This window comes from Nitrospirillum iridis, assembly GCF_014205765.1.
Classification (GTDB): Bacteria; Pseudomonadota; Alphaproteobacteria; order Azospirillales; family Azospirillaceae; genus Nitrospirillum; species Nitrospirillum iridis.
In genome coordinates this window covers 1-112226 of record NZ_JACIIZ010000012.1, presented here as the reverse complement: position 1 = coordinate 112226, position 112226 = coordinate 1, and the positions used below count along the sequence as shown (strand labels likewise).

Annotated in this window: 99 protein-coding genes, 4 tRNA genes, 1 rRNA gene and 1 riboswitch (1 of these 105 running past the window's edge); of the genes, 61 read left to right on the top strand and 43 right to left on the bottom strand. The window is 68.5% G+C overall.

Going from position 1 to position 112226, the window contains the following annotated elements:
- The 3 genes from argF to msrA form a co-directional block, all read left to right on the top strand.
- Nucleotides 1–108, top strand: the final stretch of a protein-coding gene (gene argF, locus FHS74_RS20175) for an ornithine carbamoyltransferase (protein WP_184804124.1). It extends 819 nt beyond the left edge of the window; the window shows 108 of its 927 coding nt (coding positions 820–927); its start codon lies beyond the left edge, outside the window; its stop codon occupies nucleotides 106–108.
- Between the two features lie 99 nt (nucleotides 109–207).
- Nucleotides 208–1179, top strand: a complete 972-nt coding sequence (gene hslO / locus FHS74_RS20170; RefSeq protein ID WP_184804122.1) for an Hsp33 family molecular chaperone HslO — start codon at nucleotides 208–210, stop codon at nucleotides 1177–1179.
- 101 nt (nucleotides 1180–1280) lie between these two features.
- The gene (gene msrA / locus FHS74_RS20165) at nucleotides 1281–1790 is read left to right on the top strand and encodes a peptide-methionine (S)-S-oxide reductase MsrA (protein WP_184804119.1); all 510 of its coding nucleotides are present in this window, start codon (nucleotides 1281–1283) and stop codon (nucleotides 1788–1790) included.
- Between the two features lie 63 nt (nucleotides 1791–1853).
- On the opposite strand, the gene FHS74_RS20160 is transcribed toward msrA, so the two are convergent.
- On the bottom strand, nucleotides 1854–3713 hold the full coding sequence (locus FHS74_RS20160) for a M14 family metallopeptidase (RefSeq protein ID WP_184804116.1): 1860 nt from the start codon (nucleotides 3711–3713) through the stop codon (nucleotides 1854–1856).
- A gap of 235 nt (nucleotides 3714–3948) precedes the next feature.
- Between FHS74_RS20160 and FHS74_RS20155 the strand changes: the two genes are divergently transcribed.
- Nucleotides 3949–4413, top strand: a complete 465-nt coding sequence (locus FHS74_RS20155; protein WP_184804113.1) for a helix-turn-helix domain-containing protein — start codon at nucleotides 3949–3951, stop codon at nucleotides 4411–4413.
- Nucleotides 4410–4979 carry a VapC50 family PIN domain-containing toxin gene (locus tag FHS74_RS20150; protein WP_184804111.1) on the top strand — a complete coding sequence of 190 codons (570 nt, stop codon included), beginning with the start codon at nucleotides 4410–4412 and terminating at the stop codon, nucleotides 4977–4979. The genes FHS74_RS20155 and FHS74_RS20150 overlap by 4 nt, the downstream gene beginning before the upstream one ends.
- 130 nt (nucleotides 4980–5109) lie before the next feature.
- Here FHS74_RS20150 and FHS74_RS20145 read toward each other — a convergent pair.
- The 3 genes from FHS74_RS20145 to FHS74_RS20135 all read right to left on the bottom strand — a co-directional run bounded on the left by FHS74_RS20145 (nucleotide 5110) and on the right by FHS74_RS20135 (nucleotide 6082).
- A tRNA-Ala gene (locus FHS74_RS20145) sits at nucleotides 5110–5185 on the bottom strand.
- Between the two features lie 273 nt (nucleotides 5186–5458).
- Nucleotides 5459–5534: transfer RNA gene (locus FHS74_RS20140), tRNA-Ala, on the bottom strand.
- Between the two features lie 146 nt (nucleotides 5535–5680).
- A complete protein-coding gene (locus FHS74_RS20135; protein ID WP_184804107.1) occupies nucleotides 5681–6082 on the bottom strand; it encodes a TIGR02300 family protein in 402 nt (133 codons plus the stop codon).
- 299 nt (nucleotides 6083–6381) lie between these two features.
- Between FHS74_RS20135 and FHS74_RS20130 the strand changes: the two genes are divergently transcribed.
- From FHS74_RS20130 to FHS74_RS20110, 5 genes are all read left to right on the top strand, one after another.
- On the top strand, nucleotides 6382–7770 hold the full coding sequence (locus FHS74_RS20130; RefSeq protein ID WP_184804104.1) for a 3-phosphoshikimate 1-carboxyvinyltransferase: 1389 nt from the start codon (nucleotides 6382–6384) through the stop codon (nucleotides 7768–7770).
- A gap of 92 nt (nucleotides 7771–7862) precedes the next feature.
- Nucleotides 7863–8537 carry a (d)CMP kinase gene (cmk, locus tag FHS74_RS20125; protein ID WP_184804101.1) on the top strand — a complete coding sequence of 225 codons (675 nt, stop codon included), beginning with the start codon at nucleotides 7863–7865 and terminating at the stop codon, nucleotides 8535–8537.
- A gap of 146 nt (nucleotides 8538–8683) precedes the next feature.
- The gene (gene rpsA, locus FHS74_RS20120) at nucleotides 8684–10408 is read left to right on the top strand and encodes a 30S ribosomal protein S1 (RefSeq protein WP_184804098.1); all 1725 of its coding nucleotides are present in this window, start codon (nucleotides 8684–8686) and stop codon (nucleotides 10406–10408) included.
- Between the two features lie 482 nt (nucleotides 10409–10890).
- Complete coding sequence (gene ihfB / locus FHS74_RS20115) at nucleotides 10891–11172, top strand: integration host factor subunit beta (protein ID WP_044564159.1); 282 nt, start codon at nucleotides 10891–10893, stop codon at nucleotides 11170–11172.
- Between the two features lie 120 nt (nucleotides 11173–11292).
- A complete protein-coding gene (locus FHS74_RS20110) occupies nucleotides 11293–11652 on the top strand; it encodes a lipopolysaccharide assembly protein LapA domain-containing protein (protein ID WP_184804095.1) in 360 nt (119 codons plus the stop codon).
- A gap of 31 nt (nucleotides 11653–11683) precedes the next feature.
- On the opposite strand, the gene bla is transcribed toward FHS74_RS20110, so the two are convergent.
- Nucleotides 11684–12613: a subclass B3 metallo-beta-lactamase gene (gene bla / locus FHS74_RS20105; RefSeq protein ID WP_184804092.1), complete on the bottom strand. Its 930-nt coding sequence runs from the start codon at nucleotides 12611–12613 to the stop codon at nucleotides 11684–11686.
- 92 nt (nucleotides 12614–12705) lie between these two features.
- Nucleotides 12706–13470, bottom strand: a complete 765-nt coding sequence (locus FHS74_RS20100; RefSeq protein ID WP_184804089.1) for a tRNA-uridine aminocarboxypropyltransferase — start codon at nucleotides 13468–13470, stop codon at nucleotides 12706–12708.
- Between the two features lie 270 nt (nucleotides 13471–13740).
- On the opposite strand from FHS74_RS20100, the gene FHS74_RS20095 reads away from it, so the two are divergent.
- Together FHS74_RS20095 and FHS74_RS20090 are read left to right on the top strand one after the other, a co-directional pair.
- Nucleotides 13741–14160 carry a metallopeptidase family protein gene (locus FHS74_RS20095; RefSeq protein ID WP_184804086.1) on the top strand — a complete coding sequence of 140 codons (420 nt, stop codon included), beginning with the start codon at nucleotides 13741–13743 and terminating at the stop codon, nucleotides 14158–14160.
- 48 nt (nucleotides 14161–14208) lie between these two features.
- Complete coding sequence (locus tag FHS74_RS20090) at nucleotides 14209–14607, top strand: MAPEG family protein (protein WP_184804083.1); 399 nt, start codon at nucleotides 14209–14211, stop codon at nucleotides 14605–14607.
- A 21-nt stretch (nucleotides 14608–14628) separates the two neighbouring features.
- Here the strand turns inward: FHS74_RS20090 and FHS74_RS20085 are convergent, their stop codons facing one another.
- The 3 genes from FHS74_RS20085 to FHS74_RS20075 all read right to left on the bottom strand — a co-directional run bounded on the left by FHS74_RS20085 (nucleotide 14629) and on the right by FHS74_RS20075 (nucleotide 17143).
- Nucleotides 14629–15141 (bottom strand): DUF3299 domain-containing protein, encoded by a 513-nt coding sequence (locus FHS74_RS20085; protein WP_184804079.1) that lies wholly within the window; start codon nucleotides 15139–15141, stop codon nucleotides 14629–14631.
- 92 nt (nucleotides 15142–15233) lie between these two features.
- Nucleotides 15234–16463: an ABC transporter permease gene (locus FHS74_RS20080; protein WP_184804077.1), complete on the bottom strand. Its 1230-nt coding sequence runs from the start codon at nucleotides 16461–16463 to the stop codon at nucleotides 15234–15236.
- On the bottom strand, nucleotides 16460–17143 hold the full coding sequence (locus FHS74_RS20075; RefSeq protein WP_184804074.1) for an ABC transporter ATP-binding protein: 684 nt from the start codon (nucleotides 17141–17143) through the stop codon (nucleotides 16460–16462). The genes FHS74_RS20080 and FHS74_RS20075 overlap by 4 nt, the downstream gene beginning before the upstream one ends.
- A gap of 249 nt (nucleotides 17144–17392) precedes the next feature.
- Here FHS74_RS20075 and FHS74_RS20070 point away from each other — a divergent pair, with 249 nt between their 5' ends.
- Nucleotides 17393–17893 (top strand): low molecular weight protein-tyrosine-phosphatase, encoded by a 501-nt coding sequence (locus tag FHS74_RS20070; protein WP_246463254.1) that lies wholly within the window; start codon nucleotides 17393–17395, stop codon nucleotides 17891–17893.
- Between the two features lie 166 nt (nucleotides 17894–18059).
- Nucleotides 18060–20699 carry a DNA mismatch repair protein MutS gene (gene mutS, locus FHS74_RS20065; protein WP_184804057.1) on the top strand — a complete coding sequence of 880 codons (2640 nt, stop codon included), beginning with the start codon at nucleotides 18060–18062 and terminating at the stop codon, nucleotides 20697–20699.
- Between the two features lie 24 nt (nucleotides 20700–20723).
- On the opposite strand, the gene FHS74_RS20060 is transcribed toward mutS, so the two are convergent.
- Nucleotides 20724–21203 carry an FxsA family protein gene (locus tag FHS74_RS20060; protein ID WP_184804056.1) on the bottom strand — a complete coding sequence of 160 codons (480 nt, stop codon included), beginning with the start codon at nucleotides 21201–21203 and terminating at the stop codon, nucleotides 20724–20726.
- A gap of 161 nt (nucleotides 21204–21364) precedes the next feature.
- On the opposite strand from FHS74_RS20060, the gene FHS74_RS20055 reads away from it, so the two are divergent.
- The 8 genes from FHS74_RS20055 (at nucleotide 21365) to purB (ending at nucleotide 26881) form a co-directional block, all read left to right on the top strand.
- A complete protein-coding gene (locus FHS74_RS20055; protein WP_184804054.1) occupies nucleotides 21365–22075 on the top strand; it encodes a Tim44/TimA family putative adaptor protein in 711 nt (236 codons plus the stop codon).
- A gap of 112 nt (nucleotides 22076–22187) precedes the next feature.
- Nucleotides 22188–23429, top strand: coding sequence for a murein transglycosylase A (gene mltA, locus FHS74_RS20050; RefSeq protein ID WP_184804052.1), 1242 nt, complete (start codon nucleotides 22188–22190; stop codon nucleotides 23427–23429).
- Nucleotides 23426–24010 (top strand): Smr/MutS family protein, encoded by a 585-nt coding sequence (locus tag FHS74_RS20045; RefSeq protein ID WP_184804050.1) that lies wholly within the window; start codon nucleotides 23426–23428, stop codon nucleotides 24008–24010. The genes mltA and FHS74_RS20045 overlap by 4 nt, the downstream gene beginning before the upstream one ends.
- The gene (locus FHS74_RS20040) at nucleotides 24007–24360 is read left to right on the top strand and encodes a helix-turn-helix domain-containing protein (protein ID WP_184804048.1); all 354 of its coding nucleotides are present in this window, start codon (nucleotides 24007–24009) and stop codon (nucleotides 24358–24360) included. Before FHS74_RS20045 ends, FHS74_RS20040 begins: the two co-directional genes overlap by 4 nt.
- A gap of 171 nt (nucleotides 24361–24531) precedes the next feature.
- Entirely contained in the window at nucleotides 24532–24954 is a 423-nt protein-coding gene (locus tag FHS74_RS20035) for a Fur family transcriptional regulator (protein WP_044564144.1), read from the top strand.
- Nucleotides 24955–24989: 35 nt separating this feature from the next.
- Nucleotides 24990–25199, top strand: coding sequence for a hypothetical protein (locus tag FHS74_RS20030; protein ID WP_184804045.1), 210 nt, complete (start codon nucleotides 24990–24992; stop codon nucleotides 25197–25199).
- 37 nt (nucleotides 25200–25236) lie between these two features.
- The gene (locus FHS74_RS20025) at nucleotides 25237–25464 is read left to right on the top strand and encodes a DUF6434 domain-containing protein (protein ID WP_184804042.1); all 228 of its coding nucleotides are present in this window, start codon (nucleotides 25237–25239) and stop codon (nucleotides 25462–25464) included.
- A 121-nt stretch (nucleotides 25465–25585) separates the two neighbouring features.
- Entirely contained in the window at nucleotides 25586–26881 is a 1296-nt protein-coding gene (gene purB, locus FHS74_RS20020) for an adenylosuccinate lyase (RefSeq protein WP_184804039.1), read from the top strand.
- 82 nt (nucleotides 26882–26963) lie between these two features.
- Here purB and FHS74_RS20015 read toward each other — a convergent pair whose 3' ends face one another.
- On the bottom strand, nucleotides 26964–27284 hold the full coding sequence (locus FHS74_RS20015) for a DUF1476 domain-containing protein (RefSeq protein WP_184804036.1): 321 nt from the start codon (nucleotides 27282–27284) through the stop codon (nucleotides 26964–26966).
- A gap of 172 nt (nucleotides 27285–27456) precedes the next feature.
- Between FHS74_RS20015 and FHS74_RS20010 the strand changes: the two genes are divergently transcribed.
- The 3 genes from FHS74_RS20010 to purS all read left to right on the top strand — a co-directional run bounded on the left by FHS74_RS20010 (nucleotide 27457) and on the right by purS (nucleotide 29478).
- Nucleotides 27457–28227 carry an NRDE family protein gene (locus tag FHS74_RS20010; RefSeq protein WP_184804033.1) on the top strand — a complete coding sequence of 257 codons (771 nt, stop codon included), beginning with the start codon at nucleotides 27457–27459 and terminating at the stop codon, nucleotides 28225–28227.
- Between the two features lie 171 nt (nucleotides 28228–28398).
- Complete coding sequence (gene purC, locus FHS74_RS20005) at nucleotides 28399–29157, top strand: phosphoribosylaminoimidazolesuccinocarboxamide synthase (RefSeq protein ID WP_184804024.1); 759 nt, start codon at nucleotides 28399–28401, stop codon at nucleotides 29155–29157.
- An 81-nt stretch (nucleotides 29158–29238) separates the two neighbouring features.
- A complete protein-coding gene (gene purS, locus FHS74_RS20000) occupies nucleotides 29239–29478 on the top strand; it encodes a phosphoribosylformylglycinamidine synthase subunit PurS (RefSeq protein WP_184804020.1) in 240 nt (79 codons plus the stop codon).
- A 40-nt stretch (nucleotides 29479–29518) separates the two neighbouring features.
- On the opposite strand, the gene FHS74_RS19995 is transcribed toward purS, so the two are convergent.
- Entirely contained in the window at nucleotides 29519–30166 is a 648-nt protein-coding gene (locus FHS74_RS19995) for a TetR/AcrR family transcriptional regulator C-terminal domain-containing protein (protein ID WP_184804017.1), read from the bottom strand.
- 74 nt (nucleotides 30167–30240) lie between these two features.
- On the opposite strand from FHS74_RS19995, the gene FHS74_RS19990 reads away from it, so the two are divergent.
- The gene (locus FHS74_RS19990; RefSeq protein ID WP_184804014.1) at nucleotides 30241–31440 is read left to right on the top strand and encodes a TCR/Tet family MFS transporter; all 1200 of its coding nucleotides are present in this window, start codon (nucleotides 30241–30243) and stop codon (nucleotides 31438–31440) included.
- Between the two features lie 16 nt (nucleotides 31441–31456).
- On the opposite strand, the gene FHS74_RS19985 is transcribed toward FHS74_RS19990, so the two are convergent.
- The gene (locus FHS74_RS19985; RefSeq protein WP_184804011.1) at nucleotides 31457–31939 is read right to left on the bottom strand and encodes a MarR family winged helix-turn-helix transcriptional regulator; all 483 of its coding nucleotides are present in this window, start codon (nucleotides 31937–31939) and stop codon (nucleotides 31457–31459) included.
- A gap of 166 nt (nucleotides 31940–32105) precedes the next feature.
- On the opposite strand from FHS74_RS19985, the gene FHS74_RS19980 reads away from it, so the two are divergent.
- Together FHS74_RS19980 and FHS74_RS19975 are read left to right on the top strand one after the other, a co-directional pair.
- Entirely contained in the window at nucleotides 32106–33881 is a 1776-nt protein-coding gene (locus FHS74_RS19980) for a redoxin domain-containing protein (protein ID WP_184804009.1), read from the top strand.
- 42 nt (nucleotides 33882–33923) lie between these two features.
- On the top strand, nucleotides 33924–34973 hold the full coding sequence (locus FHS74_RS19975) for an alpha/beta fold hydrolase (protein ID WP_184804006.1): 1050 nt from the start codon (nucleotides 33924–33926) through the stop codon (nucleotides 34971–34973).
- A 33-nt stretch (nucleotides 34974–35006) separates the two neighbouring features.
- Here FHS74_RS19975 and radC read toward each other — a convergent pair whose 3' ends face one another.
- Nucleotides 35007–35759 (bottom strand): RadC family protein, encoded by a 753-nt coding sequence (gene radC, locus FHS74_RS19970; RefSeq protein WP_184804003.1) that lies wholly within the window; start codon nucleotides 35757–35759, stop codon nucleotides 35007–35009.
- 250 nt (nucleotides 35760–36009) lie between these two features.
- Between radC and FHS74_RS19965 the strand changes: the two genes are divergently transcribed.
- A complete protein-coding gene (locus tag FHS74_RS19965) occupies nucleotides 36010–36480 on the top strand; it encodes a hypothetical protein (protein ID WP_184804000.1) in 471 nt (156 codons plus the stop codon).
- Between the two features lie 62 nt (nucleotides 36481–36542).
- Here the strand turns inward: FHS74_RS19965 and map are convergent, their stop codons facing one another.
- Nucleotides 36543–37388 (bottom strand): type I methionyl aminopeptidase, encoded by an 846-nt coding sequence (map, locus tag FHS74_RS19960; RefSeq protein WP_184803997.1) that lies wholly within the window; start codon nucleotides 37386–37388, stop codon nucleotides 36543–36545.
- Nucleotides 37389–37679: 291 nt separating this feature from the next.
- Here map and FHS74_RS19955 point away from each other — a divergent pair, with 291 nt between their 5' ends.
- Together FHS74_RS19955 and FHS74_RS19950 are read left to right on the top strand one after the other, a co-directional pair.
- Nucleotides 37680–38456 (top strand): competence/damage-inducible protein A, encoded by a 777-nt coding sequence (locus tag FHS74_RS19955; RefSeq protein WP_184803995.1) that lies wholly within the window; start codon nucleotides 37680–37682, stop codon nucleotides 38454–38456.
- Nucleotides 38457–38531: 75 nt separating this feature from the next.
- Nucleotides 38532–38618 (top strand) — tRNA-Leu (locus FHS74_RS19950).
- Between the two features lie 19 nt (nucleotides 38619–38637).
- Here FHS74_RS19950 and FHS74_RS19945 read toward each other — a convergent pair.
- A complete protein-coding gene (locus tag FHS74_RS19945) occupies nucleotides 38638–38898 on the bottom strand; it encodes a hypothetical protein (protein ID WP_184803992.1) in 261 nt (86 codons plus the stop codon).
- 170 nt (nucleotides 38899–39068) lie between these two features.
- On the opposite strand from FHS74_RS19945, the gene FHS74_RS19940 reads away from it, so the two are divergent.
- Entirely contained in the window at nucleotides 39069–40226 is a 1158-nt protein-coding gene (locus FHS74_RS19940) for a patatin-like phospholipase family protein (RefSeq protein WP_184803989.1), read from the top strand.
- Nucleotides 40227–40251: 25 nt separating this feature from the next.
- On the opposite strand, the gene FHS74_RS19935 is transcribed toward FHS74_RS19940, so the two are convergent.
- Nucleotides 40252–40674: a YccF domain-containing protein gene (locus tag FHS74_RS19935; RefSeq protein ID WP_184803986.1), complete on the bottom strand. Its 423-nt coding sequence runs from the start codon at nucleotides 40672–40674 to the stop codon at nucleotides 40252–40254.
- A 216-nt stretch (nucleotides 40675–40890) separates the two neighbouring features.
- On the opposite strand from FHS74_RS19935, the gene FHS74_RS19930 reads away from it, so the two are divergent.
- Complete coding sequence (locus FHS74_RS19930; protein WP_184803981.1) at nucleotides 40891–42156, top strand: PQQ-dependent sugar dehydrogenase; 1266 nt, start codon at nucleotides 40891–40893, stop codon at nucleotides 42154–42156.
- A gap of 147 nt (nucleotides 42157–42303) precedes the next feature.
- Nucleotides 42304–42588 (top strand): hypothetical protein, encoded by a 285-nt coding sequence (locus FHS74_RS19925; RefSeq protein WP_184803978.1) that lies wholly within the window; start codon nucleotides 42304–42306, stop codon nucleotides 42586–42588.
- Nucleotides 42589–42704: 116 nt separating this feature from the next.
- Here FHS74_RS19925 and FHS74_RS19920 read toward each other — a convergent pair whose 3' ends face one another.
- Entirely contained in the window at nucleotides 42705–43361 is a 657-nt protein-coding gene (locus tag FHS74_RS19920) for an HAD family hydrolase (RefSeq protein WP_184803975.1), read from the bottom strand.
- Nucleotides 43362–43649: 288 nt separating this feature from the next.
- Here FHS74_RS19920 and FHS74_RS19915 point away from each other — a divergent pair, with 288 nt between their 5' ends.
- Entirely contained in the window at nucleotides 43650–45755 is a 2106-nt protein-coding gene (locus FHS74_RS19915; RefSeq protein ID WP_184803972.1) for a S9 family peptidase, read from the top strand.
- Nucleotides 45756–45831: 76 nt separating this feature from the next.
- Nucleotides 45832–46902: a COX15/CtaA family protein gene (locus FHS74_RS19910; RefSeq protein ID WP_246463253.1), complete on the top strand. Its 1071-nt coding sequence runs from the start codon at nucleotides 45832–45834 to the stop codon at nucleotides 46900–46902.
- Between the two features lie 196 nt (nucleotides 46903–47098).
- Here FHS74_RS19910 and FHS74_RS19905 read toward each other — a convergent pair whose 3' ends face one another.
- Together FHS74_RS19905 and motA are read right to left on the bottom strand one after the other, a co-directional pair.
- On the bottom strand, nucleotides 47099–47701 hold the full coding sequence (locus FHS74_RS19905; RefSeq protein ID WP_184803969.1) for a DJ-1/PfpI family protein: 603 nt from the start codon (nucleotides 47699–47701) through the stop codon (nucleotides 47099–47101).
- 377 nt (nucleotides 47702–48078) lie between these two features.
- Entirely contained in the window at nucleotides 48079–48939 is an 861-nt protein-coding gene (motA, locus tag FHS74_RS19900; protein ID WP_184803966.1) for a flagellar motor stator protein MotA, read from the bottom strand.
- A 181-nt stretch (nucleotides 48940–49120) separates the two neighbouring features.
- Nucleotides 49121–49231, top strand: a riboswitch (TPP riboswitch).
- Here motA and thiO point away from each other — a divergent pair.
- From thiO to FHS74_RS19880, 4 genes are all read left to right on the top strand, one after another.
- On the top strand, nucleotides 49227–50399 hold the full coding sequence (gene thiO / locus FHS74_RS19895; protein WP_343066965.1) for a glycine oxidase ThiO: 1173 nt from the start codon (nucleotides 49227–49229) through the stop codon (nucleotides 50397–50399). (Overlaps the previous riboswitch by 5 nt.)
- 158 nt (nucleotides 50400–50557) lie before the next feature.
- A complete protein-coding gene (gene thiS / locus FHS74_RS19890; RefSeq protein WP_184803963.1) occupies nucleotides 50558–50761 on the top strand; it encodes a sulfur carrier protein ThiS in 204 nt (67 codons plus the stop codon).
- On the top strand, nucleotides 50754–51527 hold the full coding sequence (gene thiG / locus FHS74_RS19885; protein ID WP_184803960.1) for a thiazole synthase: 774 nt from the start codon (nucleotides 50754–50756) through the stop codon (nucleotides 51525–51527). Before thiS ends, thiG begins: the two co-directional genes overlap by 8 nt.
- Nucleotides 51524–52117, top strand: coding sequence for a thiamine phosphate synthase (locus tag FHS74_RS19880; protein ID WP_184803957.1), 594 nt, complete (start codon nucleotides 51524–51526; stop codon nucleotides 52115–52117). The genes thiG and FHS74_RS19880 overlap by 4 nt, the downstream gene beginning before the upstream one ends.
- Nucleotides 52118–52323: 206 nt before the next feature.
- On the opposite strand, the gene polA is transcribed toward FHS74_RS19880, so the two are convergent.
- The 5 genes from polA to FHS74_RS19855 all read right to left on the bottom strand — a co-directional run bounded on the left by polA (nucleotide 52324) and on the right by FHS74_RS19855 (nucleotide 59485).
- Nucleotides 52324–55329 carry a DNA polymerase I gene (polA, locus tag FHS74_RS19875; protein WP_184803954.1) on the bottom strand — a complete coding sequence of 1002 codons (3006 nt, stop codon included), beginning with the start codon at nucleotides 55327–55329 and terminating at the stop codon, nucleotides 52324–52326.
- 205 nt (nucleotides 55330–55534) lie between these two features.
- Nucleotides 55535–55611: transfer RNA gene (locus tag FHS74_RS19870), tRNA-Arg, on the bottom strand.
- A gap of 107 nt (nucleotides 55612–55718) precedes the next feature.
- Nucleotides 55719–56093, bottom strand: coding sequence for a hypothetical protein (locus tag FHS74_RS19865; protein ID WP_184803951.1), 375 nt, complete (start codon nucleotides 56091–56093; stop codon nucleotides 55719–55721).
- An 82-nt stretch (nucleotides 56094–56175) separates the two neighbouring features.
- Nucleotides 56176–56535 (bottom strand): heavy metal-binding domain-containing protein, encoded by a 360-nt coding sequence (locus FHS74_RS19860; RefSeq protein ID WP_184803948.1) that lies wholly within the window; start codon nucleotides 56533–56535, stop codon nucleotides 56176–56178.
- A gap of 169 nt (nucleotides 56536–56704) precedes the next feature.
- A complete protein-coding gene (locus FHS74_RS19855) occupies nucleotides 56705–59485 on the bottom strand; it encodes a M1 family metallopeptidase (protein WP_184803945.1) in 2781 nt (926 codons plus the stop codon).
- A 771-nt stretch (nucleotides 59486–60256) separates the two neighbouring features.
- On the opposite strand from FHS74_RS19855, the gene FHS74_RS19850 reads away from it, so the two are divergent.
- The gene (locus FHS74_RS19850) at nucleotides 60257–62290 is read left to right on the top strand and encodes a methyl-accepting chemotaxis protein (RefSeq protein ID WP_184803942.1); all 2034 of its coding nucleotides are present in this window, start codon (nucleotides 60257–60259) and stop codon (nucleotides 62288–62290) included.
- A gap of 35 nt (nucleotides 62291–62325) precedes the next feature.
- A complete protein-coding gene (greB, locus tag FHS74_RS19845; RefSeq protein ID WP_211106431.1) occupies nucleotides 62326–62871 on the top strand; it encodes a transcription elongation factor GreB in 546 nt (181 codons plus the stop codon).
- Between the two features lie 23 nt (nucleotides 62872–62894).
- Here the strand turns inward: greB and FHS74_RS19840 are convergent, their stop codons facing one another.
- The 3 genes from FHS74_RS19840 to secA all read right to left on the bottom strand — a co-directional run bounded on the left by FHS74_RS19840 (nucleotide 62895) and on the right by secA (nucleotide 66495).
- A complete protein-coding gene (locus FHS74_RS19840) occupies nucleotides 62895–63359 on the bottom strand; it encodes a hypothetical protein (RefSeq protein ID WP_184803939.1) in 465 nt (154 codons plus the stop codon).
- Nucleotides 63360–63430: 71 nt separating this feature from the next.
- A complete protein-coding gene (locus FHS74_RS19835) occupies nucleotides 63431–63691 on the bottom strand; it encodes a hypothetical protein (protein ID WP_184803934.1) in 261 nt (86 codons plus the stop codon).
- Between the two features lie 50 nt (nucleotides 63692–63741).
- Nucleotides 63742–66495: a preprotein translocase subunit SecA gene (secA, locus tag FHS74_RS19830; protein WP_184803931.1), complete on the bottom strand. Its 2754-nt coding sequence runs from the start codon at nucleotides 66493–66495 to the stop codon at nucleotides 63742–63744.
- A 482-nt stretch (nucleotides 66496–66977) separates the two neighbouring features.
- On the opposite strand from secA, the gene FHS74_RS19825 reads away from it, so the two are divergent.
- The 3 genes from FHS74_RS19825 (at nucleotide 66978) to mutT (ending at nucleotide 70018) form a co-directional block, all read left to right on the top strand.
- On the top strand, nucleotides 66978–67949 hold the full coding sequence (locus FHS74_RS19825) for a peptidylprolyl isomerase (protein ID WP_246463252.1): 972 nt from the start codon (nucleotides 66978–66980) through the stop codon (nucleotides 67947–67949).
- 227 nt (nucleotides 67950–68176) lie between these two features.
- Nucleotides 68177–69409: a bifunctional glutamate N-acetyltransferase/amino-acid acetyltransferase ArgJ gene (argJ, locus tag FHS74_RS19820; protein WP_184803928.1), complete on the top strand. Its 1233-nt coding sequence runs from the start codon at nucleotides 68177–68179 to the stop codon at nucleotides 69407–69409.
- 153 nt (nucleotides 69410–69562) lie between these two features.
- Entirely contained in the window at nucleotides 69563–70018 is a 456-nt protein-coding gene (mutT, locus tag FHS74_RS19815; protein WP_184803925.1) for an 8-oxo-dGTP diphosphatase MutT, read from the top strand.
- Nucleotides 70019–70057: 39 nt separating this feature from the next.
- Here mutT and FHS74_RS19810 read toward each other — a convergent pair whose 3' ends face one another.
- Entirely contained in the window at nucleotides 70058–71737 is a 1680-nt protein-coding gene (locus FHS74_RS19810) for a methyl-accepting chemotaxis protein (RefSeq protein WP_184803922.1), read from the bottom strand.
- A gap of 316 nt (nucleotides 71738–72053) precedes the next feature.
- Nucleotides 72054–72989, bottom strand: coding sequence for a methyltransferase domain-containing protein (locus FHS74_RS19805; RefSeq protein WP_184803919.1), 936 nt, complete (start codon nucleotides 72987–72989; stop codon nucleotides 72054–72056).
- Nucleotides 72990–73090: 101 nt separating this feature from the next.
- On the opposite strand from FHS74_RS19805, the gene FHS74_RS19800 reads away from it, so the two are divergent.
- From FHS74_RS19800 to FHS74_RS19790, 3 genes are all read left to right on the top strand, one after another.
- Nucleotides 73091–73849 carry a double zinc ribbon domain-containing protein gene (locus FHS74_RS19800; RefSeq protein ID WP_343066962.1) on the top strand — a complete coding sequence of 253 codons (759 nt, stop codon included), beginning with the start codon at nucleotides 73091–73093 and terminating at the stop codon, nucleotides 73847–73849.
- A 101-nt stretch (nucleotides 73850–73950) separates the two neighbouring features.
- Entirely contained in the window at nucleotides 73951–74229 is a 279-nt protein-coding gene (gene grxC, locus FHS74_RS19795) for a glutaredoxin 3 (RefSeq protein ID WP_184803916.1), read from the top strand.
- Nucleotides 74230–74235: 6 nt separating this feature from the next.
- Nucleotides 74236–75078: a carbon-nitrogen hydrolase family protein gene (locus FHS74_RS19790; protein ID WP_184803913.1), complete on the top strand. Its 843-nt coding sequence runs from the start codon at nucleotides 74236–74238 to the stop codon at nucleotides 75076–75078.
- A gap of 74 nt (nucleotides 75079–75152) precedes the next feature.
- Here the strand turns inward: FHS74_RS19790 and hppD are convergent, their stop codons facing one another.
- Nucleotides 75153–76283 carry a 4-hydroxyphenylpyruvate dioxygenase gene (hppD, locus tag FHS74_RS19785; protein ID WP_211106430.1) on the bottom strand — a complete coding sequence of 377 codons (1131 nt, stop codon included), beginning with the start codon at nucleotides 76281–76283 and terminating at the stop codon, nucleotides 75153–75155.
- A gap of 137 nt (nucleotides 76284–76420) precedes the next feature.
- Here hppD and FHS74_RS19780 point away from each other — a divergent pair, with 137 nt between their 5' ends.
- The gene (locus FHS74_RS19780) at nucleotides 76421–76912 is read left to right on the top strand and encodes an Lrp/AsnC family transcriptional regulator (RefSeq protein WP_184803910.1); all 492 of its coding nucleotides are present in this window, start codon (nucleotides 76421–76423) and stop codon (nucleotides 76910–76912) included.
- Nucleotides 76913–77059: 147 nt separating this feature from the next.
- Entirely contained in the window at nucleotides 77060–77932 is an 873-nt protein-coding gene (gene phhA, locus FHS74_RS19775; RefSeq protein WP_184803907.1) for a phenylalanine 4-monooxygenase, read from the top strand.
- A 107-nt stretch (nucleotides 77933–78039) separates the two neighbouring features.
- Here phhA and FHS74_RS19770 read toward each other — a convergent pair whose 3' ends face one another.
- Together FHS74_RS19770 and FHS74_RS19765 are read right to left on the bottom strand one after the other, a co-directional pair.
- The gene (locus tag FHS74_RS19770; RefSeq protein ID WP_184803904.1) at nucleotides 78040–78717 is read right to left on the bottom strand and encodes an SDR family NAD(P)-dependent oxidoreductase; all 678 of its coding nucleotides are present in this window, start codon (nucleotides 78715–78717) and stop codon (nucleotides 78040–78042) included.
- Nucleotides 78718–78757: 40 nt separating this feature from the next.
- A complete protein-coding gene (locus tag FHS74_RS19765) occupies nucleotides 78758–82210 on the bottom strand; it encodes an SIS domain-containing protein (protein ID WP_211106429.1) in 3453 nt (1150 codons plus the stop codon).
- Nucleotides 82211–82392: 182 nt separating this feature from the next.
- Here FHS74_RS19765 and FHS74_RS19760 point away from each other — a divergent pair, with 182 nt between their 5' ends.
- Nucleotides 82393–82740, top strand: coding sequence for an ArsC/Spx/MgsR family protein (locus FHS74_RS19760; RefSeq protein ID WP_184803901.1), 348 nt, complete (start codon nucleotides 82393–82395; stop codon nucleotides 82738–82740).
- A 53-nt stretch (nucleotides 82741–82793) separates the two neighbouring features.
- Here the strand turns inward: FHS74_RS19760 and FHS74_RS19755 are convergent, their stop codons facing one another.
- Complete coding sequence (locus tag FHS74_RS19755) at nucleotides 82794–84722, bottom strand: sensor histidine kinase (protein WP_184803898.1); 1929 nt, start codon at nucleotides 84720–84722, stop codon at nucleotides 82794–82796.
- Between the two features lie 283 nt (nucleotides 84723–85005).
- Between FHS74_RS19755 and FHS74_RS19750 the strand changes: the two genes are divergently transcribed.
- The 3 genes from FHS74_RS19750 to FHS74_RS19740 all read left to right on the top strand — a co-directional run bounded on the left by FHS74_RS19750 (nucleotide 85006) and on the right by FHS74_RS19740 (nucleotide 89384).
- Nucleotides 85006–87282 carry a sensor histidine kinase gene (locus FHS74_RS19750; RefSeq protein WP_184803895.1) on the top strand — a complete coding sequence of 759 codons (2277 nt, stop codon included), beginning with the start codon at nucleotides 85006–85008 and terminating at the stop codon, nucleotides 87280–87282.
- 36 nt (nucleotides 87283–87318) lie between these two features.
- A complete protein-coding gene (locus FHS74_RS19745) occupies nucleotides 87319–87837 on the top strand; it encodes a hypothetical protein (protein ID WP_184803892.1) in 519 nt (172 codons plus the stop codon).
- A gap of 269 nt (nucleotides 87838–88106) precedes the next feature.
- Nucleotides 88107–89384, top strand: a complete 1278-nt coding sequence (locus FHS74_RS19740; protein ID WP_184803889.1) for a dicarboxylate/amino acid:cation symporter — start codon at nucleotides 88107–88109, stop codon at nucleotides 89382–89384.
- A 68-nt stretch (nucleotides 89385–89452) separates the two neighbouring features.
- Here the strand turns inward: FHS74_RS19740 and FHS74_RS19735 are convergent, their stop codons facing one another.
- From FHS74_RS19735 to htpG, 4 genes are all read right to left on the bottom strand, one after another.
- A complete protein-coding gene (locus FHS74_RS19735; protein WP_184803886.1) occupies nucleotides 89453–89896 on the bottom strand; it encodes a hypothetical protein in 444 nt (147 codons plus the stop codon).
- A gap of 100 nt (nucleotides 89897–89996) precedes the next feature.
- Complete coding sequence (mepK, locus tag FHS74_RS19730; RefSeq protein WP_246463251.1) at nucleotides 89997–90740, bottom strand: peptidoglycan L,D-endopeptidase MepK; 744 nt, start codon at nucleotides 90738–90740, stop codon at nucleotides 89997–89999.
- A gap of 205 nt (nucleotides 90741–90945) precedes the next feature.
- Nucleotides 90946–92859, bottom strand: a complete 1914-nt coding sequence (locus FHS74_RS19725; protein ID WP_184803883.1) for a L,D-transpeptidase family protein — start codon at nucleotides 92857–92859, stop codon at nucleotides 90946–90948.
- Between the two features lie 379 nt (nucleotides 92860–93238).
- On the bottom strand, nucleotides 93239–95131 hold the full coding sequence (htpG, locus tag FHS74_RS19720) for a molecular chaperone HtpG (RefSeq protein ID WP_184803880.1): 1893 nt from the start codon (nucleotides 95129–95131) through the stop codon (nucleotides 93239–93241).
- Between the two features lie 198 nt (nucleotides 95132–95329).
- Here htpG and FHS74_RS19715 point away from each other — a divergent pair, with 198 nt between their 5' ends.
- The gene (locus FHS74_RS19715; protein WP_211106428.1) at nucleotides 95330–96037 is read left to right on the top strand and encodes a protein-L-isoaspartate(D-aspartate) O-methyltransferase; all 708 of its coding nucleotides are present in this window, start codon (nucleotides 95330–95332) and stop codon (nucleotides 96035–96037) included.
- Here FHS74_RS19715 and FHS74_RS19710 read toward each other — a convergent pair.
- The 3 genes from FHS74_RS19710 to FHS74_RS19700 all read right to left on the bottom strand — a co-directional run bounded on the left by FHS74_RS19710 (nucleotide 96034) and on the right by FHS74_RS19700 (nucleotide 100425).
- Nucleotides 96034–97035 carry a hypothetical protein gene (locus FHS74_RS19710; RefSeq protein ID WP_184803877.1) on the bottom strand — a complete coding sequence of 334 codons (1002 nt, stop codon included), beginning with the start codon at nucleotides 97033–97035 and terminating at the stop codon, nucleotides 96034–96036. The genes FHS74_RS19715 and FHS74_RS19710 overlap by 4 nt on opposite strands.
- Before the next feature lie 120 nt (nucleotides 97036–97155).
- Nucleotides 97156–98820 carry a hypothetical protein gene (locus FHS74_RS19705; protein WP_184803874.1) on the bottom strand — a complete coding sequence of 555 codons (1665 nt, stop codon included), beginning with the start codon at nucleotides 98818–98820 and terminating at the stop codon, nucleotides 97156–97158.
- A 201-nt stretch (nucleotides 98821–99021) separates the two neighbouring features.
- Complete coding sequence (locus tag FHS74_RS19700) at nucleotides 99022–100425, bottom strand: hypothetical protein (RefSeq protein WP_184803871.1); 1404 nt, start codon at nucleotides 100423–100425, stop codon at nucleotides 99022–99024.
- A 430-nt stretch (nucleotides 100426–100855) separates the two neighbouring features.
- On the opposite strand from FHS74_RS19700, the gene FHS74_RS19695 reads away from it, so the two are divergent.
- The 4 genes from FHS74_RS19695 to FHS74_RS19680 all read left to right on the top strand — a co-directional run bounded on the left by FHS74_RS19695 (nucleotide 100856) and on the right by FHS74_RS19680 (nucleotide 105466).
- On the top strand, nucleotides 100856–103342 hold the full coding sequence (locus FHS74_RS19695; protein ID WP_425491347.1) for a helicase-related protein: 2487 nt from the start codon (nucleotides 100856–100858) through the stop codon (nucleotides 103340–103342).
- 30 nt (nucleotides 103343–103372) lie between these two features.
- Complete coding sequence (locus FHS74_RS19690; RefSeq protein WP_184803865.1) at nucleotides 103373–103729, top strand: RNA-binding S4 domain-containing protein; 357 nt, start codon at nucleotides 103373–103375, stop codon at nucleotides 103727–103729.
- Between the two features lie 115 nt (nucleotides 103730–103844).
- A complete protein-coding gene (locus tag FHS74_RS19685; RefSeq protein WP_184803862.1) occupies nucleotides 103845–105122 on the top strand; it encodes a M48 family metalloprotease in 1278 nt (425 codons plus the stop codon).
- On the top strand, nucleotides 105119–105466 hold the full coding sequence (locus FHS74_RS19680; RefSeq protein WP_184803859.1) for an MmcQ/YjbR family DNA-binding protein: 348 nt from the start codon (nucleotides 105119–105121) through the stop codon (nucleotides 105464–105466). The genes FHS74_RS19685 and FHS74_RS19680 overlap by 4 nt, the downstream gene beginning before the upstream one ends.
- A 141-nt stretch (nucleotides 105467–105607) precedes the next feature.
- Here FHS74_RS19680 and FHS74_RS19675 read toward each other — a convergent pair whose 3' ends face one another.
- Entirely contained in the window at nucleotides 105608–106375 is a 768-nt protein-coding gene (locus FHS74_RS19675) for an MOSC domain-containing protein (protein WP_184803856.1), read from the bottom strand.
- Nucleotides 106376–106591: 216 nt separating this feature from the next.
- Between FHS74_RS19675 and clpB the strand changes: the two genes are divergently transcribed.
- On the top strand, nucleotides 106592–109234 hold the full coding sequence (gene clpB / locus FHS74_RS19670) for an ATP-dependent chaperone ClpB (RefSeq protein ID WP_184803853.1): 2643 nt from the start codon (nucleotides 106592–106594) through the stop codon (nucleotides 109232–109234).
- A gap of 137 nt (nucleotides 109235–109371) precedes the next feature.
- On the opposite strand, the gene FHS74_RS19665 is transcribed toward clpB, so the two are convergent.
- The gene (locus FHS74_RS19665; protein ID WP_184803850.1) at nucleotides 109372–110790 is read right to left on the bottom strand and encodes a peptidoglycan DD-metalloendopeptidase family protein; all 1419 of its coding nucleotides are present in this window, start codon (nucleotides 110788–110790) and stop codon (nucleotides 109372–109374) included.
- Between the two features lie 1094 nt (nucleotides 110791–111884).
- On the opposite strand from FHS74_RS19665, the gene FHS74_RS19660 reads away from it, so the two are divergent.
- A 16S ribosomal RNA gene (locus tag FHS74_RS19660) occupies nucleotides 111885–112226 on the top strand; the annotation flags it as partial.

The following is a 112226-nucleotide window of genomic DNA, read 5'->3' as shown; positions in this document are numbered from 1 at the left end:
GAGGTGACCACCTCCGTCATCGACGGGCCGCAGTCCGTCGTCTGGGACGAGGCGGAGAACCGCCTGCACGCCCAGAAGGGCATCCTGGCCTGGTGTCTGAACGCCTGATCGTTCCGGTACCGGTTGCAAGGGCGCCTTGCCTGAGGTCTACAAGCTCCCGATCGGCGCGCAGCCGGTCGGGCGCCTTTGTTTTTGGGGTACGCGATCATGACCACCGTCACAGCTTCCGCTCTGTCCTTCCGTGACCTCGACGTGGTGCAGCCCTTCCAGCTGGACCGGTCCAACCTGCGCGGCCGCATGGTGCGCCTGGGGCCGGTGCTGGACGAGATCCTGGGCCGCCACGCCTATCCCGGCCCCGTCGCCCAGATGCTGGCGGAGACCATCACCCTGGCGGTGACGCTGGCGGCGGCGCTGAAATATGAGGGCGTGTTCACCCTGCAGACCAAGGGCGACGGCCCCATCCGCCTGATGGTGGCCGATGTCACCAGCGCCGGTGCCGTGCGCGGCTACGCCCAGTATGATGAGCAGGCGCTGACGACCGCCCTGGCGGCATCCGGCGACGCGCCCGCGTCGTGGGCGCCCGTGCCCACCCTGCTGGGCAAGGGCTATCTGGCCTTCACCGTCGACCAGGGCGAGCACACCCAGCGCTACCAGGGCATCGTCGGCCTGGAGGGCGGGCGCATGGATGATTGCGTGCGCCATTACTTCACCCAGTCGGAACAGCTGGCGACGGGCATCATCGTCCATGCCGGCCGCAGCGACGGGGAAGACGGCACCTGGGCGGGCGGCGCCATCATGCTGCAGGCCCTGCCGGACGAGGATGCCGGCACCGTGGCGTCGGACGCCAAGCCCAGCGACCTGGAAGACGACTGGCGCCGGGCCATGGCCCTGCTGTCCACCGTCACCCCGGCCGAGGTGCTGGACCCCGGCCTGCCGGTGACCGACGTGCTGTTCCGCCTGTTCCATGAGGAAGAGGTGCGGGCCTACGCCCCCCACGGCCTGGCGGCCCAGTGCCGCTGCTCGCGCGAGCGGGTGGTGACGGTGCTGAAGTCCCTGCCGCGGGAGGAAGTGGCGGACATGAAGGTCGACGGCGCGGTGGAGGTGAGCTGCGAGTTCTGCAGCACCAGCTACCGCTTCGATGACGCCGCCTTGGCGGACGTCTACGGCTCGGCCTTCTGAGGCGGCGGCCGCGCTGGCGCCCACATCGCTGTTGAAGCGGGGGGCGCCAGCGCTTACTTGCAGTGCCTGACCGGTACACTTCCCGAGAGAGGACGACGACGATGACGACCGAAACCGCGACCCTGGCCGGCGGTTGCTTCTGGGGCATGGAAGACCTGATCCGCAAGGTGCCGGGCGTGGTCGACACCCGCGTGGGCTACACCGGCGGCGCCCTGGAAAACCCGACCTACAAGGACGTGAAGACCGGCACCACCGGCCATGCCGAAGCCATCGAGATCACGTTCGACCCGGCCAAGCTGACCTACCGCCGCCTGATCGAGTTCTTCTTCCAGATCCACGATCCGACGACCGCCAACCGCCAGGGCAACGACATCGGCAGCCAGTACCGCAGCGCCATCTTCTACGCCTCGCCGGAACAGAAGGCGGTGGCCGAGGAGGTGACGGCCCAGGTTGACGCCTCCGGCCGCTGGCCGGGCAAGGCCGTCACCCAGATCGTGCCCGTGGGCGCCTTCTGGGAGGGTGAGGCGTATCACCAGGACTATCTGGAAAAGAACGTCGGCGGCTACACCTGCCACTGGGTCCGCCCCACCTGGGTGCTGGACGGCAAGTAAGCCGATCAATCGTCCAAGAAAAAAGGGCCGTCCCTGTCACCGGGGGCGGCCCTTTTTGCTGTCTCATCGCGCGACTTCGCGGCCCACGGGATAGCGCAGATAGGCGGCATCGCTGTAGGGCGTGCGGTCATAGAGCCAAGCCAGGCGCTGGTCGGGGCTGGCGGCGAAGGCGGGATCGGCCGCCAGCTTGGCCTCGAACGCCGCCTTCAGGGCCGGGTCGGCGGCCAGCATGCGCTCCGCCAGCGGGGCGATGGCGTAGGGCTCGATATATTCCGTGCGTTGCAGGATTTCCGGGAAATAGCCCCAGGCCAGGAACGACTCGGTGCTTTCCGCTTCCAGCAACTGACCGGCCAGGTCGCCTAGCGGCTGGTCGGTGGGCACGCGGACGGAGCCCTTGGGGTAGCGGACCGTCCGGGTCTCATGCGCATAGCCGGCGCTGTCCAGCATGACATGGCCCTCATTGGTCTCGGTGGCCAGCTTCGGATCGGTCAGGCGCACGGTGTCCAGGGTGATGTCGCGCGGCTGGTCCAGCGTCTCCATCGCCAGGCCGTGCAGGCGCAACCGTTCGATGATCTCCGGCTTGGTGGCGGGGACCCAATAGGCCGCCGGGCGGGCGACGCTGACGCTGGGGTGGTCGAGATAGACGGGCATGCGCACGGTGGGGCCCGGCCGGCCCAGCCAGCGCACCTCCGTCCCGCCCGACGCGGGGGAGGTGTAGGCCTCATGCGCCATGGTCTTGAAGTCGACGCCGCCGGTGGGCGTCTTCTCCGCCTCGAAGGCCACGGCCAGGCTGGCGGGGCGGCGGGCGCGGTCGGCGGCGATGGCTTGGCGCAGGGCGCCCCCCTGGTCCGCCAGCAGGGTCAGCGCGCGCTCCACCAGGATGTAGGTGCCCAGCACCCGCTGGCGGTAGGGCTTCAGCGAATGGTTCTCCACCAGCACGGTCGGGATATGGACCAGGTTGCCATAACCAATGGAAAAGCGCAGGGGCGTGGTGCCGCCGGTGATGCCGCCCTCCGGCTTGCGGCCGTCGGCCTCCGTCACCAGGGGGCCGGGGATGTGCCCGGCCTTGGTCAGCGCCTGGGCGACGGCGGCCTTGAAGGGGCCGGCCAGCCAGCGGTCGATGGCGGGGGAGTACAGGTCGCCGCTGGCCCCCTCGTCATTGCCGAAGGTGATGTCATAGGCGTAGTCCATGCCGTCGGTGACATGGATGTCCAGATAGAGGTCGGGCTGATAGCGGCGGATCAGGGCGATCATGGCCCGCATCTCCGGCGTGTCCAGCTTGCCGTAGTCGCGGTTGAGGTTCAGGTTCTGCGCCGTGGTGCGCCAGCCCTGGTTCACGGGGCCCCGCTGGTTGGGCCGGTTGTAGGGGCCGGCGCGTTCGTGGCCGTCGACATTGAAGATGGGTACGAACAGCAGGTTCACACGGTCCAGCAGGTTGTCCTTTCCCCGCTGGGTGATGTCACGCAGCAGCATCAGCCCGGCATCCTTGCCGTCGATCTCCCCGGCATGGATGCCCGCCTGCACCAGCAGCAGCGGCTTGGCCAAGTCCGGCTTGCCGCCCCCGGGTCCATCGACAAGCCCCTTGGCCGCCAGCACCGCCACCAGCTCCCGCCCCTCCGGCGACACGCCGAACACCTCTTGCCGCAGCAGGGTGGGGGCCGCCGCGACCAGGCGGTCGAGATAGGCGCGGGTCTCGGCGTAGCTGGGCGTGGCGGTCAGGCCGGTGGCCTCCGCCGGCGTGATCCAGGGATCATCCGCCTTCGCCACCAGCCTCTCCGACGCGCCATGCCAGGCGGGCAGGGGCGGCAGGAAGTCCGTGTCCCACGGCGCGGCGGCCTTGGCGCGTTCCGCCAAGGTGGCTGGAACGACGGACAGCAGGAGGGCGGCGCAGAGCGCCGGCAGGCGGGCGGGGCGGATCGGCATGGGGACTCGGGGGAAGGAGGGACAGTGCGGCACTCAACGGCCGATCCTAACGATCCCCCGGTGATATCCCCGTTTCAAGGACAGTTTGCCTGACCTTCCCCCGTTTCAGCGGACACCTGGTTATGCGGCCTTTCGCTCGGCCTGTGCTAGGCGCGACAAGCACTAAATTCATATAATTCACTTATTGCACTTACCGGCGTTATGATATCGAACCGACGAGAAGAAGGGGATGATCATGACCGTCCTTGCCCACCGCCAACCACCGCCGACCGAACAAGAGGCGGCGCTTGCCCGTCGATCGGGCCAGAACCTCTCGCGCTTCGTTGCCAAGGGCCGGCCCCTGACGCTGCGGGTGAAGGACGCTGAGCAAGAACAGCCCATCGAATTACCCGCCGGCGCCGTGCGCATGCTGATGGACATCCTGGAGGCGATGGCGGCCGGGCGCGGGGTGACCATCATCCCCGAGAATGCCGAACTGACCACGGTGCAGGCGGCCGACATCCTCAACGTCTCCCGCCCCTTCCTCATCGGCTTGCTGGAGGGCAAGGCCATTCCCCACCGGATGGTGGGGAAGCATCGCCGCATCCGCATGGAGGATGTCATGGCCTATAAGGCCCGCATCGATGCGGATCGGGAGCGGGTGCTGGACCAGCTCGTCGCGGACGCCCAGGAGAACGACATGGGCTATGGCGCGCCGTGACGGTGTACACGGCGCTGCTTGACGCCAATGTCCTGTATCCCGCGCCCATGCGAGACCTGCTGATGCAGCTCGCGGTGATGGACGTCTTCCATGCCAAATGGAGCGCGGACATCCACCGCGAATGGATCGAAGCGCTGATGCGCACCCAACCCTACCGCGACCGCGCCAAGCTGGAGCAGACGCGCGACCAGATGGACCGGGCCACCCGGGACTGTGTGGTGACCGGCTATCAGGGCCTGATCGCGTCGCTGACCCTTCCCGACCCCAATGACCGGCATGTGCTGGCCGCCGCCATCAAGGGGCGCTGCGACGCCATCGTGACGCAGAACCTGGCTGACTTCCCCGAGGCGGCCCTGGCTCCCTACGGCATAGAGGCGCTGCATCCCGATGATTTCCTTCTCAACCAGATGAGTCTGGACCCTGCCGCCTTCTGCACGGCCGTCGCCAAGGTCCGCGCCCGCCTCAAGAACCCGCCCTACAGCGTTGAGGACTATCTGGCCACCTTGACCCGCCAGGGGCTGGTGGCCACCGCAGGCGAGCTACGGCAGTATGCCGCCTTGCTGTAGGGGCAGGGGCGCCGTTCATTTCCGTGGGTGTGACGTGCCCATACCAAGCGGCCCCGCTGGGCGGGGCGAGAGGCGAAGGGCCCCAGACGCACGAAAGCCCGGCTGGATGAACCAACCGGGCTTTCGGATTTGGTGGAGCTAAGCGGGATCGAACCGCTGACCTCTACAATGCCATTGTAGCGCTCTCCCAGCTGAGCTATAGCCCCGAACCTTTTAAGTCGGTCCCCGCCATCTGGGCCCCTGCTGTGCAGGGCGGCGGTGAGGCCGGGAATATGCGCAGATGCGGCCCTGAGATCAAGGGCGCAGTTTCACCTGCGACCCTGCCATGTAAGCAGGGCATGTGGACCCTTGAAGCGCACCTTGCCCAAGTCGGCCAGTCGCCCTTGCCGCCGCCGCGCAAGAAAAAGCGGCATGAACCAACAATCAACTGGGCCAAAAACACGAAAGGCCGGCTGAGTCGTCAGCCGGCCTTTCAGATTTGGTGGAGCTAAGCGGGATCGAACCGCTGACCTCTACAATGCCATTGTAGCGCTCTCCCAGCTGAGCTATAGCCCCAAACCATTTTAACTCGTCCCGCGCCGCCTGGGGGCTGGCGTGGTGTGGGCGGGAATATGCTCAGATGCGTCGGCCGGATCAAGAGAAAAATTCGGGGTTCCGAACTTTTTTTGCGAAACGGCCAACGACCTGATTTTAAAAGGGTTTTAGCGGTCCTCGTCGCCACCTTCGACGTCGACCACTTCGCCCATGTCATCCTCGTCGCCCAATTCCTCGGCGTCCTCCAGCAGGACGTCCTCGTCGTCCTCGCCCGGCACGGCGTCGGCGGTCTCGGCCCCTTCCAGGTCGTCGACCTCCAGATCCACCTCGGCCTCTTCCAAGGCCTCTTCCTTCTCCTCGTCCTCGACCTCGTCGCTGGCGCCGACGTCCAGCACCGGCTTCTTGGTGTCGTCAGCCAGGATGGGGCGGGCGCGGCGGGACTTCAGCAAGGCCTCCGGATCGAACACGGTCGAGCAAGAGGGGCAGGTCGGCGGGTTCTTCCGCATGTCGTAATAGCGGGTGCCGCAGTTCGGGCAGATCCGCTTCGTGCCCCATTCCGGTTTCGCCACGGCAATCCTCCATCAAAAAACATGGCGCGGCGACGGCCCGGGCCGACCATTTCCGCGCTCACCATAAAAAGGTACAGGAGCGGGCGTTTGCCATGAAGCCCGCCCCCTGTCAAACGTGAATCAATAAAGACACCCACAAGGGGGCGCTTTCGCCGCGAATGAGGGCGCTCGGCTGGGGCTGGCGCCTTGCGCTGCCCCCGGGGCGGGGCCATGCTTGGCCCCGTCACGCCCGTTTTCCGGCGCCGGAGTCAGGCGCCGGTTTCAGGACCCAGGTTTCAGGACCAAGAACGCCCATGCCCATGCCTGTCCCTCCCGCCGCATCCTGGATCTCGGCGCCGGTCCCGTCCCTGGCCGGAACCGCCACCGTTCCGGGGGACGCCGGCATCGCCGTCCGGGCCTTGGTGCTGGCGGCCCTGGCCGTGGGGGCCAGCGACGTGGAGGGGGTGCCCACGGGCACGGACCCCGTGATCCAGGCGTTGCGCACCTTGGGTGCGCGCCTGGAGGGCGGGGGCGAGGGCGCCTGGCGCGTCCACGGCGTGGGCGTGGGCGGGCTGCGCCAGGCCCCGGGCTTGCTCGACCTGGGGAATGACCGCCTGGCCTTCGCCCTGCTGGCGGGCGTCCTGTCCACCCAGTCCGGCGACACCTTCTTGACGACCACCGGCCCGGCCAGCCTGTTCCTGAAGGCCGCCATGCCACCGCTGGCACGCATGGGGGCCGCCTTGACCGCGGGCCACGATGGCGTGGGTAACGCCTGCCCCCCCTTGCTGGTGCGGGGGACCGGGCACGCCGTGCCCATCGACCACCGGCCCCTGGCGGCGGTGACCGGCGCGGTGAAGTCGGCCCTGTTGCTGGCGGCGCTCAACACCGCCGGCACCACCACGGTGGTGGAGGAGGCGGCCACCGCCGACCATACCGAGCGCCTGCTGCGCCAGTTCGGCGCGGATATCGTGGCCCGTCACCAGCCGGACGGTGCCTGGGCGGTCAGCGTCACCGGCCACCGGGAACTGCGGCCGGCGCGGGTGGCCGTTCCCGGCGACGCCGCCCTGGCGGGGGCCGCCCTGGTGGCCGCGGCCCTGCGCCCCGGTCCCGGCATCGCGCTGGCCCGGGTCGGCACGAATGAGCACCGGGCCGGCATCCTGCATCTGCTGCGCGACATGGGGGCCGACCTGGCGATCGAGCCGCTTCCGGCCCCGGGTGCGGCCGTGGGTCCGGCGGGCGGGCTGGGGGTCGGGTCGGGGGGCGGAGCCGAACCCATGGCGGACATCCGTCTGCACCCGCTGGCCCAGCCCCTGCACGGGATCGAGGTTTCCGCCGGCCGCCTGGCCGATGCGCGCGACCTGGCGCTGGCGGCCGTGGCGGGGGCGGGGGCCCGGGGCGCCACGGTGTTGCGCGGCCTGCCGTCGGCGCTGGCCCGGCACGTCCCCGCCCTGGCGGCGGCGTTGACGCGATGCGGCGTGTCGGTGGAGACGGGGGCCGACCATCTGACCGTCCATGGCGATGGCCAGCCGCCGCGCGGCGGTGCCGCCGTGACGGTGGAGGCCGACCTGGCGCCGGCCTTCCTGGCGCTGGGCACCGCCACGGCCCAGCCCATCACCGTTCATTGCCCCGCGCCCGGCGGCGGCCCCGGGGGTGTCGCGGATGCCGCCGGCCTGCTGAACGCCCTGGGCGGGGCTGTCACGGCGGGGTAAGGGGGCCGCTTGCCAGGCCGGGCGGGCGGTGTTAGGCCAGCGGCGATGTCTCGCACCCCATCCATCAGCCCATCCATTAGGCGGCATTCCCCATGACCATTTCCTTCATCGTCGCCATCGACGGCCCGGCCGCCAGCGGCAAGGGCACGCTGGCCCGCCGCCTGGCGTCGACCCTGGGCTACGCCCACCTGGACACGGGCGCGCTCTACCGCGCGGTGGGGTTGACGTTGTTGCGGGCCGGCCATGCGCCGGACGATGCGCGGGCCGCCATCGCCGCCGCCAGCGCCCTGGATGCCGCCACCGTCCTGCCCCTGATGAACGATCCGGCCCTGCGCCAGGACGCGGTGGCGGTGGCCGCGTCCAAGGTTTCCGTGGTGCCCGAGGTGCGGGCCGCCCTGTTGGATTTCCAGCGGGATTTCGCCCATCGCCCGCCGCACGGCGCGAAGGGGGCGGTGCTGGACGGCCGCGACGTGGGCACCGTGGTCTGCCCGGACGCGCCGGCCAAGCTCTATGTGACCGCCGACGTTGAGGTGCGCGCCCGTCGCCGTTTGTCGGAGTTGCGCAACACTGGCGCTGAGGCTATATACGAGGCCGTCCTGGAGGACATGAAAGTCCGTGATGCGCGTGACAGTCAACGGGCGGTGGCACCGCTGAAGCCCGCTGTCGACGCGTTTTTGCTTGATACGTCCATGATGGATGCCGACCAGGCATTCGTCGCCGCCATGGACTTCATCCGCTCCAGACCCGCGTTTCCCGACTTCCATTAAAACGGACGGTTTGGCCGCGCGGCCCCCAACTCAACCAAGTCGCCGGGCATGGTGTCCGACGCCATGGGCCAAGTAAACCTGCCGTCGGCCGGGCGTCCGCCGGAAGGTTAGAACGGGTTCATGCTGGATCCACTCAAGGAGTTTAAATGGCCCAGGTTTCCGCCGCCAAGTCCCCCGACCGTGGGATGAAGGAAAGTTTCGCCGCCCTTCTGGAAGAGTCGCTCGGCACCGCCGACAGCCTCGAAGGTACGGTAGTCAAGGGTACCGTTCTCAGCATCGAGAACGACATGGTGCTCATCGACGTTGGCCTGAAGTCCGAAGGCCGGGTCGCGCTGAAGGAATTCGCCGTCCCCGGTCAGCCGGTTGAGCTGAAGGTTGGCGACACGGTCGAGGTCTACCTCGAGCGCATGGAAGACAAGCACGGCGAAGCCATGCTGTCGCGCGAGAAGGCCAAGCGCGAAGAGGCCTGGACCCAGCTGGAGCGCGCGTTCACCGAACAGCAGCGCGTCACCGGTATCATCTTCGGCCGCGTCAAGGGCGGTTTCACGGTCGACCTGTCGGGCGCCGTGGCCTTCCTGCCGGGCAGCCAGGTGGACATCCGCCCGGTGCGCGACATCTCCCCGCTGATGGGCACCCCGCAGCCCTTCCAGATCCTGAAGATGGACCGCTCGCGCGGCAACATCGTCGTGTCGCGTCGCGCCGTTCTGGAAGAGAGCCGCGCCGAGGCCCGTTCGGAGCTGGTGGCCAACCTCAAGGAAGGCCAGGTTCTGCAGGGTGTGGTCAAGAACATCACCGACTACGGCGCGTTCGTGGATCTGGGTGGCGTCGATGGCCTGCTGCACGTCACCGACATCGCCTGGCGCCGCATCAACCACCCGTCGGAAGCCCTGCAGATCGGCCAGACCGTCACGGTCCAGGTCGTCCGCTTCAACTCCGAAACCCAGCGCATCAGCCTGGGCATGAAGCAGCTTGAGGCTGATCCGTGGGAAGGCGTGGAAGCCAAGTACCCGGTCGGCGCCAAGTTCAAGGGCCGCGTCACCAACATCACCGACTACGGCGCCTTCGTGGAGCTGGAGCCCGGCATTGAAGGTCTGGTGCACGTCTCCGAGATGTCCTGGACCAAGAAGAACGTCCACCCCGGCAAGATCGTCTCCACCTCTCAGGAGGTCGAGGTCATGGTGCTGGACGTGGATCCGCAGAAGCGCCGCATCTCCCTGGGCCTCAAGCAGTGCCTGGACAACCCGTGGGAGACGTTCGTCGACAAGTACCCGGCCGGCACCGAGCTGGAAGGCGAGGTCAAGAACATCACCGAATTCGGTCTGTTCGTTGGTCTGCCGGGCGACATCGACGGCATGGTCCACATGTCCGACCTCGACTGGAACAAGTCGGGTGAAGAAGCCATCCAGGACTACAAGAAGGCCGACCACGTCCGCGTGAAGGTCCTCGACGTCGACGTGGAAAAGGAACGCATCAGCCTGGGCATCAAGCAGCTGGCCAGCGATCCGTTCGAAGCCACTGTCGCCGGCGTGAAGAAGAACGACGTCGTCACCTGCACCGTCACCGCCATCACCGAGGGCGGCATCGAGGTGTCGGTGGTCGACGGCTTCACCGGCTTCATCCGCAAGTCCGACCTGTCGCGTGAGCGTTCGGAGCAGCGCCCGGACCGTTTCGCCGTCGGCGAGAAGGTCGACGCCAAGGTCACGCAGATCGATCGCGCCAGCCGCAAGATCGGTCTGTCGATCAAGGCGAAGGAAGTCGAGGAAGAGAAGCAGGCGATGGCCGAGTTCGGTTCGTCCGACTCGGGCGCTTCGCTGGGCGACATCCTGGGCGCCGCGCTGAAGCGCGCCCAGAAGGACAAGGACGAGGTCTGAGACGAGGCTCTTTGGAGCTGAACTTTCGGGAACCATCCGGTTCTGAGTAAGAATGGGCCGTCCCCGGGCAACCGGGGGCGGCCTTTTTCTTGAGGGCGCCTCCTCCTGGGACATCCGGCCCAGAGCCCCACCCCCGACCCGGCGATCCGATCGCGGGGATCGCCCGAAAGGCCGAGCCCGATTGGCCGGGGGCGACAGCTGTCCAGCCAGCGATAATGCAAGAGTATGAAGACCTTACCCTTGCCAGGACGGGCCCGCTCCGGCACAGTTGGGGATGGGACGGGTGGTGTCGGGGCCGGACTCTGTCGACCCTGGTACCGCCGGTTGTGACCGGGCACCAAGGGAAGCGGTGGCCGGTACCAGGAGCCGCAAGGCATTGGGCTGGATGTACGCCTCGTGCCCTGTCCTGCCGGGAGGCCCAACGACACGATAAAGAGAGCGGTCCCGCATACCGGACCCTATTGCCCAAGGGGGAATTGCCGATGACCAAATCGGAACTCATCATGCGGCTGGCGGAGCTCAATCCGCACCTCTACCAGCGCGACGTGGAAAAGATCGTCACCACCATTTTCGACGAGATCACAGAGGCCCTGGCCCGGGGCGACCGGGTCGAGTTGCGGGGTTTTGGTGCCTTCTCCGTCAAGCGGCGTGACGCCCGCACCGGCCGCAACCCGCGCACGGGCCAGGCGGTGGACGTCGAGGAGAAGTTCATTCCCTTCTTCAAGACCGGCAAGCAACTGCGGGAGCAGTTGAACACGGATTGATCGGCCCCATCTCTGGGACCCGGCCCCGGCGTTCCGTCGGGGCTTGTTCGCGCCGCGCCCAAGACGCCATCCTGATCACGGGATGGCTGGGCGTGGCCGTTGGCAGTGGAGCGGCAGGTGTTGCGTTACCTTTCCTGGATCGTGTCCATCCCGCTGGCGCTGGTCGCCATCTCCTTCGCGGTGACCAACCGGGAACCGGTGATCCTAGGCCTGTGGCCGCTGGACGCCGTGCTGACCGTGCCGTCCTTCGCCCTGGTGCTGGTCTCGCTGGTGGTGGGTTTCGCCGTGGGCGGCCTGGTGTCCTGGCTGTCGGCGGGGCGGCACCGCCGGGCCGTGCGCAAGGAGCGGGCCCGTGCCGACCAGTTGCAGCGTGACCTGGACGCCGCCCGCCTGCACGCCGCCGACCTGGAAAAGCGCATCGCCGCCGCTGATCGCGTGGCCACCCCGCCGGCGGACGTCAAGGTCATGTCCCTGCGCTGATCCCTCGAACGCGCGGGTTGCGGGCGGTCCTCTACCGGGCCGCCTTTTCCTTTTCCGCCTGCTCCGTGGCGAGCCGCTTGTCCAGCCGGACAGACACCGCCTCCGCATGGCGGCGGCAGGCGGTGTCGTCCACCAGCGGCTCGGTGGCGTTGGGGCCCAGCCGTCGCCACATCGCCGATGCGTCGGGGTGGGGCGTCAGCAGGATGTCGCAGGGCAGGGCGGCCACGGTGGCGATGGCCTGGCGGAAGCGCGCCACCATGCCCGGATGCGCCGCCTCGTCGGAATAGCGGTAGGCGTCGTCGGTGTAGGCGCTGAGGCTGTCGGCATAGACGACATGCCGGCATTGCCCGCCATTGGGGCCGCCGTCCGAGCAACTATCCCAGGTCCAGGTGGTCGCGCCCGGGGTATGGCCGGGCGTGGCATGGGCCGTCAGTGCCAGGGGACCCAGCGTCACCACCTCACCGTCCTTGATGCGACGCACGGGGGTGACCGCGGGGAAGGGGTCGATGCTGAGGAATTGCGGATCGCCCCGGTCGCCCTTGCCCCGCTCCAGCGCGTCGGCCGCGGCGGGCAGCGCCAGGACGTCGGCGCCGCTGTCGCGCTGCAGCTGCTTCAGCCCGCCGGCATGGTCCAGATGCTCATGGCTGTTCAGGAGGATGCGCACATCCTCCACCCGGAAGCCCAGGGCCCGGATGTTGGCCTCGATCAGGGGGGCGGCCTTCTCCGTGGCCCCGTCGATCAGGATGTGGCCCTGGGGCGAGGTCACCAGGATGGAGGACAGGCCGCAGGTGCCCACATACCAGACATTGCCGTGGATGTGCACCGGCGGCGCCGGCGTGTTCCAGTCCGCGCCCTCCTTGCAGGCGGCGGGGGCCGTCTTGGCCGTGGGCGTGCCGGCATAGGCATGCGCGGCCAAGGCGCACGACAGGATGGCGGGGGCGAGGCGCGTCAGGGAGGGCATGGGCGGTCCGGCGTGCAGATAAACGTAAGCGTGTGTGGTCGCCAATTCTGGCTAAAAGAGGGCCGGCCCGCCGCCGCCAGCATCGTGCCCCGCTATTGCCGGGCGGGGCGCCGCCGGCCGCCACGCCAGTCGGGCTTGCCACCGGGCCGACCCGAGGAGGGGCGATTGGCGGCGAGCTTGGGTGGCCGGTTGCCGCGCACGGCGCGATAGCGTTCCACCAGGGCGATGAAGGGTGCCCGCAAGCGCGCCACCAAGGTGTCGTCGCCTTCCAGCTTGGCCAGCGCGAAGGCCGCGGCCTCCAGCGTCGCGACGCTTTCCCGCCGGGGCTCCCGCCGCAAATCGCCGTAGGCGGAGACGAAGTCGGGATGGACGATCAGGCGTCGCAGCTTCAGCAGCCAGGCGTTGCGCCACCACAGGGCCTTGGCCTGCGACCAGGACCCGTCCAGCAGGATGATGCCTTCCAGGTCGGCCAGCAGGGTCGGATCCTCCACCGTCTGGCCCTTCTTGTCCACCAGGCGCAGCGTGCCGGGGGGCGTGGCGACGGCATCGTCGCCGGACCCCATGTACAGCACGGCCCAGCGGCGCGGATCAGCCTCGCGGCCCAATGCCTTCGCCAAGTTGGCCCAGGACAGCCCCACCTTCAGCCGGCCGCGCGCCAGGCCCAGGGTCAGCAGGCGGGCGGTGCCCAGCTCCACGTCCTGTTCCTGGGGATGCTGCAGCACCAGCACCTCCAGCCGCGTCTGGATGGGCTCGATGCCGGCGCAGACGCACAGGTCCATCGGCTTGGCGCAGCGGGGGCAGGTGGCCGGGCCCTCGGCGGCGGCTTCCTCAACGGGTGGAACGGTGTCGTCGCTCATTTAACCTGCGATCTCTTCCATGAAACGGGCCATGCGCGCGTCGCGCTGGGAGACATGCGCGCGTCGCGCTGGGAATCGCCGTCGGCGTCTTGGGGAACCAGGGTGGGGACCAGGGTCCCCGGCGGATTCGGGGCGGATGATGGGGTTAAGTCACCTGCGACGGTATGGGACAGCGCGCGGGACTTGACGGCGGGGGCCGACAGGCGTTGACCTGGACCCGGCGGGGCCGTCCCGTCAAGACGTTAGTGCAGCCTATCACGGTATCGATCCATGGCCACCGTCACCGTCCTGCCCCGCCGCTTCACCTCCCCGCCGACGCTGGAGGAGATTGAACGCCTGGCGACCGACGCCATATCCTCCATCCCGCCGGAACTGCGGGTCCACATCGGCAACGTCGTGGTCCGGGTGGACGAGTTCCCCGATGAGGAGACGGAACGGGAGATGGGGCTGGAAACCCCGTTCGACATCCTGGGCCTCTACCGCGGCGTCTCCCTGCCTCAGCGCGGCGTCAACGACGCCTCCCACGGGCCCGACATGATCTTCCTCTACCGCCGGCCCTTGCTGGACTATTGGTGTGAAACCGGGGAGGATTTGGGCGAGCTGGTGCTGCATGTCATGATCCATGAGATCGGGCACCATTTCGGCTTTTCCGACGACGACATGTTCGGGATCGAGGCCAACGACCCGTAAGGGCGGGGCGTGCCAGGCGGGCCTGGCTGAAATAGGGGGATGGGGTTCATGGCCGCTTTTGTGTGGACCGGGCTGGTCACGGTGTTGGCGCTGTTGGTCTATTTCTGGACCATCGGCCAGGTGGCCCGGGCGCGCCATGTCCTTGGCGTGGAAGCGCCATCCATGGATGGGCCGCCAGCCTTCCAGCGGATGCTGCGGGTGCAAACCAACACGCTGGAACAGATCGTGCTTTTTCTGCCGGCCCTGTGGCTGTCCGCCACCATCTGGGGGGATCATCTGACCGCCCTGATCGGCCTGGCCTGGCTCGTCGGCCGGGTGCTGTACGCCGTCGGCTACTACGCCGAGGCCAAGAAGCGCACCGCCGGCTTCAGCCTCTCGGTCTTCGCCACCCTGGTGCTGCTGATCGGCAGCCTGATCGGCCTGGTGCGCACCCTGCTGGGAATTTGAGGCGGACGGCCGGGACCGACGTCACGAGGCGGGCTGCAGGGTGGCGTCGGCCATGCGGTAGTAGAGCCCGTTGTCATCGTCGCCCACCATGTGCAGCGTGCCCGTCAGGGTGATGGGCTCATTGGTCATGGCGATGGGGGCGCTGGTCTTCACCTCCATCAGGTCGGCGGGGCCCGGCGGCGGGCAGAAGGGGCAGCTGGGCGCCATGGCGCTCAGCAGGAAGTGGCCGGACTTCTCCTTCTGCTCCAGCGGGATGATGAAGCCGGCGATGGTCAGGGGCTTGCCCTCCAACGCCTGCACCCCCGGGCCGAAGGCCGCGCGCACCCGCAGCAGGCCGTTGTCCATGCTGTGCACCTCCTTGACGTCGGCCAACTTGTCCCAGCCCAGCGTCGCCTTGGGGATGTTGGCCTGCACGGCAGCCGCCGTGCCCGGCGCAGGCGTCGCCTTCTTGTCCGCCGCCAGCGCGGGCGCGCCAATGATGAGGGCCGTCAGCATCAGGGCGCCGGCGAAGCGGCGCGTGTCCCGTGTCGTCATGGCCTTTGATCCTTTCTCTCAACCGCCTCATTGCGCGGGCCGCCCATAGGTCGCCCACAATCGTGGCCAATCCGGGGCCACGGGCGGGGGCCTCACCCCCGCGACAACACCGCCGACACATCCGCCCGATAGGCATGGATGGCCGGCACCAGGGCCGCCAGCACCGACAGGGCGGCGGCCAGGATCAGAAGATAGGGTTCCGTGGCGGGAAACTGGAGTCCCGTGATGCCCATGTCGCGGGCCTGGGGCACCAGCCGCCCCGCCATCTCCACCGCGCCATGGCCCAGGGCCAGCCCCAAGGCGGTGCCGGTGGCCCCCATGGCCAGCGCCTCGGTCAGCAACAGGCAGGCGATGCGGGTCCGGGTGGCGCCCAGCGCCCGCATCACCGCCAGGTCATAGCGCCGCGCCTGGGTGGCGTTGTAGAGCGCCACGAAGATGCTGAGGGCGGAGGACGCGACCAGCAGCAGGCCGAAGCCCCGCACCGTGTCCGTGCCCACCCCCACCAGCGACAGCAGCCGCGTCATCTCCACCGCCGGTGCCGCCGCCTGCATGCCGCTTTCGGCGTTGATGCGGCGGGGCAGGCGGGCGGCGGCGATGGGGGAGCGGTAGCGCAGCAGGACGGACGTCACCTCCCGGTCCGGCGGTTGGGCGGCTTCCGTCTCGTGCGCATGCTCGTCATGGTCATCGCCGTCATGGTGGTGATGGTGGGCGTCATGCACGGCCCAGACGCTGTCGATGGGGGTCAGCACCAGGCGGTCGATCACGCCGCCGGTGGGGGCCAGGATGCCCACCACGGTGTAGGGCATGCCCTCATGTTCCGCGCCGCCGGCCGACAGGCCGTGGTTGCCGTTGAAGCGGTCGCCCACCTTCAGGCCGGCGCGCTGCGCCACCTGCCAGCCCACCGTCGCCTCCATCGGCGCCTGCCACAGCCGCCCGGCTGCCACGCTGGCCTGGCGCAGGGCCACGAAGGCGGGGTCGGTGCCGACGATGCGGAAGCCGCGGAAGCTGTCGCCCAGGGCCAGGGGTATGGCCTGGGCCACCAGCGGGTCGGCGGCCAGCGCCTGGGCCTGGGCCAGCGGGATGTTCCCCGTGGGAATGTCGATCTGGTAGAGGGCGGACAGGATCAGCTGCAGCGGGCTGCCCTTGGCGCCCACCACCAGGTCCACACCGGCCGCGTCCTTGGCCAGGCGGTCCTGCAGTTGCGTGCCCACCAGGATCAGCACGACGATGGTGCCGGTGCCCAGCGCCAGCAGCGCCACGTTCAGGCAGGTGGTGAGGGCGGAGCGCCTGAGATAGGCCCAGGCCAGGCTGGGAATGTTCATGCGGCGTGGCCTTCCCCCAGGGTGGTTCGGGCCGGGGCGCCCAGCTTGGGCAGTTCCAGCCGGTCGGCGATACGGTCGCGGGTGCGCCCGTCGTGGGTGGCCACCAGCAGGGTGGCGCCGCACACCTCCGCCTGTTCCAGCAGCAGGTCCAGCACGCGGGCGCAGTTCTCGTCATCCAGGGCCGAGGTCGGCTCATCCGCCAGGATCAGCTTGGGTGCCGTGACGACGGCGCGGGCGATGGCCACCCGCTGCTTCTCCCCCTGGCTCAGCTGCTCCGGCCGGGCGCCCAGGCGGTTGCCCAGGCCCACCCGGTCCAGGGCGCCGGCCACCGCCCGGGTGTCGCGCGGCAGACCCGCCAGCCAGCGGGCCAGGTGCAGGTTCTGCGCCACGTCCAGCGCCGGCACCAGGTGCAGGGTCTGGAAGACGATGCCGATCAACCGGCCCCGCAGGGCGTCCCGGCCCGCCGCCGCCAGGTCCCAGACCGCCTGCCCGTCCAGCAGGATGCGGCCCTGGTCCGGCCGTTTCAGCCCGGCCAGCGCGTGGATCAGGGTGGTCTTGCCGCTGCCGCTGGGGCCCAGCAGCAGGCAGTGCCGTCCGCTCTCAACCGACCAATGGGGGATGTCCAGCACGGGTCGGCCGGCGATGGCGTGGCGCAGGCCGGTGACGTCGATAAGGGGCATGGGGGGACCTGTCTTGCCGTGGCCTGGCTATCCGTGTCTGGCCCCGGCGGCTGCCACCGACGGGGACGGGCGCATCTTGGGCGGTGGGACGGCGGCCCGCAAGAAGGAAGGGCTGGCCGCATCGTCGCAGCCGCTGATGCCGACACCCCCTCCTTACGGTAGGGGTATGGGGTGACCATTTGATTCCAGTGTTCAAGGTTGCTACAGTCGGCCTAGATGTCTTGGCACTCCCGGAATAAGGGTAAGGCATTGGAAAATCATCAGAAAATCTCGATTCTTTTCGTCTGCACCGGCAACATCTGCCGCTCCCCCACGGCGGAGGGCGTGATGCGCCGCCGCTTGACCATGGATGGGCTGGGTGACCGCGTCGTCGTCGCCAGCGCCGGCACCCACGGCTATCATGTGGGGGAGGCGCCGGACATCCGGGCGGTGGAGGCCGCGCGCTATCGTGGGGTGGACCTGTCGGCCCTGCGCGCCCGCCGGGTGGATGCCGACGATTTCGAACGGTACGACATGGTGCTGGCCATGGACCGTGACCATCTGGACTTCCTGCGCCGGTTGGCCCCGCCCGCCCTGCGGGACCGGGTGCAGCTGTTCCTGGACTACGCCCCGGACCATAAGGGGCATGACGTGCCCGATCCCTACTACGGCGCGGAAGACCAGTTCGATCTGGTGCTGGACCTGATCGAGGCGGCGGCGGACGGCCTGCTGGACGAGGTGCACCGCCGCCTGGGCCTGCGGGCGGCGTGACCCGGCCCGGGCCGGTAGACGGAACGGACTCGGCTTGGCGGGCTGACGGCGCTATACCTAAGGGCCTTTCCGCCCCGTCCTACCGGATATAGTGCCCGTGCCCGACACCAACGACCTCCCGTCCCCGGTCCCCCCCTCTCCGGCGGCCCCTCAGGGCGTCACGCCCATGATGGTCCAATACCTGGAGATCAAGGCCCAGCATCCGGGCGCCCTGCTGTTCTACCGCATGGGCGATTTCTACGAGATGTTCTTCGACGACGCGGTGGCGGCGGCCCGGGCGCTGGACATCACGCTGACCAAGCGCGGCCTGCATCTGGGGGAGGAAATCCCCATGTGCGGCGTCCCCGTGCATTCCCACGAGAACTATCTCTCCCGCCTCATCCGGTTGGGCTTCCGCGTCGCCATCTGTGAACAGACGGAAGACCCGGCGGAGGCGCGCAAGCGCGGCGGCAAGGCCGTGGTGCGGCGCGAGGTGGTGCGGGTGGTCACCCCCGGCACCATCACCGAGGACGGGCTGCTGGACGCCCGCTCCAATAACTACCTGGCCGCCTTGGCCGAGGTGGGCGGCGCCCTGGGCCTTTCCTGGCTGGACCTGTCCACCGGTGAGCTGACCCTGCAACCGGTGGAGCGCCCGGCCCTGCCGGCGGCCCTGGCCCGCCTGGCGCCCGGCGAACTGCTGCTGTCCGAACGCCTGACCCAGCAGCCGGAGCTGTTCGAGCTGTGGGCCGAGTGGCGCGACCAGCTGACGGTGCAGCCCAACGCCCGTTTCGACAGCGAGAACGGCCGCCAGCGCCTGCTGGACCTGTACGGCGTCGGCACGCTGGACGCCTTCGGCAGCTTCAGCCGGGCGGAGGTGGCGGCCGCTGGCTCCCTGGTCGACTATGTGGAACTGACCCAGAAGGGCCGGGTGCCGCGCCTGGACCGGCCGCGTCGCCTGGCGCTGGGCGCGGTCATGGAGATCGACCCGGCGTCCCGCCGCAACCTGGAACTCTCCCGCACCCTGACGGGGGAGAAGCGCGGCAGCCTGCTGGGCGCCATCGACCGCACCGTCACCGGTGCGGGCGCGCGTTTGCTGGCGGCCCACCTGTCCTCCCCCCTCACCGACCCCGTGGCCATCGGCCGGCGGCTGGACACGGTGGCTTATTTCGTGGAGCAGGGGGGCTTGCGCGCCGACATCCGCGCCCATTTGGGCCGGGCGCCGGATATCGAGCGCGCGCTGTCCCGCATCAGCCTGGGCCGGGGTAGCCCGCGCGACCTGGCCGGCATCCGCGACGGCCTGGGCCGGGCGCGCGACATCCGCGACACCTTCCCGGCGGAGGCCCTGCGCGGCGCGCTGGAGCCGCCGCTGCCCCCGGGCCTGCTGGACGCCCTGCGCGGCGTGCGGGTGCCGGGCGACCTGGTGGCCACCCTGACGGCGGCCCTGGACGCCGACCTGCCGCTGAACGCCCGCGACGGCGGCTTCATCGCCCGGGGCTATTCCGCCCCCCTGGATGAGCTGAAGGAACTGCGCGACGACTCGCGCCGCCTGATCGCCAACCTTCAGGCCCGCTATGCCGAGGCCACGGGCATCAACACCCTCAAGATCCGGCACAACAACGTGCTGGGCTATTACATCGAGGTCACGGCCCAGCACGGCGACAAGCTGATGGCGGCGGAGCAGCGGGGCACCTACATCCACCGCCAGACCCTGGCCAACGCCATGCGCTTCACCACGGTGGAGCTGTCGGACCTGGAACGCCGGGTGGCGGAGGCGGGCGACAAGGCGCTGGCCCTGGAACTGTCGCTGTTCGAGGATCTGACCCAGGCCGTTCTGGCCAAGGCGGAGGAGGTGGCCAGCACCGCCCAGGCGCTGGCGCTGCTGGACGTGGCGACCGCGCTGGCCGACATCGCGGTGGAATGCCGCTGGTGCCGCCCGGTGGTGGACGACAGCCGCGAATTCCGCCTGGTGCGCGGCCGCCATCCGGTGGTGGAGGCGGCGTTGGTGGCGACCGCCAGCGGGCCCTTCGTCGCCAATGACTGCGACTTGTCGGACGCCAACCGCCTGTGGCTGCTGACCGGCCCCAACATGGCGGGTAAATCGACCTTCCTGCGCCAGAACGCCCTGGTGGCGGTGCTGGCGCAGATGGGCAGCTTCGTGCCGGCGGACGCCGCCCACATCGGCGCCGTCGACCGGCTGTTCAGCCGCGTGGGTGCCGCCGACGACCTGGCCCGTGGCCGCTCCACCTTCATGGTGGAGATGGTGGAGACGGCGGCCATCCTGAACCAGGCCACGCCGCGCAGCCTGGTCATCCTGGATGAGATCGGGCGTGGCACCGCCACCTTCGATGGCCTGTCCATCGCCTGGGCGGCGGTGGAGCATCTGCATGAGGTCACCCGCTGCCGCGCCCTGTTCGCCACGCATTACCATGAGCTGACCACCCTGGCGGCCAAGCTGCCGTCGCTGGCCTGCCACACCATGCGCATCAAGGAATGGCAGGGCGACGTCGTCTTCCTGCATGAGGTGGCGGCGGGGGCCGCCGACCGCAGCTATGGCATCCATGTCGCCCGCCTGGCGGGCCTGCCGTCCACGGTGATCAGCCGTGCTGAAGAGGTGCTGGCCATCCTGGAGGCGGGCGACCAGGGCAGCGCCGTCACCCGCCTGGCCGACGACCTGCCCCTGTTCAGCGCGCCCGTGCGCCGGGCGCCGCAGCCCGCCCCGGCGTTACCGGAACCGCCGGCGCTGGCGGCATTGAAGTCGGTCAGCCCTGACGAGCTGACGCCGCGCCAGGCGCTGGAGGAACTGTACCGGCTGAAGGGTTTGCTCTGACGCGCGGGGCTGGCGCCTGAGCCTTCACTCCTTGGGCAGGGTCGGCCCTGGTTCGGGCCGGGTCACATCCACGAAGTCGCCGTCGATGACGGTGGTGGGCCGGGTGGGGGCGGCGTAGCCCCCGCTGGTACGCCCCCCGCTGGTGGCGCGCACGGTGAAGCGCGCGCCCGACAGGCGCTGGGCCTGGGCCAGCAGCACGCGGCGCACCGGCGGGATCAGCAGGGCCACGCCCGCCAGGTCGCTGACGAAGCCGGGCACGGCGAACAGCACGCCGGCCGTGGCCAGGCACAGGCCGTCCCACGCCACCACCGGAGCCTCGCCAGGGGTCGACCTTGCCACCTTGCGCAGGGCGTCCAGGCCCTGCCGCTGCACCAGCGACAAGCCCACCACGGTGGAGAGCACGACCAGGGCCACGGTGCCCAGGACGCCCACCTTCTCCCCGACCCAGGCGAAGGCGGCGATTTCCACCAGAAGATAGGCTATGAGGAAAAGGGGAAGGCGCATTGGCTTGCTCTTTCTGCGGGTGCCGCCTATCTACAGCAGTAGGCCGGCCCGTATTGTACGGGTGTTCGGTCTTAACATGGTGGGGCGAAGCCCCCGTATCCAGGTTCGGATTGGGCCTGGGACGCGGGACGATTTCAAGCGCCGGAGGTTCGAAGTCTGCAATGGGCGACAATACCTATTTCTTCGAAATCATCATCTTCGCGATGATCGCCGTGTTCCTGGGCTATCAGCTGCACAAGGCGCTGGGCCGCAAGACGGGGGAGGAGCGTGAGCGCCCCAACCCCTTCACCGTGGTGCCTCCCCCGCCGCCCGGCGCGCAGGGGGCCGTTCCGCCCCGCTTCCAGCCCCAGGTCGTGGGCGGCAAGGTGATCGAGGGCACGGCCCGCGATGTCACCCCGCCCGACTATGACGGGCCCCTGTCGCTGGATGCCGGCTTGGCCCGCATCCATCAGGCCGACCCCAGCTTTGATGAGCGTTCCTTCCTGAAGGGCGCGGAAAGCGCCTTCGGCATCATCGTCGATGCCTTCGCCCGCGGCGACACCGGCGCGCTGCGCCCGCTGCTGGCCGATGCCGTCTACACCGATTTCGCCAAGGCCATCGAGGCGCGCCGCCAGGCCGGTGAGACGCTGGAGGCGCACATCCAGGCCTTCGACACGGTGGACATGGTGCAGGCCCGCCTGTTGGAAGGCCAGGCGCTGTGCACGGTGAAGTTCATCACCCACCAGACCAACGTGACCCGCGACAGTCAGGGCGCGGTGGTGGACGGCGACGCCGACCATTCGGTGGAAGTGGTCGACATCTGGACATTCGCCCGCGACACCAAATCGTCCGATCCCAACTGGCGCTTGGTGGAAACCCGCGTTCCCCACTGATCGGGTCCCAAAACGCGTCGCGGTTCCCTCATCCGGTGTTTCCATCCGGCGGCGATCCGTTTTAAGGTCGGGCGCACGTCCGTCCCAGTTGCCTTGCGAGGAACCATTGCCCATGCCGTGCCGGCCTGTTTTCGCCCGTGCGGCGCGCGGCGTCATGGGCGCCCTGCTGCTGTTGACCACCGCCTGCTCCCTTCTGGGTCTGGAAGAGCCGGCGCCGGCCCCGCCGGCACCCGCCCCGGGCGCGAAGCTGGTGCTGCAGCCGGCCAGCTTCGCCGATCTGCCCGGCTGGCAGGCCGACAAGGTGACGGAGGCGCTGCCCGCGCTTTTGCGCTCCTGTGACAAGCTGCTGCGGCAGACGACGGGGGTGGCCGGTAAGCCGCAGGACTGGAACGCGCCCTGTTCCGCGCTGAAGAATCTGCCGCCGGGCAACGAAACCATGGCGCGCGCGGCCCTGGAACGCTGGTTCCAGCCCTGGCGGGCCACCGACAACGGCAACGCCGACGGCCTGTTCACCGGATATTACGAGGCCGATCTGCGCGGCAGCCGCACCCGCCACGGCCGCTACACCGTGCCCCTCTACCGCCGCCCCGCCGATCTGGTGATGGTGGACCTGGGCGATTTCCGCGACAGCCTGAAAGGCCAGCGCATCGCCGGCCGGGTGACGGACGGCAAGCTGAAGCCCTATGAGGATCGCCGCCGCATCGATGCCGGGTCGCTGGCCGGCAAGGGGCTGGAACTGGTTTGGCTGGACGACGCCGTTGACGCCTTCTTCCTGCACATCCAGGGCTCGGGCCGCGTGGTGCTGGAGGAGGGCGGCGAGATGCGGGTGGCCTATGACGGCCAGAATGGCTGGCCCTATGTCGCCATCGGGCGCCAGATGGCGGCGGACGGCAAGCTGGATCGCGACGGCATCACCATGCAGTCCATCCGCGCCTGGCTGGTGGCCAATCCGGGCCAGGCCCAGGCCACCATGCAAGGCAACCCGTCCTATGTCTTCTTCAAGCCGCTGGAGGGCGATGGCCCCCTGGGGGCCCAGGGCGTGGCGCTGACGCCGGGCCGGTCGTTGGCGGTGGATCACAGCCACATCCCTTACGGCCTGCCCGTGTGGCTGGACGTCACCGATCCCGAGGATGGCGACAAGCGCCTGTCCCGCCTGATGGTGGCGCAGGACACCGGCGGCGCCATCCAGGGCCCCGTGCGTGGCGACGTGTTCTGGGGCCACGGCCCCCAGGCGGAGAACCGCGCCGGCCTGATGAAAAGCCGGGGCGGCTATTGGCTGTTGCTGCCGCGCACGGTGACGCCGCCGGGCGCCGCCGCGGGCCAGACCAGCGCCCCTGGTGGTCCAGCGTCATGAGCCGGCAGCGTCGCGCGCCCACGTCGGATGAGATCCGTCTGTGGCGTGAGGTGATGCGCGACGCCGCCCCGCTGCGGCGCGGTCCGCCCCTTCCACCCCCGCCCCTTCAGCCCCCGCCGCCTGCCCCGGTCGTGGCGGCGCCCACCCCGCCCCCGTCCGTCATGCCGCCGCTGCTGCCGAAGGCCGCGCCGGCCCCGGCCCTGGCCCATCCGCCCCTGGTGTTCGGTGCCCGCGCCGGCCTGGACCGCCGCACGGACGACCGCTTGCGCCGGGGGCAGATGGTCATAGACGGTCGCCTGGATCTGCACGGCATGACCCAGGCGGAGGCGCACGGCGCGCTGAACGCCTTCGTCGCCCGCGCCCACCGCGAGGGCCGGCGCACCCTGCTGATCATCACCGGCAAGGGGTCCGGCGGCGCCCACCTGGGCACTGATCGCGAAAAGGGCATCCTGCGGGTCGCCGTGCCCCGCTGGCTGGGGGAGGCGCCCTTGCGCCCCCTGGTGCTGGCCATCCGCCAGGCCCAGCCGCAGCACGGCGGCGGCGGCGCGGTCTACGTCCTCCTGAAGCGCCAGCGGCCATGACGCCCTTCGGCCAGCGGATGCGGGAACTGCGGGAACGGCACGGGTTGGCCCTGAAGGACATGGCGACGGCCTTGCACATCTCCTCCGCCTACCTGTCCGCCCTGGAACATGGCCGCAAGGGCACGCCCTCGCCCATGCTGGTGCGCCAGATCTGCGGCTATTTCGGCATCATCTGGGATGAAGCGGAGGAGATGGAGCGCCTGGCCCGGATGTCCGATCCCCGGGTGGTGGTGGACACCAGCGGCCTGACGCCTAAGGCCACGCTGGTCGCCAACCGCCTGGCCGGCCGGATCGCGACGCTGGACGAGGCCGCGCTGGACCGCCTGCTGGAGATCATCGGCCCCGGATGAGTCCCCTGGTGGGATTGTCCCCTTGGCCGCGGCGCCGTTTCATGCGACGAAACAGCCGCAGCCCTGCGGTCGATTCCACTCGAACCGGGCGGGGTGGTCGGTTTAGAATGCTTATAGTTTCCCGTCTGCACTGGCGGGTGGTTCACCCTATCCGTCTTTGGGAGCGTCCCCATGCCATCGCGTCTTGAACAGCTTTGCATCCAGAAGGGCCTCAAGATGACCGAGCAGCGGCGGGTGATCAGCCGCGTGCTGTCCGAAGCCATGGACCACCCTGATGTGGAGCAGGTTTACCGCCGCGCGGTGGAGATCGATCCCAACATCTCCATCGCCACCGTCTACCGCACCATGCGCCTGTTCGAGGAGGCCAACGTCATCGAACGGCTGGACTTCGGTGACGGCCGCGCCCGGTATGAGGAAATCCGCGACGAGCATCACCATCACCTGATCGACCTGCAGTCGGGCGAGGTGATCGAGTTCCGCAGCGAGGAGTTGGAGCGCCTGAAGGAAAAGGTGGCGGCCGAATTGGGCTATGAGCTGATCGGCCACCGGCTGGAGCTTTACGGCGTGCCGCTGAACCGCGCCAAGCGGTCGTGAGGCCTTACGGCGCCCCGTCAGGAAAGGCCCACCCCATGGGTTGCCGAGACAGCGATACCGCCGACTGTTGCCGACCCGCCGTGGTGCGGGCGTATCAGGAGATGCGCGGCCGTGGCCAGCCCGAGAAATTCTGTCTGGAGGCTGCCATCGCCGTCTACCGCTGGCATCATCCCAGCGCCTGCGACCTGCCGCCGGAGGTGATGGCCATGGTGACCGGCTGGGTGCATGAGGGGCCGCGGCACTGACGCCCGGCGGCTGGGCCTGATGGATGGGGGGAGGACCATGACGTCTTTCGACTGGCATGCCGATCCCGTCGGCCGCGACACGCCCATCACCCCCAGCTATCGTGCCACCCAGAACGTCCGCCGCTTCTTCCGCCGGGAATGCGGTGACGATTTCCGTTTCGACCGATCGTTCATGGCCTGGATGAAGGCGGCGGCCCTTGGGCAGGGGAACGCCCGCACCATGGGGGAGGCCGCCGACGAATGGCGGCGGCGCCAGGGTCGGTGACGGGCGGCCGGCCCATGGCCGGCCTCAGCACCCTGCCCTTGCGCCCCTTGCACTGGTCAAGGCTGCCCGCCCCCCGTATGGTCCGGCGCCATCAGCACCCCCTTTACCGAGGCGCCGCCCCATGATTCCGCGCTATAGCCGCCCCCAGATGGTCAAGATTTGGGAACCGGAGAACCGGTTCCGGATCTGGTTCGAGATCGAGGCCCACGCCTGCGACGCGCAGGCCGAGTTGGGCGTGATCCCCAAGGAGGCCGCCGCCGCCGTCTGGGAGCGCGCCAAGTGGGACGTGGCCCGCATCGATGAGATCGAGCGCGAGACCAAGCACGATGTCATCGCCTTCCTGACCAACCTCGCCGAGCATGTCGGCCCCGAGGCCCGCTTCGTCCATCAGGGCATGACCTCCAGCGACGTGCTGGACACCTGCCTGGCGGTGCAGCTGAAGGAGGCGACCGACCTGCTGCTGGCGGACATGGACGCCCTGCTGGCGGCCCTGAAGCGCCGGGCGCTGGAACACAAGTACACCGCCACCATCGGTCGCAGCCACGGCATCCATGCCGAGCCGGTGACCTTCGGCCTGAAGCTGGCCGGCCACTACGCCGCCTTCAAGCGGGGGCGCGACCGCCTGGCCGCCGCCCGGGATGAGGTCGCCACCTGCGCCATCTCCGGCGCCGTCGGCACCTTCGCCAATATCGATCCCCGGGTCGAGGAGCATGTGGCGGCCAAGCTGGGCCTGTCGGTGGAGCCCATGTCCACCCAGGTCATCCCCCGCGACCGCCACGCCATGTACTTCGCCGTGCTGGCGGTCATCGCCGCCAGCATCGACAACCTGGCCACGGAAGTCCGCCACCTGCAGCGCAGCGAAGTGCGCGAGGCCGAGGAATATTTCAGCCCGGGCCAGAAGGGCTCGTCGGCCATGCCGCACAAGCGCAACCCGGTGCTGTCGGAAAACCTGTCGGGCCTGTCCCGCCTGATCCGCAGCCATGTGGTGCCGGCGCTGGAGAACGTGACCCTGTGGCATGAGCGCGACATCAGCCATTCCTCGGTGGAGCGCGTCATCGCCCCTGACGCCACCATCGCCCTGGACTTCGCGCTGTCCCGCCTGACCGGCATGATCGACAAGCTGGTGGTCTATCCCGAGGGCATGCAGCGCAACCTCGACATGCTGGGCGGCCTGCACAACAGCCAGCGCATCCTGCTGGCCCTGACCCAGGCCGGCATGAGCCGCGAGGACGCCTACCGCGCCGTGCAGCGCAACGCCATGCCGGTGTGGCTGGAGGGCAAGGACTTCCGCACCCTGCTGAAGGCCGATGCTGACGTGGGGCAGCACATGACGGCCGAGCAGATCGACGGCGTCTTCGACCTGGAATACCACACCAAGCATGTGGACACGGTGTTCAAGCGGGTGTTCGGGGAATAGGCTCCCCGGCCGAAGCGCAAAGACAAAAGGGGCGGCCCCGCGAGGAGCCGCCCCTTTTTATGCCGGTGCCCCCGTGTGGGGATCAGGCGGTCATCACCTGCTGGCGGGCGACTTCCAGCGTGTGCTCCATCTCCTTCTCCACGCGGTGGGCGGAGATGTCGACGCCCTTGGCGGTGAAGTCGGCCACGATGCGGGCCAGGATGTCCTGGTGGCCAGGCTCCTTCAGGTCTTCCGACACCATTTCCTTGGCGTAGGCCGCAGCCTCGTCGCCCGTCAGGCCCAGCTGTTGGGCGGCCCACTCGCCCACCAAGCGGGCGCGGCGGACATAGATGCGGAACAGCAGTTCCTCGTCATGCTTGAACTTGGCCTCGAAAGCCTGTTCGCGGTCGTCAAAGGTCGTCATCGCTATTCCTCGAAGCGCACCACTGGGTGGTTTTGATTTCCCCCGGCGTTCTTATATATCGGGCGGTCGCTTCCGGTCTACATCCCCCGGGGCATTCCGTCGCTGGGGCCCGGCCCTGAGACCACTGGCCGGGAGACCCACAGCACTCCTCTCAAGATGGCTTCCCCTTCCCATGTGCAGCGTCATCCTTCTCCGCCGTTCCGGCCATGCCTGGCCCCTGATCGTGGCCGCCAACCGGGACGAGATGAACGACCGGCCCTGGCTGCCGCCCGCCCGCCATTGGCCCGACCGGCCCGAGGTGGTGGCGGGCAAGGACGAACTGGCGGACGGCAGCTGGTGCGGCCTCAACGACACGGGCGTGCTGGCCGCCGTGCTGAACCGCGAGGGCACGCTGGGCCCGGCGGCGGGCAAGCGCTCCCGCGGGGAACTGGTGCTGGAAGCGCTGGACCATGCGGACGCGCCGGTCGCTGCCCTGTCCGACCTGGACACCCGCGCCTACCGCCCCTTCAACCTGCTGCTGGCCGACAACCGCGACGCCTGGCTGCTGGAGCATACGGGGGAACCCGGGCGCGACCGGGTCCGCGTGACGCCCATCCCGGAGGGTGTCTCCATGATCACCGCCCGGGGCCTGAACGCCACCGATTGCCCGCGCACCCGGCGCTACCGGCCTCTGTTCGCCGCCGCGCCGGCCCCCGACCCGGAGACGAACCATTGGGCGGAATGGGAAATGCTGCTGGCCAGCCGGGTCAGCGGCGCCGGCGACGATCCGCGTGAGGCCTTGTGCATTGTCACCCCGCCCCTTGAAGGGAAAGGGTGCTTCGAGACCACCAGCGGCTCGCTCATCGCCCTGCCGGCCATGGATCGACCCGGCGTGCCGCCGCGCTGGCGTTTCGCCGCCGGCCGCCCGGACCGGGTGCCTTTCCAGGACGTCGATCTGGGGTAATTCCGTCACCGGATGGGCGCCCGGCGTGGGGCGAGGGGGCACCGTCGTTGTACAGGGGCCCATTGCTTGCTATATCCTCGCCATCAGGGCCGTCCCTCGGGGGCGGGCGTGCGGCTATGCGCACGTCTTCCCGATGCTGCCCGCATCCGTTCGTTCGAAAGAAGTGATCCCATGTCTCGACGCCGGCGGATCTACGAAGGCAAGGCCAAAGACCTGTTTGAGGGGCCTGAGCCCGGCACGCTGGTTCAGTACTTCAAGGATGATACGACCCATGAGCAGAAAAAGGGCGTAATCACCGGCAAGGGCGTGCTGAACAACCGCATCTCCGAATACCTGATGACCCGCCTGGGCGAGATGGGTGTGCCCACCCACTTCGTCCGCCGCCTCAACATGCGCGAGCAGTTGGTGCGTGAGGTGGAGATCATCCCGGTCGAGGTGGTGGTGCGCAACGTGGCGGCGGGCTCGCTCAGCAAGCGCTTCGGCATCCCCGAAGGCACGCAGCTGCCTCGGTCCATCATCGAGTTCTATTACAAGTCCGACGAACTGGGCTGCCCCATGGTGTCGGAGGAGCACATCACCGCCTTCGGCTGGGCGGGCCCCCAGGACCTGGACGACATGCTGTCGCTCAGCCTGCGCATCAACGACTACCTGTCCGGCCTGTTCCTGGGCACGGGCCTGAGGCTGGTGGACTTCAAGGTGGAGTTCGGCCGGCTGTGGGAAAACGATGAGATGCGCATCATCCTGGCCGATGAGATCAGCCCGGACAATTGCCGCCTGTGGGACATCAAGACCAACGAGAAACTGGACAAGGACCGCTTCCGCCAGGATCTGGGCAAGGTCGAGGAAGCCTATCAGGAAGTGGCGCGCCGCCTGGGCATCCTGCCCGAGGGCGGGCCGGCCGATATCAAGGCGCCCAAGCTGATGCAGTGAGTTGCGGTCCCGGGGGCGGTTTCGCCCCCGGGCCTTTTCATATCCCCGTTTGCGTAAAACCAACCAGGAAGAGCACCGATCATGAAGGCCAAGGTTACCGTCACGCTGAAGCACGGCGTCCTCGATCCCCAGGGCAAGGCCATCGGCACCGCCCTGCAGACCCTGGGCTTCGAGGGCGTGGGCGAAGTCCGTCAGGGCAAGCTGATCGAGCTGGACCTGGAAGAGACCGATCCGGCCAAGGCCAAGGTGGCGGTGGAGGCCATGTGCCAGCGCCTGCTGGCCAACATGGTCATCGAGAACTACGCCATCGAACTGGTGTGAGTCCCGGCCCGGGGCGGCATCGCGCCGCCCCGGGGTGCGATTATCGCTTTGCCTGTGCCGCCGGGGTCAGCCCGGCGATGAAATGGCCCAGCGCCCGGTCGAACGCCGCGTCAGGGCTGTCCCCCAGGATGTCGGCCATGGCCGCCGTCATCAGCGGCGCCTCGGCCCCCACCTCGGCCCCCATGGGCGGCATGGCCTCGCCCGCGCGCTCCGGCGCGTCCGTCGCCCGCGCCTGTTCCTCCAGCACCCATCCCACGACGAAGCGTGACAGCGCGATCAGGATGCACAGCGCGTCCGCCGGCGCGAAGCCGTGCCCGCACAGCAGACGCAGCTGCGCCTCCGCCAGCGGCACCTGTTCCTGTGAAGGGCCGGTGCCGGCATGCACGCGGGCGCCATCGCGATAGGCCAGCAGGGCCCGGCGGAGACTGCGGACGTTGGCGGTCAACCAGCCCCGCCAGTCCGTCTCATCCTGGGGGGGCGTCACGTGTTCGTGCTTCGCCAGCATGGCCACGGCCATGGCGTCCAGCAGCGCCCGCTTGTTGCGGAAATGCCAGTACAGCGTGGGCGACTGCACGCCCAGCCGCGCCGCCAGCAGGCGGGTGCTGAGCCCGTCCATCCCCACCTCGTTCAGCAAATCCAAGGCCGCGTGCACCACCGTGTCGCGGGTCAGCTTTCCTTCTGGCCGCATGCCGTCCTCCTTTACGGCTTGACGCTCTATCATTGATAGGGAGAATGCAACCCTATCGGTGATAGGGAACAATCATGCGCAACGCGCTCTACGTCATTTTCGCCGCCACCACGCTGGACGCCGTGGGCATCGGCATCGTCATGCCCATCCTGCCGGGGCTGCTGCGCGAACTGGCGGGCGCGGAGGATGTCGCCTTCCTCTACGGCCTGCTGCTGGCGGCCTATGCGCTGATGCAGTTCTTCTGCGCCCCCGTCCTGGGGGCGCTCAGCGACCGCTACGGCCGCCGGCCCATCCTGCTGCTGTCGCTGGCCGGCGGGGCGGTGGACTATCTGGCCATGTCCTGGTCGCCCAGCCTGTGGGTGGTGGTGGTCGGGCGCATCCTGGCCGGGGTCACCGGCGCCAACATGGCCGTCATCACCGCCTACATCTCCGACACGACGGACGAGGAGGGACGCGCCAAGCAGTATGGGCGGATGAGCGCCTGCTTCGGCATCGGCTTCATCGCCGGCCCCGCGCTGGGCGGGCTGCTGGGCATGATCTCGCTGCGGACGCCCTTTCTGCTGGCGGCCGGCCTGAACGCCCTGAATTTCCTGCTGGCGCTAATGGTGCTGCCCGAGTCGCGGCCTGCCTCGGCGGGGCGCAAGCCCATCACGCTGGGCGCCTTGAACGCTTTCTCCTCCCTGCGCTGGGCGGCCGCCGTGCCCCTGTTGGCCCGGCTGATGGTGGTCTATGTCCTGGCGGAGGCGGCCGGTGAGCTGGCGGCCTCGCTCTGGGTGTTGAACGGCGAGGACCGTTTCGCCTGGGACGCCGCCCTGGTGGGTTGGTCGCTCGCGGGCTTCGGTTTCCTGCACGCGCTGGCCCAGTCCCTGGTGACGGCGCCGCTGATCCGCCGCGTGGGCGAGCGGGGCGCCTTCATCATCGCGGCTTTGGCCGATGGCGTGGCTTATATCGCCATGGCTTTCGCCACCCAGGGGCTCACCGTTTTCCTCCTCACGCCGCTGTTGGCCCTGGGTGGCATCGCGGGACCGGCGCTGCAGGCGCTGATGTCCTTCCGCGTCGGCCAGGACCGGCAGGGGGAGCTGCAGGGTACGCTGGCGGCGCTGACCAGCCTGGTGGGCATCTGCGGCCCGCTGGCCTTCACCGCGGTGTACGGCGCCACGCGCGCCAGCTGGCCGGGTGCTGTCTGGCTCCTGGGCGTGCTGGCCTATTTCATCGCCGTGCCCCTGCTGCCCAGCCGGCGGGCGTTGGCGGCTCCGACCGCGCCTAGTGCCTGAGGGCGGCGGGGCAAGCTCATTTCCCGCTTTCGGCGTGAGCCAGCAGGCTGTCACGCAGGCGGCTGACCGTCTTCTGGATCATCCGGAACTCCTCCGGCGCCAGGCCGCTGGCCTTGACCAGGGTGCGTTGCGCGCCCTTCTCCCGCAGCCGCCGGCCGGCTTCGGTCAGGCTTACCCGCACCTGCCGTTCGTCGGCGGTGTCGCGCCGGCGTTGCAGATAGCCCAACGTTTCCAGCTTTTTCAGGATGGGGGTCAGGGTGTTCGATTCCAGGAAAAGCTTTTCGCCCAGGCCGCTGACCGTCTGGTCGTCCTGTTCCCACAGGGCGACGATGGCGATCCATTGAGTATAGGTGACGCCCAGCTCATCCAGGATGGATTTATAGGCCCTGCCATAGGCCAGGTTGGCGGAATAGATGGCGAAGCAGAGGAAATCCGCCAGCTTGGGCAAAGGTGCCGCAGGTTCTGTGGGCGGGGCGGTGGGGGCGGTGGGCGGGGTCATGGGCGGCCTTTCCGGACGGGGCGTCGATGGCTTCCGCTCATATACCACGGATGCGATTAAATCGTGGATTGACGTTTTGGAGGGGTGGATCTATATGAATCGTGTTCGATTAAAGCGTATACGATCTTAATAACATCCCGTGGCCCCACCAACCCGGACGGTTATCGTGGCATCCTTGATCCTGGCGTATCTGGCGGGCGTGCTGACCATCGCCGCCCCCTGCATCCTGCCCCTGCTGCCCATCGTGATCGCGCCCATGGTGGCCGGCCGGCCGGGGCAATCCTTCCGCCATCGGGCCCTGCCCCTGCTGCTGGGCCTGGTGGCGGCCTTCGCTGCCACCGCCAGCTTGGCGGCCGCTGGTGGCTGGGCGGTGGCCGCCAACCGGTACGGCCGCGGGGTTGGCCTGACCCTGCTGGCGCTGTTCGGGCTGGCGACGATCTGGCCGGCGCTGGCCAACCGTCTGACGGCCCCCCTGGTGGCGGCCGGCGGCCATTTCGCCACCCGCCTCCAGGGCGGAGCGGAGGGGGGATCGGAGCGGACGGTGGCGGCCTCGCTGTTGCTGGGGCTGGCCACGGGCCTGGTGTGGGCACCCTGCGCCGGCCCGGTGCTGGGCCTGATCCTGACCGGGGCCGCCCTGCGCGGGCCGGGGCTGGACACCACGCTGCTGCTGTTCGTCTATGCCTTGGGTGCCGCCACGCCGCTGGCGGTCGTCATGGCTGGCGGCACCCGCCTGGCGGCCACCCTTCCGCGGGGTGCCCGCTGGGTGGACGCCGCCCGCCAGGTGCTGGGTGGAGCAGTGTTGGCGACCGCGTTGGCCAGCGCTGTCGGGCTGGACACCCGTTTGTTCCTGGGCGCGCCGTTGCTGTCGACCGAGTCGGTGGAGCGCGCCCTGATCAGGGCGCTGGGCGCCCTTCCGTCGGGCGTTGCCCACGCCGCCACACCGCCAGCCACCCAGCCGTCCTTGACTGGCCCGCTGGCCGGGGTGTTGAGGGCCGGCTCCTGGATCAACACGACCGGGCTGACGCCGGACGATGTGCGCGGCCGGGTGGTCCTGGTCAACTTCTGGACCTATTCCTGCATCAACTGCCTGCGCACGCTGCCCCATATCCGCAACTGGGCGGCGCAATACCGGGACCAGGGCCTGGTGGTGGTGGGCGTCCACACCCCGGAATTCGCCTTCGAGCGGGATCCCGCCAACGTGGCCAAGGCCGTGACCGCCCTGGGCGTCGGCTATCCCGTGGCGGTGGACAGCGACTTTCGTGTCTGGCGCGCCTTTGACAACCAGGGCTGGCCCGCAGTCTACCTCATCGGTGCCGATGGTCGTGTCCGCTATCAGTCGTTGGGCGAGGGCGACTTCGACCAGACGGAGCGCGCCATCCGGTCGGCTCTCGCCGACGCCAAGGCCGTCGGTGTTCCGCCATCCCAAGCCGCGGCCGGCCCTGTGCCGCCCCTGACGGCGGAGGGCACGCAGACGGCGCCCGACGTCGCCCATCTGGCCTCGCCCGAGACCTATGTCGGCTATGCCCAGGGGCAGCGGTACGCCGGCCCCGACAGCCTCGTCCCCGACGCTGCCGCGCGCTATCGGCCGGTCGCCAGCCTGGGGCTGAACCGCTGGACCCTGGCCGGCGACTGGATGGTCGGGGCGGAATACGCGACGGCCAGCCGGGCGCAGGCCCGCCTCGTCTATCGCTTCCACGCCCGCGACCTGCACCTGGTGCTGGCACCCGGCGCAGATGGCCAGCCCGTCCGCTTCCGGGTGCGCATCGACGGCGCCGCTCCCGGGGCCGACCACGGCACCGACACCGATGCCGATGGTGCCGGCACCGTGCACGCCGCCCGCCTTTACCAACTGGTGCGCCAGGGCGGCCCGGTGGCCGACCGGACCTTCGAGATCGAGTTCCTGGACCCCGGCGCCCGCGTCTACGCCTTCACCTTCGGCTGAGCCGTCCCCCGCCTTTCCCCCCGTTTGCGCAGGAGATTTCCTATGTCTGCCCCCTCCTTGTCCGTGAACCTGGCCCGCCGCCACCTGTTCGGGGCCGCCGCAGCCACGGCCGCCGCCGCCCGGTTCGGCTTCATCGGATCCGCCAAGGCGGACGTGTCCGATCCGCCCGCCTCGCGTCCAGGCGGTGCCGTGCCCGTCTTCACCGGGCTGAAGCAGACCGTCGCCGGGCCGCTGTCCATCGGCCATGTCGATGCCGGCCCCGCCAACGGCCCCGCGATCATCCTGCTGCACGGCTGGCCTTACGACATCCACGCCTTTGTCGATGTCGTGCCCGTCCTGACGGCGGCGGGCTATCGCGTCATCGTCCCGCATCTGCGCGGCCACGGCACCACCCGCTTCCTGTCGGATCAGACGCCGCGCAATGGCCAGCAGGCGGCGGTGGCCGCTGACGTCATCGCCCTGATGGACGCATTGAAGATCGAAAAGGCGGTGGTCGCCGGCTTCGACTGGGGCGCCCGCTCCGCCGACATCGTCGCCGCCCTTTGGCCGGAGCGGTGCCGCGCCCTGGTGTCGGTCAGCGGCTATCTGATCGGCAGTCAGGAGGTGGGCAGAAAGCCCCTGCCGCCCAAGGCGGAGCTGTCCTGGTGGTATCAGTTCTATTTCGCGACCGAGCGCGGCCGGCAGGGCTATGAGGCCAACCGTGTGGACTTCAACCGCCTGATCTGGCAGTTGGCCTCACCGCGATGGCGCTTCGACGACGCCACCTTCCTGCGCTCGGCCGCCGCCTTCGACAACCCCGACCACGTCGACATCGTCGTCCACAACTACCGCTGGCGGCTGGGCCTGGCGGAGGGGGAGGCGCAGTATGACGCGGTCGAGCGGCGGCTGGCCGCCGCCCCCGTCATTACCGTGCCAACCATAACGCTGGAGGGCGACGCCAACGGCGCCCCGCATCCCGAACCAGCCGCCTACGCCGCCAAATTCACCGGCCCTTACACCCACCGCCTGGTGACCGGCGGCATCGGTCACAACCTGCCGCAGGAGGCGCCACAGGCTTTCGCCCAGGCCGTGCTGGATGTCACCCGGCTCTGAGGTCGGCGGCGACTATGGCCCTATGGGCCACCATTAGAGAAGCCCCTGCGCGCGGAAGCTGAAGTGCCGGCCGCGGCCGATGACCAGATGGTCGTGCAGGGCGATTTCCAGGGCCTTGGCGGCCTCGGCGATAGCCTTGGTCATCTGGATGTCGGCCCGGCTGGGGCTGGGGTCGCCGCTGGGGTGATTGTGGACCAGGATGAGGCCGCTGGCCCCCAGCTCCAACGCGCGTTTCAGCACTTCGCGCGGATAGGCCGCCGTCTGGTTGACCGTGCCGCGCTGCTGCACCTCGTCGCGCAGCAGGGCGTGGCGGCCATCCAGGAACAGCACGCGGAACTGCTCCACCGGCTCATGCGCCAGGGCGCCCTGGCAATAATCCAGCAGCATCTGCCACGACGACAGCACCGGCCGGTCCAGCAATTCGCGTCTTGCCATGCGTAATGCAGCGGCGGCCACCACCTTGATGGCGCCAATGGCGGCGTCGCTCAGCTTGAACTCGTCGCGCAGCACCGCCACCGGCGCCGACACCAGGCCCCAGAAGGAGCCGAAGCGGGCCAGCAACTCCTTGGCCAGGGGCTTCACGTCGCGCCGGGGGATGGCCTGGAACAGCAGCAGTTCCACCAGCTCGTAATCCTGCAGGGCCTCCGGCCCCTGGCTGAGGAAGCGCTCGCGCAGGCGGTCGCGATGGCCGTGGTAATGGGGCGGCGGTTCCCTGGCGGGGGCCGTGGGGCCCGGCAGATCCAGCTCCAGCGCGGCGTTCTCGTCTTCCCGTCGGCCCATGCCCATCCCCCGTTACCCGCCCCGGCAGTATAGGGCCTGGGGCTTGCACCTGCCAGGGGTGGCGCTGACGGCGGGCGGGGCCGAATCGCCCCGGCAAAATCTGCTTGCCGGCAAGGGCGCGGCGTCGGCCGCCCGGGATACCCCGGGCGCGCGGCAGGGGCGACTCGCGGGAATCACTGCCGGCGGCGGGTTGGTGATCGCCTGGCATATCTATTGCTTTGAGGTTACCTCGCTCGATCAGAGGAGATCCGCCGACATGCCCAGTCCCATTCCGCTGTCCGCCGCCAAGGCGTCCCGTGCCGACAAGGCTCCCGGCATGGTGGAGGAGCGTGGGCTGGAGCCGTTGCCGGGTATCCCGCTGGTGGAGGAGGAACGGCTGCGCCGCTATGCCGGGTCGCTGGGCGACCGGGCGTTGTCGGAGATCCTGGCGCTCTACGCCGAATGCCTGGTCGACGCCGGTGTGGGACTGGATCTGGCGCTGCAACTGGGGGCCGTGGACGGCGTCCGTCACTACGCCTATCTGCTGACCGGCACGGCCGCGGAAATGGGGACGCCGCGCCTGGCCCATATCAGCCGCTTCCTGGCGCGCCGCGCCACCCAAGGGGTGGCGGAGGCGGACGCCCTGGGCACGCTCCGCCAGGTGCTGACCCATACCCAGGCGGCGGTCAGCGATCTGATGGATCGCCACCTTCAGGTGGCCCGTGGGCCGCAGGTGGCCCGGGCGTGACATGAAAAGCCCCACCCGAGGGAATCGGGTGGGGCTTTCGTGGAACGCCGGAGGGGGGCGGGTCAGGCCCGCGTCACATACGGCGGCTGGTGGAAGCCGGCCGGCGACAGCGTGAAGATCTCGCAGCCGTCCTTGGTCACGCCCACCGTGTGCTCGAACTGCGCCGACAGGCTCTTGTCCTTGGTCACGGCGGTCCAGCCATCGGACAGGATCTTCACGTCATAGCGGCCGATGTTGATCATCGGCTCGATGGTGAAGATCATGCCTTCCTTCAACTCCGTGCCCTGGCCGGGCTTGCCGAAATGCAGGACGGACGGGGCGGTGTGGAACACCTTGCCCACGCCGTGGCCGCAGAAATCGCGCACGACGGAGAAGCGGTTGGCCTCGGCGAAGGTCTGGATGGCGTGGCCGATGTCGCCCAGGGTGGCGCCGGGGCGCACCGCCTGGATGCCACGCATCATCGCCTCATAGGTCACGTCCACCAGCTTGCGCGCCTTCAGCGGCACATCGTCGCCCACCAGGAACATGCGGCTGGTGTCGCCGAACCAGCCATCGACGATGACGGTGACGTCGATGTTGGCGATGTCGCCCTTCTGCAGGCGCTTGTCGCTGGGAATGCCGTGGCAGACCACATGGTTGATGGAGATGCAGCAGGACTTGGGATATCCGCGATAGCCCAGGGTGGCGGACTTGGCGCCATGGCCTTGCGTCCACTCCTCGCACAGCCGGTCGATCTCTTCCGTCGCCACGCCGGGCACGACGAAGGGGGTCAGGTAGTCCAGCAGGGCGGCGGCCGTCTGGCCGGCCTTGCGCATGGCGGCGAACCCCTCGGCCCCGTGGATGACGATGCCGCGGTCGTCCAGTTCGTATTCTTCATCCGCGGCGGCGGCCGCTTCGCCTCTGTTCATGCTCGTCAATCCAATCGTCGGGGCAGCACCCAGTCCAGCGCTGGAATACCGCCCGGCCAAACACCAGCGTCCGGCACCTATGGCCGGACACACCCCCCGAACTTAGGCGCGCCACGGGCCTACGGCAAGGCAAACCCGGGCAGGGCAGGGGCCCGAATCGGCGCGGCCCGGCAACGGCGTGAATGGGGGCCAGGGCGGCGGTCGCGGCGGTTGGCGGCGGGGCGTTTCCCCCTATAATCCCCTGTCCGTTCCGTCCCCGGCCCGTCCCGGCCTTTCAGGAAGCCCGCCCCCATGACCGTTGCGCCCGCGACCGCCGCCCCCACCGCCTGTCTTCTGATCATCGGCAACGAAATCCTGTCCGGTCGCACCCAGGACGTGAACCTGAATCACCTGGCCAAGGTGCTGGGGGGGATGGGCGTGCGGTTGAAGGAGGCGCGGGTGGTGGCCGATGACGAGGCGGCGATCGTCGAGGCGGTGAACCAGACCCGCGCCCGCTACACCTATGTCTTCACCACCGGCGGCATCGGCCCCACGCATGACGACATCACGGCGGCCTGCGTCGCCAAGGCTTTCGGGGTGCCCCTGCTGCGCGATCCGGAGGCGGTGCGCCGGCTGGAGGCGCATTACGCCGCCAGCGGGCGGGAGTTGAATGAGGCGCGGCTGCGCATGGCCAACGTGCCGGAAGGCGGCATCCTGATCGACAACCCGGTCTCGGCCGCGCCCGGCTTCCAGGTCGGCAACGTCTTCGTCATGGCCGGGGTGCCATCCATCATGCAGGCCATGCTGGCCGGGCTGACCAACCGGCTGGTGGGCGGGCCCGTCGTGTTGGCCCGCACCGTGCGTTGCCTGGTGGGCGAGGGGGACCTGGCGGCGGGCCTGGGCGCCATCCAGGATCGCTATCCCGACGTGGACATCGGCAGCTACCCCACCTACCGCGAGGGGCGCTTCGCCACCAGCCTGGTGCTGCGCAGCCCGGACGCCGTCCGCCTGTCGGCGGCGACGGACGAGGTGGCGGCCCTGGTGCGCGGCAAGGGGGCGGAGGCCGAGGTGGTGGAGGGGGCCGCGTGAGCGGGCAAGGGCCTCAACCGGCCTTGCCCTGCACGCCCCACCTCCGCTAGTTTCCCAGCGACCGCGACCCTGGATGCCCGCTTGGCGGAATAGGTAGACGCAAGGGACTTAAAATCCCTCGCCCTCACGGGCGTGCCGGTTCGATCCCGGCAGCGGGCACCATGGGTGGGGCCTTTCCCTGTTACTGGTCCCGGTCTTCGGCCATGTCCTCGGCCAGTTCGCTGGCCAGGTCAACGAACAGGCCGGGGTCGACGGTCAGGCCCTGGGCCTCGTTGATGCGCACGAAGATGCGCCAGGCGTGCAGGATGGCGACGTCCAGGATGGTGTCGTCGGCCTCATCCGAATGCTTGTCGGTGATGCCCTGTTCCTCCAGGGCCGCCTTGATGTCCAGGTCGGCGGCTTCCAGCACGGCTTCCATGGCGCGCTTATGGGGGGTGGACATGGTGGCAACTCCTTGAATAACAATCATATGCTTATGGCGTGATGCCCGGCGCCGCGTCCGCGCGACAGCCGGGTCCGAAACCATCATAGCGGATGGTGCGGGGGCGAAGCCATGCGCGGGTTTAAGCGCCGTTTCAAGGCGTATTTCAAGCGGACGGGAAGGAGGATGGGGTGGCGCGTGCCTTGCGTTTCCTGGCTGGGCCGGAGGCCATGGCCCGTCTGCGCCGCGATGGTGTGTCCGATGCCTTGTTCGGAACCATGGCGGGGGCCTCGGGCGGACCCAAATGGCTGGCGCTGACCCGGCTGGACCGCGCCATCCTGTCCCGCTGGTTCAAGGGCCGTACCCGGCCGTTGGCCATGGTGGGCAGTTCCATCGGCAGCTGGCGCTTCGCCGCCATGGCGCGCCACGACCCGGGCGAGGTGCTGCGGCGGTTCGAGGACGCCTATCTGGCGTATGTGCCGTCCGACGCGACCATGCCCACCCTGACGCGGGAAAGCCGGGCCTTCCTGGACATCATCCTGGGGTCGCCGTCAACGGGCGACAGGAGCGGCGGCGGCGAGGGGGACCGCAAGGGCGCGCGGGAAATCCTGGCCCATCCCTGCATGCGTCTTTTCGTGCTGGCGGTGCGGGGCCGGGGGATGCTCAGCGCCCGCCACCCGGCGGCGTTGGCCGCCGGTATCGGCGCGGCGGGTCTGGCCAACCTGGTCAGCCGCCGTAGCTTGCCCCTGTTCTTTCAGCGCACCCTGTTCGCCGACCCGCGCGGCGCCGATCCCTTCGACCTCACCGCCGGCTTCCCCACCCATCGCGTGGCCCTGACCACCGCCAACATGGGCGACGCCCTGATGGCCTCCGGCGCCATCCCCTTCATGCTGGATCTGGTGCGCGATATCGGCGGCGCCGGCCCCGGCGCCTACATGGATGGCGGCATCATGGACTATCACCTGGACATCCCGTTCACACCGGGTCCGGACCTGTCCGACGCGGCCGACACGCCGGATAGGCCCGACCTGGGGGGCGGCGACCTGGTGCTGTTCCCCCATTTCGGGCCCAAGGTGGTGCCGGGCTGGTTCGACAAAAGTCTGTCCTGGCGGCGGCCGGCCGCCGCCTCCCTTGCCCGCACCCTGCTGCTGTGCCCGTCGGCGGAGTTCCTGGCGGCCCTGCCCCATGGCAAGATTCCGGACCGCCGGGACTTCACGGCCTTGGCCCCGGTCCAGCGCCAACGCTATTGGCGCCAGGCGGTGGCCGAGACCGACCGCCTGGCCGATGAGTTCCTGGACGCTGTGGACCGCGACCGCGTTCCGGATTTGCTGGAGCCCTTGCGGGGGTGACGCCCCTCCGGTGCCGCGCGGCACTTCAGTACCGGGGCATCCCCAAGCTCTCCACCGGCACGATGGCCTTGCCGATGGGGGCCAGCGCCAGGCCGGCGAACTTGAAGTGCTGGAAGCCGAAGGGAATGCCGATGATGGTCACGCACCACAGCAGGCCCGCGACCAAATGGTACAGCGCCAGCCACCAGCCGGCGAACAGGAACCACAGGACGTTGCCCAGGAAGCCCAGCGGGCTGGTGCCCATATCCTCCTGGCCCGTCAGCAGGCGGCGGTCCACCGCCACCTGTCCGAAGGGCCACAGCACGAACAGCCCCATGTTGAAGGCGGCCCGGGCCCAGGGGATGCCGACGATGCTGATCACCATGAGGATCGCGGCCAGGAACCAGGCCAGCGCCCCGGTGAAGCCGAACAGCACCACCCATAGAATGTTCATCAGCAGGCTGATCATGTCGCGTGAGCCCTGGTTCGTTGCGTCAGGGGGATCATTCCCCAAGCCGGCCCTCCCGTCCAGGACCACAGGGGGCGGGCGCCATGGGGCCACCCCCGCGCCCCTGGTGGAGGGCGGTTTCGGCAGTCCGGCATAGGCCCACTTGCGATCTTGCGAACATGGTTGAAGTCCCCGAGAGTGACAACGCTATTACTTCCCCGCATCCCCGAGCGACACATGCGCCGCAACAGCCTTGCCGTCCTGTCCGTCCTCAGTCTTGGGCTGGGCGCCCTGGCGCCGGCCTGGGCGGCATCCCCAACCGACAACCCTGAGCAGAAGGTGGGGCAGCGCATCCAGATCCGCGCCGCCGATCTGCCGGCGCCCTATGCCACCGAGGGGGTGGGCAATTCGTCGGAGGAGGTGGCGCGGCCGGCCGACGCCACCCTGAACGTGCCCAAGGGTTTCACCGTCTCCGTCTTCGCCACGGGGCTCAGCCACGCCCGCAACCTGACCGTCGCCCCCAACGGGGACGTCTTCCTGGCCCGCCAGGCCAATCCGGGGGAGATCACCTTGCTGCGCGACGCCAAGGGCACGGGCAAGGCCGATGAGGTCATCACCTTCGCGGCCGGTTTTGACCGCCCCTACGGCATCGAATTCCACGATGGCTATCTGTGGGTGGGCGACATCAGGGCGGTGTGGAAGATCCCCTACAAGGACGGCGACACCAAGCCGGCGGGCGACCGCGTCCAGGTGACGCCGGACGGCGCCTTGGGCCAGCCCAAGGGCCACCCCACCCGCACCCTGGAATTCGCGCCCGACGGCAAAAGCTTCTTCGTCGGCATCGGTTCCCTGAGCAACATCGCCGAGGATCCGCGGCCCCACGCCACCGTGACCGAGTTCAACATGGATGGCTCGGTCAAGCGCGTCTTCGCCTCGGGCACCCGCAACCCGGTGGGCCTGCAATTCTACCCCGGCACCGACGACCTCTACGCCGTGGTGAATGAGCGTGACGGCCTGGGTGACGGCCTTGTGCCCGATTACATGACCCGGTTGCAGCCCGAGGGCTTCTACGGCTGGCCCTATTCCTACATCGGCAACCATCCGCAGCCGGACTTCGCCGACAAGCGGCCTGACCTGGTGGCCAAGGCCATCGTGCCCGACTTGCTGTTCGACGCCCACTCCGCCCCGCTGGGCCTGTTGTTCTACACCGGCCACCAGTTCCCGGCCGACTACCAGGGGGGCGCCTTCGTCACCCTTCATGGCTCCTGGAACAAGGCGAAGCCCACCGGCTACAAGATCGTCTATGTGCCCTTCACCCATGGCCGCCCCGCCGGCCACTATGTGAACTTCGCCACCGGCTTCTGGCTGCCCGGCACCAACCCGGCGCAGGTCTGGGGCCGCCCCGTGGGTCTGGCCCTGGCCCATGACGGCAGCCTGCTGGTGGCCGACGATGTCGGCGGCACCGTCTGGCGCATCAGCTATCACGCGAAGGGCAAGTCGTAAGCCGTTCTATTGGCAAGAGTCGCCGGGTGTTCAGAGTCCAGATGCCAAGGGAAGGGGGCCGGTGGTGGGCAAAAACTGCCCGCCGCGCCCTTGTCCAGCTTGCGAAATGAGCGTATATGAGGGCTGTGGTCAAAGGAGGCCATTCCCATGTCTATTGGCGGAATCAACTTTTACAGCTCGGGTTACGGCGCGACCTTCCTGACGCCAGGCGTCGGGTCGACCAACGCCACCGGCAACACGCCGCAGGTTCAGCCCGTCACCCCGGTCAAGACGCAGGGGACGACGGACCAGTCGACCGACCAGGCCAATACCGACAACACCGCGTCCAACAGCAGCAGCGCCAGCTTCAACCTGAGCCCCACGCAGGATCAGATCAAGGCGGCGTCGGACACGGGGCGCACCCGCGGCGCGTTCGTCAACCTGACGGTCTGACGGAACGCCGCTTCTCAGGGCGCTCTGCGCCCCACCCCGGACAGGGGCTTCGCCAAGGGTCGACAGCAATCGCTGCCGGCCCTTTTATTTTTGGCGTTTCCGGATGGGGGGGACGGTCAGGCCGCCACCCAGCGCCGGACCTCATGCAGGTCGGCCGCCACGCGGCACAGGGCCTCGATCTCCGCCGTCGGTGCCAGCAGGTCGGGCACCATCACCGCCATCATGCCGGCGGCGTGGGCGGCGCGGATGCCGTTGTGGCTGTCCTCCAGCGCGATGCAGTGCCGGGGATCGACGTCCAGGGCCGCCGCCGCCTTCAGATAGGGCTCCGGGTGCGGCTTGCCCTGGCTGACATCGTCGCCGCCGACGAAGGCGCGGAAGCGGTGGGCGATGCCGGCCTGGGTCAGGTGGTGCAGGGCGCGTTCCCGCTGGGTGCTGGTCGCCACCGCCATGGGAATGCCCGCCGCGTCCAGGTGGTCCAGCAACTCCCGCACCCCGGCCATCAGCGCGATGCCGGCGTCGAAATGCGCCTGGATGGCCCCACGGTACAATTCGGTGAAGCGGTCGAATACCGTTTCACCCCCGAAATGATCCACCAGCATCTGCCGCACCGCCGGATAGGGCCGGCCGATCAGCGTGCCGTAGAAGGTTTCGGTCAGGGGACGCTCAACCGTCACCGCGGCGGCCATCATGGCGCCCCGCAGGGGACGTTCGCTGTCGATCAACAATCCGTCCATATCGAAGACGGCGGCCTGGATGGCGCGGGGAAACGACATGTCGGGGCCTTGGGTGTGGGGAAAGCGGGGTGCGGGGAGAGCTGGATGGATGCCGCCTGGGATACCGTGGCCCCGCCGCCGCCGCCAGTGCCGGGGCGGCATGGCAGGTCCTTGGCTGAATAACTAAACTTATGCGTGTTGTTTTTGGCTGCAATGTCTCAACCATAGGAAAGCCTTGTGGGCATGGCACCCACCCGCTTGGCCCGTCTTGCCGCATGCACCGCCCTAACCATATCGTTGCGATCCAGTTTCACCGCCCGCAATGGCGTAGCCCAGGTGCCTTCATCCATGTCCGTCTCCGACGCCCCGTTTCGTCAATCCGCCTTTCCCCAGCCGCCTGTGGCCCGGGCCTGGCCGGTGGAAAAGACCGCGCACGGGGAGGTTCGGGTCGACCCCTATGACTGGCTGCGCGACCCCGCCTTTCCCGAGGTGAAGGACCCGGACATCCTGGCCTACCTCAATGCGGAGAACGACTACATCGACCGCGTGCTGGGTGGGGAGGGGGATTTGCGCCCCGCCCTGGTGGCTGAGCTGCGCGCCCGCATCAAGGAGGATGATACCGGCGTGCCCTACCGCCGCGACGGCTATTTCTATCAGTCGCGCTTCGCCAGCGGTCAGAACTACCCCGTGTTCGTCCGTTGGCCCGCCGGCTCGTCGCCCAGCGACAGTTCCGGGGAAGAGGTGGTGCTGGACGTCAACATTCTGGCGACCAAGCATGAATTCATGCGCGTGGCCGATTTGGAGACGACGCGCGACGGCCGCTATCTGGCCTACACCGCCGATACGGACGGATCCGAACGCTATGGCGTGCGGGTGAAGGACCTCACCACCGGCGAGGTCGTGCTGGAGGGGGCGGCGGACGCCACCCCGGGCGTGGCCTGGGCCGCCGATGGCCGGCACCTGTTCTATGTTCGCCAGGATGAGTTCCAGCGGCCGAAAACCGTGTGGCGCCATCGCCTGGGCACGGCCGTCACCGATGACGTCCTGGTCTATGAGGAGGCCGATCCGGCCTGGATGGTCAGCCTGGACGCCACCCTGTCCGGCCGCCATCTGCGCATCGTCGCCCACAACAACGTGTCGACCGAGGTGCGGCTGCTGGACGCCACCCAGCCGGAGGCTGAGCCGCGCCTGGTCCTGCCCCGCCGCCAGGGGCATGAGTACAATGTGGAGGATCAGGGCGACATCGCCTGGATCATCACCAACGATACCCACCGCAATTTCCGCCTGGTGAAGGCGCCGCTGGCCGATACCGCCGAGGCCAACTGGGTGGAGGTCATCGCCCCCGCCGACCGCACCTATCTGACCGGCCACATGGCCTTCCGCGACTGGCTGGTGGTCTACGCCCGGGTGGACGGCGCCCAGGTGGTGCGGGTGCTGGACAAGAACGGCGATGCCCACGACATCGCCTTCCCCGACGCGGCGTTCGAGGTCGGGCCCGGTGCCAATTTCGACTATGATGGCGGCCTGCTGCGCCTGCGCTATCAGTCGCTGGTGACGCCGCCCACGGTGTATGACTACGACCTGAAGGACCGGACGCTGGCCATCCGCAAGGTCCAGGAAATCCCCAGCGGCTACGATGCTGATCAATATGTCAGCGCCCGGCTGCTGGCGACGGCGCGGGACGGCACGCTGGTGCCGGTATCCATCGTCCACCGCCGTGACTTTCCCCGCGACGGGTCGGGTGCCCTGCACCTCTACGCCTACGGCGCCTACGGCCACGGCATCGACCCCTATTTCTCCGCCAGCCGCCTGGGCTTGCTGGACCGGGGCTTCGCCTTCGCCATCGCCCATATCCGCGGCGGGGACGAGCTGGGCCGCGGCTGGTACGAGGACGGCAAGCTGGAGAACAAGGTCAACAGCTTCACCGACTTCATCGACGTGGCGCAATTCCTCGCGGCCCAAGGTTACGCCAAGGCCGGCAACATCTCGGCCGAGGGCGGCAGCGCCGGCGGCCTGCTGATGGGTGCCGTGGCCAACATGGCGCCGGACGGCCTGTTCCGCGCCGTCGTCGCCCAGGTGCCCTTCGTCGACGTGGTCAACACCATGCTGGACGACAGCCTGCCCCTGACGGTCATCGAGTATGACGAGTGGGGAAACCCCAACGAGCCGGACGTCTATCAGCGGCTGAAATCCTACAGCCCGTATGACAACGTTGTGGCCAAGCCGTATCCCCACCTGCTGATCACCGCTGGCCTCAGCGACCCGCGTGTCACCTATTGGGAACCGGCCAAGTGGGCGGCCAAACTGCGCACCCTCAAGACCGACGATCACGTCCTGCTGTCGCGCACCGAGATGGGCGCCGGCCATGCCGGGGCCGCCGGCCGCTTCGACAAGCTGAAGGAAATCGCCCTGACCCAGGCCTTCCTGCTGCGCGCGTTCGGCAAGGGGCTGTAAGGGGGATTTGTCGGGGGGCGGGGTTCGGCCTATAGTTCGGGCCAACCCCGCACCTTCGTCAAAAGGCCGTAGTCCCTTGACCGTCACGCCTTTTCCCATCGCCCACGCCCGCTCCCCCGCTCGTGTGGCACCCCACCGCGCCATCGGCATCTGGTTGCTGGTCTGCGCCGGCCTGGTCTTCGCCATGGCCGTCATTGGCGCCATCACCCGCCTGACCGAAAGCGGCCTGTCCATCACGGAATGGAAGCCGGTGACGGGCGCCCTGCCGCCCCTGTCGGAGGCGGCCTGGGCGGAGGAGTTCGCCAAGTACCAGGCCACGCCTGAATTCGCGCTGAAGCACAGCGGCATGGATGTGGCCCAGTTCAAGGGCATCTTCTTCTGGGAATGGTTCCATCGGCTGCTGGGGCGCGTGATCGGTCTCGCCTTCCTGCTGCCCTTCCTGTTCTTCGCCGCCACCCGCCGCGTGCCGCGCGCCCTGGCGCCGCGCCTCGTCGGCCTGTTCGTGCTGGGGGGGCTGCAGGGGGCGTTGGGCTGGTACATGGTGAAAAGCGGCCTGGTGAACCGGCCGGACGTCAGCCACTACCGCCTGGCGGCCCATCTGTCGCTGGCGGTGCTGATCTATGTCGCCATGCTGGCCACGGCGGTGCCGCTGCTGTTCCCGGCCGCCAGCGGTGCGGCGCATTCCGCCCGCGCCGCGCTTCGCCGCCATGCCGGCGTCGCCATGGCGCTGGTCGCCACCACCATGGTGTGGGGCGCCTTCACCGCCGGCCTGGATGCCGGCCAGGCCTACAACACCTGGCCGCTGATGAACGGGACCCTGGCGCCGGAAGAGATGTGGAACCTCAGCCCCGCCTGGCTGAATTTCCTGGAGAACACGGCCGCCGTGCAGTTCACCCACCGCTGGCTGGCCATCCTGACCGGGCTGGTGGTGTGGTCCTACACCGTCCGCGCGCTGGGCGCCGGGGTGCAGGGCCGGGTGCGCAGCCTCGCCATCGCCGTGGCCGCGATGGTGCTGGTGCAGATCAGCCTGGGCATCAGCACCCTGCTGATGTTCGTGCCGGTGCACGTCGCCGCCACCCACCAGGCGGGTGCGCTGGTCCTGCTGGGCCTGTTCACCTGGACGGTCATGGAATATCGGCGCGCTTAAGCCCTGGGCCCTTGCCTGAAACGGCCGCGACGGCGGCCGCCGCAGGGTTCCGGGGAACGAATTGGACTGGAACCCGAGGAAGCCCAAGGCGCGGATGCGCCTGCCCGGCGATTGAGGGAGTTTCAAGAAAGCGCAAACAAAAAGGGCGCGAAGCCGGATGCCTCGCGCCCTTTTTCAATCCGATGCCGGGGCCTGATCAGGCGGCGGCGGCCTTTTCGGCCTGCAGCTGGCGGCGGTACTCGATGGCGTCGGCGAAGACGCGCAGCATGGTCTCGATGAACTCCGGCACCACTTCCTCCGGACCGCGGGCGGTCAGCAGGTGGCGGTCGATGTTCATGTTCTGGCCTTCCTCGGCCACCCAGGTGGCGCCGGCGGCCTCGGCGGCCTCGCGCACGGCGTCGTTGCCGGTCACGGTGCGGCCCTTCAGGCGCTGGGCCACGGCCAGCAGCTGGACGCCATGGTTGATGGCGGCGACGCCCTTGCCGGCGTCCATGAAGCTGCCGACGATGCGGCGGGTGTGCGGGTTGTTGGCCAGCTTGGTCACGCTGCGCTCACCGCCCGGCAGGACCAGCAGGTCGAAGTCGGCGGCGAGCACTTCGCCCATCTGCTTGTCCGTGGGGAAGTAGTGGCCCCAGGAGGTGCCGTGCCAGCCGTTCACCAGACCCTGCTCGGGCGAGATGATCTTGGGGGCGGCGCCGGCGCGCAGCAGGGCGCGTTGCGCCTCGGTCATTTCCACTTCTTCGAAGCCATTGGCGATGAGAATGGCAACGGCTTTTCCAGCGAGCGGCTGATCGGTCAAATTACGTCTCCTGTGTTGTTTCGGCGGCCCGATACCCGCCCGTCGCCGTTCCCCAGGGGACGGCGCCGTTGGCAAGGCACGGAGGGTGCTGCCTCGTGAAAATGGCCACCCAGGAACGGGTGGCCATGGCAAAGCGTCAGGCGCGGGCGGCTGTCGTGATGCATGCCGGGCCGATGGGATGACGCTCTATTCGCATGACATGCTAGTTGGCCTCTCAGGCGCCCGAGGTCAATCGCATTACGCCCGAATCGGCGTTGCGGTGCGGCATGGCTGGGTTGCGGACGCACCGCCGCCGTCTGGCACGGCGGCGGGCCGAGCGTCCCAATTCCTGAGATTGGCTTCCAGCCGGCGCCGTGCCGGCTACAGCTGAAGCGGCCCTAACTGATGGCGGAGAGCGCCTCTTCCAACTCATTGAAGTCGGGCATGTACTCCGTCGGCACCTTTTTTCGGGCCGCCTCGATGGAAACCTGGGGGGCGTAGCCCGCCAGGTGGGAGGTGATGGCCGCGCGGATGACGTGATAAAACTGGTTCTCCTCCTCCGCCAGGCCCTTCAACCGCGAGGCGATGGGCGCCAGGATGCAGTAGGAGAGGAAAATACCCATGAAGGTGCCGACCAGGGCGCCGCCGATCAGCTTGCCCAGGATCTCCGGCGGCTCGGTGATGGAGGCCATGGTCTTGATGACGCCCAGCACGGCGGCCACGATGCCCAGCGCCGGCATGGCGTCGGCCATGGTCTGGAAGGCGTGGCTGGAATGCAAATCCTCGTGCTTGGTCTTCTCGATCTCCTGTTCCATCAGCGCCTCCAGTTCATGCGGGTTGTCCACGCCGATGGAGAACATGCGCAGATAGTCCGCGATGAACTTGACCGTGAACGGGTCCTTCATGATCGAGGGGTAGGCGTTGAAGATGTTGCTTTCCAGGGGCTTTTCGATGTGCTGCTCGATGGCCAGCACACCCTTGGTCTTCATCGTCTTCAGGATCTGATAGAGCAGCGACAGCAGCTCCATGTATTCCTTTTTGTGAAACCGGGCGCCGGGGAAGATGCGCTTCACGGCGCCTAAGGATTGTTTGATGACGTGGGTGCTGTTGGCGACCATGAAGCCGCAGATGGCCGCCCCGCCGATGGTCATGAATTCGCCCGGCAGGGCCTCGATGATGATGCCGATCTTGCCGCCGAAAATAACAAACGACCCGAACACGCAGATGAACACGCCGAGCAGGCCGATGGCGGCAAACATGTGCGAACCTTGGTTGCTGTACCCCAATCCTCGCAGAGTCCAGACAATCGGCCTGCTTGTCAAACGCCTGATGGGATATGGATCGACCAAGCGGAACGCCCGGGGACGGTGAGGGGGCCGTGGGGGGGCCAGGCATGACGGCAAGACGCTTGAATTAGGCGACCGTGTCCGCCATCGTTCCCGCCATCGACTGGGGTGCCGTCCGCCTGCCCGTCAGGCCCCGCGGCTGAGATCACACCCATGGAACCTGCACCGGATCATGCCGGCGAAGGGAGATCGCGCAGATCGTGACCCATTTTCCGTTTGTTTCAGCCGCCCGGCCGCGCGTGGCCATCATCGGCGCCGGCTGTATCGGCCTGTCCATCGCCTGGCGGCTGGCCGCCGCCGGCGGCACCGTCGACATCTATGACCAGGGGAGCAGCGGCCGGGGCGCCACCCATGCGGCCGCCGGCATGCTGGCCGCCGCCGTGGAGACGGAACCGGGCGAACAGCCCCTGCTGCCCCTGACGCTGGACAGCCAGCGCCGCTGGCCCGCCTTCGCCGCCGAGCTTGAGGCCTATACCGGCCTGCCCGTGGATCTGCGCACCGAAGGCACCCTGCAGGTGGCGCTGACCCGGGACGATGTCGAGGTGCTGCGCGCCGGCTACGAATTCCAACGGGGCTTGGGCCTGAATGTCGCCTGGCTGACCGGCGCCCAGGTGAAGGAGCGGGAGCCGTGGCTGAACCCCCGGGCGGCCGCCGGCGTGCTGGGCGCCGACGATGGCCAGGTGGATAATCGCAAGCTGGCGGTGGCGCTGAAGGCCGCCGCGCTGAAGGCCGGCGCCCGCTTGCATGAGGATCGCGCCGTGGAGGCCCTGTCCGTCACCGGCGGCCGGGCCGATGGCGTGGTGGTGGGTGGCGAGGTACGGCACGCCGATGTGGTGGTGCTGGCCGCCGGCGCCTGGTCGCGCCAGCTGGCGGGCCTGCCCGACGGGGCGGTGCCGCCAGTGCGGCCGGTGAAGGGCCAGATGCTGTCCCTGCGCATGGACGCCGCCCAGCCCCTGCTGCACCACGTGGTGTGGCCGCCCAAATGCTATCTGGTGCCCCGCTTGGATGGCCGGCTGATCGTGGGGGCCACGACGGAGGAGAAGGGCTGGGACGACCGCCTCACCGCCGGTGGTGTGCTGGCCCTGCTGGAAGCCGCCTGGCGCGCCCTGCCGGGGGTGGAGGAACTGCCGATCGAGGAGATGTGGGTGGGCTTCCGCCCCGGCAGCCGTGACGACGCCCCCATCCTGGGGCCCGTGCCCGGTGTCGATGGTCTCATCATGGCCACCGGCCACCACCGCAACGGTATCCTGCTGACCCCGGGCACGGCCGATCTGCTGGCCCACCACATCCTGACGGGCCAGCTGGACCCGCTGCTGGCGCCCTTCGGCATCGACCGGTTCCAGGAACGAAAGACCAACGGCATGAGACTTTGACTTATGCCGTTGTAGGACGCGACTGCGTCCGCCGCAGGTTTCCGGGGAACGATAGTGGACAGGAAACCGAGGAAGCCCAAGGCCGCCTTCGCGGCCATAGTAAACTGGGGGCCGGCGGATGCCGGCGCCCGGCGATTGAGGGACAAGGAAATGCGCGCATGATCACCGTGAACGGCAAGGCCCGCGACCACGCGGACGGCCTGGACTTGGCCGCCCTGCTGGGGGAGGCGGGGGTGCAGGTGGGCGGGCGCGGCATCGCCGTCGCCATCAACGGCACCGTCGTGCCCAGGGCCCGCTGGGCTGAGCGCGCCGTGGCCGACGGCGACGCCATCGAAATCGTGAAGGTGCTGCAAGGTGGCTGACGATCTGTTCCATATCGCCGGCAAGGCGTTCTCCTCCCGCCTGTTCCTGGGCACCGCCGGCTATCCCAACCAGCAGGTGTTCCTGGACAGCCTGACGGCCTCGGGGGCGGAGGTCGTCACCGTTTCCATCCGCCGGGTGGACATGGCCGGGGGGGCCGAGGGCCTGCTGGACCTGCTGCAGGGCCGCGCCTGGCTGCTGCCCAATACGGCCGGCTGCGCCACGGTGAAGGACGCGGTGCTGACCGCCCAACTGGCGCGCGAGGCGCTGGACACCAGCTGGATCAAGCTGGAGCTGATCGGCGATCGCGAGACGCTGTATCCCGACGTGGAACAGCTGGTGACCGCCGCCGCCCAGTTGGTGGACGATGGCTTCACCGTCCTGCCCTATTGCACCGATGACCCCATCGTCTGCCGCCGCCTGGCCGATGTGGGCTGCGCCGCCGTCATGCCGCTGGGGGCGCCCATCGGTACCGGCCTGGGTATCCTGAATCCTTACAACATCGAAACGATCTGCGCGCGCAGCACCGTGCCGGTGATCCTGGATGCCGGTATCGGCACGGCGTCCGACGCGGCGCTGGCCATGGAACTGGGCTGCGACGCCGTGCTGCTGAACACGGCGGTGTCCAAAAGCACCGACCCGGTGCGCATGGCCGGCGCCATGGGGCACGCCGTGGCCGGCGGACGCCTGGCCCGCCTGGCTGGCCGCATCCCCAAGCGCCTGCGGGCGGAAGCGTCCAGCCCTGAGTTGGGGCTGATCGGCGGATGAGTGTGGGACTGCCTGTCCCGCCCCTGCTGGTGATCACCGACCGCCGCCAGGCGATCCTGCCGCTGCCTCAACTCCTGGACCGGGTGTTCGCCGCCGGCTGTCGCTGGGTCAGCGTGCGGGAAAAGGATTTGGCGTCCGGCGATCGTCTGGATCTGGTGCGTGAGCTTCGGCCCATCGCCCGGCACCATGGCGCCCTGCTGACGGTGCACGGCGACCTGACGGCGGCGGTTCTCTGCGATGGCGTGCACCTGGGGGCCGGTGGTGATGTGGCGGCCGCCCGCGCCCGCCTGGGCCCCCAAGCCCTCATCGGCATTTCCCGCCACCATCCGGAGGAAGGCCTCGGCGGCGCCGACTACGCCACCCTCAGCCCCATCTATGAGACGTCGTCCAAGCCGGGCTACGGCCCCGCCTTGGGGCCCCAGGCGCTGTCCCGCTTGCCCGGCGCGCTGGCCTTGGGCGGCATCACCCCCGCCAACGCCCTTGAGGTTCGCGTCGCCGGGGCCGCCGGCCTGGCGGTGATGGGCACTGTCATGCGCGCCGCCGATCCCGGTGCCGTCGTTCGCGACCTGCTGGCGGCCTGGGGCGGTTAAGCCGAACCAATGCGGGTCCGGAACTCTGCTTTCAGCGAGTCTCGGGTTTCCACTGTGCCCAAACCGGCCCGAAGCTGGTCAACAGCTGCTTGACAGCACTGTCGCAAGCGCTCCCTCTGCTCGGCCTCGCGCGGATCGATCCGCCGCCTTTCGTGATCGCTTACCGTCATTCGCTTTCTCCCAGGCTGCGGAAGGCGGGGGGGCGCCTAATGCGCCTCGCCCCAGCTGTGCCCCGTGCCGGCCTCGGCCACCAGGGGCACGCTCAAGCTGGCCGCCCCTTCCATCACCTGGCGCACCACGGGGATGGTGGCGTCCACCTCCGCCACCGGCACCTCGAACAGCAGTTCGTCGTGCACCTGCAGCAGCATGCGGCCCGTCAGGCCGGCGGTCGCCAGGGCGCCTGGCACGCGGGCCATGGCGCGGCGGATGATGTCGGCGGCCGTCCCTTGGATGGGGGCGTTGATGGCCTGGCGTTCGGCGAAGGCGCGGCGGGCGGCGTTGCTTTCCTTGATGCCCTGGATCCAGCACTGGCGGCCGAACAGGGTGGTGACGTAGCCCTTTTCCTTGGCCTCGGCCTTGGTGCGCTCGAAATAGCCCGCCAGTTCGGGGAAGCGCTCGAAATACTGCTTGATGAAGGCCCCGGCCTCGCCGGCGCCGATGCCCAGCTGGCGCCCCAGGCCGAAGCCGGAGATGCCGTAGATGATGCCGAAGTTGATGGCCTTGGCCTTGCGCCGGATTTCCGACGTCATCTGGTCCAGCGGCACGCCGAATACCTGGGATGCCGTCATGGCGTGAATGTCGATGCCGTCGGTGAAGGCCTGCTTCAGGGCCGGCACGCCGGCGATCTCCGCCACCAGGCGCAATTCGATCTGGCTGTAGTCGACCGACAGCAGCACATGGCCCTCCGGCGCCACGAAGGCGCGGCGGATCTTGCGCCCCTCCTCGGTGCGGATGGGGATGTTCTGCAGGTTGGGGTCGGTGGAGCTGAGGCGGCCGGTGGCCGTCGCCGCCAGCGCGAAGCTGGTGTGGACGCGGCCGGTGCTCTCCTCGATCTGCTGCTGCAGGGCGTCGGTGTAGGTGGATTTCAGCTTGGCCAGCTGGCGGTGGTCCAGCACGCGCTGCGCCACCTCCACGCCCTGCTCGGCCAGGGGTTCCAGCACGCTGCTGTCGGTGGAATAGGCGCCGGTCTTGCCCTTCTTGCCGCCGGGCAGGCCCATCTCATCGAACAGCACCTCGCCCAGCTGCTTGGGGCTGGCGACGTTGAAGGGGTGGCCCACCAGCAGGTGGATGTCCTCCTCCAGCTTGGCCAGGCGGCCGGCGAAGTCGCGCGACAGTTCGGCCAGCATGGCCCGATCCACCAGGATGCCGGCGTTCTCCATGGTCGCCACCACCGGCGTCAGCGGCCGGTCCAGCGTCTCGTACACCGTCACCAGATGGCGGCGCAGCACGTCGGCCTTCAGCACCTGATGCAGGCGCAGGGTGATGTCCGCATCCTCCGCCGCGTAGGCGCAGGCGCGGTCCAGGGGCACGCGGTCGAAGGTGATGCGGTTCTTGCCCGTGCCCGTCACCTCATCAAAGCTGATGCAGGTGTGGCCCAGATGGCGTTGCGCCAGCTCATCCATGCCGTGGCCATGCGCGCCGGCGCCCAGGGCGTAGGACAGCAGCATGGTGTCGTCGACGGGGGCGATGGCGGCCGGGCCGGGCGCGAAGCCGTGCCGGGCCAGGACGCGCAGGTCGAACTTCAGGTTATGGCCCACCTTCAGCACCGCCGGGTCGGCCAGCAGCGGCGCCAGCAGGTCGCGCGCCGCCGCCATCGCCATCTGTTCCGGCGGGGGCGGCGCCTCGCCGAAGTCGAAGCCGCCGGCTTGCTCCTTAGGCGCGTTTGGGTTGACGTGGCCCAGCGGCACATAGCAGGCGCGGCCGGGGGTGTGGGAGAGGGAGAAGCCCACCAGCTTGGCGCTGATCGGCGACAGGCTGTCGGTCTCGGTGTCGATGGCCACCGTGCCGGCCAGCGTCGCCTCATCCACCCAGCGCTTCAGCGTCGCCGCGTCCCGCACCAGTTCATAGGCGATCTCGGTCGGGGCGGGGATGGTGGGCTCACCAATGGGCGCCACCTCGGTGCTGTAGAAACGGCTGTTGTAGGCGGCGCGCACGGAATCGGCGCGCTGCTCCGCCCCGCCGACGGGCGTCGGGCTCAAGGTCAGGGCCGGCGCGGTGCCGCCGCCAGCCCCGGCGCCGGTGCCGCCGTTGGCCTTCAGGATCTCGGTCTCGACCTTCTGGATGGCGGAGCGGAAACCCTGCTCCCGCAGCCAGCCGATCAGCCGCTCGGGGTCGGGCTTGCGCGCCGTCAGGTTCTCCAGCGGCTCGGGCACCGGGACGTTGACCTCCAGGCGCACCAGCTGGCGGGAGATGCGCGCTATCTCTGCATGCACGGTCAGGGCCTCGCGGCGCTTGGGCTGCTTGATCTCGTGCGCCCGTTCCAACAGGGCGTCCAGGTCGCCGTACTCGGTGATCAACTGGGCGGCGGTCTTGATGCCGATGCCGGGGACGCCGGGCACATTGTCCACGCTGTCGCCGGCCAGCGATTGCACGTCCACCACCTTGTCCGGCGTCACGCCGAACTTCTCCAGCACCTCGTCGGGCCCGATGGTCTTGTTCTTCATCGGGTCCAGCAGGCCGACGCCGTCGGTGATCAGCTGCATCAGGTCCTTGTCGGAGGAGACGATGACGCAGTCGCGGCCCGCCTCGCGCGCCAGGCGGGCGTAGGTCGCGATCAGGTCGTCGGCCTCATACCCCTCCAGATGCAGGCAGGGCAGGTTGAAGGCGTCCACCGCCTGGCGGATCAGCTCGAACTGCGGGATCAGGTCTTCCGGCGGCGGCGGCCGGTGGGCCTTGTACTCCGGGTAGATGGCGTTGCGGAAATTCTCCCGCTTGCTGTCGAAGATGACGGCGACGGAGTGCACCTTCACATCGGCCAGCAGCTTCATCAGCATGTTGGTGAAGCCCAGCACGGCGTTCACCGGCGTGCCGTCCGGCCGGTTCAGGGGCGGCAGGGCGTGATAGGCCCGGAAGATGAAGCCGGAGCCGTCCACCAGGTACAGCGTGTCCTGCGTCTGTCCCACCACGGCCGGCAGGCCAGTGACGGGGGCGGGGGCGTCCGGGGCAGGGGGAATGGCGGTCGCGGCGGTGGGCGCGTCGGGGGTGTCGGCCATGGCGGGCATCTTCAAACGGTGCGTGCGGAGGGGCAGGGCGCGCGCAAGGGGCGCCACATCCCGGGACCGCACCATGGCCGATTGGCGCGGGGCTGTCGAGGGCGGCGGCCCGCTTCGCCCAACGATACGCGCCACGCGGGGCGTGCGACGGGGGCCGGTGGGAGGGAACAAGCCCTTTTCAAGGGCGGAACGCGAAGGGAGAAGGTGGCGGACCCGATACGATTCGAACGTACGACCTCTGCCTTCGGAGGGCAGCGCTCTATCCAGCTGAGCTACGGGTCCATGCCGGGCGACACGCCGGGTTTCCGGCGGCGCGGCGCGCACCATACAGCCAAGTTCCGGGCAATGCAAACCCTATGGTGGGGCTCAATGCCGGCCCCACCCTGCCGTCAGGGTTCCCGCTCCAGCCGGACATAGCGGCGTTCCATCCGGGCGGCGTTGAAATAGACGGCCACGGTGGCGCCGGTGGCGGGGTCGGTGAAGCGTTCGCCGGTGTCCTGCCAGCCGGGGCCGGGGGCGCCCCGGGTCAAGGGCTTGTAGCTCACCCGTTCCACGCAGGCGGCCAGGCATAGGAAGCCGGTGCCGATCAGCAGGCCGATGGGAAAGACGCTGACCATGTCCATCAGCCAGACCGCCAGGATGGCGGCGAAGGCCGCGGCGCTGCCGACCAACAGCCAGGTGCAGGCGGGCTGGCGGCTGTGACCGGATCGGGACTGGCCGGATCGGGATTGATCAGCTCCGAAATGGACATGCAGGACGGACATGGCGCTGCGTCTCCTTTCCCTGTTCGGGGGCGGGCGCCGGCTGGCGGGGCCCCCTGTGTGTGATGGGTGGTCCCAGGCGTGGCTAAAGGCGATCCTCCTGAAGTCCCGGGGGCGATCCCTGCGGGACGGGGTCCAGCACCACGGCGGTGCCGTAGGCGACGATCTCGCTCATGGTCTGGCCGATTTCCGAGCTGTCGAAGCGCATCATGACGATGGCGTTGGCGCCCATGGCGCCGGCATTGGCCACCATGCGGTCGATGGCCTGGCGGCGGCCCTCCTCCAGCATCTGGGTGTATTCGCGGATCTCGCCGCCGATCAGGGTGCGCAGGGCGGCGACGATGTTGCCGGCCAGGCCGCGGCTGCGCACGACCACGCCGAACACCTGGCCCTTCACCGCCACCACCTGGTGGCCGCACACACGTTCCGTCGTCACGACCAGCATCGCGCCACCGCCGTCATGGCGTCTCCTCCCCGCAGGGCGCGGGGGCGACCATCATTGGGCCGATCCCCATGGGGTCGACCGTCGTGGGCGCCTCCCGTCCCGTTAGGGGAAGCTTACGCCCACGACGGCGCCCGCGCCATGTATGCGATTGGACATGTGCGCGATCCGGTCAGCGCGCGGCCGGCTGTGCCGCCAACCAAGCGTCCACCTGCGGCAGGCGGTCCTGAACCACCTTGGCGCGGAAGGCAATCTCGCCACTGGCCTTGGCGATGCCCTGGCGGCCGCTGGCCGGCACGTGCGCCTCGGCATAGGCGGCGAGATCGGCGGCGCGGGCAGGGTCGGATGATTTCCGCGCGATGTCGGCGAAGAACTCATAGCGCTGCATCTGGTCCAGCGTGCCTTCCACCGCGTCGACATGGGCGGTGATGAAGCGCCACGCCAGGTCCGGGTTGGAGTCCGCCACGGCGCGGATGATTGAGGGCGCGGTGGTGGTCTCCACCTCCGGCGTCAGCGTCATATCCAGCACCCTCTGTGCCAGGGCTGGGTCGCGCACGGCCCCCAGGGCGACATAGAGCTGGCGGCGGGCCAAGGCGTCCGTGGTCGCCGAGGCCAGGGCGTGCAGGCGGGCGAAGGTGGCGGTGTCGGCATGTTGCGCCACCACGGTGATCACCGGCAGGCGGATGCCCGGCGGCAGGGCGGTGGGGTCGGTGGTGTCGGCCGCCAGCCGCCGCTCCGCCTCCGTCAGCGTTTCCGGGGCATCGACGGTACCCAGCGCGCGGATCAGCGCCGTGCGCGCCAGCCCCACCTTGTCCCCCTGGCCTGGCTGCGGGTCCCAGCCGATATGGGCCAGCACGGGGGCCAGCACGCCCCGGGCATAGGCGCGGAAGGCCGTCTGGCCCCCTCCCTGGTCCTGGCCCTGGCTCCGGCTTTCATAGTAGGCGTCCACATCCACCAGATAGTCGGCCACCTGCTGCCACACCGTGGGGTCGGCGTCGGGGCGCAGGGCGCGGATCAGGGCCAGGCTGTCGCTCATGGCCATCTGCCCCGCCTCGCCCAAGGCGGCGCTGTCATAGAGCAGGCCCAGCTGGTCGATGGCGGCCAGTTGGTCGACATGGTCGACCAGGGCCTTGAAGGCGGGCTCGCCATAGGCGACGCGGAAATAGCCGGTCTGGCCGGCATTGGCCAGCAGCGGCCCGCAGCCGGGCACGGTGGCCTTGCCGGTAAGGGCGGTCAGCAGCGCGTGCGTGGTGCCGCCGCCCACCGTGGCCAGCGGCACGGGAATGGCCCACAGCCGGTCGCTCAGATGGTATTGGTCGGGGATGGTCACGGGCTCGGTGGCGAAGCGGGCCTGGCGCAGGCTCACCTCCGTGCCGCCACCGGCGGCGTGCGCGGTCGCCGGGGCCGCCCCCTTCCGGCCCTTGGCTTTCGCCTTGGGCGCCCCGCCCGGCGCCCCGCAGGTGGCGTTGACCGTCACTAGGGGGATGCCGGGCTTGGTGACGAAGTCCGTGGCGATGCGCAGCACGTCCTTGGCCCCCGCCTCCTCAACCGCCTTCCACAGGTCGCGGGTGGTGGCGTTGCCGTAGGCGTTGCGCTTCATGTAGCGGCGTACGCCGTCGCGGAAGACGGTCTCGCCCACCGTCGCCTCCACCATGCGGATGACGGCCTGGCCCTTGTCATAGGTGATCTCGTCGAAGGCCTCGTCGGCCTCCGCCACCGAATTGATGGGCTGCACCACCGGGTGGGTCGAGGCGCGGGCGTCCTGGCGCTTGGCCCCCTCCATCGCCGGCATGGCCACCAGCCAGGGCGACCAATCGGGGTGCAGGGCCGCCATGGCCTTGGCCTCCATCCACGAGGCGAAGCCCTCGTTCAGCCACAGGTCGTCCCACCAGGCCATGGTGACCAGGTCGCCGAACCACTGGTGCGCCATCTCATGCGCCACCACCTGGAACACCCGCTGGCGGGCGGCCTCATCGGCCAGGGCGGGGTCCAGCAGCAAATCCTTCTCGAACGCCATGATGGCGCCCCAGTTCTCCATGGCGCCGAAGCCGCCGGCCCCCGGCGCGGCGATGAAGTCCAGCTTGGGCAGGGGATAGGGCGTGCCGAAATAGTCATTGTAGCGGGCCAGGATGGCCGTCGCCGTCTCCAGCGCGAAGCGCGCCTTGTCCACCGACCCGCGCCGCACCACCACGCCGATCTCCACATCGCCGGCCTGGGCGGTCACGCGTTCCACATCACCCACCCCCAGGAACAGCAGATAGCTGGACATGCGCGGCGTGGGCTGGAAATGAACCAGATGGCGGCCGTCGGCCTTGGCCTCGTCCGCCTTCACCGGCATGTTGGAGACGGCGGTCTGGCCGGCGGGCGCCATGACCGACAGGGTGAAGGTCGCCTTGGCCGAAGGCTCGTCCCAGCAGGGCAGGAAGCGGCGGGCGTCGCCCGCCTCGAACTGGGTCACCAGCATGCGGGCGGGGGCCGCGGCACCCGCCTTGGAGCCCCCATTGGCGCCGCCTTGCGCGTCCACGCCGGTATAGGTCAGCTGGAACAGGCCGCGCGCCGTCTTCTCGATCACCCCGCGATACGCGATGTCCACCGTGTGGTGGCCGGGCGCCAGGGGGGCCGCGGCGCCCAGCGTGGCGGTCTGGCTGTCCTTGTCCTGGGTGACGCTGGCGGCGGGATCGCCATCGATGGTGACACGGTCCAGCGTCAGGCTTTCGCTGTTCAGCACCACCGTGGGCGTCTGGGTGGCCACGTCGATGTCGATGTGGACCTCACCGGCGAAGGTCCCGGCCTCGACATTGGGGATGACCGTCAGGTCATAATGCAGGGGCGAGATGTTGCCGGGTAACCGGCCGTTGCCTGCCAGACAAATCGTCGTGCTGAGACATAAAGTCGCGGTCGCCGCCACAATAGTTTGGAGGGCGCCTTTAAAACCAGTCAAAGCCGTGGGCATCCAGCCACTCCTACACATGTATCGCGGGCGCCACTGCCGAGCGCTTCTCGCTTTTGGGGCGCAGTGTGCCCGCCTCCTGATGGCAGTTCAATTGCCCTCTTTGATGAGGAAAGGCCCGTATCCCGCCAGATTTCCTTATTGAACTGGCGATATGCGGCGCCGATGGGGCGATGTGCGCCTCAAACATTTCAGGCGGGGGGACTTGCCCCCGCCATCGGGCTGCGCGGGGGACGGGGCAGGGGTGCGGCCTGGCCCAGGCCACCCTGGATTTTCTGGACGATTTCTTGCGCTTCCGCCGCGTGCTTCTTCCGCCCGCGTTTCTTTTCCATCGATTGGTGGGTGAGATGGGCTTTTGATTATGAAGACGAACTAATTTTCTGAAAAACTACTTGAATAAAATTTTGAACCGTTTCAGGGAATTCAGTCGAACCTCATATAAAAATGCTAAAAAATTAATCATGTTCAGCGTATAGGGCTGGTGCGTGCAAGGAAATGCCGGCCATACCCCCAGATCCTGTCGGCCATTCCGATGATCTAGTCTTCGCAAATCGCATGCTTCCTTCCCTGGACTAAGTCAGGGAAGGGATATATTGACCAGCATATCCCAAAGATAGCGTCGTTGTTCGTGCCCCGACGGGAAGCCGTCCGCCGGCGCGTTTCCAATTTCAGAGCCACATCATCCCTGCGGGACGCCTGTCACGCCCCCGCGTGGGAGGCCCTATTTTCCGAAAGTGAAGCCCCATGTCGTATGCCCAGACGATAACCGCGCCAATGCCCAGGATGGCCGCCCGCGCCGCCGCCGGCCGCCACCGTCGGTTCGACTTGTCGGTGGCGGCTCGCATCGCCCTGTTGATCGTCGGCGCGGTGACCATGCTGACGGTTGTCAGCATGGGGATCAGCCAGGTGTTGCTGGCGGGCTTCACCACGCAGTTGGCCAAGGACCGGCAGGACGCCAACATGCGCGTCGCCTGGCATGTGCTGGAGGGCTATGGCCAGGGCCATGTGCTGAAGGATGGCCATTTGTACGCCGGCGATACGGCGCTGGACGATAACAACGACGCCGTTGACACGGTGAAACGCCTGGTGGGGGGCACAGCCACGATTTTCGCCGCCCGGAATGGCGAAATGGTGCGCATCGCCACCAACGTGACGAAGCCGGACGGCAGCCGGGCGGTGGGCACGGCCCTGGCCCGCAACGCCGTCTATGACACGGTGGTGGTGCGGGGCGAGGCGTTCCGGGGCGAGGCCGAGATTCTGGGCGTGCCCTTCTACACCGCCTATGATCCCATCAAGGATGCCGCCGGACGGACCGTCGGCGTGCTTTACACCGGCATCCAAAAGCGCGTCTTCGCCGAGACCGTCGACCGGCTAAAGAGCAGCATCCTTGTCGCCAGCGTGACCTTGGCCGCGCTGCTGGGGGCGGGCGCCTGGTGGCTGGCCAGCCGCTGGGTTGGCCGGCCCGCCGTGCTGGTGGCGCGGCTGCTGGAACGGTTGGCCGCCAACGACACGACGGTGGAAATCCGCCCGACGCAACGCCGGGACGAGATCGGGCGCATGCTGCGCGCCGCTGGTGCGCTGCGGGGTGTGGTGGCTGATGTCTTCCGCCTGAAGCAGATGGTGGAGGACATGCCGCTCAATGTCCTTCTGGCCGACGCCGCCCAGGACTTCCGGATCACCCACGCCAACAAGGCCAGTCTGCGGACCTTGGCATCACTGGGCGCGCCGCTGCCGCGGCCGCTGCCGGACGGCACGCCGGTGGGTGCTGGAATCGGCCTGTTCCACGCGGAGCCGGAGGCCTTGCTGGAGGTGGTGAGGAATCCCGCCCGTCTGCCTTGGCAAACCCGTCTCAGCCTAAGCGGCCCGGCCGGTGACACGGAGGAGCTGGAGTTGCGCGTGGCGGCGGTGCGCGATACCGATGGCCGCTATGTCGGGCCAATGATGACCTGGTCGGTGGTGACCCGCCAGGCCCGGCTGGCCGCCGCGTTTGAAACGGATGTGCAGGGGGTCGCCGCCGCCGTCACCAGCGCCGCCCACACCCTGGAAAACGACGCCCGCGTCCTGGCCGACAACACCGGCACCGCCTGCATGCAGGCGCAGGACGTGCAGGCCGCCGCTAGCCAGACATCCGCCAACGTTCAGACGGTGGCCGCCGCCGCCCAGGAACTGGCCGCGTCGGTGGACGAGGTGGGGCGGCAGGTGGAACGGTCCAAGGCCATCGCCGCCCGCGCGGTGGCGGAAGCGACGGCCACCGGCGACACCATCGGCGGTCTGGCGGCGGCGTCCGAGCGGATTGGCGCCGTGGTCCGGATGATCAACGACATCGCCGGGCAGACCAACCTGTTGGCGCTGAACGCCACCATCGAAGCGGCGCGGGCGGGCGAGGCGGGCAAGGGCTTCGCCGTCGTCGCCGGCGAGGTTAAGGCCCTGGCCAGCCAGACATCCAAGGCGACGGAGGAGATCGCCCGCTATGTCCAGGACATCGCCGAGCGCACCGGCCTCAGCGTGTCGGGCATGGACCGCATCGGCGCCACCATCCATGAGGTGAACGAGGTGGCGGCCGCCATCGCCGCCGCGGTGGAGGAGCAAGGGGCCGCGACGCGGGAAATCGCCCGCAACGTGGCCGAGGCCGCCGGCGGCACCGACCATGTCTCCCGCACCTTGTCCTCCCTGACCGAGGCCACCGAACTGGCCGGTGGCACGGCGGGAGAGGTGCTGGGCACCGCTGGCGCTCTGACCCGCGAGGCCGGCCGCCTGCACCGCGCGGTCGAAGGCTTCATGAAGGCATTGCGGGAGATGGAGGGCTGAGGTAGAGGGGCGGATCCGATTCAGCGATGTGCCCCATGACCGCCATGTCCAACCCGTTCCCCGACGACGACGATGATGAGGACGACCTGCCGCCCCTGCCGGCGGGCGCCAAGAACTATATGACCCCGGAAGGTTTCGCCCGCATGCGGGATGAACGCCAGCAGCTGTTGCGGGTGGAGCGGCCCAAGGTGGTTGAGGTCGTATCCTGGGCCGCCGGCAACGGCGACCGGTCGGAGAATGGCGATTACCTCTACGGCAAGAAGCGGCTGCGCGAGATTGATCGCCGCATCCGCTTCCTGACCAAGCGTGTCGAAAGCGCCGAGGTGGTGGACCCGCAGTTGCAGAAGAACCGGTCCCAGGTGTTCTTCGGCGCCACCGTCACCTATGCCGATGAGGATGATGGGCGCATGACCGTGACCATCGTGGGCCGGGATGAGGTCGATATGGACCGCAACCGCATCAGCTGGGTGTCGCCCGTCGCGCGGGCGCTGATGAAGGCGCGGGTGGGCGACGTGGTCATCGTGCGCACGCCCAAGGGGCCGGCGGAGTTGGAGATTCTGGAAATCCGCTATCCGGACTGATCGGGCCCGACTGACGGTGCCGCTCAGGGCCGCTTTGGCGCGCCGCCGTACGCGCCTTCCAGGGTGGCCTTGAGCGACCAGGGATGGTCCGGGGCCACGACCTCGTTTCGCTGGATGACGACATCGTCGATCACCCATCTGCCGTCCGACAGCACGAAGGGATAGACGACCACGCAGGGGGTGCCCGCGTTGACGAAACGCGCCGTGACGGTGGCGGTGCGGCCGGCGGGTTGGGCCAGCAGGTGGAAATCCGACAGCTGCCAATCCTGGCCGGCGATGATGACGTCAAAATCCAGCGTGCAGATTTCCCGGCCGTGCGCGCGGCACGCCCGCTCGGCGTCCAGCAGACCGGCCAGGGCTGGGCTGGCCCTGGGGCGGATCAAATCCAGCGCATCGAGGGAGCGGGGCTTTTCCGCATGCGGATCCGCCAGGTAGGGCTGGTAGATCTCTTCGATGTAGGACAGGGGCGGGCGCGGCGAACTGGCCATGGTACCCTCCGCGCAAAACAGCCCGCCGGCCAGGAAAAACGCCAGAAGGGCCGCAACGCGCATGGCGATCCTTACAATTCGGGCCGCATGGCCGCCAGCGACCGCCGGGCGATGTCCTTCAGGCCCGCGCGCAGGCGCTCGATCTCCTGCGCCGCGGCCTCGTAATCCTCGATCAGGCCGCCGACCAGGGTACCCGGATCCTCGGCGTGATCGGGGTAGCGGTCGCGGGCCCGCTCCGCCCGGCGGCGCAGCCGCTCCACGATGTCCTCATTGGCGGGCGGGGCCGGACGGGCGGACTCGTCCCCCGGCGTCGTATCCTCGGCAACCGGCATGGGTACCAAGCCTCCCTTCCTTACTCGAAAAGCGTCGTCAGGGCCGGCGCTCAGGGCGCGCGGCCGTGACAATGCTTGTACTTCAGGCCGCTGCCGCAGGGGCAGGGGGAATTGCGCGGCGTGTTCATCCAGGTATCCGGATCCTGGCCGCCCACCTGGGTCGACTGGGGCAGGGTGACGGCGCCGTAGGCTAGGCCGGCGCTGGCCCGCGCCAGGCCGGAGGGCAGGGCCTCCTCAGCCGGGGGCAGCGCCGGGGCGACGCCAGCCTCCTGCGATCCGCCCGCCGAAAAATCCTGGCCGGGATAATCGGGCATCGGCTGGGGCTCGGCCACCTGCAGCTGCACGCGCATCAGCACCTGGGTCACCTGTTCGCGCAGGCTGTCCAGCAGCTCCTCGAACAGGTTGAAGGCTTCGCGCTTGTATTCGTTCAGCGGGTCGCGCTGGCCATAGGCGCGCAGGTTGATGCCCTGGCGTAGATGGTCCAGCGACAGCAGGTGGTCCTTCCACGATTGGTCCAGCAACTGCAGCAGCAGGCTGCGCTCGATGGAGCGCATGATCTCAGGACCGTAGGCGGCTTCCTTGGCGGCGTAGGATTCGTTGGCGGCGGCCATCAGGCGCTGCTCGATCTCCAGCTCCGCGATGCCTTCCTCCTTGCCCCACTCATGCACCGGCAGATCCAGCGCCAGGACGCGCATCACGTCCTCATGCAACTGGTCCATGTTCCACTGCTCGGCATAGGAATTGGGCGGAATGGCCTTGGCCACCAGGGTGTTGACCGTGTCCAGGCGCATCGCCTCCACGGTGTCCTTGATGTCGTCGACGGCCATGATCTCACGACGCTGCTCATAGACGACCTTGCGCTGGTCGTTCATGACGTTGTCGTACTTCAGCAGGTTCTTGCGGATTTCGAAGTTGTGGGCCTCAACCCGGCTCTGGGCCTTTTCCAGCGCCTTGTTGATCCAGCTGTGGATGATGGCCTCACCCTCCTGCAGGCCCAGGCGCTGCAGCATGGTGTCCATGCGCTGCGACCCGAAGATGCGCATCAAATCGTCTTCCAGCGACAGGAAGAACTTCGACGCTCCGGGGTCACCCTGGCGGCCGGAGCGGCCGCGCAGCTGGTTGTCGATGCGCCGGCTCTCATGCCGCTCGGTGCCCACGACGTACAGCCCGCCGGCCGCCAGCGCCACGTCCTTGGCTGTGACCACCTCGGCCTCGATCTGCTTGATGCGCTGGGCGCGTTCGGCCGGGTCGGTCACGTCACCCAGCTCATGCTCGATGCGCATCTCGACGTTGCCGCCCAGTTTGATGTCGGTGCCGCGGCCCGCCATGTTGGTGGCGATGGTCACCGCGCCCGGCCGGCCGGCCTGGGCCACGATGTAGGCTTCCTGCTCGTGGTAGCGGGCGTTCAGCACGTGGTGCGGGATGCCCTGCTTCTTCAGCAGTTCGGACAGCAGTTCCGACTTCTCGATGGAGATGGTGCCGACCAGGATGGGCTGCTGCCGCTCCCGGCATTCCTGCACCAGCTTGACGATGGCGTCGTACTTCTCCCGCGCGGTGCGGTAGACCTCGTCATCATAGTCGATGCGCTGGACCGGCACGTTGGTCGGCATGTCGACCACGTCCAGGTTATAGATCTCGGCGAATTCCGCCGCCTCTGTCATGGCCGTGCCGGTCATGCCGGCCAGCTTGGGGTACAGGCGGAAGTAATTCTGGAAGGTGATGGACGCCAGCGTCTGGTTCTCACGCTGGATGGTCACATGCTCCTTCGCCTCCAGGGCCTGGTGCAGGCCCTCCGAATAGCGACGGCCATCCATCATGCGGCCGGTGAACTCATCGATGATGACGACCTTGTCGTCCTTGACGATGTAGTCGACATCGCGGGTGAACAGATGGTGGGCGCGCAACGCCTGGTTCACGTGATGGACCAGGGTGATGTTGTGGATGTCGTACAGGTCGCCCTGCTTCAGCAGATCCATCTCGGTCAGGATCTGCGACACCTTCTCGGTGCCCTCTTCCGTCAGGTTGACGGACTTCGCCTTCTCATCCTTCTCAAAGTCGCTGGCGTCGAGGCGCAGGATGACCAGATCGGCGGCGGCATAGAGTTCGGAACCGTCGGTCGACGGGCCGGAGATGATCAGCGGCGTGCGCGCCTCATCGACCAGCACGCTGTCGACCTCGTCGACCACGGCGAAGTTGAAGGGCCGCTGGACCATGTCGTCCAGGCGGAACTTCATGTTGTCGCGCAGATAGTCGAAGCCGAATTCGTTGTTGGTGCCATAGGTGATGTCGGCGGCATAGGCGCGGCGGCGCTCGTCATCATCCAGGCCATGGACGATGCAGTCGGTGGTCAGGCCCAGGAAACCGTAAATCTGGCTCATCCAGCTGCTGTCGCGCTTAGCCAGGTAGTCGTTCACGGTGACGACGTGCACGCCCTTGCCTTCCAGGGCGTTCAGGTACACCGCCAGGGTCGCCACCAGGGTCTTGCCTTCGCCGGTGCGCATCTCGGCGATGCGGCCGCGGTGCAGGACCATGCCGCCCATCAGCTGCACGTCGAAGTGGCGCTGGCCGATGGCGCGCTTGGCCGCCTCACGCACGGTGGCGAAGGCGTCGGGCAGGATGTCGTCCAGGGTCTCGCCCTTGGCCAGCCGGTCGCGCAGCCAGTCGGTGCGCATCTTCAGCTCGTCATCGGACAGCGAGACCAGCTTCGGCTCCAGCGCGTTGATGGCCTCGACGTCCTTCCGCAAGCTTTTGACAACGCGCTCGTTTGCGCTGCCGAACAGTTTGCGGGCGATGGAACCGAACATGAAAACCTCGAAGGACAGCGAATTAGGGAAACACGACCGGACGGAAGAGGACCGACCGTTGGGGTACTCGGGATGACAGCTCACACCCCGCGCGCTTTCTGAGATAAGGTGGCAGGGCCCGGCGGTCAATGAAGCCCCGCCGTTTCCGGTACCGCGATACCGGTCCCACCTGCCGCGACAGATCCCCCACGCGCGGGCAGGGACCATAGCATGATCCGCCTGCTTTCCAACCGCTTTGATGCCGCCGCCGCCGGGGCGTCCCGGGACTGTCACGAAAGGGCGCGGCGCGCCTCGCTTTGGGGTGGGGGCGGGGACGTCGGGTGCGGCATCAGGACACGTTTGGGGCCGCTTTCCGGCATTGTCCCACCTTGCGATGGGGGGCCGGCCCGTGTTTTATGGCGCGACAGCCGAAGAAGGGCCCGGCAGTGCTACGGCGTGGCCGTCCCTGGTGCCCCACCGTCGCGCCGTTTTTGATGCAGCCCATGTTCGAGGAATTCTGCTCCATGTATGTCAAGATGTTGCGTGCCGCGCTGCTGACCGCGGCTTTCGGGTCTCTGGCGGGCACCGCGATGGCCGCCGACGCGCCCGCCAAGGCCGCCGCCCCCGCTGCCGCTCCGGCCGCCGGCGCGCCGGCCCAGGCCGTGGACGATCCGGTGGTCGCCCGCGTGAACGGCAAGGAAATTCGCCGCTCCGAAGTGCTGATCGCCTATCAGTCGCTGCCCGCCCAGACCCAGCAGCAGGTCCACCTGAACGAAGCCTATCCGCGCGTGCTGGAAAACCTGATCACCGCCAAGCTGCTGTCCGACGCCGGCTATAAGGAAAAGCTGCAGGACGGCAAGGACGTGAAGGCCGAGCTGAAGCGCGCTGAAGAGGGCTTCGTGCGCCAGGCCTACATCCGCAAGCAGGTCGATGCCCGCATGAACGAGGCGCTGCTGAAGAAGAAGTATGACGAGATGGTCAAGGCCATGCCGGCGGAGGACGAGGTCCGCGCCCGGCACATCCTGGTGAAGACCAAGGAAGAGGCCGACGCGCTGATCAAGCAGATCAACGGCGGCGCCGACTTCGCCAAGCTGGCTTCCGAGCAGCAGATCGACAAGAACTCGGCGGCTTCCGCCGGCGACCTGGGCTACTTCGTGAAGGGCGACATGGTCGGCCCCTTCGCCGACGCCGCCTTCGCCATGAAGCCGGGTGAGGTCAGCAAGACCCCTGTGAAGACCGACTTCGGCTGGCACGTGATCAAGGTCGAGGACCGCCGCAAGCGTCAGGCCCCGCCGTTCGAGCAGGTCAAGGAACAGGTCGCCCAGGCCGAGGCCCAGGATCTGGCGGCCCAGGTGGTCGACGACCTGCGCAAGGGTGCGAAGGTCGAGGCCTTCGACATCACCGGCAAGCAGTCCATCTCCCTGACCCCGCCGCCGGCCGCCGCCAAGCCGGCCGCCGCGCCGGCCAAGCAGTAAGGTCTGGGGCATGCGTGGGGGCGCGTTGTCCCCACGGGTTTGGTAGCGAAGGGCGCAAGCATCGCGGTGGCGGTCTTGCGCCCTTTTGCCATCCGCGCCCGCGTGGGCGTTCCGCATCCTTTTAGATTTTATTCGTCACGATTTTCGGCCTATTTTCGGCGCCGTTTGCCTGGCCCCGCCAGGCGGCCCGTCCCTGCCCCCGTTCGCCTTTCACGGAGCGATCACCCATGGCCATCAAGGTCTCCCCCCTGGCGCCCGACGCTTTCCCCACCCTCTCCCCCGTGGCCGGCGTCCGCCTGGCGGCCTACAATTGCGGCATCCGCTACAAGGGACGGGACGACCTGATGGTGGCGGAACTGGCGCCCGGCACGACGGTGGCCGGCGTGCTGACCCGCTCATTGACGGCCAGCGCGCCCGTGCACTGGTGCCGCAAGGGGCTCGTCGGCGGCAGCGCCCGCGCCCTGGTGGTGAACTCCGGCAACTCCAACGCCTTCACCGGTGCCGCCGGCGAATCGCTGGTGTCGCAGACCGTGGCCACGGCCGCCCAACTGGTGGGTTGCGCGCCGGAGGAGGTGTTCGTCGCCTCCACTGGTGTCATCGGCCAGCCCCTGCCGGCCGACAAGATCGCCCAGAATCTCGGCGCCGCCTGGGAGAAGCTGGATGAGGCCAGCTGGGACGCCGCCGCCCGCGCCATCATGACCACCGACACCTTCCCCAAGGGGGCGGTGGCCACCTGCGTCATCGATGGCAAGACCGTGACCCTGAACGGCTTCGCCAAGGGCAGCGGCATGATCGCCCCCGACATGGCGACGATGCTGGGCTTCCTGTTCACCGACGCCGCCATCGCGGCCCCGGTGCTGCAGAAGCTGCTGTCGCGCGCGACCGACCGCAGCTTCAACTGCGTCACGGTGGACGGCGACACCTCCACCAGCGACACGGTCATCCTGGTGGCCACGGGCCAGGCCGGCAACGCGCCGATCACCGAATTGACCGACCCCCGCCTGCGCCCCTTCGCCAAGGCCCTGGACGCCGTCTGCCTGGACCTGGCCCAGCAGATCGTGCGCGACGGTGAAGGCGCCACCAAGTTCGTCACCCTGACCGTGACCGGCGCCACCAGCAACCAGGCGGCCAAGCGCATCGCGCTGACCGTCGCCAATTCGCCCTTGGTGAAGACGGCGGTGGCGGGCGAGGACGCCAACTGGGGCCGGATCGTCGCCGCCGTGGGCCGCGCCGGCGAGAAGGCCGACCGCGACCGGCTGGTCATCAGCATCGGCGGCGTGCAGATCTGCGCCAACGGGATGGAGGTCCCGGGCTATGACGAGGCGCCGGTGGCCGCCCACATGAAGGGCCAGGAGATCGACATCCAGGTCGATTTGGGCCTGGGCCGGGGCAAGGCCACGGTCTGGACCTGCGACCTGACCCACGGCTACATCGACATCAATGGAAGCTATCGGAGTTAAGTGTTCCCTCAGGCGGCGGGCGCTGGCATCCGCCCGCTTGCCTGTCCTCAGTTTCCAGTCCGCTACGCTCCCCGGAAACTTCCGGCGGACGCGGTCGCGTCCTACAGTGGCATGACGAAAGATCACGCCGCTGATTTATCTGAAGGAAGTGCCATGGCTGATGACACGACCCCTTGCTGGGACGGCCAGCCGGAGCAGACGGAACCCGTCCGTACCGTCCTGGTCGCCGCCGTGGCGCTGATCGATGCGGACGGGCGGGTGCTGCTGGCCCAGCGCCCGCCGGGTAAGTCGCTGGCGGGCCTCTGGGAATTTCCCGGCGGCAAGGTCGACCCCGGCGAGACGCCGGAGGTGGCGCTGGTGCGGGAATTGCGGGAAGAGCTGGGCATCGACACGCGCACCAGCTGCCTGGCGCCCTACACCTTCGCCAGCCACCGGTATGAGACCTTCCACCTGCTGATGCCGCTCTATGTCTGCCGGGTCTGGCAGGGCCAGCCCCAGCCGATGGAGGGGCAGGCCCTGGCTTGGGTCCGGCCGGAACGGCTGGGTGATTACCCCATGCCGCCGGCCGATGTGCCTTTGGTGGCGATGTTGCGGGACCTCCTCCTCTAGCCCCAGACCCCGGGGCCGATGAGCCCAGGGGCGGGGGGCTTAGGCGGCGCGGATGCGGCGCAGGAACACCTCGACCTCATGGCGCAGGGCCTCGCTCTGGCTGCTGAGCGCCTCGGACGACTCCAGCACCCGTCCCGCCGCGTCGCCCGTCTGATGGGCCACCTCGCTCACATGGACGATGTTGTCGCTCACGCGCTGGGTGCCGTTGGCGGCCTCCTGCACGCTGCGGGTGATCTCGCCGGTGGTGGCGCTCTGTTCCTCGACCGCGGCGGCGATGGCGGACGAGATCTCGTTGATGGTCGAGATCGTCTTGCCGATATCGTCGATGGCGGTGACCGTGTCGTTCGTCGCCTCCTGGACCGTGGCGATCTGCCGGGAGATGTCCTCGGTCGCCTTGGCCGTCTGGTTGGCCAGGGCCTTCACCTCCCCGGCGACGATGGCGAACCCCTTGCCGGCTTCGCCCGCCCGTGCGGCCTCGATGGTGGCGTTCAGGGCCAGCAGATTGGTCTGGCTGGCGATGTCCTGGATCATCGCCACGACTTCGCCGATGCGCTGCACCGCGTCCGACAGGCCGGCGACGGTCGCGCCGGTTTCCGATGCCTGTGACACGGCGGCGGCGGCCACGTCGGCGGAGCGGTTCACCTGGCGGCTGATTTCCTGGATGGAGGCCACCATTTCCTCCGTCGCCGCCGCCACGGTCTGCACATTGGCGGAGGTGTGGCCCGCCGCCGTGGCGGTCGCCGTGGCCTGGCCGTTCGTCTCTTCCACCAGCCCCGCCATCTGTTGGGCGGTCGCCCCCAGCCCCCGCGCCGCCGTGGAGACGGTGCCCAGAACGGCGGTGGCGGCGTGGTCGAACTCGCGCAGCAGCGCCTCGATGGCCGCCGCCCGGCTGGCCTTTTCCGCCTGCTCCCGGCGCTGCTCCGCCGCCGCCTCGTCGGCGACGATCAGGCTGCGGCGGAAGCCGTCGATGGCGCGTGCCATCTCGCCGATCTCATCCTCCTTGGCCTGGTGCGGAATTTCCAGGGTCCGTTCCCCGCCGGCCATGCGGCCCGTGGCCCTCACCAGGGCCAGCAGCGGCCGGCTGATCTGGGCACCCCCGATCCACTGGCTGGCCAGAACGGCCACCACCATGCCCGCCAGGGCCACCGCGCCGATCATGATCAGGCTGGATCGGTAGGTGGCGTCCAGCGCCAGGGCGCCATCCGTCACCTCTTTCGCCGTGCTGGCGGTCAGCTTCTCGATGGCGGCGTTCAGCTGCTGGCGTGTCTTGCGGTTGGTGTCATTGTCGCCGTAGTCGCGCGCGGCGCCGGGCGAGACCTCCTGCCCCAGGCGTATGGTCTCTGTCCGCACCTGCTGGAAGATGGCCAACTGCGCGTCAGCGTCGTCCAACTCCTGCCGGCGGGCGGCAGGCAGCGCCTGGCGCCAGTCGGCGGCCAGCTGGGCCAGCCGGTCAAGGTTGGCGCGCATGGGCTTGGAGAACTTGTCCGCCTCTTGCGGCGTGCGCGCCATATAGATGCCCCGCGAGTCCATGACGACGGCCAGGATGGTGGCGTTGATCCGCTCCGCCACCAGGGCACGGGCGGACGCGTTGTCCATGGCGGTCATCCGGTCGTGGAAATGGGACAGCGACCAAGCGCCGATGCCGCCCACGACCAGCGAGATGCCGATCAGCATCGCCACCAGGATGAGGATTTTCTGCTTGATGCCTAATCTGTCCATGACGCACGTCCTCTCGCGATTCGCCCAGCGCCGGGGCGATGGGCCTTGCGAGAAGCGTGGCGGGGTCTGGTTAACAATGGGTTATCGCAGTGGCGATCAAAAGTATGGGCCCTTCGCATGCATGGAAGGGCGTCTCCCTTCCCGTGAACGGCGGGTGGGGGAGGATGCGGTCGATCAAATGCCGGTCCTCAATCGCCGGGCGCGATCATCCGGTCGCCTGGCTTCCTCGCCTTCCAGTCCGCTACGGTCCCCGGAAAGCTCCGGCGGCCCCGGTCGGGGCCTACATATGCTGAAGGCCGTCGGAACCGGCCCAGGATCAGGCGTCGCCGTCCGGGGCGTCGCGCAGCGGGCGGATTTCGGGAACCCCCAGCGCGTCGGCCAGGCGCAACTTGGCGCTGCCCCGGCGCAGGGGCTTTTGCTGGCTGTCATCCGGGGCCCAGCCGGCCAGGTACAGCACCTGGAAGCTGGCGGAGATGCCGCCATCGCCATCGGGGTAGAGGTCCTGGTAACGCCCGGCCGCGGTGGTGAAGAGCGCGCTGGGGCTCATGGCCTTGCGTCCGTCCAGCACGGCGTTGGTCTCGCCCATGCCGCGTAGGTCCTGGATCAGGCGGAAGGCGTGGGGATAGCTGACGGTCAGCATGTCGCTGTCCACCACCGGCAGGGCGAAGCCGGCGCGCTGCAGCAGGCCACCGGCGTCGCGCACCTCGGCCATGGGGCTGATGCGGGGCGACAGCCCGCCCATCAGGCTCATCTCCGCCTCCATCAGGCTGCGGCGCAGCTCGAACAGGGTCTCGCCGCCCAGGATGGCGCCCAGGAACAGGCCGTCGGGCTTCAGCGCCCGGCGGATCTGGATCAGCGCCCCCGGCAGGTCGTTGACCCAATGCAGGCTGAGCGCGCTGACCACCAGGTCGAAGCTGCCGTCGGCGAAGGGCAGGAACTCCTCATCCGCCGCCGCCGTGGGCAGGCCCGGCATACGCTTGGCGGCTTGGGCGGCGAAGCGCGGCGACAGGTCGGTCGCCACCACATGGGCGATGCTGGGCACCGCCGCCAGGGCCTGCGCGACCTCGCCCCCGTGGCAGCCCAGGTCCAAGGCCACCCGGAAATCCCGCTTGATGTCCCCCAGGCGGTCCACCAGACGGCCGACCACCTCGGTCTTGAGGAAATCGAATCCGCTCCACCCGGCGGCGGCCCGATCGCGATGGGCGCGCACGCGGCGGCGGTCGAAAACGGTCATGCTGTCGGCGTCGCTCATGGCGCCGGTATAGGCCCTTCGTCGCGCAGAGCAACAGGAATTTGCGGGGTGGCGGCGGCTTTGCGCTATCATGGCGGGTGATCGGCGGGGGATATGCGCGCGTGGGCGGCTGGGGGCGTCAGGTGGGGTTCAAGGTGCGGGATGCCGGCGTATGGCTGCTCGACCTGGTGCTGCCACCGCGGTGCCTGGGCTGTGGCGAGGCGGTGGCCGCGGCGGGCACGCTATGCGGCGCCTGCTGGCGTGGCATCAGCTTCATCACCGCGCCGCAGTGTGCCGGCTGTGGCCGGCCCTTTCCCCACGACATGGGCGCCGACGCGCTGTGCGCCGTCTGCGTCGCCGCCCCCTTGCCCTTCGCGCGCCTGCGCGCCGCCGTCCTCTATGATGATGCCAGCCGGCCCCTGATCCTGGGGTTCAAGCACGGCGATCGGACGGAGGCGGCGCCCCTGCTGGCCGGCTGGATGGCCCGGGCGGGGGCGGAGCTGCTGGCCGACGCCGACATCATCGCGCCGGTACCCCTGCATCGCTGGCGCCTGTTCGCCCGGCGCTACAACCAGGCTGCCCTGTTGGCCCTGCGGCTGGGCCGGCTGACCGGGGTGACCGCCGTGCCCGACCTGCTGGCGCGTCGCCGCCGCACGCCCAGCCAGGGCACCCTGTCGCGGGAGGGGCGGGCGCGCAACGTGGCCGGCGCCTTCGCCCTGCGGCCCGGCCGCGATGTGCGGGGCCTGCGGGTGGTGCTGGTGGACGACGTCTACACCACCGGATCCACGGCGGCGGAGTGCGCGCGGGTGCTGTCGCGGGCGGGGGCCGCGCGGGTGGACGTGCTGGCCCTGGCCCGGGTGCTGAGGGGGGAGGTCATTTAGAAACACTCTAAAATCAGGGCAGGGTTGCGCACCCATCCTTGGCGCTGGCGACCGATTGCGCCAATATCTTCTGCAGTCCTTTGCATCAGGAGTTCGGGCCCATGCCCCGCGTTGAGATCTATACCAGCCCCTATTGCCCCTACTGCCACCGCGCCAAGCGGCTGCTGGATGCCAAGGGGGTGGCGTATGAGGAGATCGACGTCATCGCCAATCCAAAACGCAAGCCGGAGATGATCCAGCGTGCCGACGGCCGCACCACGGTGCCGCAGATCTTCGTGGATGATGAGGGACTGGGCGGCTGCGATGACATCCACGCCCTGGATCGCGCCGGCAAGCTGAACGTGAAGCTGGGCCTCGACTCCCCGGCCGGCGCGGCCTGACCGGGGATGACGGCGGCTCCCTTCACCGGCACCTTGCGCGCGGCGGTCCTGCAGATGACCGCCGGGCCGGAGATCGCGGCCAACATGGACGCGGCCGCCGGCCTGCTGCGCCAGGCCAAGGACCGGGGGGCCGAGCTTGCCACCCTGCCGGAGAACGTGGCCCGCATGGTCCAGGGGCGGGAGCGGGTGCTGGCCGGCGCCTTTGCCGAGGAGGCGCACCCGGCGCTGTCCCGCTTCCGCGACCTGGCGGCGGAGACGGGCCTGTGGCTGATGACCGGCACCCTGGCCTGCCTGACGGAAGACGGCCGCGCGGCCAACCGCTGCTTCGTCGTCGATCCCGCCGGCGATGTGCTGGCCCGGTACGACAAGCTGCACATGTTCGACGTGGAACTGGCGAATGGGGAGCGCTATCGCGAAAGCGCCACCTTCCGTCCGGGGGACACGGCCCGCGTGGTGGACACCCCCTGGGGTGGCCTGGGCCTGACTGTCTGCTATGACGTGCGTTTCCCCCAGCTGTACCGGGCCCTGGCCAAGGCGGGTGCCCGGGTCATCACCGTGCCGTCCGCCTTCACCGTGCCCACCGGCCGTGCCCACTGGCACGTGCTGCTGCGCGCCCGCGCCATCGAGACCGGCTGCTGGATCCTGGCGCCCGCCCAGGTCGGCACCCATGACGGCGGCCGCCAGACCTACGGCCATGCCCTGATCGTCAGCCCCTGGGGTGAGGTGCTGGCCGATGCCGGCGGCGAGGCGCCGGGCGTGCTGGTGGCCGACCTGGACCTGTCCAAGGTGGACGAGGCGCGGGCCATGGTGCCCAGCCTGCTGCACGACCGGGCGTTCGAGGGGCCGTAACCAAGCTTCTCGGCCATCAAACAAAAGGGCGGCACCCGCAGGATGCCGCCCTTGTTCCGCTACCGTAACGAACCTTACTCGGCGACCTTCAGCACGCCGCGGCGGATCTGGTCGCGTTCCATGCTGACGAACAGGGCGCGGAAGTTGCCTTCGCCGAAGCCCTCGTCACCCTTGCGCTGGATGATCTCGAAGAAGATCGGGCCGATGGCCGTCTCGGTGAAGATCTGCAGCAGATAGCGGTTGTCCTTGCCGTCCAGCAGGATGCCGCGCTTCTTCAGTTCGTCCACCGGCTGGCCGTGGCCGGGCAGGCGCTCTTCCAGCATCTCATAATAGGTGTCGGGCGGCGGGGTCATGAACTTCACGCCCGCCTCCTTCAGCGTGTCCCAGGTGGCGATGATGTCATTGGTCAGCAGGGCGATGTGCTGGATGCCCTCGCCCTTGTAGGCCTCGATGAATTCCTGGATCTGGTCCAGCTTGTCGGCGCCCTGCTCGGACTTGGACTCGTTGATGGGGATGCGGATCTTGCCGCAGGGGGCGGTCAGCGCCCGGCTGGTCAGGCCGGTGTACTCGCCCGTGATGTCGAAGTAGCGGATCTGGCGGAAGCCGAAGATCTTGCCGTAGAACTCCGAGATCGGGTCCATGCGGCCCTTGCGGACGTTGTGGGTCAAGTGATCGATGACGGTCAGGCCGGCGCCCACCGGATGCTGGTCGGCACCCTCGATGGGCAGGAAGTCGATGTCATAGATGCTTGGGCTGTTATAGCGGTCCACCAGGTACAGCAGGCTGCCGCCGATGCCCTCGATGGCCGGGATGTTCAACTCCATCGGGCCGATGGTGCCCTTCACTTCCTTGGCGCCCTGCGCCACGGCGTGCTTCAGGGCCTCGGCCGCGTTCGCCACGCGGAAAGCCATGGCGCAGGCGCTGGGGCCGTGTTCACGGGCGAAGCGCTGGGCCAGGCTGTCGGGTTCCGCGTTGACGATGAAGTTGATGCCGCCCTGGCGGTACAGCACCACGTTCTTGGAGCGGTGGCGGGCCACCTTGGTGAAGCCCATCGCCTCGAACAGCCGGCCCAGGGCCTCCGTGTCTTCCGCCGTATACTCGACGAACTCGAAGCCATCGGTGCCCAGCGTGTTCTCCCACAGCGCGCCGCCGGCGACGGCTTCGGCGACAGGAGACGAGGTGGGGGTATCGGTCGGGGTGGACATGCGCGTCGCTCTCCCTGTTTGAAGCGGCATTCCCACGGATGATACGCCGGAAGGCCCGGCATTTCCTTGCGAAGTCTGCCGTGGTTAGCCAAGATTGGGCAATCTTGTGCTCAAGAAACACTTAGGGCGGCATCACTATGGGTAAATCGACGCTGGATGCGGCAGATCTGCGCATCTTGGATACGCTGCAGCGCAACGGGCGCCTGTCCAACGTCGATCTGGCGGAGGCGGTGGGCCTGTCGCCGTCCCCGTGCTTGCGCCGGGTGAAGGACCTGGAGGACCAGGGCTACATCCAGGGCTATGCCGCCATCCTGGACCGGCGCCGGCTGGGCCTGGGCGTCGTCGCCTTCGTCGAGGTCAAGATCGACCAGAACGCGGAAGGCGACGCCGTGTTCCGCCGCCTGGTCAGCCAGATCCCCGAGGTGGTGTCCTGCTTCGTCATGACCGGCACCATGGATTATCTGGTGCAGGTGGTGGTCAGCGACCTGGAGGCGTTCGCCGAGGTGTCGATGAAAAGGCTACTGCAGATCCCGGGCGTGAAAGACGTGCGCTCCAGCTTCGTGCTGGACGTGGTCAAGCACTCCACCGCCGTGCCCCTACCGTCCGCCGCGGATCTGGCGCGGGACTGAAAACGCGCCAAAGCACATCGTTGCTACATGGAACTTCTGAACGGCAGGAAGTTGCTACCAGATATGGATGATGGGGCATGATCGCAAGAAAATGGTGTTGATCCGGCGATAAAATGGTTTCCAGACAATCAGTCAGGGAGCAGGGCCATGAACAGCAGCGCGCCGGTCGACACCGCAGGCAAGTCCGACACGCCCCTGCGCGGTGACTACAGCGCCATGGCCGCCGATTACACCGTGCCCCAGGGCTGGGAAAAGATCACGGCGGAAGAGCATGCCCGTTGGCGCACGCTGTATGATCGTCAATCGGCCCTGCTGCCCCGCTATGCGGCGCCGGAGTTCCTGCGAAGCCTGGAGCGGCTGGACGCCCGCGACGGCGTTCCCCATTTTGACCGCGCCAGCGAGCTGCTGCACCAGGCCACGGGCTGGGCCCTGGTGGCGGTGCCGGGGCTGCTGCCCAACGATGTGTTCTTCCGCCATCTGGCGGCCAAGCGCTTCCCGGTGACCAACTGGCTCCGCGATGCCGATGAAATGGACTATCTGGTGGAACCGGATGTGTTCCACGACTTCTTCGGCCACGTGCCCCTGCTGATGCATCCCGTCTTCGCCGACTATTTGCAGGCTTACGGGGCCAAGGGGGCGGAGGCCGCCGCCCACGGCGGGCTGGAACGCCTGGCGCGGCTGTACTGGTACATGGTGGAATTCGGCCTGATCAACACGGGTTCAGGGTTGCGCGCCTATGGGGCCGGCATGCTGTCGTCCCGTGGCGAGACGCAGTACTGCATCGAAAGCCCCGAGCCCAACCGGGTGGGTTTTGATCTGGAACGGGTGATGCGCACCCGCTATCGCATCGACGATTACCAGGAGACCTACTTCGTCCTGGACAGCTTCGATCAGCTGTTCCAGGCCACCGCCCAGGATTTCCTCCCCCTCTATGCCAAGCTGGAGGGGCTTCCCGACCTGCCGGCCAATCAGGTGCAGGCGGGTGACCGGCTGTTCACCGCCGGGCGCAGGGCAGCTTAGAGCAAATCGCCCAAAGGCGGAAGCGGCTTTGGGCGTGAAGCCGCTCGCGGACAGACGGAACAAAGACTCTAATTCCCATCGCTCCCATCCGCGATCCCTTGCCGTCCTTACGGGCTGGGCCGCAGGCACTGGGCGATCATGCCATAGGCGCCGTCGCTGGCCAGGAAGACATAGGCCGGGGTGACCCCTTCCCAGTCCTCCTCCTCCTCCGCTCCCGCCGGCATGTGGCCGGGGCAGACGCAGTTGGCGGCGATGTCGTGCTCGCCGAACTCATGCACCAGGCTGCGGGTGAAACCCAGCAGGGCGGACGCGGCCGCGCCATAGGCGGTCATGCCTCGCGCACCTTCCATCGCGGTGCTGTCCACGGTGGAGACGATGCGGCCGTAGCCGCGCGCGCGCATCAGGGGCAACAGGTGGCGCACCATCAGGAAGGTGCTGCCCATGTTGGCGGCCATTGTCGCCTCGAACAGCTCCAGCGTCATGCCGTCAAAGGGCTGCCGCAGGCGGAAGCCGGCGTTGTTGATCAGGATGTCGACATGGTCGAAGGCGGCGATGGCCGCCTCCGCCACCGTATAGGCGCCGGCCGGTTGGGTGATGTCGGCCTGAACGACGATGGCGGTGCGGCCCAGGGCCTGGACCTGACGGGCCGTTTCCGTGGCCGCCGGGGCCTCCTCCGGCAACAAATGGTGCAGGACGACGTTGGCGCCTTCCTGCGCCAGGGCCACGGCGATCGCCCGCCCCAGCCCCGCAGCCGCCCCCGTCACCACCGCCGTCCGGTTCGCCAAACGCCCCGTCCGTTGCATCGTCACCCCCCAAACCCAGGTTTCAGGCCCTGCGGATCAGGGCCGCGGGCGTTGACAGAATGAGATCACGGGGTGTCCGCTTTTCCAGGAAGGCCGCGAAGCCCCCGTCGCCCTGGCCATCCACCCCATCCCCCTGTCCGGCCTCATGGTAGGCGTCGAACAAGTCTTCATACAGGCGCAGATCTTTCAATATTGCAATCTTCTGCTGCAGGGACGCCTGGCTGACCAGGGCTAGGTGCAATAGCAGCAGGCCGTCCGGTGCCCAGTTGGGCTCCCGCATCAGGGGCACCAGCACCAAGGTTTCGGCCCCGTTGGGCCCCGCCGACAGCAGGCCCCGGCCCAGGCGCAGGGCGCGGCGCTTGCCGCCGGTGGCGGGGGCTGGGTTGTCATGGCGCGAGGGTAGGCCCTTGGACCGGCCACTGCGTTCCACCGCCCGCAGCAGCGGGGTACCGTCGCCGCTATCGCCGGCGGGATGATAACGCACGCCCCCTTCCACACCGATGACCAGGGTGGACAAGGAAATCAGCAGCTGGCGCTCTGGCTCCGCCAGGTCGGCGGGGGCGGCGCCCAGGTCGGCCAGGGCGCCCAGCAACAGGGGGCTGATCTCGCGGCCGGGGCGGGAAATGCCCACCGTCACCGTCTTGGCCTGGTGGCGGATGGTGTCGATGGGGCGCGATGTCTCCTCGAACACCAGGCGCAGCAGATCCTGGCCACGGGTGATCAGGGCAGTCCGTTCCGGTTTGCCGCCGGGCGTGTCCAGCATGGGCAGGGCGGAGGTCAGCTTGGCTAGGCGGGCCGCGTAGGAGGCGGGCAGGGCGGCGTCCAGCTGGCCATCGGCGATGCGGTCGATGATGGCGGCCAGGCTGGTCGCCACCGGCGTCACCGGCCGGTCGGCGTTGGTCAGCGCCTGGTCCAGCATCGCCGAAATCTCGCGGAAGGGGCGGGACTCGGCGTCGATGGCCAGGGCGGCGTGGAAGCCCCACAGATGGCCCGCCACCGTCGCCATGATGAAGTCCAGGCCGGCCCCGGCCGACGGCAGGGCGATCACCGCCTCGGCATAGGGGGCGAAGCAGGTTTCGCCCTTGGCGGCGAAGACGATGGGCTTGCCGTTGTGCGCCTTGAAGATCGCCACTTCCTTGGCCGTGTCCTGGGCCAGCAGGGGGGCCAGGTCGTTGGCCACCACCAAGGTCAGGGGCTCGGTCGACAGGTCGATGTGCTTCTTGTCCTCGGTGAAGTCGACCGGGATGGACTTGTAGCAAAGCTCCGACAGCTTGATGCGGATCTCTTCCGCCGCCACCTTGTTGGCGCCGTTGCCCACCACCGCCCAGTAGCGGTTGCGCGGGGCGTAGGCCCGGGCGCAGGCGGCGATGGCGCCCTCGTCGTCCAGCACTTCCTGGATGCGCTGGGGCAGGGATTCCAGCGCCACCATCTCGTCATGGATTTGCTGGGGGGCCAAGGTGCCCAGCGCGTCGGCCAGGCACAGCGCCGTCAGCTTGCCCGCCGCCACCTGGCTGTAGAACGCCTTGGTGGACGCCACCGCCATCTCGATGTCGCGGCCGTCGCTGGTGAACAGGTGGCTGTCCGACTTGCGCACCAGGGGGCTGTTGCGGCGGTTGACGATGGCGTGGATCCAGGCGCCCGCCGCCCGCGCCAAATCCACCGTGCGGTTGGTGTCGGTGGTGGTGCCGCTCTGGCTGATGGCGATGACCAGGGCGTCGTCCAGGCTTCTGCCGTCCAGGTTGGTCGACAATTCCGACGCCTTGGCGCTGCTGACCGTCACCGCCGCCTTGTCCAGGGCCAGGCGGATCAGGTGCTCGATGCCCATGGCGGCGATGGCCGCCGTGCCCTGGCCCGTCACCAGGATGCGGCGGATGGGGGGCTTGGACGGATCGGCCAGGCGGGCGCGCAGGCCCGCCCAGGGGCCGGTGTCGGCACCACCGGCGGCGGCCAGCTCAAAGCTGACGCGCCGATCCTGGCGTCGGTAGCGTCCGGCCAGGGTCTTGCGCACGCTGGCGGGCGCCTCGTGCACTTCCTTCTCAAAGAAATGGTCGTGCCGGCCGCGGAAGATGTCGCGCGAGAATATCTCGATGGGGTCGGCCTTTAGCCGGGCCGTGGCACCGTCGTCCACCGTGCGGGCGGACACCGCCGGTTCGCCCGCCGCCGTCGACAGGACGACGGCCAGGCCGCCCCGCTCCACCTGCGCCAGTGGAATGGAGCGGCGCGCGCGTGGCGCCAGGCCGTAATTCTCCGACGCGACGATCAGGCCGTCCTCGACCTCCGCCACGAACAGGCTCTGCCCACTGCCCTTCTGGCCCAGCTGCAGCCGCTCCGGATCGGTGGGGTGCTGCAGGATGATCGCCATGGATCCATCCAGCCGCCGGATGGTGGTCAGGAAGCGGTCGGCGTTGTCGCCCCCACTTGTGGTCACGGGCCCGTTGCCACCGGCCGCCTCCAGGCGGAACAGCACCGGGATGACCTTGGTGTCGGTGGTCACCTCGGTGGGCAGGCTGTGGCCCGTGCCCTCGATCGCGCTTTCGGTCAGGGACCGGTAATTGTCGATGTCGCCGTTCAGCGCCACCATGGCGTCGGCATCGGGGCTCAGCGCCGTGCGCCCCGGGCCGGCCGCGTTCTCATGGGCCAAACGGGCGTTCATGGGGTGGCAGTTGGCCAGGCTGATGGCCCCGTGCGAAGCCCAGCGGGTATGGGCGATGGCGCTGAAGCTGGTGGCGAGGCGGGCCACCTCCCACAGCACGGCGTCGGCGCGCAGGCGGCTACGCAGGAAGGCGCCGTTGTCGCCCAGGCGGCCGATCAGGGTCGCCACCTTGTAGGTGAAGCGCACGGTGGTGCGTCCGTCGGGCAGGGCATGCAGGGCCAGCCCCTCATGCCGGTCGCCCACCACCAGCCGCTCGGCGGCGGCAGCGCGTAGGCCCGCCGGCAGGTCGTCCAGGGTGTAGCGGTGATCGATGGTGATCTGCAGGGCGATGCCGGCGCTGTCGCGGCCGCGCACCTCCAGCCGGTCCAGATTCTCCAGCACCTGCTCCGCCGCCCACGCCACCGCATGCTGTGGCTTGGTTGACTGGGCGCCATCCGGCAGCAAGGCCAGCGTGCGGCCGATGTTGCCCAGCACCTCGGTGCGCAGCTGCCAGGAATAGTCGCGCAGGCGTTCGGCCACCCGCTCCACCGCCACGTCGCGGGCGGCATCGCCGCCGCGCAGCGCCGCCTCCAGCGCGTCGATGCGGTCGGCCGCGGCTGTCAGCAGGGCGGCCGGTGCCGCTTCCGCCACGGCGGCCATATGGGTGGGGAAGGACATGAGGTCGGTGAAACGCGCCGCCAGCCCATCCAGGACGTGATCAATGATGCCGGGCTCGCTGGCTGAGGCCTTGGCCAGGCCGTCCGCCACGGCGGTCAGCCAGGACAGATCCGCCGGGCGGGTCCAGTTGCGATTACCCAGGAAACCGGCAATGCCGCACATCATTCACCTCTTGATCCCAAGACCGCAGTCATAGTCCAGGCCGGGCGTATCGTGAAAGTCCGAAAGCGTAACGTTACACGTCTTGAACCGGCTCCCCCCGCGTGTCGCCGACCGGGTGGGATGGTCGGATCGGGGCGGGGGCGGTATGGTGCCCGCTTCATGCCCAACCATCCTGGACGACTCCCATGACCGTCACGCTCTGGCACAACCCCAAATGCTCCACCTCGCGCCGGGTGCTGGCCGATCTCCAGGCCGCGGGCCATGCCGTCCAGGTGGTGGAATATCTGAAGACGCCACCCGACCGCGCCGCCCTGGCCGACATGCTGGCGGCCCTGAAGGCCCGGCCGGCCGATATCCTGCGCCGACGCGGCAACGACGATCTGCTGGCGGGTGAACCCGCTGGCGGCTACGGCGACGATGCCCTGCTGGACCTCATGGTTGAACACCCTATCCTGATCGAACGCCCCATCGCCCGCACTTCCAAGGGGGCGGTGCTCTGCCGGCCGGTGGAACGGCTGGCGCAGGTGCTCTGACCGTTCAGGACTGCCAAGCGATTGCGGCGGAAGCGCGGCGCTGCCGCTCTATTTCAGCGCGGCGCCGCCGCTAGGGGCACGGTGAAGCTGACGGTGGTGCCGACGCCCGGCTGGCTGTCGATGGCCAGCACCCCGCCGTGGCGGGCCGCCAGGTCGCGTACCAGCGTCAGGCCCAGCCCGGTGCCCACCTCGCCCAGGGTTCCGGGGCGGCTGTCCTGCGCCTCGCGGCGGTACAACTGGTCCAGCTGGGCCGGATCCATGCCGACGCCCCGGTCACTGACCGCGATCTCCAGCCTGTCGCCCAGGGCCCGCGATGTCACCTGGACGCCTTGGTTGGGGTGGCTGAACTTGATGGCGTTGGCCAGCAGGTTGCGCAGGATGGCCAGCACCATGGTGCGGTCGGCCAGGATGTGCCGGTCGCCCGAGGCGTCCAGGATGCGGATGCCCTTGGCCTCCGCCGTGGGGCCCAGGTCATGGATGGCGGCGGCCACCACCTCGCCCAACGGCATCACCGAAGGGCTGAAGGGCGTGCCCGACATCTGCACCCGGGACCAATTCAGCAGATTGTCCAGCAGGGTGTGGGCGGCTACAGCGCTCTGATGCACCGAGGTGGCGAAATCGGCGACGTCGGCCGGCGCCATGCGGGTGCCGTGGTCCGCCAGTTCCTTGGTCATGCCCAGCAGCACGTTGAACGGGCCGCGCAGGTCATGGGAGATGAGTGAGAAGAAGCGCGTCTTCTCCCGGTTCAGGAAATCCAGCTCGTCATGGGCGGCACGCAGTTCGGTCAGGGCGTGCTCGGTCGCGGCGCGGGCCTCGCGTTCCGCCGCCGCCGAACGTTCCTGCGAGCGCACCATGCGCCGCACCACGATGTTGAACAGCAGGACCACGGCCAGCAGCACGCTGGAGAAGCCGGCCATCGACCCGGCGGTATGCTTGATCATCGACCAGGTCAGGGCCGACCGCGGCGCCACATGCACCAGACGCCAGGGCGCGTTGGCCAGCGGGCGCGTGGTGACGATGTAACCGGCATGCACCGTCGTGGCGGCGTCCTTGCCCGCCACCGCCGCCAAGCCCAGGGGGGTGGGGCGGTCCTGCTGGAACAGGGCGGCGGGCGGTGTTCCAAGGGCCAACAGCAGCCGGTCGTCGGGACCGAGCAGCAGCACCGCCCCGTTGAAGGCGTCGGCCGGCTCGAAGTCCGCCACGGGCATCGCCGCCAATGCCAGGTCAAAGGCGATGACCCCCACGAAACGCCCCGCGTGTTCAACAGGCGCTGCGACAGTGGTCCTCGGCGGATCATCGATCCATATCGCCCTGCCGGTCGGGTTGGCCGCTTGGGCGGACAGGCGATAGCTGCGCCGGTCATAGATGCTGGCCATCAGCTCACTGGCGTTGTCGGTGGGGGACCAGGGCGCCACCGCCGCCAGGCCTGAGGCGCCGATGAAATAGCCCCGTGCCAGCCCAGCCTGCGTGTGCACGTCCAACGCCAGTTGCTGTGCCAGGCCCAAGGCCAAAGCCACCTCGGTTCGCCAACCGGCGCGATCCGGGCGCGACAGGTCATCGTGGCGGAACAGGGCCCGGTCCGGCAACGCCAACACCGCTGCTGCCGGCGGGCCATCCAACAGGCCGCCGGCGGCTGGACTGGCGTTGTCCAGAACCACGACATCCCTGTCTTTCGCGGCCGCCACCATGTCGAGGAAACCGCCCTCCCCCATGAGCCCGGTGGCGGGAAGGGCCTGTCCCTGCAGGGATCGTCGCGTCCATTCCCGTAGACGATAGACCCGGTCGGCTATGGCCGACAAAGCGTCGTCCAAGGCCATGGCCTGGGCGTCCACGTGATGGCGAATCTCCGTCTGACGCGTCGCCAGGCCGCGGGTGAATTCGGCGTGCACGAACACCAGGGACAGGGCGATGCCGGCACCCAGGGAGATGTTGATCAGGCGGCCGGGGCCGATGGATTTCATCCATTCCGCCAGCCGCCTCATGACCCGCCACCCCGATATGCTGTGCCCAAGGGCGCTCCGCCGTCTCCGTCATCGCCCGGAAGAGGGAGGGCCCGTCCTTTCGCGACGCTTACCATGCGGGCGCGGACGTGGCAATTGATGCCCGGGGAAGGTCGGGCGCCCAGCGTGTGTGGGCCCATCGTGCGGGGGAAGGACGGGCGGGTTGACGGTTCGCGGGTGACCGTGGCGGTCAGGACACGCAAGGCGTGCCTTTCCCGCTGGGATAGGGCATGGTTGGCGCCACTCACAGTGTATCGGACGGACCATGGGTTTGCGGGGTAACGGCGGGCGAGGGAAGGACGGAACGCGGGGGCTCCCCGGTTCCGGCCGCGCCGCGCCGCCGTGGCCCGGCCGCTGGCGGCTGGGGCTGCTGGTGGTCCTGTTCTTCCTCGCCCTGGCGGTGGCGTTCGGTGGCGGCGCCCTCGCGGGCGAGGTGGTGATCACCGGCCCGGATTTGTCGCTGGGCGGTCACCTCGACCTGCTGGAGGATCCGGGGGGGACGCTCGGTCTGGCCGATGTCCTGTCCGGGCCGGCCGCCGCCCGCTTCACCCCCGCCACCCGCGACACCCCCGGCTTCGCCCGGACCCGGTCGGCGTACTGGGCCCGCCTCACCCTGGACAACCCGACCGACGCCACCGTCAACCGGCTGCTGGTGTTCACCTACCCCTATTACCACGCGCTGGATCTCTACATCTTTTCCGGTGCCGGGGCTGAACCCACCGAACAGCGCCATGTGGCGGAGGGGGCGGAGGTGCGGGGCACCGACATCCCGCACCGCTACCCCGTCTTCACCCTGGCCTTGGCCCCCGGCCGGACGGTGGTCTACATGCGGGTGGAGCATTACTTCGCCTCATTCGCGCTGTACCTGCGCACCAGCGACGCCCAGGCCCAGGTGGATCGGCGCGACATCCTGCTGCACGGCCTGACCTTCGGCGTGCTGATCATCGCCGCCGCTTACCAGTTCGCCCTGGTGGTGATGGCGGGGGTCGAGGTCGGGGTGACGCTGCTGTTTTACGCCCTGATCACGCTGGCCTACATCTACGGCCAGTTGGGCTATCCGTGGGAACATCTGCCGGCGGAACTGGCCAGCCATTATTACCGCGAGGTCGTGGGGACGCTGCCCGTGGCGGTGGGCCAGATCTTCGCGGTGCAGTTCCTCGACCTCCGGCGGCGTCAGCCGTGGATCGCCCGGCTGCTCCTGCTGTCCACCGGTCTGTTGGTCCTGGACACGCCCCTGCATTACCTGGACCCGGCCCGCGGCTCCGGCATCGCCCAGGTGCTGGCGCTGGTGGGGTCCGTGTTGGCGCTGACGGCCGCGATCCGCGACCTGCGGCGGTCGGTCAACGCCCGCTTCTTCCTGCTGGGCTTCCTGCCCATCCTGGGGGTGGCGGTGGTATGGTCGTTGCGCGCCGGCGGCGTGCTGCCGGCCGCCATCTGGACCGAGGCCGCGCTTTACGCGCCCAACGCCATCGGCCTGGTGCTGTTCACCTTCGGCGTCGCCTATCGCATCGGCAAGGAGCGGGAGGAGCGTGAGCGCGCGCTGCAGGCCAGCGAGGCGGCCCTGCGCCGCGCCAATGACGAGTTGGAGGACAGGGTCCGCACCCGCACGGCGGAACTGAGCGATAGCCTGGAAAAGTTGAAGCGGTCGCAGGACGCCCTGGTGCAGTCGGAAAAGCTGGCCTCCCTGGGCCAGCTGGTGGCGGGGGTGGCGCATGAGATCAACACCCCCATCGGCGTGACGCTGACCACGGCGTCCCATGTTTCCGAACGGGTGTCGGCCATTGAAAACCTGGTGCGCGACGGGCGCCTGCGCCGCAGCGACCTGACGGACTTCATGGGGGAGTTGACGGAGTCCGCCCGTCTGATGCTGGCCAATATCGGCCGCGCCGCCAGCCTGATCCAAAGCTTCAAGCAGGTGTCTGCCGACCAGAGCTCCGAAGAGCGACGGCGGGTGGAATTGTGCGCCTACATGGAAGAGGTGCTGTCCAGCCTGGGGCCCAGCCTGCGGCGCGGCGGCCATGTGGCGGAGGTGGTTTCCCAAGGCCCGGTGGAGCTGGAGACCTATCCCGGCTTGCTGGCGCAAGTGCTCACCAACTTCGTGTCCAACTCCATCCTGCACGGCTATGACGCCGGCGTGCGGGGCCGCATCACCGTCTCCGCCCGCCGGCTGGCGGCGGAGGAAGGCGGCGGCGGGGCGGAGATCATCTATCAGGACGACGGCCGGGGTATCCCGCCGGCCATCCTGCCCCGCATCTTCGACCCCTTTTTCACGACCCGGCGCGGGGCCGGGGGTACGGGCTTGGGCCTCAACATCGTCTACAACCTGGTGACCCATCGGCTGAAGGGCACCGTGCGGGTGACCAGCGAGACCGGGGCCGGCACGCGCTTCATCCTGGTGCTGCCCGATCTTTGCGCCCGGGACATGAGCCTGAGCGACGAGGGCGCCCGGGAGGGGGCCCAGGAGGAGGCCGCGGGCGGGGCCGTCGCCGGTGACGCCCCCCATACGCCTGATACCCTGGTGGCGACGGGTAGGGCGCGGTAAGCTGGGCCATATGATGCCGCTGCCAGGACACGCCCGATGCGTATGAAGAAGGAGGTCAATCACGGCGCCCTGCTGCGTGAGCTGGCGGGGTCGCTGTCGTCGACGGTGACGTCCTTCGAACAAATGTCCGGCCGCCCGGCCCAGTCCTTCCCGGACTACAAGAAGGCGCGCGCCGTCTATCACGAAATCCAGGCGATGATCTTCACCATCGGCGACAAGGCCGACAGCCGGCCCAAGGATGCGCCGCGTGAGCTGAAGTCGTGGCTGATCCGCATGCGCCTGCGCTCCATCGCCGCCTTCACGCGCGTCAGCCTGGCCTTCTTCCGCAATCCGCCGCAGCTGCTGGTCCACGCGCTCGGCGCCTATGAAATTCTGCAGCATGAACGGGAGGCCTTCACCAAGGTGCTGGCCGACTACGACATGATGCTGTTTGAGGCCGGCATCGACGACAAGACGGCGGACGAGTTGGACCGGGTGCGCGTCAACATGGAAGAGGTGGTGCAGCGGCTGGAAAACCTGCTGAAGACGGCACCGCCACAACTGACGGTGTTTTAATCAGGGCGCGGCGGGGGGGGGATGCTACCCCTGTACGCGTGTGCCACCCATTGGGCCGCGCAAGCGGCGCGCCGGTCTGTTGTCCTGGCTGCATCGGTCAAAATATTTCATGTCCAGGGCCGGCAAAACACCGCCTTACGCCTTGATCTCCCGCGCTATTTGATTTCTTGTCGCACCTAATGGCCGCGCATCGGCCGCGGGTCCCCGGGGCATCGGGGATGGGGGCCCGGCAACACGCCTCGCCACAAGGGGCTAAGGGAGAAGTGCCCATGGAACATGTGAAAAAAAAGCCCTGGTACTCGGTTCTGTATTTCCAAGTCCTGATCGCCATCGTCCTGGGCATCATCGTCGGCTATGTCTGGCCCAGCTTCGGCGCCTCGCTAAAGCCGTTGGGTGACGGGTTCATCAAGCTGGTGAAGATGATGATCGCGCCGGTCATCTTCTGCACGGTGGTCAGCGGCATCTCCGCCATGACCGACATGAAGAAGGTTGGCCGTGTCGGTGGCAAGGCGCTGATCTATTTCGAGGTCATCTCCACCTTCGCCCTCGTCATCGGCCTGCTGGTGGGAGAGGTCGTGCGGCCCGGCGAGGGCATGAACGTCGACCCCCACACCCTGGATGCGAAGTCCGTCGCCACCTATGTCGACAAGGCTGCCAAGGACTCCGTGGCCGACCATATCCTGGGCATCATCCCCGACACTTATCTGAGCGCCCTGGGCGGCGGCGACCTGCTCCAGGTCCTGCTGATCGCCATCCTCACCGGTTTCGCCATCGCCCATCTGGGCGACTATGGCCGGCCGGCGACGGTGGTCATCGAGCGCATGTCCAAGATTTTCTTCCGCGTCATCCACATGGTGGTGCGCCTGGCCCCCATCGGCGCCTTCGGCGCCATGGCCTTCACCATCGGCAAGTACGGCGTCGCCGCCCTGATCAACCTGGGATTCCTGATCGGCAGCTTCTACCTGACCAGCCTGCTGTTCGTGCTGGTGGTCCTGGGCATCGTCGGTTGGCTGTGCGGCTTCTCCATCCTGCGCTTCCTCAACTACATCAAGGCTGAGCTGCTGATCGTCCTGGGCACGTCATCGTCCGAGACGGTGCTGCCCCAGATGATGGAGAAGATGGAACGCCTGGGCTGCGCGCGGCCCGTCGTGGGCCTGGTCATCCCGTCGGGCTACAGCTTCAACCTGGACGGCACCAACATCTACATGACCCTGGCCACGTTGTTCCTGGCCCAGGCGACCAACACCCACCTGACCTTCGGCCATCTGGTCACCATCCTGCTGGTGGCCATGCTGACCTCCAAGGGGGCCAGCGGCGTCACCGGTGCCGGATTCATCACCCTGGCGGCCACGCTGGCGGTGGTGCCGGACATTCCCATCGCCTCGCTGACCCTGCTGGTGGGCATCGACCGCTTCATGAGCGAATGCCGCGCCCTGACCAATCTGGTGGGCAACGGTGTCGCCACCATCGCCGTCAGCAAGTGGGAAAAGGAACTGGACGTCAACGTTCTGCGGAGCGAACTGGCCAAAGGCCCCACGGCTGCCTGACATCGGCACGGCATGCCGTGAAGATGACGGGCCCCGGATCGCGATGATCCGGGGCCCGTTTTTTTTGGTCAGTTCCGCACGCAGCTTTCCGTGCCGGTGTTCCCGCCCTTATAGGCCTCCTCGTAATAGAACTTGTCGAAACGCGCCTTGCCGTCCTTGGTCGTGGTGACCTTGGCGATGCCGGTGCCGTAGTCCTGGGTGGCCGGGTCCTCGTGCGCGAAGGTGATGGCCAGTCTGTCGCCATCGGCCGCGGCCACGCCGCGATAGGTGCCGTAGTTCGGCACCTCCATCCGGAAGCGATAGCCGGCGCGCCGTCCGTGGGCCTGCGCCTTGTCGATCTCCAGCGTCACGGTGGAGGTGTAGGCGCCCTCATGCCCATCCACGCCGGTGCAGGCGTAGGTACCGCTCAGGTCGCGGCCGGTGAAGGGCGCCGGCGCGCCGGCCTGTTGAGCCAGGGCTGACGGCACGATGAAAAGGAACGCGGCGGCCGACGCCGCCCAATGAAACCGCATGACCAAGTCCCCTCGCTGTCCGGAGGGGCCGTTGTCTCATGGCGGAAATTTAAGGAGCAAGCCCGCCCTTAGAACGAGGGGGGCGATGTCAGCCCGCCCGTCACGCCCACTGGCGGACGCGGCCGGTGTCGACATGGACGAAGTTGGACTTGGGGTAATAGCCGACGCCGCCCTGCTTCAGCTCGATGGCGACCTGACGGATGCGGGAGAGGGGCTTGCTGGCCAGGTCCAGATCGATGGCCTTGCCTTCCATGTGCATGCTGTGGCTGGCGACGCCTTCGCTATTCGCGGCCAACATGGCGTTGGTCTTGGGGCAGCGGTAGCCGCAGATGACCTGGATGGTGTCGTTGCTGCGCAGGCGGTGCTGCATCTGGAACATCAGGTCCAGCAGCTTGGGGTCCATGGCGATGGTCTGGTTGGTCCGCCAGTCGCGCAGGATGGCGTTCACATCGTGCAGCGCGGTCGGCAGGTACTTGCCGTCGGCCCAATAGGTGACCTTCAGCTTCTCGCCGGTGTGCAGATGGTTGAAGGCCAGGACGCGGCGGTTGTCGGACAGGGCGCGGGTGGCGGCGCGGGCGTTGGACCAGTCGCCATGCATCAGGTTGCCGTGGGCGGCGCTGTGGCCGTGGCTGGCGCCAGGGGCGTGGTGGCCCTTGGACACGGCCTTGGCGAGGGCCGGCAGCGGATCGACCACGCCACCCACCAGTGCCGCGCCGGCGGCCAGCTTGGCGAAACCAGCCAGCAGGCCGCGCCGGCTCGGAACCGAAACGGACGGCGCGTCAGACGCGGTGGTGGTCTCGCAGGCAATGGTAGGCAAACGCGCCGCGTCGTGCCGGTCGTGCATTCCGTGATGTCCCCATCTCACTGGCCGGAGCCCCGCGTCACCAGCAGAGCAGGGCTGCAGCATGTGACAACGGGGTGTGAATAAGCAAGCCTGAAATGAGGCAAAAATTTGATGAACGTGTGACCGCTACCGGGGCGAAGCGTGTCCTTCCGCCTTTGCAACCGCTACCGAAACGGTCACAGGTTGGTGGCGGGCCCGGATTCCGTCACCGTGCCGGGTTGGCGTTGGCCGGGGCGGGGGCTTGCGCGGGGGCGGCCCCCGTGCGGGGCGCCGGCACCGAAGGTGTTGGAACCGCTGGCGCTTTCGGCGTGTCGCCCGATGCCGCCGCCGGCGCCGCGTTGGGCGCGCTGCCGGGGGTGGGGGCCGCCGGCTGGGTCGGGGCCGGCACCACGGGCTTGCGCGGGCGGGGGCCGTTCAGGGCGGCCAGCACACGGGCGTCGCGTCCGTAAATGTCGGTGCGGAAATCGACGCTGCCGTCGGGGTCGGTGACGGTGGTGAGGTAGGTGATGTGCACCGGCAGCCGATTCTTGAGGTGAATCGTCTGGTGCTTCAGGCTGTCGCCGCCGATTTCCGCCCGCAGCCTTTCCTCGGGCCAGCCCGGGGTGTTGGTCAGCGCCAGGACGGCCAGGGCCAGGGCCGGGGGATCCTGCACCCGGATACAGCCATGGCTGAACGAACGCACCGCCCGGTCGAACAGCCGTTTGGACGGCGTGTCGTGCAGGTAGACGTCGAACTTGTTGGGGAACATGAACTTGATGCGGCCCAGCGAGTTGTCATTGCCCGCGTCCTGGCGCACGCGCCAATGGAAGTTGCGTTCGGTCACCGTGGCCCAGTTGATGCTGCTGGGGTCCACCGGCACCGCGTCCGCCGTCCACCCCGACAGCAGGGTGTAGTGGTTCTTGACCACGTAGCTGTGGTCCTTCTTCTGCTTGGGCAGAATCTCTTCGCGGGCGATCTTGGTCGGCACGTACCAGTAGGGGTTCAGTTCCATATAGCTCATATTGCCGGTGAAGACCGGCGTGCGGGCGAAGGGCGCCCCCACCACCACGCGCATGGTGGTCAGCACGTCCATGCCCCGCATCAGCGACAGGGTGTAGTCGGCCAGGTTGACCACCAGATAGGGCTGGTCCGCCGCTTCCCGCTCCCACCGCCAGCGTTCCATGTTGACGATGATCTGGTTGATGCGCTGGTCCACCGTCGCGTTCAGTTCCCACAGGGTGCGGCGGCCGATGGCGCCGTCCGGTTCCTGTCCCTGGCGGCGTTGGAACTCCTTCACCGCCGACGCCAGCGCGTCGTCATAAAGGTCCGGGTTCACGCCCTTGGGCAGCGGGCTGGGCAGGGGCTTGGCCTCGCCCGTGGCGACCAGGCGGGCGCGCAGTGCCGTGACGCGGGGGTCGGTCATGCCCGGCTTCAGCGTGTCGCTGGTCTTTTCGGCTTTGGGCGCCGGTTCGCCGTTGGTGGCGTCGGCTGGGCCAGGCGGTGGAAGGGGGGGCGCCTTGGGTGCCGGCGGAATGGTGGGCCAGCCGCCGGCGGCCTTCATCTGGCGATAGTGGGCCAGCGCCGCCTTCAGCGCCTTGTACTCCGGCCGCTGGGGGGGCAGGCCGGCCAGCAGGGCCGTCAGGTCAGGGGCCGCCGCCACGCCCGACAGCAGCTGGGCGCGGTCGAAAGGCGGCCGTTCGATGACCAGTTCCGGATCGGCCAGGGTGGGGATGATTCGGCCCACGGACACGTCGCTGGCGTAGTGGATCAGCGCCAGGCTGAGCCCGGATTCGAAGGCGGCCTGGGCCTCCGCCGTGTCCAGACGCTCTTCCTGGGCCGTCAGGGACGCCGCGGCGTAATCGTTGGGGTTCAGCCCGTCCTCATCGGCGTGGGACAGCACGGTCAGCACCGCGCGGGCGCCGGCGTTGGCGGCGCCCTGCCCGATCCACAGGGGTTTCAGCCCCCGGGCGCGATAAAAGCGGGCCAGCACCGTCTGGTCGCTGTCGTCCGGTGTCGCCTGGGCCTGCTCCGGCACCGGAAAGCGGTCCTTCATCACGTCGGCCAGGTCGCGCGCCTGTCCGGGCAGGGGCGATAGCAGCAGGGCCGCGGCGATCCACAGGGCGGGGGCGGCTCCCCTCATGCGCATACCCGGATGCCGCGTTCCCGCGTTCCGGTCATTCAGGGCGACTGCCCCCCTCGACGACCCCATACAAACCCCGCCTTGGCTCACGAACCCGGGGCTCACAAACCCGGGCCCCGGGAGATGTCCCGGGATCACCCACGTCAACGACGGCAAGGGTGCCCCCCGTGCAGCCGCACTGGCCTGACAGCGATGCCAGGATCGCCATCCAACCGGCTGCGGACTATGCCAGCAGTTAGCGGCAATAAAAGGGCGAAACTGTTCCGTGCGACGCGCGGGGACCTTGACAGCCCCCAGCCGTTGCAAAAACGCCATGCCCCGCGACGGAGTTCCGCGCGGGGCATGGATGAAGGGTGAATTAACTGAAGGCGCCGACCTTTTAGGCCAGGCCCTTCTCCACGAACAGGGCCAGGCGCCGGGCGAAGGCCACCGGATCCGGCAGGGCCTCGCCCTCCAGGATTCGCGCCTGGTCCAGCAACAGCCAGGCGGCGTCGGCCAGGGCCTCGCCCTTTTCCCCGCCGGCGCCGTTGGCCTTGGCCAGGTCGGCCAGGCGGCGGATCAGCGGGTGGCCGGGGTTGACCTCCAGGATGCGCTTTGAGGCCTCGTCCAGCCGCTTGTGGGCCTTCAGCATGCGCTCCAGGTGGATATCCATGTCGCCCTCGTCCGCCACCAGGCAGACAGCGCTTTCGCGCAGGCGCTCGGACGTGCGCACGTCCTTGACCGCGTCGCCCAGGGTCAGCTTGGCCAGCGCCACCAGGTCGGCCACGCTGTCCTCCGGCGCCTTGGGCGTCTCATCGGCCTTGTCCTCGGCCGTGACGTTGGCGAGGTCGGCGCCGCCACGGGTAACGGACTTGAAGGCGTGGTCCTTGTACTGGGTGACGGACTGCAGCCAGAACTCATCCACCGCGTCGGTCAGGAACAGGACCTCGACGCCCTTGGCGCGGAAGCCTTCCAGGTGCGGGCTGCGGGCCAGCGCCGCCTTGTCCTCGCCGGTGATGTAGTAGATGGCGTCCTGGCCCGGCTTCATGCGGCCGACATAGTCTTCCAGGCTGACCAGGTCGTCCCCATGGGTGGAATGGGCCCGCAGCAGTTTCAGCAGGCTGTCGCGCTGCTCCCGCTCCTCATACAGGCCTTCCTTCAGCACGGCGCCGAAGTTCTCCCAGAAGCGGGCGTAGTCGGCCTTCGCCTCCGGATCGTCCGCCTTGCGGGCCAGGTCGCCCAGCACGCGCTTGGCGATGCCGGTGCGCATCTTGGCCAGCATGGGATTGTGCTGCAGCATCTCGCGGCTGACGTTCAGCGGCAGGTCTTCCGAATCGACCACGCCGCGCAGGAAGCGCAGATAGGCCGGGATCAGGCCCTCCGGTCCCTCGGTGATGAACACGCGGCGGACATACAGCTTCACCCGGTGCTTGCGCTCCGGCTCGAACAGGTCGAAGGGCTTGGCCTCGGGGATGAACAGCAGGTTGGTGTATTCCAGCACGCCTTCCGCGCGCCAGTGCAGGGTCAGCCACGGATCGTCGAAGCCGTGGCCGACATGGTGGTAGAATTCCTTGTACTGCTCGGCCGTGATCTCGCTCTTGGACCGGGTCCACAGGGCGGAGGCGGCGTTGGCCGGCTTCTCCTCGTCACCGATCAGCACGGGGATGCTGATGTGGTCGCTGTACTTCTTGACGATGGTCTGCAGGCGGTAGGTCTGCAGGTAATCATCCTCGCCGTCGCGCAGATGCAGGACGATGCGGCTGCCGCGCGCCGGCGCGTCATCCGACGGGCCCACGGTGAAGGCGCCCTTGCCGTCCGACGCCCAGCGCCAGCCCTGCTCCTCACCCGCCTTGCGGGAATAGACCTCGACCTCGCTGGCGACCATGAAGGCGGAATAGAAGCCCACGCCGAACTGGCCGATCAGCGACATGTCCTTGTCGCCGTCCTTCTTGGCCTCGGCCTTCTGGGCCAGGGCGGCCATGAAGTTGGCGGTGCCTGAACGGGCGATGGTGCCCAGGTTCTCCACCAGGTCGTCCCGGTTCATGCCGACGCCGTTGTCGGCGACGGTCAGGGTGCGGGCGGCGCTGTCGGGCGTCAGGGTGATGCGGAAATTGGCGTCCCCGGCCGTCAGGTCCGGCTGGGTCAGGGAGGCGTAGCGCAGCTTGTCGCAGGCATCAGAGGCGTTGGAGATCAATTCCCGCAGGAAGACCTCCTTTTCCGAATACAGCGAATGCGCGACGATATCCAGCAGCCGGGAGACTTCGGCCTGGAAGCTGAGTTTCTCCTCACTCATGGGCGTGTTCCGTCCTCTTTTCTGGGCGGCCCGGTCGCGGCGCCGCCGACGTGGTGAACCTGGTTCCGCCGGCCGCCCATGGATGGGCCGGCCGACGCGCCCCGATATGAGGGGCCGGCACGCTGGACGCAAGCCCCTCCGTTGGGGTGGACGCGAAAACCGGGTGTCCCAGGGGCGCCCTGCTACCGGGGGCGAGTCATGGCGTGGTTTGGACGCGGCGTACGGAAGGTCCCGCCGGTGGACATGGCGGCGCGGCGGGCGGAGCGTGAGGCCCTGGTGGCCACCATCGAGAGGCGCATGGCGGCGGAACGTCCCCTGGGCCTGCCCGCCTTGGGCCCCCGGGTCGCCGAAGCGCTGACAGCCGTCCCCCGGGAACTGTTCACCCCGCCCGAATGGGCGGCTGACGCCTACCGTGACCAGGTGCTGCCGCTGGCGGCGGGCCAGACGCTCTCCCAACCCTCGCTGGTGGCGCTGATGACCGAATTGCTGGACATCCGGGTGGGTGACCGGGTGTTGGAGGTCGGTGTCGGCTCCGGCTACCAGACGGCGGTGTTGGCGCGCCTGGGCGCCCGGGTCTTTGGGCTGGAGGTGATCGCGGACCTGGCGCGGGCGGCGGAGCGGCGGCTGCGGGCCTTGGGCCTCACCGGCGTGACCATCCGGGTGGCCGATGGCCATGACGGCTGGCCCGAGGCCGCCCCCTTCGACGCCATCCTCGCGGCCTGCGCCGCCCCGTCCGTGCCGCCGGCCCTGGTGGACCAGCTGGGGCCCGGCGGCCGGCTGCTGCTGCCCGTGGGGCCGGTGGACGGGCCGCAACAGTTGTGCCTGGTGGAAAAGGGGCGCGACGGCCGCGTGCGTGAACGCCCGCTGCTGGCCGTCGCGTTTGTGCCCATGGTGGATAAGCGCTAAGCCGACACACGGTACCGCCGCAGGCCGCCGAAGCCCGATACGGCCTTGCCGAACTTGCCGGCCAGGGCCAGCGTCAGGATGAAGGGCCACAGGTTCAGGCGGATGAAACGCGACAGCCGTTGCGGCAAGGTGGCTGTGGCCAGTTGTTCCGCCTCGCGGATGGCCTGTTGCACCTCCGGCGGTGTTTCATGCCGGGCTTCCTTCACGGATTGCAGCAGGTCGATATGGTGCTGCTTGGCGGTGGCGTCGGCCGGGCGCGCGGCGCAGAAGGACAGCAGGGTGAACAGTTCCTCCGCGAACGTCCCTTCCGAGCCCAGCAGCTTTTCCACGGCGGCGTATTTCTCCGTGGGGGCGGCGGCCAGGATGCGGTCATGGCTGGCGCCGATGGCTTCCGCCAGCGCGGCGGTTTCCAGGGCCGAGGCCTCATAGCGCTCCGCCGCCAGCAGCCACTGCTTCACCAGGGCGTAGCCGTCGGTGCCCACGCCGCCGTTCAGGGCCAGATGGTCCACCAACTGATAGGCCCTCTGGCAGAAATCCTCCTCCTTGCGCGCCCGGTCGGCCGGTACGGTGGCCAGGGCGGCGTCGAAGCGCTGGAAGTCACGGTTGATGAAGGTGGCGTGGCTGGTGTGGGGCGCGCAGTCCAGGCTGGGCGCCTGGCGGCACAACTCCCCCAGATCCTGTTCGGCTTTCAGCGCCTCGTAACTGGCGCGCCAATGGTCGGGGGAGGATGGGGTCAACAGCGGCGATGTCGGCAGGCCACCGCCGGAAAGGGCGGCCCAGTGCCGGTCGATGTCCCGCTCCTTCTCCTGGATTTTCAGCATGGCGCGGTTCAGGTCTTCCGACACGAACAGCAGGATCACGCCGAATACGCTCAGGGAATAATAGACGATGTCGATCCACTTCCAGATCGGATGATCATGGAACAGGAGCCCGCAGCCCAGTGCGCACAGGAATGACGCCACGGCCACGATGACGATGGAGATATCAATTTCCGCCACGTTGGCCGCTCTCTCTTCTTACCGGGTATTTTCCTGAACAAAAACAGCGATCTATCGCCGTTCGTCAGAGCCGGGAAGAGTTATGCCCCAAGGGGATGGAATGTAAGTGTATTTTTTATTTCAGCCGGGGGTGGCGCCCGCAGGGTGTACCGGGGGCGGAGCGGCGGGGCGGGGGCCAGCCGGCTTGATCTGCACGGGCTGGGACATGTCCCGCCCGTTCATCAGCATGTGGCCGGCCTTGTCCAGTTCCAGGAGATAGCGGTGGATGGCCTGGCCTTTCTCATCCTTACCCGGCGCGCCCAGGGCCTGAAGCATGGCGGCCATGGCCAGGGGGGTGCGCTCTGTCCCCTCTCCAGGTGACAACTGGCGCAGCACCAGGCTCAACGTGCCGATGATGCCCCAGGGCGAGGCCTCATCGAACAGGAAGGCGCCGGTGCCGGCCAACGCCAGGGTGGACGACTGCAGGTCCAGGCCGTCGATGGCCAACCGGGTATGCGCCTGGCCCAAGGCCTTCAGGCTACGCTGCATCACGGCCAAGCTGCGCGCCTGCTGCTCGGCCATGGTGGCCGGCGGGGTGGCGTTCAACTCCACCGACGTGTTCAGGAGGGTGCGGAAGGGAACATCGGTCACGGTCAGGTGCACCCTGGCGCTGGTGGGGATCAGGGGGGCCATGCCCGCTTGCGGGTGGGGGGCGGTCTCGGCCGACGGGGCGGACGCCCCAGGACCCACGCTTTGCGGGGGCGCGGGAACGGGCGTGCCGGGTGGGGGCAGCGTCAGGCCCTCGTGGTGCACGCCAAGGACGATGGTTGCCCGATCGCCGGTCATTCCCTTTTCATCCAATTCAAGCGAGGCGGCCTTCATGAGGAAGGTCGTGCGTGGTGGGGTGCCGGGTGTGGCTTGGGACATGACGGTCAGTCCCTGCAGGTCGGCGCGCGCCGTGGCGTTGGCCGGCATGGGGAGTCGCAGGAGGTTGGCCGGGTCGGGCGTGGCCACAGCCGCGCGGGTGCTCAGCAGGGTCTGGTGATCCAAGTGCAACCAAGGGTGCGGTGCGTCGGCCGAGATGGCGCTGGCATAGAATGTAAGGTCGTTGATCTCCAGCCGGTTCGGATCCGTGTTATTCACGGCCCGCGTGTTGTCCATGACCCAATGGGCGGCAAGGGACCCCAGGCTCAGAATCAGGATGTCGTGGCCATCGTGGAAACGCACGTCGCTGGCCGACAGGTCGGCGGTGTCGATCGCGCGGGAATCCCGGCGCAAGGTGAGGTGCAGGTAGGGGTGTCCCAGGAAGATCCGGCCGTCGGAATCGCCGGCCCAGCTGCTCATGGTTATGGTTGATGGCAGGATGCCGTCCCCGACCAGGTTGCCATGGGCGCCCGGCCGCAGCGTCACGGTGATGGTGCCGGCACGCACCGTGGTGCCCACCTGTGTGGGATGGGGGGCAGCGGCGCCGTCCTTCGTTTTTCCTGTTTCTGCGGGCGAACCGGCGGGCGCCCCCGCCATGGTGCCCATTCCGAAGGGGATGCCGAACTCCATGCCAGTCAGGGTCAGGACGTAGTGATCCCCTTCCGCCGTGACGCTGGCGGTACCAGCCGTCAGCCCCATTCGGCTTCCGGGCGCGGGCGGATTGCCGCGCAGCTGGTCGTTGATGCGCTGTGCCAAGGCGTCAGCCGCCGTCTGCGTGGCCGGGGCGGCGGCCCGCGCCGGCATGGTGAAGGCGGGCGCCATGATGACCGCCGTCAGCAAGGCCGGGACCACGCGGGCGAAGAAAGGACGATGGCGTGCCATGATGCTCCGCACGAGACAGACAGAAATGCATCTGTCTTGCCCGCATGCGTGCATTCAGGGAAGGATTTTCGTCCGGGCGAAGGATGCGGCGGCCTGCCGCATCCCCCGGCGGCTTGGCCGATCCTCGCTCTCCGTCCGCCTTCGGCTCTCCGGAAATCTCGCACCGCCACCTTGTTCAAGCGGGGGCGTCCACACAACGTATCAGGGAAGCTTGGCCAGGCCGGTCATCAGCAGGGTGACATCGCTGCCGTTCAGCTTCACATGGCCGTCGGGGCGGAAATCCAGGCTGAAGCGGCGGCCCTTGTCATCCGGCGCGCCCAGCGATTGCAGGGCGAAGAAGCCCAGCATGGGGCCGTTGCCGACACTGTTGGCCGGCAGATGGTCCAGGCCGCGCATCAGCAGGGTCAGGGTTCCCGTCAGGCCGCGCGGGTTGGCGGCGTCGAAGGCCAGGGCGGCGTTGCCCACCAGGGCGGCGTCCGGCGCCTGGAAGTCCAGCTTGTCGATGGTCAAATGGCTGCCGGCCTGGCCCAGGGCCGCCAGCGTGCGTTCCTTGATGGCCCGGTTGCGGTGCTTGTCGTCGGCCGGCAAGGTGGTCCAGTCGGCCTCCGCCAGGGTGCGGGCGGGCAGGTCGGTGATCTTCAGGTGCAGGTCGCCCCGGTCGGGGATGGGGTCGGCCTGGCCGGATGCGGCGGGCTTGCTCAGGCCCCGATGGGTGTAATCCAGCGCCAGGACGCCGTGGTCGCCGTCCATGCTGTCGGCGGTAAGGGTGGCGTTCAGGCTTTTCAGGGAATAAGGCCGGCCTTCCTCATCATGGCTGGCATAGCCGTCCAGGCTGAAGGTGCCCTTCATGCGCGACAGCACGGCGCCGGCCGGTCCCGTGTCCGTGCCGCCGCCCACGCGCAGCAGGGCGCCCTGCGCCATGTTGAAGTCGGTCACGTCGATGGCCAGCAGGCCGCGCAGCAGGCGGGTCTCTTCAGCCCCGTCCGGCGTCTTCGTCACCAGCTTGTTCACCTCCATCCGCACCGGGCCGCTCCACCGCCCGCGCGCCTCTGCCTCGGGCATGAAGCGCACGGTCAGATTGTCCATCTGCACGGCGCCATGGCCGGGCCGGGGGACGAAGCGGATGTCGGTGGCCTTGGCGTCCAGCAGGTCCACCGTCTGGAAATCGGGGGTCCAGCGGGCATGCAGCGCTTGGCTGCCCAGGCGCACTTCACCGATGCGCATGCCCTGGGCGTCGAACACGCCCATGGGGCTGGGCAGGGCGCCGGTGGCGTCCCAATGGCCGTCGGCCGTGGGGGTGACGGCCAGCACCAGGGTTTCCAGGTCCAGCACGGTGTCGTCACCCAGGTGCAACTGCGCCCCCGGCAGGCTCAGCCGGTAATGGTCGCCGTCGCGCACGGCGCTGGCATGGCCATTCAACGTCAGGCGCAGGCTGTCGCCCTTGTGCGGGTTGGCGGGCTTGGTCAACTGCTGTTCCGCCAGCCGGGCCAGTGTCGCCGCCCCCTCCTGCGTCACCGGCGCACCCCAAGCGGGGCCTGCCAGCACGAGGGACAACAGGGCCGAGGATAGAAGGCGGGTTGCGGCAAGGCGGTCGCGGACGGGCATGAATGGGTTCCCAACGGGGCGGTGTGATGCGGGGTGATACGCCTGGTCGACGCGGAATCAAGCGGTATGGCGGTTCGGCCGGTGCACTGTGTGAGGGTGCCTTATATAAGGATGATTCCGCTTCATGTCCGCATTGCGGCCGGATTTTTTCCAGGTCCAGTTTGAGAGGGCCAATCGCGGGTGTTCCGGAACAGGCGCCAGCCGTCCGGGTTGATGGCACGGCGCCCGTGCCCCTTTCGCCATACGCCCCGTCTTGTATTCGGGGGCCGTTGCCCCAACACTGAGAGCCATGAGCGACCATTCCCGCCCGCCGCCTTCGCCCTTGCCCCCCCTGCCGCACAAGCGGGGCGCCGACAGCGTGGGCGCGTTGCCCGGCGGGCGGGTGGTGGCGGTGCTGGGCCCCACCAATACCGGCAAGACCTATCTGGCCATGGAACGCATGCTGGCCCATGCCAGTGGCATGATGGGTTTCCCCCTGCGCCTGCTGGCGCGGGAGAACTATGACAAGGTGGTGCGGGCCAAGGGTGCCGCACAGGTGGCCCTGGTGACGGGGGAGGAGAAGATCATCCCTCCCGGCGCCCGCTATTGGATCTGCACCGTGGAATCCATGCCGCTGGACCATGTGGTTCAGTTCCTGGCGGTGGACGAAATCCAACTGGCCGCCGATCCTGAGCGGGGCCACATCTTCACCGACCGGCTGCTGCACGCCCGCGGCACGGACGAGACCATGTTCCTGGGCTCCGACACCATCCGGCCGCTGCTTCAGAAGCTGATCCCCCGGGCGGAGTTCGTGTCGCGCCCCCGCTTCTCCAGCCTGACCTACAGCGGGCACAAGAAGCTGACCAAACTGCCGCCCCGGGCGGCGGTGGTGGCCTTTTCCGCCGCCGATGTCTATGGCTTGGCGGAGCTGTTGCGGCGCACGCGCGGCGGCACGGCGGTGGTGCTGGGCGCGCTCAGCCCCCGCACCCGCAATGCCCAGGTGCAGCTCTACCAGGAAGGGGCGGTGGATTACCTGGTGGCCACTGACGCCATCGGCATGGGCTTGAACATGGACGTGGACCATGTGGCCTTCGCCCGCCTGTCCAAGTTTGATGGCCAGCAGCCCCGGCGCCTGCGGGCGCCGGAGGTGGCGCAGATCGCCGGTCGCGCCGGCCGCCACCTGACCGATGGCACCTTCGGCACCACGGACGAGGCGCCGGCGCTGGATCCCGAACTGATCGACGCGGTGGAAAACCATAAGTTCGAGACGTTGAAGACGCTGATGTGGCGCAACGTCGACCTGGACTTCCGCAGCCCCCAGGCCCTGCTGCGCGCGCTGGAGGCAGGGGCGCCGTCGCCCGTGCTGATCCGCGCGCGCGAGGCGGACGACCATCTGGCCCTGCAGGCGCTGGCACAGGATGCCGACCTGATGCGGCTGGCCAACAACCCCTTGGCGGTGCGGCTGCTGTGGGAGGTCTGCCAGATCCCGGACTTCCGCAAGGTGCTGTCCGACGCCCACACCCGCCTGCTGTCGCAGATTTTCCGCCATCTGCGGGATGGGCCCGCCGGCACCCTGCCGCAGGATTGGGTGGCGGCCCAGGTCAGCCGCCTGGACCGGGGGGAGGGGGACATCGACACCCTGGTATCGCGCATCGCCCATATCCGCACCTGGACCTACATCTCCCACCGGCCGGGTTGGCTGGAGGATGCCGCCCATTGGCAGGAACGCACCCGCGCCATTGAGGACCGGCTGTCCGACGCCCTGCACGAACGCCTGACCCAGCGCTTTGTCGACAAGCGCTCCGCCGGGCTGGTGAAGCGCCTGGCCGATGGCCGCGATCTGATGGGCGCCGTCGACCGGGAGGGCCGCGTGATGGTGGAGGGCCACCCGGTGGGCCGGCTGCGGGGGGTGACGTTCGAACTGGACGCCGATGTGCCGGCGGCGGACGCCAAGGCCATCACCACCGCCGCCCGTCGCGCCCTGGCCGACGTCATCGCCCAGCGCGTGCGCGCGTTCGAGGGGGCGCCGGACTCCGCCATCATCCTGGACGCGGCGGGCGCCTTCCACTGGGATGGCGCCGTCGTCGGCCAATTGGTGCCCGGGCCCACGCCCCTGGCGCCGCTGGTGCGCCTGCTGGGGGACGATTTCCTGCAGACCGGCCAGCGGGAGCCGGTGCGGGCGCGCCTCACCCGTTGGATGGAGGCGCATGTCGCCCGGGTGCTGGCGCCGCTGGTGGCGTTGGCGGCGGCGGCGCGGGGTGGTGTCGTTCACGGTGGGGAGTTGTCCGGCGCCGGGCGGGGCATCGCCTTCCAGGTGGCGGAGGCCCTGGGTGGCCTGCCGCGCGCGCCGCTGGAACCGCTGATCGCCGGCCTGACCAGGGAGGATAGGCGCCGCCTGGCGGCCCTGGGCCTGCGCTTGGGCTTCAGCCAGGTGTTCCTGGCGGCGCTGACACGGCCGGCGGCCGTGTCGCTGCGGGGCCAGTTGTGGTCGGTGGCGCGCGGCAGGGTGCTCGACGTGCCGGCGCCCGGCCGCGTATCGCTGCCGGCCGGTGACCTGCCGGCGGACTTCCTGGCGGCCATCGGCTACATCCCCCTGGGGGCCCGCGCCATCCGCGTCGACATGGTGGACCGGCTGGAGAAATCATTGGCTGGTCGGGCCAAGGCCGGGCCGCTGACGACGGTGGATGATCTGGTGCTCAGCCTGGGTGTGCCCCGGGCGGAGGTGACGCCGCTGATGTCCGCCCTGGGCTGGCGCCCGGGCCGCCCGGCGGGGGAGGGGGAGGCGGCACCCTGGGTGCGCCGCCGGCCCAAGGCGGCCAGGGCGATGCCGCCGATATCCGCCCCACCACCCTTGGCGGCGGGCAAGAGGCCCCTGCCGGTCCTGCCGGCCAGCGACAACCCGTTCAGCATTCTTCGAACCTTGGTGGAGGCGCCTTGATGATGGCGATGATCGCGGCGATGGCGGGGCATGTCTAAGGGCGGCGGCGTCAAGGGTGGCGTCGGCGATGATGAGGACGCGGCCGACCTGGCCCAAGGGCGGCTGCGCCTGGACAAATGGCTATGGTACGCCCGCTTCCTGAAGTCGCGCAGCCTGGCGGCCAAGTTGTGCGGGTCGGGCGTCATCCGCTGCGCCGGCACACCCATCACCAAGGCGCACCATACCGTGCGGCCGGGCGACGTGCTGACCTTCCCCCTGGGCAACCATATCCGCGTCATCAAGGTCCGGGCCTTGGGCACCCGCCGGGGGCCGGCGCCGGAGGCCCAGGGCCTGTATGAGGATTTGGCCCCGCCGACGCCGGAGTCGCGCCTGCCCAAAGCCCCTTGATTTTGGACCAAACTGGTCCTGTCCAACCGCCGCTCCGGGTCGTAGGCTGTAGGTCAATGGGCTCCGGCCGTGGGCTGGGGGCATGGGAGCGGGGTGGGGCATGATAGACGGGGGCGTGAGGGCCGCGCGTGTCGGCATGGTCATGGGGGTGGTGGCGCTGGGCGTCTTCCTCATATCGGGAACGGCGCACGCGGCCGACTTCGACCCGCTGGCGGCGACACAGGCCTATATCGACAGCGTGCCGGCCGAGGCGCGGGCCAAATCCAACGCCTATTTCGAGGGCGGCTACTGGCTGCAGCTCTGGCGTTTCCTGGTGTCGCTGGCGATCGCGGCCCTGTTCCTGGCGGGCGGCCTGGCCTGGCGCCTGCGCGACGGGCTGGGGCGGTTCGGTCGCTTCGCCACGCCCCTGTTCTTCGTCGCCTACACCGTCATCGACTATGTCCTGAGCCTGCCCTTCGTCGCCTATGCGGACTATTTCCGCGAACGGCGGTACGGCCTGATGAACCAGACCTTTCTGGACTGGTTCGGCGACCAGCTGATCCAGCTGGCGATATCCTGCGTGTTCGGCGCCTTGATCGTCTGGGGGCTCTACGCCATCGTCCGGCGGCTGGGCCAGCGGTGGTGGATATGGGCCACCGCCGGCACCGTGGTGGCCTTGACCGTGATCGTGGTGGTGACGCCCGTGTTCCTGGCGCCCTTGTTCAACAAATATGAGCCGATGAAGGCCGGCCCGGTGCGCGAGGCCTTGTTGTCCATGGCCCGGTCCAACGAGGTGCCGGCCACGGACATCTATGAATTCAACGCCTCGCGCCAATCCGACAAGATCAGCGCCAATGTCAGCGGCCTGTTCGGCACCACCCGCATCTCGCTGACCGACACCTTGCTGCGGCGCTGTTCGCTGGCGGAGATCAAGGCGGTGATGGGGCATGAGATGGGGCATTACGTCCTGCACCATGTCTTTGTCCTGGTGGCCTATCTCGGCATCCTGATGTTCGTGGGATTCCTGGTGGTGGACTGGGCCTACGCCCGGCTGACGCGGGGTGGGCGCTGGGGCGTCGGCGGCCTGGGCGACGTGGCGGGCCTGCCCTTGGTCCTCGCCCTGTTCACGGCTTATTTCTTTGTGCTGACGCCGGTGCTCAACACCCTCATCCGCACGCAGGAGGTGGAGGCTGACGCCTTCGGCCTGAACCTGGCGCGGGAGCCCGACGGCTTCGCCACCACGGCGCTGAAGCTGGCGGAATACCGCAAGCTGGCGCCGGGCACGTGGGAGGAGATCGTGTTCTATGACCATCCCTCCGGCTACAACCGCATCCTGCGCGCCATGCGCTGGAAGGCGGAGAACCTGCCGGTGGCCCCGCCCGCGCCTGCGCCGGCGGAGGAGCCCAAGCCGTGAGTGCCCTCGACACCTTGCTGGCCCACGCCCTTACCTACCCCGAGGCGTGGGAGGATCACCCCTGGGGAGAGACGGTGGTGAAGGTGCGCCAGAAGATCTTCGTCTTCCTGGGGCGGGAGGCGGGTGAGGGCTGCCATGTGACGGTGAAGCTGCCCCGCTCCGGCCCCTTCGCGCTGGATATGCCCAACGTGGCGGCCACCGGCTATGGCCTGGGCCGCGCCGGCTGGGTCACCGCCAAATTCGCGGCGGGAGAGGACGTGCCGTTGGACCTGCTGCGGGGCTGGGTGAAAGAGAGCTATCAGGCCGTGGCACCAAAGAAACTGGCCACCCTGCTTGGTGCGTAGCGCCCAGCCAGCGGATGCGACCGCATCCGCCGGAGTGAGCACCGAAGGAGCGGAACGAGGAGAGCCAAGCCAGCGGATGCTGGCGCCCGGCGATTGAGGGGAAACGGCAAGACTGGCGCTGAGGAAGTTGGCGGCGCTTCTTCAGCTTTCGACCAATTCCAACGCGTCGCCCGGCTTCACCGTGCCGCCCTCGATCACGCGGGCGTAGACGCCGCAATCGACATGGCCATAGCCGTTCATCAACGCCTTCAACAGGGCCATGTCGCGTTCCCCCGTCACCGGGTTCACCTCGGTGGCGGCGCAGCGGCGGATGTCCTTGAAGACTTCCAGCAGGGTTGCGCCCACGCGCAGGCGCTTGCCGACCCACTGCTTCTCCGCCCAGGGCGCCAGGCCGGAGAGCAGCAGGTTGCCGCGGAAGCGCCGGGGGTCCACGGGGGCCTGCACCACCCGCTCCAGATCCTTGACGCTGGCCAGGTTGATCAGCGACACGGCCTTTTCCGCGATGTCACTGAACATGTGTCCCGGCGCCTCGATGATCTTGTAGGGCGGCGGAACGGCCGCGTCTTTCATATAGGCGGCCAGGAACTGTTCGATCAGCAGCCGGCCGGTGGGTGTGTCGATGCGGCCACGGGCCACCGGCTTGCCGCCGCGCAGCAGCACCAGCGTGCAGCTGGTGGCGTCATAGCGGGCGTCCAGGGTGGCCAACCGTTCATCCCGCATCAGGGCAAGGAAGTTGCTCTTGGGCCGCCAGGCGGGTGCCAGGGCGTCGAAGGTGGTGGCGCCATGGCTGATGGCGAAGCGCCGGTCCTGGGGCACGCCCTCGCCCGGGGTGAGAGTCACGGACTCCAACGTCTGGGGCGACAACCCTTTGACGGGGAAATAATGCAGAATGGAAACGGTGGTCGTCATGCCCTCACTGTAAGGGATCAGCCCCGCCGCTTGTCAACGCAAGGCGGTGGACGGACAGGGGGTAATTAGATGTAGGGATGGGGGGCGGATGGGCTTGCGGGGCGTATTCCAAGGCCCCATATCGCTGGTGCATCCTTCGGATCGCACAATTGTCGTGGATCAAGGCTGGATCGGGCTGCCTGGCGGACGATCTGGCGGACACTAGGAGCTTTGACGATGGACTTCGAGAAGTTCACAGAGCGCAGCCGTGGCTTCGTGCAGGCGGCGCAGACGCTGGCGCTACGCGGCGGCCACCAGACCCTGAACCCTGAACACCTGCTGAAGGTGCTGCTGGACGACAGCGAAGGCCTGGCGGCCAACCTGCTGCGCTCCTCCGGCGCCGATCCGGCCCGCGCGCTGTCCGGTGTCGAGGCGGCGCTGGCCAAGGTGCCCGTCGTCTCCGGCCCCGGTGCCGGGCAGATCAGCCTGCACCGCGACCTGGCCAAGGTGTTCGACAGCGCCCTGCAACTGGCCCAGAAGGCGGGCGACAGCTTCGTGACGGCCGAGCGCCTGCTGCTGGCGCTGGCCATGGCGGAAGGCACCGCCGCCGCCAAGGTGCTGGCCGAGGCCGGGGCGAAGCCGCAGGCCCTGAACCAGGCCATCAACGCCCTGCGCAAGGGTCGCACGGCCGACAGCGCCTCGGCCGAGCAGAGCTACGACGCCCTGAAGAAATACGCCCGCGACCTGACCCAGGCCGCGCGCGACGGCAAGCTGGATCCCGTCATCGGCCGGGATGAGGAAATCCGCCGCACCATCCAGGTGCTGGCCCGCCGCACCAAGAACAATCCCGTCCTGATTGGTGAGCCCGGCGTGGGCAAGACCGCCATCGTGGAGGGCTTGGCCCAGCGCATCATCAACGGCGACGTGCCGGAAGGCCTGAAGAACAAGCGCCTGCTGGCCCTGGACCTGGCGGGCCTGGTGGCGGGCGCCAAGTTCCGCGGCGAGTTTGAGGAGCGGCTGAAGGCCGTGCTGCAGGAAATCCAGTCCGCCGCCGGCGAGATCATCGTCTTCGTCGACGAACTGCACACCCTGGTGGGGGCGGGCAAGGCGGACGGGGCCATGGACGCGTCCAACATGCTGAAGCCCGCGCTGGCGCGTGGCGAGCTGCACTGCGTCGGTGCCACCACGCTGGATGAGTACCGCAAGTACATCGAGAAGGACGCGGCCCTGGCCCGCCGCTTCCAGCCCGTCTTCGTGTCGGAGCCGACGGTGGAGGACACCATCTCCATCCTGCGCGGCCTGAAGGAGAAGTACGAGCTGCACCACGGCGTGCGTATCACCGACAGCGCCATCGTCGCGGCGGCCACTCTGTCCAACCGCTACATCACCGACCGCTTCCTGCCCGACAAGGCCATCGACTTGGTGGATGAGGCGGCCAGCCGTCTGCGCATGGTGGTGGACAGCAAGCCCGAAGCCATCGATGAGCTGGACCGCCAGATCATCCGCCTGAAGATCGAGCGCGAGGCGCTGAAGCGCGAAACCGACCAGGGCTCCAAGGACCGGTTGGCCAGGCTTGAGGCGGAATTGGCGGAGCTGGAGGAGAAATCCGGGGAGCTGACCGCCCAGTGGCAGGCGGAGAAGGACACCCTGACCGGCTCGCAAAAGCTGAAGGAAAGCTTGGAGCAGGCCCGGGCCGAGTTGGAGCAGGCGCAGCGCACCGGCAATTGGGCGCGGGCGGGCGAGCTGACCTACGGCGTCATTCCGGAGACGGAGCGCAAGCTGAAGGCGGCCGAGGAGGCCGGCGGTGGCCGCATGCTGAACGAGGAGGTCCGCGACGGCGACATCGCCGCCGTGGTCAGCCGCTGGACCGGCATCCCCGTCGACAAGATGCTGACGGGGGAGCGCGAGAAGCTGCTGGGCATGGAAGCCAAGCTGCATAGCCGGGTGGTGGGCCAGGAGGAGGCGGTGGTCGCCGTGTCCAACGCCGTGCGCCGCGCCCGGGCCGGCCTGCAGGACCCCAACCGCCCCATTGGCAGCTTCCTGTTCCTCGGGCCCACCGGCGTGGGCAAGACGGAACTGACCAAGGCGCTGGCCGAATTCCTGTTCGATGACGAGACGGCCATGGTGCGCCTCGACATGTCGGAATACATGGAGAAGCATTCCGTCGCCCGCATGATCGGCGCCCCTCCGGGCTATGTCGGTTATGAGGAGGGCGGGGCCCTGACGGAGGCGGTGCGCCGCCGGCCTTATCAGGTCGTGCTGTTCGACGAGGTGGAGAAGGCCCATCCCGACGTCTTCAACGTGCTGCTGCAGGTTTTGGATGATGGTCGCTTGACCGATGGCCAGGGCCGCACGGTGGATTTCCGCAACACGCTGATCATCATGACCTCCAATCTGGGGTCGGAGGCGCTGGCCGGCTTGCCCGACGGGGCCGACGTGGCGGCGGTGGCCACGGCGCATGCCCATGTGATGGAGGTGGTGCGGGGCTCCTTCCGGCCGGAATTCCTGAACCGACTGGACGAGATCCTCATCTTCAACCGGCTGTCGCGGCCGCACATGGCGGGCATCGTCAACATTCAGCTGGGCCGTCTGCGGCGCATGCTGGCGGAACGGAACATGACCCTGGACCTGGACGACGCGGCGTTGCGCTGGCTGGCCGATGCCGGCTACGACCCGGCCTATGGTGCCCGGCCCCTGAAGCGGGTCGTCCAGCGGGAACTGCAGAACCCGCTGGCCACCCGTATCCTTGAAGGCCGTATCCAGGACGGGCAGGCCATCACCGTTTCCGCCGGGCCCGAAGGCCTGGTGTTGGACGGTGAAGCCCTGCAACCTCCCCCCGCTGGCGGCAGCCTTTGGGGGCAAGTCCCGACGGTGCATTGAGGGGGCTTCCCCGGCTCATGCCGTTGGTGGGACCACCCAAACAACGAAGGCCGGCCTCTTGCGAGGCCGGCCTTTTTTATGAGCCAGCTGGAGGGTAGGGATAGGAAGGCCCGGAGGGGCCCGCCCGCCACCTGCGCTTAATGCCGCTTCACCGCGGCCTGGACCACGTGGCCGGCGCCCAGCTTGGCGGCGACCATGGTGGTGCCCTCCTGCATGTCGCGGAAGGCCTCCTGGTCCTGGGCGACGATGGTCTGGAATTGCCGCATATCCTTGCCGTCCAGCTTGCGGCCGGCCTCGATCTTGGCCTCCTTGCTGTCCGGGTTGATCTGCTGGTTGCCGCGCAGCACCTCGAAGTGCAGGTGCGGGCCGGTGGCGCGGCCGGTGGCGCCGACATAGCCGATCACCTCACCCTGCGCCACCCGCATGCCGGCGCGCAGGCCCTTGGCGATGCGGCTCATGTGGCCGTAGGCGGTTTCCATCTGGTTGCCATGACGCAGGCGGACATAGTTGCCATAGCTGCTGAACGGGCCGGCCTGTTCCACCACGCCGTCGCCCGCGGCGTAGATGGGGGTGCCCACCGGGGCGCCGAAATCCTTGCCCTTGTGCATCTTGCTGTAGCCCAGCACCGGATGCATGCGCATCCCATAGCCGGACGTGACGCGGGCGCCGTCGATGGGCGTGCGCAGGATGGCGCGGCGGATGCTTTCACCCAAGGCGTTGTAATAGTCGGCCGTGCCGCCAGCGGCCTGGTAGCGGTATATGGCCTTTTCCTTGCCCGACAAGGTCAGCGAGGCGAACTGGATGTCGCCGTCGCGCGCGGCTTCCCCCTCGGGGGTGTAATAGCGCTCGAACAGGATTTCGAAGGTGTCGCCCGGCTGCAGGTCGCGCTGGAAGTCGACATCGTAGGCATAGCGTTTGATGAAGGCGTCAAGCACCGGATAGGGCACGCCGGCGGCGCTGGCCGCTTCCGACAGGCTGCTGGTGATGCGGCCACGGGCGGCCACCAGCTTCTTCTCCAGGGGCTTGTCGATCTGGCGGGCCTGGTAGCGCGAGCCGTTGAAGGCCACGGACACGGCGCGCTCGGCGGCCGGCTGGAACTCCAGGCCGATGAACTTGTCACCTTCGCTGTGGTCGAACAGGACGGTGATGCCCTGGCCGGCTTTCATGCGGCGCACGTCATAGACGGCGCTGAGGGCGCTCACGGCGTTCTGCGCGTTGTCGGCGGGGACGCCGCCATCCATCAGCACCTGCATCAGGGTGTCGCCACGCCCGACGCTCACATGGCGGCGTTCCACCGGGTCGACGGAGAGGGGGGCCTTGGTCGGCGCGGGCGGAAGCGCGGCGGTGGCCACCTGTTGAGGAACTTGCTGATCCTTGGGGGCCTCGGCGGCGGCGGCGGCCAACTCCGGGTCCACGTCCGACGGCGGGGCCGGCGGCAGCGCCTGCGGCGCCAGGGCGACGGAGCCCGTGTCGTCCAACGACGCGAGGGAAACGACGCCACCCAGGGCGAGGGCGACAGCCGACGTCACGGCGATCCGCTTCAGCAATGCCCCCACTCCCCCAATCCAACACGCATCGTCACAACCTCAACCTCAAGCCTTTACGGGGCCCCATCGGGCGCTGTTTCCCGCGGCCTGAACCCAGGCCACAGGCACGGTGTCGACGGGCCGCCCTGCCGAACGGCCTTCCCATGGCGGACAAGCGCCATGAAAGTCCTCATCATCGCCTTGGTCCCAAAGGGGAAGGCCCATGATGGGGGAGAGGAACTGACGACTGGAAATGCCGAGATCCGGTCCGGTGCCCCGGGGATCGGCAGGTCGTAACGCCCCAGCTTCTTCTCGTCCGATGGAACTGGTGCGCGCCGCCAAACGGCGCTGGAACACCCAGCCATCGGTTAGGCCAATCCTCGCGTGACCCGATTGCCACTGTCAACGGGAACATCCTACGTACGGGGTGTTAATAGGACTTGAAAGGTTGCGGCATTTGAGTCCGTGGACCGGCAGGGCAGGATGGGTACCGCCGATGGGGCGGCTCATATCCGGCGGTGATGGCGAAATTGGGGCAAGACGGTCGCTTCCGGCCCCTTATCCACGCGCCCGCGCGAGCATATATAGGGATTGCATAGGGATTGTGGTGTCTGCCGAAAAACGTCATGAGGCTGCAAGATTTCTGTAGACAGCCCCGGCTGGTCTCTCTATAACCCCGTTCACCGACGCGGCGGGCGACAACGAACGGCGCGACGGCGAAGCGATCCCTGAGTTCTGGCGGTTTCCGCCGGTGAGTTCAGGAGTTGCGGACCTGGGGCTCCGGCCCTGGTCGACACGGAATTTGCCCTTCCCGTCCGGGTATGGGTTGGTCCTTCAGGGGATCAGCCGAGGATGGGGTTGTGGTGTCTGCGCGTTTTCGCGTTTGGCCCACGGGTTCTTGAACAAGTGAACGTCTTGAGAAGGGATGCGCAGACGGCGGTTCCGATGCTGGGTCCAGTACGGGCACAACATGGAAACGATCGAAGCGCATCTTAAGAACATGCTCTGAATATGTTCCTCCGGCGACGGGGGAAACAGGAACGGACTTGGGTCTGAGGTGCCGACTAAGGTTGGTTTCCGTCGAGGTTCTCGTTGGCCGGCAACGGCTGATGGGATACCGCACAGAACCTGAGAGTTTGATCCTGGCTCAGAACGAACGCTGGCGGCATGCCTAACACATGCAAGTCGAACGAAGGCTTCGGCCTTAGTGGCGCACGGGTGAGTAACGCGTGGGAACCTGCCCTTTGGTTCGGAATAACTCCGGGAAACTGGAGCTAATACCGGATGAGCCCAACCGCTGTGGAGGCGATTGGGGAAAGATTTATCGCCGAAGGAGGGGCCCGCGTCCGATTAGGTAGTTGGTGGGGTAATGGCCTACCAAGCCGACGATCGGTAGCTGGTCTGAGAGGATGATCAGCCACACTGGGACTGAGACACGGCCCAGACTCCTACGGGAGGCAGCAGTG

Excerpts from the sequence above, each read along its gene's own strand:
- FHS74_RS19765 (WP_211106429.1), bottom strand. The coding sequence starts at position 82,210 with ATGATGTGCGGCATTGCCGGTTTCCTGGGTAATCGCAACTGGACCCGC.
- argJ (WP_184803928.1), top strand. The coding sequence starts at position 68,177 with ATGGCCATCAAGGTCTCCCCCCTGGCGCCCGACGCTTTCCCCACCCTC.
- FHS74_RS20080 (WP_184804077.1), bottom strand. The coding sequence starts at position 16,463 with ATGAACATTCCCAGCCTGGCCTGGGCCTATCTCAGGCGCTCCGCCCTC.
- purC (WP_184804024.1), top strand. The coding sequence starts at position 28,399 with ATGTCTCGACGCCGGCGGATCTACGAAGGCAAGGCCAAAGACCTGTTT.
- FHS74_RS19835 (WP_184803934.1), bottom strand. The coding sequence starts at position 63,691 with ATGCCGGTTGCCGAGGATACGACGCCGGGGGACGAGTCCGCCCGTCCG.
- FHS74_RS19955 (WP_184803995.1), top strand. The coding sequence starts at position 37,680 with ATGACCGTTGCGCCCGCGACCGCCGCCCCCACCGCCTGTCTTCTGATC.
- FHS74_RS19995 (WP_184804017.1), bottom strand. The coding sequence starts at position 30,166 with ATGCGGCCAGAAGGAAAGCTGACCCGCGACACGGTGGTGCACGCGGCC.
- FHS74_RS19930 (WP_184803981.1), top strand. The coding sequence starts at position 40,891 with ATGCGCCGCAACAGCCTTGCCGTCCTGTCCGTCCTCAGTCTTGGGCTG.
- FHS74_RS20015 (WP_184804036.1), bottom strand. The coding sequence starts at position 27,284 with ATGACGACCTTTGACGACCGCGAACAGGCTTTCGAGGCCAAGTTCAAG.
- mutT (WP_184803925.1), top strand. The coding sequence starts at position 69,563 with ATGGCTGATGACACGACCCCTTGCTGGGACGGCCAGCCGGAGCAGACG.
- polA (WP_184803954.1), bottom strand. The coding sequence starts at position 55,329 with ATGGCCGACACCCCCGACGCGCCCACCGCCGCGACCGCCATTCCCCCT.
- FHS74_RS19865 (WP_184803951.1), bottom strand. The coding sequence starts at position 56,093 with ATGTCCGTCCTGCATGTCCATTTCGGAGCTGATCAATCCCGATCCGGC.
- FHS74_RS19805 (WP_184803919.1), bottom strand. The coding sequence starts at position 72,989 with ATGAGCGACGCCGACAGCATGACCGTTTTCGACCGCCGCCGCGTGCGC.
- msrA (WP_184804119.1), top strand. The coding sequence starts at position 1,281 with ATGACGACCGAAACCGCGACCCTGGCCGGCGGTTGCTTCTGGGGCATG.
- FHS74_RS19755 (WP_184803898.1), bottom strand. The coding sequence starts at position 84,722 with ATGAGGCGGCTGGCGGAATGGATGAAATCCATCGGCCCCGGCCGCCTG.
- FHS74_RS19850 (WP_184803942.1), top strand. The coding sequence starts at position 60,257 with ATGCCCAGGATGGCCGCCCGCGCCGCCGCCGGCCGCCACCGTCGGTTC.
- mutS (WP_184804057.1), top strand. The coding sequence starts at position 18,060 with ATGATGGTCCAATACCTGGAGATCAAGGCCCAGCATCCGGGCGCCCTG.
- FHS74_RS19715 (WP_211106428.1), top strand. The coding sequence starts at position 95,330 with ATGGCGTGGTTTGGACGCGGCGTACGGAAGGTCCCGCCGGTGGACATG.
- hslO (WP_184804122.1), top strand. The coding sequence starts at position 208 with ATGACCACCGTCACAGCTTCCGCTCTGTCCTTCCGTGACCTCGACGTG.
- bla (WP_184804092.1), bottom strand. The coding sequence starts at position 12,613 with ATGCCCTCCCTGACGCGCCTCGCCCCCGCCATCCTGTCGTGCGCCTTG.
- phhA (WP_184803907.1), top strand. The coding sequence starts at position 77,060 with ATGAACAGCAGCGCGCCGGTCGACACCGCAGGCAAGTCCGACACGCCC.
- FHS74_RS20130 (WP_184804104.1), top strand. The coding sequence starts at position 6,382 with ATGCCTGTCCCTCCCGCCGCATCCTGGATCTCGGCGCCGGTCCCGTCC.
- FHS74_RS19825 (WP_246463252.1), top strand. The coding sequence starts at position 66,978 with ATGTTCGAGGAATTCTGCTCCATGTATGTCAAGATGTTGCGTGCCGCG.
- FHS74_RS20100 (WP_184804089.1), bottom strand. The coding sequence starts at position 13,470 with ATGAGCGACGACACCGTTCCACCCGTTGAGGAAGCCGCCGCCGAGGGC.
- mltA (WP_184804052.1), top strand. The coding sequence starts at position 22,188 with ATGCCGTGCCGGCCTGTTTTCGCCCGTGCGGCGCGCGGCGTCATGGGC.
- FHS74_RS19990 (WP_184804014.1), top strand. The coding sequence starts at position 30,241 with ATGCGCAACGCGCTCTACGTCATTTTCGCCGCCACCACGCTGGACGCC.
- FHS74_RS20045 (WP_184804050.1), top strand. The coding sequence starts at position 23,426 with ATGAGCCGGCAGCGTCGCGCGCCCACGTCGGATGAGATCCGTCTGTGG.
- FHS74_RS19975 (WP_184804006.1), top strand. The coding sequence starts at position 33,924 with ATGTCTGCCCCCTCCTTGTCCGTGAACCTGGCCCGCCGCCACCTGTTC.
- FHS74_RS20035 (WP_044564144.1), top strand. The coding sequence starts at position 24,532 with ATGCCATCGCGTCTTGAACAGCTTTGCATCCAGAAGGGCCTCAAGATG.
- FHS74_RS19780 (WP_184803910.1), top strand. The coding sequence starts at position 76,421 with ATGGGTAAATCGACGCTGGATGCGGCAGATCTGCGCATCTTGGATACG.
- grxC (WP_184803916.1), top strand. The coding sequence starts at position 73,951 with ATGCCCCGCGTTGAGATCTATACCAGCCCCTATTGCCCCTACTGCCAC.
- FHS74_RS19880 (WP_184803957.1), top strand. The coding sequence starts at position 51,524 with ATGAGTGTGGGACTGCCTGTCCCGCCCCTGCTGGTGATCACCGACCGC.
- FHS74_RS20155 (WP_184804113.1), top strand. The coding sequence starts at position 3,949 with ATGACCGTCCTTGCCCACCGCCAACCACCGCCGACCGAACAAGAGGCG.
- FHS74_RS19985 (WP_184804011.1), bottom strand. The coding sequence starts at position 31,939 with ATGACCCCGCCCACCGCCCCCACCGCCCCGCCCACAGAACCTGCGGCA.
- FHS74_RS20075 (WP_184804074.1), bottom strand. The coding sequence starts at position 17,143 with ATGCCCCTTATCGACGTCACCGGCCTGCGCCACGCCATCGCCGGCCGA.
- FHS74_RS19760 (WP_184803901.1), top strand. The coding sequence starts at position 82,393 with ATGACCGTCACGCTCTGGCACAACCCCAAATGCTCCACCTCGCGCCGG.
- FHS74_RS19840 (WP_184803939.1), bottom strand. The coding sequence starts at position 63,359 with ATGGCCAGTTCGCCGCGCCCGCCCCTGTCCTACATCGAAGAGATCTAC.
- FHS74_RS19705 (WP_184803874.1), bottom strand. The coding sequence starts at position 98,820 with ATGGCACGCCATCGTCCTTTCTTCGCCCGCGTGGTCCCGGCCTTGCTG.
- FHS74_RS20025 (WP_184804042.1), top strand. The coding sequence starts at position 25,237 with ATGACGTCTTTCGACTGGCATGCCGATCCCGTCGGCCGCGACACGCCC.
- FHS74_RS19860 (WP_184803948.1), bottom strand. The coding sequence starts at position 56,535 with ATGCTGGTCGTGACGACGGAACGTGTGTGCGGCCACCAGGTGGTGGCG.
- FHS74_RS19915 (WP_184803972.1), top strand. The coding sequence starts at position 43,650 with ATGTCCGTCTCCGACGCCCCGTTTCGTCAATCCGCCTTTCCCCAGCCG.
- mepK (WP_246463251.1), bottom strand. The coding sequence starts at position 90,740 with ATGCACGACCGGCACGACGCGGCGCGTTTGCCTACCATTGCCTGCGAG.
- motA (WP_184803966.1), bottom strand. The coding sequence starts at position 48,939 with ATGTTTGCCGCCATCGGCCTGCTCGGCGTGTTCATCTGCGTGTTCGGG.
- FHS74_RS19965 (WP_184804000.1), top strand. The coding sequence starts at position 36,010 with ATGCCCAGTCCCATTCCGCTGTCCGCCGCCAAGGCGTCCCGTGCCGAC.
- secA (WP_184803931.1), bottom strand. The coding sequence starts at position 66,495 with ATGTTCGGTTCCATCGCCCGCAAACTGTTCGGCAGCGCAAACGAGCGC.
- FHS74_RS19725 (WP_184803883.1), bottom strand. The coding sequence starts at position 92,859 with ATGAGGGGAGCCGCCCCCGCCCTGTGGATCGCCGCGGCCCTGCTGCTA.
- FHS74_RS19695 (WP_425491347.1), top strand. The coding sequence starts at position 100,856 with ATGGAACGCATGCTGGCCCATGCCAGTGGCATGATGGGTTTCCCCCTG.
- FHS74_RS20040 (WP_184804048.1), top strand. The coding sequence starts at position 24,007 with ATGACGCCCTTCGGCCAGCGGATGCGGGAACTGCGGGAACGGCACGGG.
- htpG (WP_184803880.1), bottom strand. The coding sequence starts at position 95,131 with ATGAGTGAGGAGAAACTCAGCTTCCAGGCCGAAGTCTCCCGGCTGCTG.
- radC (WP_184804003.1), bottom strand. The coding sequence starts at position 35,759 with ATGGGCATGGGCCGACGGGAAGACGAGAACGCCGCGCTGGAGCTGGAT.
- greB (WP_211106431.1), top strand. The coding sequence starts at position 62,326 with ATGACCGCCATGTCCAACCCGTTCCCCGACGACGACGATGATGAGGAC.
- FHS74_RS19790 (WP_184803913.1), top strand. The coding sequence starts at position 74,236 with ATGACGGCGGCTCCCTTCACCGGCACCTTGCGCGCGGCGGTCCTGCAG.
- map (WP_184803997.1), bottom strand. The coding sequence starts at position 37,388 with ATGAACAGAGGCGAAGCGGCCGCCGCCGCGGATGAAGAATACGAACTG.
- FHS74_RS19700 (WP_184803871.1), bottom strand. The coding sequence starts at position 100,425 with ATGCCCGTCCGCGACCGCCTTGCCGCAACCCGCCTTCTATCCTCGGCC.
- FHS74_RS20085 (WP_184804079.1), bottom strand. The coding sequence starts at position 15,141 with ATGACGACACGGGACACGCGCCGCTTCGCCGGCGCCCTGATGCTGACG.
- purS (WP_184804020.1), top strand. The coding sequence starts at position 29,239 with ATGAAGGCCAAGGTTACCGTCACGCTGAAGCACGGCGTCCTCGATCCC.
- FHS74_RS20030 (WP_184804045.1), top strand. The coding sequence starts at position 24,990 with ATGGGTTGCCGAGACAGCGATACCGCCGACTGTTGCCGACCCGCCGTG.
- FHS74_RS19945 (WP_184803992.1), bottom strand. The coding sequence starts at position 38,898 with ATGTCCACCCCCCATAAGCGCGCCATGGAAGCCGTGCTGGAAGCCGCC.
- FHS74_RS19675 (WP_184803856.1), bottom strand. The coding sequence starts at position 106,375 with ATGACGACCACCGTTTCCATTCTGCATTATTTCCCCGTCAAAGGGTTG.
- FHS74_RS20160 (WP_184804116.1), bottom strand. The coding sequence starts at position 3,713 with ATGCCGATCCGCCCCGCCCGCCTGCCGGCGCTCTGCGCCGCCCTCCTG.
- FHS74_RS19745 (WP_184803892.1), top strand. The coding sequence starts at position 87,319 with ATGCGTATGAAGAAGGAGGTCAATCACGGCGCCCTGCTGCGTGAGCTG.
- FHS74_RS19920 (WP_184803975.1), bottom strand. The coding sequence starts at position 43,361 with ATGTCGTTTCCCCGCGCCATCCAGGCCGCCGTCTTCGATATGGACGGA.
- FHS74_RS19855 (WP_184803945.1), bottom strand. The coding sequence starts at position 59,485 with ATGCCCACGGCTTTGACTGGTTTTAAAGGCGCCCTCCAAACTATTGTG.
- FHS74_RS19690 (WP_184803865.1), top strand. The coding sequence starts at position 103,373 with ATGTCTAAGGGCGGCGGCGTCAAGGGTGGCGTCGGCGATGATGAGGAC.
- purB (WP_184804039.1), top strand. The coding sequence starts at position 25,586 with ATGATTCCGCGCTATAGCCGCCCCCAGATGGTCAAGATTTGGGAACCG.
- FHS74_RS19735 (WP_184803886.1), bottom strand. The coding sequence starts at position 89,896 with ATGCGGTTTCATTGGGCGGCGTCGGCCGCCGCGTTCCTTTTCATCGTG.
- FHS74_RS20010 (WP_184804033.1), top strand. The coding sequence starts at position 27,457 with ATGTGCAGCGTCATCCTTCTCCGCCGTTCCGGCCATGCCTGGCCCCTG.
- FHS74_RS19740 (WP_184803889.1), top strand. The coding sequence starts at position 88,107 with ATGGAACATGTGAAAAAAAAGCCCTGGTACTCGGTTCTGTATTTCCAA.
- clpB (WP_184803853.1), top strand. The coding sequence starts at position 106,592 with ATGGACTTCGAGAAGTTCACAGAGCGCAGCCGTGGCTTCGTGCAGGCG.
- ihfB (WP_044564159.1), top strand. The coding sequence starts at position 10,891 with ATGACCAAATCGGAACTCATCATGCGGCTGGCGGAGCTCAATCCGCAC.
- hppD (WP_211106430.1), bottom strand. The coding sequence starts at position 76,283 with ATGTCCACCCCGACCGATACCCCCACCTCGTCTCCTGTCGCCGAAGCC.
- FHS74_RS20095 (WP_184804086.1), top strand. The coding sequence starts at position 13,741 with ATGGCCACCGTCACCGTCCTGCCCCGCCGCTTCACCTCCCCGCCGACG.
- FHS74_RS19935 (WP_184803986.1), bottom strand. The coding sequence starts at position 40,674 with ATGATCAGCCTGCTGATGAACATTCTATGGGTGGTGCTGTTCGGCTTC.
- FHS74_RS20055 (WP_184804054.1), top strand. The coding sequence starts at position 21,365 with ATGGGCGACAATACCTATTTCTTCGAAATCATCATCTTCGCGATGATC.
- rpsA (WP_184804098.1), top strand. The coding sequence starts at position 8,684 with ATGGCCCAGGTTTCCGCCGCCAAGTCCCCCGACCGTGGGATGAAGGAA.
- FHS74_RS20090 (WP_184804083.1), top strand. The coding sequence starts at position 14,209 with ATGGCCGCTTTTGTGTGGACCGGGCTGGTCACGGTGTTGGCGCTGTTG.
- FHS74_RS19925 (WP_184803978.1), top strand. The coding sequence starts at position 42,304 with ATGTCTATTGGCGGAATCAACTTTTACAGCTCGGGTTACGGCGCGACC.
- cmk (WP_184804101.1), top strand. The coding sequence starts at position 7,863 with ATGACCATTTCCTTCATCGTCGCCATCGACGGCCCGGCCGCCAGCGGC.
- thiS (WP_184803963.1), top strand. The coding sequence starts at position 50,558 with ATGATCACCGTGAACGGCAAGGCCCGCGACCACGCGGACGGCCTGGAC.
- FHS74_RS20060 (WP_184804056.1), bottom strand. The coding sequence starts at position 21,203 with ATGCGCCTTCCCCTTTTCCTCATAGCCTATCTTCTGGTGGAAATCGCC.
- FHS74_RS19750 (WP_184803895.1), top strand. The coding sequence starts at position 85,006 with ATGGGTTTGCGGGGTAACGGCGGGCGAGGGAAGGACGGAACGCGGGGG.
- FHS74_RS19810 (WP_184803922.1), bottom strand. The coding sequence starts at position 71,737 with ATGGACAGATTAGGCATCAAGCAGAAAATCCTCATCCTGGTGGCGATG.